This window comes from Rhodococcus sp. 05-2254-5 (assembly GCF_002258575.1).
Taxonomy (GTDB): domain Bacteria; phylum Actinomycetota; class Actinomycetes; order Mycobacteriales; family Mycobacteriaceae; genus Rhodococcoides; species Rhodococcoides fascians.
On record NZ_NOZG01000001.1, the window covers coordinates 1 to 115,343 of the forward strand.

General features: G+C 61.8%; 109 protein-coding genes and 1 pseudogene (1 of these 110 running past the window's edge). 74 read left to right on the forward strand and 36 right to left on the reverse strand.

Going from position 1 to position 115,343, the window contains the following annotated elements:
- Positions 1-231: 231 nt before the first annotated feature.
- Positions 232-1,227, reverse strand: a complete 996-nt coding sequence (locus tag CH278_RS00005) for a DUF4192 family protein (protein ID WP_015586055.1) — start codon at positions 1,225-1,227, stop codon at positions 232-234.
- Between the two features lie 352 nt (positions 1,228-1,579).
- Complete coding sequence (locus CH278_RS00010; protein WP_052047799.1) at positions 1,580-2,503, reverse strand: DNA processing protein DprA; 924 nt, start codon at positions 2,501-2,503, stop codon at positions 1,580-1,582.
- A gap of 287 nt (positions 2,504-2,790) precedes the next feature.
- On the opposite strand from CH278_RS00010, the gene CH278_RS00015 reads away from it, so the two are divergent.
- Positions 2,791-3,318, forward strand: a complete 528-nt coding sequence (locus tag CH278_RS00015; RefSeq protein WP_015586057.1) for a hypothetical protein — start codon at positions 2,791-2,793, stop codon at positions 3,316-3,318.
- A 40-nt stretch (positions 3,319-3,358) separates the two neighbouring features.
- Positions 3,359-4,360, forward strand: a complete 1,002-nt coding sequence (locus CH278_RS00020) for a hypothetical protein (protein ID WP_072692241.1) — start codon at positions 3,359-3,361, stop codon at positions 4,358-4,360.
- Positions 4,361-4,373: 13 nt separating this feature from the next.
- On the opposite strand, the gene CH278_RS00025 is transcribed toward CH278_RS00020, so the two are convergent.
- The 10 genes from CH278_RS00025 to CH278_RS00065 all read right to left on the reverse strand — a co-directional run bounded on the left by CH278_RS00025 (position 4,374) and on the right by CH278_RS00065 (position 16,940).
- Positions 4,374-4,994: a DUF2637 domain-containing protein gene (locus CH278_RS00025; RefSeq protein WP_015586059.1), complete on the reverse strand. Its 621-nt coding sequence runs from the start codon at positions 4,992-4,994 to the stop codon at positions 4,374-4,376.
- Entirely contained in the window at positions 4,994-5,878 is an 885-nt protein-coding gene (locus CH278_RS00030; protein ID WP_015586060.1) for a CPBP family intramembrane glutamic endopeptidase, read from the reverse strand. Before CH278_RS00030 ends, CH278_RS00025 begins: the two co-directional genes overlap by 1 nt.
- Before the next feature lie 100 nt (positions 5,879-5,978).
- Complete coding sequence (locus CH278_RS00035) at positions 5,979-6,617, reverse strand: hypothetical protein (protein WP_015586061.1); 639 nt, start codon at positions 6,615-6,617, stop codon at positions 5,979-5,981.
- 6 nt (positions 6,618-6,623) lie between these two features.
- The gene (locus CH278_RS27800) at positions 6,624-6,749 is read right to left on the reverse strand and encodes a hypothetical protein (protein WP_254924250.1); all 126 of its coding nucleotides are present in this window, start codon (positions 6,747-6,749) and stop codon (positions 6,624-6,626) included.
- A 103-nt stretch (positions 6,750-6,852) separates the two neighbouring features.
- The gene (locus tag CH278_RS00045) at positions 6,853-7,503 is read right to left on the reverse strand and encodes a helix-turn-helix domain-containing protein (RefSeq protein WP_015586063.1); all 651 of its coding nucleotides are present in this window, start codon (positions 7,501-7,503) and stop codon (positions 6,853-6,855) included.
- Between the two features lie 3 nt (positions 7,504-7,506).
- Positions 7,507-12,879 carry a telomere-binding protein gene (locus CH278_RS00050; protein ID WP_032364989.1) on the reverse strand — a complete coding sequence of 1,791 codons (5,373 nt, stop codon included), beginning with the start codon at positions 12,877-12,879 and terminating at the stop codon, positions 7,507-7,509.
- Between the two features lie 223 nt (positions 12,880-13,102).
- A complete protein-coding gene (locus CH278_RS27265; RefSeq protein ID WP_015586065.1) occupies positions 13,103-13,273 on the reverse strand; it encodes a hypothetical protein in 171 nt (56 codons plus the stop codon).
- 460 nt (positions 13,274-13,733) lie between these two features.
- Entirely contained in the window at positions 13,734-14,453 is a 720-nt protein-coding gene (locus CH278_RS00055; RefSeq protein ID WP_015586066.1) for a hypothetical protein, read from the reverse strand.
- Positions 14,450-15,364: a ParA family protein gene (locus CH278_RS00060; RefSeq protein ID WP_015586067.1), complete on the reverse strand. Its 915-nt coding sequence runs from the start codon at positions 15,362-15,364 to the stop codon at positions 14,450-14,452. The genes CH278_RS00055 and CH278_RS00060 overlap by 4 nt, the downstream gene beginning before the upstream one ends.
- Before the next feature lie 877 nt (positions 15,365-16,241).
- Complete coding sequence (locus CH278_RS00065) at positions 16,242-16,940, reverse strand: hypothetical protein (protein WP_015586069.1); 699 nt, start codon at positions 16,938-16,940, stop codon at positions 16,242-16,244.
- A 689-nt stretch (positions 16,941-17,629) separates the two neighbouring features.
- Between CH278_RS00065 and CH278_RS00070 the strand changes: the two genes are divergently transcribed.
- The 15 genes from CH278_RS00070 to CH278_RS00140 all read left to right on the forward strand — a co-directional run bounded on the left by CH278_RS00070 (position 17,630) and on the right by CH278_RS00140 (position 32,955).
- The gene (locus tag CH278_RS00070; RefSeq protein ID WP_139278540.1) at positions 17,630-18,190 is read left to right on the forward strand and encodes a hypothetical protein; all 561 of its coding nucleotides are present in this window, start codon (positions 17,630-17,632) and stop codon (positions 18,188-18,190) included.
- A gap of 168 nt (positions 18,191-18,358) precedes the next feature.
- A complete protein-coding gene (locus CH278_RS00075) occupies positions 18,359-18,907 on the forward strand; it encodes an SAF domain-containing protein (RefSeq protein WP_230591630.1) in 549 nt (182 codons plus the stop codon).
- 3 nt (positions 18,908-18,910) lie between these two features.
- Positions 18,911-19,735, forward strand: a complete 825-nt coding sequence (locus CH278_RS00080; protein ID WP_015586073.1) for a hypothetical protein — start codon at positions 18,911-18,913, stop codon at positions 19,733-19,735.
- A 32-nt stretch (positions 19,736-19,767) separates the two neighbouring features.
- Positions 19,768-21,396, forward strand: a complete 1,629-nt coding sequence (locus CH278_RS00085) for a CpaF family protein (RefSeq protein WP_015586074.1) — start codon at positions 19,768-19,770, stop codon at positions 21,394-21,396.
- Positions 21,396-22,274: a type II secretion system F family protein gene (locus tag CH278_RS00090; protein WP_052047795.1), complete on the forward strand. Its 879-nt coding sequence runs from the start codon at positions 21,396-21,398 to the stop codon at positions 22,272-22,274. The genes CH278_RS00085 and CH278_RS00090 overlap by 1 nt, the downstream gene beginning before the upstream one ends.
- Positions 22,271-23,194 (forward strand): type II secretion system F family protein, encoded by a 924-nt coding sequence (locus CH278_RS00095; RefSeq protein WP_032364991.1) that lies wholly within the window; start codon positions 22,271-22,273, stop codon positions 23,192-23,194. The genes CH278_RS00090 and CH278_RS00095 overlap by 4 nt, the downstream gene beginning before the upstream one ends.
- Before the next feature lie 169 nt (positions 23,195-23,363).
- Positions 23,364-23,594: a hypothetical protein gene (locus CH278_RS00100; RefSeq protein WP_015586077.1), complete on the forward strand. Its 231-nt coding sequence runs from the start codon at positions 23,364-23,366 to the stop codon at positions 23,592-23,594.
- A gap of 38 nt (positions 23,595-23,632) precedes the next feature.
- Complete coding sequence (locus CH278_RS00105; protein ID WP_015586078.1) at positions 23,633-24,058, forward strand: type II secretion system protein; 426 nt, start codon at positions 23,633-23,635, stop codon at positions 24,056-24,058.
- Positions 24,055-24,513, forward strand: coding sequence for a TadE family protein (locus tag CH278_RS00110; protein ID WP_015586079.1), 459 nt, complete (start codon positions 24,055-24,057; stop codon positions 24,511-24,513). The genes CH278_RS00105 and CH278_RS00110 overlap by 4 nt, the downstream gene beginning before the upstream one ends.
- The gene (locus CH278_RS00115; protein ID WP_015586080.1) at positions 24,513-24,980 is read left to right on the forward strand and encodes a pilus assembly protein TadG-related protein; all 468 of its coding nucleotides are present in this window, start codon (positions 24,513-24,515) and stop codon (positions 24,978-24,980) included. The genes CH278_RS00110 and CH278_RS00115 overlap by 1 nt, the downstream gene beginning before the upstream one ends.
- Before the next feature lie 124 nt (positions 24,981-25,104).
- Positions 25,105-28,767: a LysM peptidoglycan-binding domain-containing protein gene (locus tag CH278_RS28125; RefSeq protein WP_015586082.1), complete on the forward strand. Its 3,663-nt coding sequence runs from the start codon at positions 25,105-25,107 to the stop codon at positions 28,765-28,767.
- A 115-nt stretch (positions 28,768-28,882) separates the two neighbouring features.
- Positions 28,883-29,506, forward strand: a complete 624-nt coding sequence (locus CH278_RS00125; RefSeq protein WP_015586083.1) for a hypothetical protein — start codon at positions 28,883-28,885, stop codon at positions 29,504-29,506.
- 1,060 nt (positions 29,507-30,566) lie between these two features.
- Complete coding sequence (locus CH278_RS00130) at positions 30,567-32,081, forward strand: hypothetical protein (protein WP_015586085.1); 1,515 nt, start codon at positions 30,567-30,569, stop codon at positions 32,079-32,081.
- 46 nt (positions 32,082-32,127) lie between these two features.
- Positions 32,128-32,757 (forward strand): hypothetical protein, encoded by a 630-nt coding sequence (locus CH278_RS00135; protein ID WP_139278539.1) that lies wholly within the window; start codon positions 32,128-32,130, stop codon positions 32,755-32,757.
- A gap of 9 nt (positions 32,758-32,766) precedes the next feature.
- Positions 32,767-32,955, forward strand: coding sequence for a hypothetical protein (locus CH278_RS00140; RefSeq protein ID WP_015586087.1), 189 nt, complete (start codon positions 32,767-32,769; stop codon positions 32,953-32,955).
- A 636-nt stretch (positions 32,956-33,591) separates the two neighbouring features.
- Here the strand turns inward: CH278_RS00140 and bcmE are convergent.
- Entirely contained in the window at positions 33,592-34,860 is a 1,269-nt protein-coding gene (bcmE, locus tag CH278_RS00145) for a thiamine pyridinylase (protein ID WP_032364993.1), read from the reverse strand.
- Between the two features lie 241 nt (positions 34,861-35,101).
- Positions 35,102-35,808: pseudogene (locus CH278_RS00150) on the reverse strand (transposase); the annotation flags it as partial.
- A 110-nt stretch (positions 35,809-35,918) separates the two neighbouring features.
- Between CH278_RS00150 and CH278_RS00155 the strand changes: the two are divergent.
- Positions 35,919-37,547, forward strand: a complete 1,629-nt coding sequence (locus CH278_RS00155; RefSeq protein ID WP_052047794.1) for a hypothetical protein — start codon at positions 35,919-35,921, stop codon at positions 37,545-37,547.
- 34 nt (positions 37,548-37,581) lie between these two features.
- On the opposite strand, the gene CH278_RS00160 is transcribed toward CH278_RS00155, so the two are convergent.
- Complete coding sequence (locus tag CH278_RS00160) at positions 37,582-37,881, reverse strand: hypothetical protein (RefSeq protein ID WP_015586093.1); 300 nt, start codon at positions 37,879-37,881, stop codon at positions 37,582-37,584.
- A 64-nt stretch (positions 37,882-37,945) separates the two neighbouring features.
- On the opposite strand from CH278_RS00160, the gene CH278_RS00165 reads away from it, so the two are divergent.
- The 3 genes from CH278_RS00165 to CH278_RS00175 all read left to right on the forward strand — a co-directional run bounded on the left by CH278_RS00165 (position 37,946) and on the right by CH278_RS00175 (position 39,228).
- Positions 37,946-38,488 (forward strand): hypothetical protein, encoded by a 543-nt coding sequence (locus CH278_RS00165; protein ID WP_015586094.1) that lies wholly within the window; start codon positions 37,946-37,948, stop codon positions 38,486-38,488.
- Positions 38,489-38,665: 177 nt separating this feature from the next.
- Positions 38,666-38,953, forward strand: coding sequence for a type II toxin-antitoxin system Phd/YefM family antitoxin (locus tag CH278_RS00170; protein ID WP_230591632.1), 288 nt, complete (start codon positions 38,666-38,668; stop codon positions 38,951-38,953).
- A gap of 26 nt (positions 38,954-38,979) precedes the next feature.
- Positions 38,980-39,228 (forward strand): type II toxin-antitoxin system RelE family toxin, encoded by a 249-nt coding sequence (locus CH278_RS00175; protein WP_371828030.1) that lies wholly within the window; start codon positions 38,980-38,982, stop codon positions 39,226-39,228.
- Positions 39,229-39,249: 21 nt separating this feature from the next.
- Here the strand turns inward: CH278_RS00175 and CH278_RS00180 are convergent, their stop codons facing one another.
- Positions 39,250-39,870, reverse strand: coding sequence for a hypothetical protein (locus tag CH278_RS00180; RefSeq protein WP_032364994.1), 621 nt, complete (start codon positions 39,868-39,870; stop codon positions 39,250-39,252).
- A gap of 313 nt (positions 39,871-40,183) precedes the next feature.
- Here CH278_RS00180 and CH278_RS00185 point away from each other — a divergent pair, with 313 nt between their 5' ends.
- The 4 genes from CH278_RS00185 (at position 40,184) to CH278_RS00200 (ending at position 43,463) form a co-directional block, all read left to right on the forward strand.
- Positions 40,184-40,687: a hypothetical protein gene (locus CH278_RS00185; RefSeq protein WP_015586098.1), complete on the forward strand. Its 504-nt coding sequence runs from the start codon at positions 40,184-40,186 to the stop codon at positions 40,685-40,687.
- The gene (locus CH278_RS00190) at positions 40,684-41,313 is read left to right on the forward strand and encodes an RES family NAD+ phosphorylase (protein WP_015586099.1); all 630 of its coding nucleotides are present in this window, start codon (positions 40,684-40,686) and stop codon (positions 41,311-41,313) included. The genes CH278_RS00185 and CH278_RS00190 overlap by 4 nt, the downstream gene beginning before the upstream one ends.
- A 63-nt stretch (positions 41,314-41,376) precedes the next feature.
- Positions 41,377-42,447, forward strand: a complete 1,071-nt coding sequence (locus tag CH278_RS00195; protein ID WP_015586100.1) for an ATPase AAA — start codon at positions 41,377-41,379, stop codon at positions 42,445-42,447.
- Positions 42,444-43,463, forward strand: a complete 1,020-nt coding sequence (locus CH278_RS00200; RefSeq protein ID WP_032364995.1) for an ATP-binding protein — start codon at positions 42,444-42,446, stop codon at positions 43,461-43,463. Before CH278_RS00195 ends, CH278_RS00200 begins: the two co-directional genes overlap by 4 nt.
- Before the next feature lie 78 nt (positions 43,464-43,541).
- Here CH278_RS00200 and CH278_RS00205 read toward each other — a convergent pair whose 3' ends face one another.
- Positions 43,542-44,063 carry a hypothetical protein gene (locus tag CH278_RS00205; protein WP_015586102.1) on the reverse strand — a complete coding sequence of 174 codons (522 nt, stop codon included), beginning with the start codon at positions 44,061-44,063 and terminating at the stop codon, positions 43,542-43,544.
- Between the two features lie 311 nt (positions 44,064-44,374).
- Here CH278_RS00205 and CH278_RS00210 point away from each other — a divergent pair, with 311 nt between their 5' ends.
- Complete coding sequence (locus CH278_RS00210; protein WP_015586103.1) at positions 44,375-45,004, forward strand: TetR/AcrR family transcriptional regulator; 630 nt, start codon at positions 44,375-44,377, stop codon at positions 45,002-45,004.
- 351 nt (positions 45,005-45,355) lie between these two features.
- On the opposite strand, the gene CH278_RS00215 is transcribed toward CH278_RS00210, so the two are convergent.
- The 4 genes from CH278_RS00215 to CH278_RS00225 form a co-directional block, all read right to left on the reverse strand.
- Positions 45,356-45,721, reverse strand: a complete 366-nt coding sequence (locus CH278_RS00215; RefSeq protein WP_032375843.1) for a histone-like nucleoid-structuring protein Lsr2 — start codon at positions 45,719-45,721, stop codon at positions 45,356-45,358.
- A gap of 231 nt (positions 45,722-45,952) precedes the next feature.
- Positions 45,953-46,690: a hypothetical protein gene (locus CH278_RS00220; RefSeq protein ID WP_141214994.1), complete on the reverse strand. Its 738-nt coding sequence runs from the start codon at positions 46,688-46,690 to the stop codon at positions 45,953-45,955.
- A 4-nt stretch (positions 46,691-46,694) separates the two neighbouring features.
- A complete protein-coding gene (locus tag CH278_RS27270) occupies positions 46,695-46,847 on the reverse strand; it encodes a hypothetical protein (RefSeq protein WP_155290115.1) in 153 nt (50 codons plus the stop codon).
- Between the two features lie 148 nt (positions 46,848-46,995).
- Complete coding sequence (locus CH278_RS00225) at positions 46,996-47,364, reverse strand: hypothetical protein (protein WP_141216643.1); 369 nt, start codon at positions 47,362-47,364, stop codon at positions 46,996-46,998.
- 320 nt (positions 47,365-47,684) lie between these two features.
- On the opposite strand from CH278_RS00225, the gene CH278_RS00230 reads away from it, so the two are divergent.
- Positions 47,685-49,073 (forward strand): Mu transposase domain-containing protein, encoded by a 1,389-nt coding sequence (locus CH278_RS00230; protein ID WP_032375841.1) that lies wholly within the window; start codon positions 47,685-47,687, stop codon positions 49,071-49,073.
- Positions 49,073-49,915 (forward strand): IS21-like element helper ATPase IstB, encoded by an 843-nt coding sequence (gene istB, locus CH278_RS00235; protein WP_037192303.1) that lies wholly within the window; start codon positions 49,073-49,075, stop codon positions 49,913-49,915. Before CH278_RS00230 ends, istB begins: the two co-directional genes overlap by 1 nt.
- Here the strand turns inward: istB and CH278_RS00240 are convergent.
- The 3 genes from CH278_RS00240 to CH278_RS00250 all read right to left on the reverse strand — a co-directional run bounded on the left by CH278_RS00240 (position 49,907) and on the right by CH278_RS00250 (position 53,880).
- Complete coding sequence (locus CH278_RS00240) at positions 49,907-50,356, reverse strand: hypothetical protein (protein ID WP_037192299.1); 450 nt, start codon at positions 50,354-50,356, stop codon at positions 49,907-49,909. The two genes, istB and CH278_RS00240, sit on opposite strands and share 9 nt — an antisense overlap.
- Positions 50,357-50,471: 115 nt before the next feature.
- On the reverse strand, positions 50,472-51,962 hold the full coding sequence (locus tag CH278_RS00245) for a DEAD/DEAH box helicase family protein (protein WP_143538007.1): 1,491 nt from the start codon (positions 51,960-51,962) through the stop codon (positions 50,472-50,474).
- 304 nt (positions 51,963-52,266) lie between these two features.
- Positions 52,267-53,880 (reverse strand): esterase/lipase family protein, encoded by a 1,614-nt coding sequence (locus CH278_RS00250; RefSeq protein ID WP_032375847.1) that lies wholly within the window; start codon positions 53,878-53,880, stop codon positions 52,267-52,269.
- Between the two features lie 319 nt (positions 53,881-54,199).
- Here CH278_RS00250 and CH278_RS27275 point away from each other — a divergent pair, with 319 nt between their 5' ends.
- Both CH278_RS27275 and CH278_RS00255 read left to right on the forward strand, forming a co-directional pair.
- Complete coding sequence (locus CH278_RS27275; RefSeq protein ID WP_155289035.1) at positions 54,200-54,364, forward strand: hypothetical protein; 165 nt, start codon at positions 54,200-54,202, stop codon at positions 54,362-54,364.
- Between the two features lie 101 nt (positions 54,365-54,465).
- Positions 54,466-54,933 (forward strand): hypothetical protein, encoded by a 468-nt coding sequence (locus CH278_RS00255; protein ID WP_139278538.1) that lies wholly within the window; start codon positions 54,466-54,468, stop codon positions 54,931-54,933.
- A gap of 842 nt (positions 54,934-55,775) precedes the next feature.
- Here CH278_RS00255 and CH278_RS00265 read toward each other — a convergent pair.
- The 7 genes from CH278_RS00265 to CH278_RS00295 form a co-directional block, all read right to left on the reverse strand.
- Positions 55,776-56,774 carry an aldo/keto reductase gene (locus CH278_RS00265; protein ID WP_015586110.1) on the reverse strand — a complete coding sequence of 333 codons (999 nt, stop codon included), beginning with the start codon at positions 56,772-56,774 and terminating at the stop codon, positions 55,776-55,778.
- The gene (locus CH278_RS00270) at positions 56,771-58,432 is read right to left on the reverse strand and encodes an FAD-dependent monooxygenase (RefSeq protein WP_015586111.1); all 1,662 of its coding nucleotides are present in this window, start codon (positions 58,430-58,432) and stop codon (positions 56,771-56,773) included. Before CH278_RS00270 ends, CH278_RS00265 begins: the two co-directional genes overlap by 4 nt.
- Positions 58,429-60,072: an MFS transporter gene (locus tag CH278_RS00275; RefSeq protein WP_015586112.1), complete on the reverse strand. Its 1,644-nt coding sequence runs from the start codon at positions 60,070-60,072 to the stop codon at positions 58,429-58,431. The genes CH278_RS00270 and CH278_RS00275 overlap by 4 nt, the downstream gene beginning before the upstream one ends.
- Complete coding sequence (locus CH278_RS00280) at positions 60,069-60,770, reverse strand: HAD family hydrolase (RefSeq protein ID WP_052047793.1); 702 nt, start codon at positions 60,768-60,770, stop codon at positions 60,069-60,071. The genes CH278_RS00275 and CH278_RS00280 overlap by 4 nt, the downstream gene beginning before the upstream one ends.
- 2 nt (positions 60,771-60,772) lie before the next feature.
- Positions 60,773-61,744, reverse strand: coding sequence for a ScbA/BarX family gamma-butyrolactone biosynthesis protein (locus CH278_RS00285; protein WP_015586114.1), 972 nt, complete (start codon positions 61,742-61,744; stop codon positions 60,773-60,775).
- Between the two features lie 271 nt (positions 61,745-62,015).
- Positions 62,016-63,098, reverse strand: a complete 1,083-nt coding sequence (locus tag CH278_RS00290) for an alpha/beta hydrolase (RefSeq protein WP_015586115.1) — start codon at positions 63,096-63,098, stop codon at positions 62,016-62,018.
- A gap of 55 nt (positions 63,099-63,153) precedes the next feature.
- Entirely contained in the window at positions 63,154-65,355 is a 2,202-nt protein-coding gene (locus tag CH278_RS00295) for an MMPL family transporter (RefSeq protein ID WP_052069823.1), read from the reverse strand.
- A 98-nt stretch (positions 65,356-65,453) separates the two neighbouring features.
- Between CH278_RS00295 and CH278_RS00300 the strand changes: the two genes are divergently transcribed.
- Positions 65,454-66,092: a TetR/AcrR family transcriptional regulator gene (locus CH278_RS00300; RefSeq protein WP_015586117.1), complete on the forward strand. Its 639-nt coding sequence runs from the start codon at positions 65,454-65,456 to the stop codon at positions 66,090-66,092.
- Positions 66,093-66,414: 322 nt separating this feature from the next.
- On the opposite strand, the gene CH278_RS00305 is transcribed toward CH278_RS00300, so the two are convergent.
- Positions 66,415-67,377, reverse strand: coding sequence for a LysR family transcriptional regulator ArgP (locus CH278_RS00305; RefSeq protein WP_015586118.1), 963 nt, complete (start codon positions 67,375-67,377; stop codon positions 66,415-66,417).
- A gap of 75 nt (positions 67,378-67,452) precedes the next feature.
- Between CH278_RS00305 and CH278_RS00310 the strand changes: the two genes are divergently transcribed.
- The 20 genes from CH278_RS00310 (at position 67,453) to CH278_RS00405 (ending at position 89,079) form a co-directional block, all read left to right on the forward strand.
- The gene (locus CH278_RS00310) at positions 67,453-68,076 is read left to right on the forward strand and encodes a LysE family translocator (protein WP_032364998.1); all 624 of its coding nucleotides are present in this window, start codon (positions 67,453-67,455) and stop codon (positions 68,074-68,076) included.
- A 204-nt stretch (positions 68,077-68,280) separates the two neighbouring features.
- Positions 68,281-69,798 (forward strand): argininosuccinate lyase, encoded by a 1,518-nt coding sequence (gene argH, locus CH278_RS00315; RefSeq protein WP_052047792.1) that lies wholly within the window; start codon positions 68,281-68,283, stop codon positions 69,796-69,798.
- Positions 69,795-70,982 carry an argininosuccinate synthase gene (locus tag CH278_RS00320; protein ID WP_015586121.1) on the forward strand — a complete coding sequence of 396 codons (1,188 nt, stop codon included), beginning with the start codon at positions 69,795-69,797 and terminating at the stop codon, positions 70,980-70,982. Before argH ends, CH278_RS00320 begins: the two co-directional genes overlap by 4 nt.
- Positions 70,979-71,557, forward strand: coding sequence for a formyltransferase family protein (locus CH278_RS00325; protein WP_032364999.1), 579 nt, complete (start codon positions 70,979-70,981; stop codon positions 71,555-71,557). The genes CH278_RS00320 and CH278_RS00325 overlap by 4 nt, the downstream gene beginning before the upstream one ends.
- Positions 71,554-72,378 carry an enoyl-CoA hydratase/isomerase family protein gene (locus tag CH278_RS00330; protein WP_052047791.1) on the forward strand — a complete coding sequence of 275 codons (825 nt, stop codon included), beginning with the start codon at positions 71,554-71,556 and terminating at the stop codon, positions 72,376-72,378. The genes CH278_RS00325 and CH278_RS00330 overlap by 4 nt, the downstream gene beginning before the upstream one ends.
- Positions 72,375-73,535: an asparagine synthase C-terminal domain-containing protein gene (locus CH278_RS00335; RefSeq protein WP_052053091.1), complete on the forward strand. Its 1,161-nt coding sequence runs from the start codon at positions 72,375-72,377 to the stop codon at positions 73,533-73,535. The genes CH278_RS00330 and CH278_RS00335 overlap by 4 nt, the downstream gene beginning before the upstream one ends.
- Entirely contained in the window at positions 73,532-74,275 is a 744-nt protein-coding gene (locus CH278_RS00340; protein ID WP_015586125.1) for a TauD/TfdA family dioxygenase, read from the forward strand. Before CH278_RS00335 ends, CH278_RS00340 begins: the two co-directional genes overlap by 4 nt.
- Positions 74,268-75,734, forward strand: coding sequence for a class I adenylate-forming enzyme family protein (locus tag CH278_RS00345; protein WP_032365002.1), 1,467 nt, complete (start codon positions 74,268-74,270; stop codon positions 75,732-75,734). The genes CH278_RS00340 and CH278_RS00345 overlap by 8 nt, the downstream gene beginning before the upstream one ends.
- A 32-nt stretch (positions 75,735-75,766) precedes the next feature.
- A complete protein-coding gene (gene argJ, locus CH278_RS00350) occupies positions 75,767-76,927 on the forward strand; it encodes a bifunctional glutamate N-acetyltransferase/amino-acid acetyltransferase ArgJ (RefSeq protein ID WP_032365003.1) in 1,161 nt (386 codons plus the stop codon).
- Between the two features lie 874 nt (positions 76,928-77,801).
- Positions 77,802-78,110: a helix-turn-helix transcriptional regulator gene (locus CH278_RS28165; protein WP_368665489.1), complete on the forward strand. Its 309-nt coding sequence runs from the start codon at positions 77,802-77,804 to the stop codon at positions 78,108-78,110.
- A 610-nt stretch (positions 78,111-78,720) separates the two neighbouring features.
- Positions 78,721-79,572 (forward strand): SAM-dependent methyltransferase, encoded by an 852-nt coding sequence (locus CH278_RS00360; RefSeq protein WP_015586129.1) that lies wholly within the window; start codon positions 78,721-78,723, stop codon positions 79,570-79,572.
- 39 nt (positions 79,573-79,611) lie between these two features.
- Complete coding sequence (locus CH278_RS00365; RefSeq protein ID WP_032365004.1) at positions 79,612-80,463, forward strand: SAM-dependent methyltransferase; 852 nt, start codon at positions 79,612-79,614, stop codon at positions 80,461-80,463.
- 95 nt (positions 80,464-80,558) lie between these two features.
- Positions 80,559-81,758, forward strand: coding sequence for a cytochrome P450 (locus CH278_RS00370; protein ID WP_015586131.1), 1,200 nt, complete (start codon positions 80,559-80,561; stop codon positions 81,756-81,758).
- A 13-nt stretch (positions 81,759-81,771) separates the two neighbouring features.
- A complete protein-coding gene (locus CH278_RS00375; RefSeq protein ID WP_080730063.1) occupies positions 81,772-82,686 on the forward strand; it encodes a 4Fe-4S domain-containing protein in 915 nt (304 codons plus the stop codon).
- Positions 82,687-82,692: 6 nt separating this feature from the next.
- Positions 82,693-83,631, forward strand: a complete 939-nt coding sequence (locus tag CH278_RS00380) for a transketolase family protein (protein WP_015586133.1) — start codon at positions 82,693-82,695, stop codon at positions 83,629-83,631.
- Positions 83,632-83,659: 28 nt separating this feature from the next.
- Positions 83,660-84,427 (forward strand): adenylate dimethylallyltransferase Fas4, encoded by a 768-nt coding sequence (gene fas4, locus CH278_RS00385; protein ID WP_015586134.1) that lies wholly within the window; start codon positions 83,660-83,662, stop codon positions 84,425-84,427.
- A complete protein-coding gene (locus CH278_RS00390) occupies positions 84,424-85,740 on the forward strand; it encodes an FAD-binding protein (protein ID WP_037192296.1) in 1,317 nt (438 codons plus the stop codon). The genes fas4 and CH278_RS00390 overlap by 4 nt, the downstream gene beginning before the upstream one ends.
- Before the next feature lie 14 nt (positions 85,741-85,754).
- A complete protein-coding gene (locus CH278_RS00395; RefSeq protein ID WP_202902193.1) occupies positions 85,755-86,336 on the forward strand; it encodes a TIGR00730 family Rossman fold protein in 582 nt (193 codons plus the stop codon).
- 106 nt (positions 86,337-86,442) lie between these two features.
- Positions 86,443-87,747 (forward strand): NtaA/DmoA family FMN-dependent monooxygenase, encoded by a 1,305-nt coding sequence (locus CH278_RS00400; protein ID WP_015586137.1) that lies wholly within the window; start codon positions 86,443-86,445, stop codon positions 87,745-87,747.
- A 129-nt stretch (positions 87,748-87,876) separates the two neighbouring features.
- Positions 87,877-89,079 (forward strand): phthiocerol/phthiodiolone dimycocerosyl transferase family protein, encoded by a 1,203-nt coding sequence (locus tag CH278_RS00405; protein ID WP_032365006.1) that lies wholly within the window; start codon positions 87,877-87,879, stop codon positions 89,077-89,079.
- 48 nt (positions 89,080-89,127) lie between these two features.
- Here CH278_RS00405 and CH278_RS00410 read toward each other — a convergent pair whose 3' ends face one another.
- Genes CH278_RS00410 through CH278_RS00420 form a run of 3 tightly spaced genes read right to left on the reverse strand, consistent with a single transcriptional unit; the run spans position 89,128 to position 92,050 of the window.
- Entirely contained in the window at positions 89,128-89,688 is a 561-nt protein-coding gene (locus tag CH278_RS00410) for a hypothetical protein (RefSeq protein WP_015586139.1), read from the reverse strand.
- Positions 89,689-89,727: 39 nt separating this feature from the next.
- Positions 89,728-91,158 carry a cutinase family protein gene (locus CH278_RS00415; RefSeq protein WP_015586140.1) on the reverse strand — a complete coding sequence of 477 codons (1,431 nt, stop codon included), beginning with the start codon at positions 91,156-91,158 and terminating at the stop codon, positions 89,728-89,730.
- Between the two features lie 46 nt (positions 91,159-91,204).
- The gene (locus tag CH278_RS00420) at positions 91,205-92,050 is read right to left on the reverse strand and encodes a hypothetical protein (RefSeq protein WP_015586141.1); all 846 of its coding nucleotides are present in this window, start codon (positions 92,048-92,050) and stop codon (positions 91,205-91,207) included.
- A gap of 334 nt (positions 92,051-92,384) precedes the next feature.
- Between CH278_RS00420 and CH278_RS00425 the strand changes: the two genes are divergently transcribed.
- The 20 genes from CH278_RS00425 (at position 92,385) to CH278_RS27825 (ending at position 112,220) form a co-directional block, all read left to right on the forward strand.
- Positions 92,385-92,666: a hypothetical protein gene (locus CH278_RS00425; RefSeq protein ID WP_015586142.1), complete on the forward strand. Its 282-nt coding sequence runs from the start codon at positions 92,385-92,387 to the stop codon at positions 92,664-92,666.
- The gene (locus CH278_RS00430; RefSeq protein WP_015586143.1) at positions 92,663-93,772 is read left to right on the forward strand and encodes a conjugal transfer protein; all 1,110 of its coding nucleotides are present in this window, start codon (positions 92,663-92,665) and stop codon (positions 93,770-93,772) included. Before CH278_RS00425 ends, CH278_RS00430 begins: the two co-directional genes overlap by 4 nt.
- Before the next feature lie 33 nt (positions 93,773-93,805).
- Complete coding sequence (locus CH278_RS00435) at positions 93,806-94,138, forward strand: hypothetical protein (RefSeq protein ID WP_015586144.1); 333 nt, start codon at positions 93,806-93,808, stop codon at positions 94,136-94,138.
- A gap of 61 nt (positions 94,139-94,199) precedes the next feature.
- On the forward strand, positions 94,200-94,931 hold the full coding sequence (locus CH278_RS00440) for a hypothetical protein (protein ID WP_015586145.1): 732 nt from the start codon (positions 94,200-94,202) through the stop codon (positions 94,929-94,931).
- Positions 94,931-97,456 carry an ATP-binding protein gene (locus CH278_RS00445; protein WP_015586146.1) on the forward strand — a complete coding sequence of 842 codons (2,526 nt, stop codon included), beginning with the start codon at positions 94,931-94,933 and terminating at the stop codon, positions 97,454-97,456. Before CH278_RS00440 ends, CH278_RS00445 begins: the two co-directional genes overlap by 1 nt.
- Complete coding sequence (locus tag CH278_RS00450) at positions 97,450-99,624, forward strand: hypothetical protein (protein ID WP_052047789.1); 2,175 nt, start codon at positions 97,450-97,452, stop codon at positions 99,622-99,624. Before CH278_RS00445 ends, CH278_RS00450 begins: the two co-directional genes overlap by 7 nt.
- Positions 99,625-99,743: 119 nt before the next feature.
- Complete coding sequence (locus CH278_RS00455) at positions 99,744-101,210, forward strand: peptidoglycan DD-metalloendopeptidase family protein (RefSeq protein ID WP_072692242.1); 1,467 nt, start codon at positions 99,744-99,746, stop codon at positions 101,208-101,210.
- The gene (locus CH278_RS27820; protein ID WP_015586149.1) at positions 101,210-101,809 is read left to right on the forward strand and encodes a hypothetical protein; all 600 of its coding nucleotides are present in this window, start codon (positions 101,210-101,212) and stop codon (positions 101,807-101,809) included. Before CH278_RS00455 ends, CH278_RS27820 begins: the two co-directional genes overlap by 1 nt.
- A gap of 666 nt (positions 101,810-102,475) precedes the next feature.
- Complete coding sequence (locus CH278_RS00465) at positions 102,476-102,904, forward strand: hypothetical protein (RefSeq protein WP_015586151.1); 429 nt, start codon at positions 102,476-102,478, stop codon at positions 102,902-102,904.
- Positions 102,904-105,153, forward strand: coding sequence for an FtsK/SpoIIIE domain-containing protein (locus tag CH278_RS00470; protein ID WP_052049378.1), 2,250 nt, complete (start codon positions 102,904-102,906; stop codon positions 105,151-105,153). Before CH278_RS00465 ends, CH278_RS00470 begins: the two co-directional genes overlap by 1 nt.
- 40 nt (positions 105,154-105,193) lie before the next feature.
- Positions 105,194-105,526, forward strand: a complete 333-nt coding sequence (locus tag CH278_RS00475; protein ID WP_015586153.1) for a hypothetical protein — start codon at positions 105,194-105,196, stop codon at positions 105,524-105,526.
- A 727-nt stretch (positions 105,527-106,253) separates the two neighbouring features.
- A complete protein-coding gene (locus CH278_RS00485) occupies positions 106,254-106,934 on the forward strand; it encodes a hypothetical protein (RefSeq protein ID WP_052049379.1) in 681 nt (226 codons plus the stop codon).
- Positions 106,924-107,703: a hypothetical protein gene (locus CH278_RS00490; RefSeq protein ID WP_141216645.1), complete on the forward strand. Its 780-nt coding sequence runs from the start codon at positions 106,924-106,926 to the stop codon at positions 107,701-107,703. Before CH278_RS00485 ends, CH278_RS00490 begins: the two co-directional genes overlap by 11 nt.
- A 76-nt stretch (positions 107,704-107,779) precedes the next feature.
- Positions 107,780-108,529: a hypothetical protein gene (locus CH278_RS00495; protein WP_015586157.1), complete on the forward strand. Its 750-nt coding sequence runs from the start codon at positions 107,780-107,782 to the stop codon at positions 108,527-108,529.
- Between the two features lie 78 nt (positions 108,530-108,607).
- The gene (locus CH278_RS00500) at positions 108,608-109,039 is read left to right on the forward strand and encodes a hypothetical protein (protein ID WP_015586158.1); all 432 of its coding nucleotides are present in this window, start codon (positions 108,608-108,610) and stop codon (positions 109,037-109,039) included.
- A gap of 36 nt (positions 109,040-109,075) precedes the next feature.
- On the forward strand, positions 109,076-109,384 hold the full coding sequence (locus CH278_RS00505; RefSeq protein WP_015586159.1) for a hypothetical protein: 309 nt from the start codon (positions 109,076-109,078) through the stop codon (positions 109,382-109,384).
- 168 nt (positions 109,385-109,552) lie between these two features.
- Positions 109,553-110,443, forward strand: coding sequence for a hypothetical protein (locus CH278_RS00510; RefSeq protein ID WP_015586160.1), 891 nt, complete (start codon positions 109,553-109,555; stop codon positions 110,441-110,443).
- Between the two features lie 25 nt (positions 110,444-110,468).
- Complete coding sequence (locus tag CH278_RS27285; protein ID WP_155289036.1) at positions 110,469-110,636, forward strand: hypothetical protein; 168 nt, start codon at positions 110,469-110,471, stop codon at positions 110,634-110,636.
- Between the two features lie 145 nt (positions 110,637-110,781).
- Complete coding sequence (gene def / locus CH278_RS00515) at positions 110,782-111,348, forward strand: peptide deformylase (RefSeq protein WP_015586162.1); 567 nt, start codon at positions 110,782-110,784, stop codon at positions 111,346-111,348.
- 473 nt (positions 111,349-111,821) lie between these two features.
- Complete coding sequence (locus tag CH278_RS27825) at positions 111,822-112,220, forward strand: helix-turn-helix domain-containing protein (RefSeq protein WP_052047785.1); 399 nt, start codon at positions 111,822-111,824, stop codon at positions 112,218-112,220.
- Positions 112,221-112,232: 12 nt separating this feature from the next.
- On the opposite strand, the gene CH278_RS00525 is transcribed toward CH278_RS27825, so the two are convergent.
- Positions 112,233-113,186, reverse strand: a complete 954-nt coding sequence (locus tag CH278_RS00525) for a UbiA family prenyltransferase (protein WP_080730065.1) — start codon at positions 113,184-113,186, stop codon at positions 112,233-112,235.
- A 203-nt stretch (positions 113,187-113,389) separates the two neighbouring features.
- On the opposite strand from CH278_RS00525, the gene CH278_RS00530 reads away from it, so the two are divergent.
- The 3 genes in view from CH278_RS00530 to CH278_RS00540 are tightly spaced (at most 4 nt apart) and all read left to right on the forward strand, a layout consistent with a single transcriptional unit that may run on beyond the window.
- Complete coding sequence (locus tag CH278_RS00530) at positions 113,390-113,701, forward strand: MbtH family protein (protein ID WP_015586165.1); 312 nt, start codon at positions 113,390-113,392, stop codon at positions 113,699-113,701.
- A gap of 4 nt (positions 113,702-113,705) precedes the next feature.
- On the forward strand, positions 113,706-114,980 hold the full coding sequence (locus CH278_RS00535) for a lysine N(6)-hydroxylase/L-ornithine N(5)-oxygenase family protein (protein WP_015586166.1): 1,275 nt from the start codon (positions 113,706-113,708) through the stop codon (positions 114,978-114,980).
- On the forward strand, positions 114,977-115,343 hold the 5' portion of the coding sequence (locus CH278_RS00540; protein ID WP_202902192.1) for an FMN-binding negative transcriptional regulator. 296 nt of this gene lie beyond the right edge of the window; 367 of the gene's 663 nt are visible here — the first part of the coding sequence; its start codon is at positions 114,977-114,979; its stop codon lies beyond the right edge, outside the window. Before CH278_RS00535 ends, CH278_RS00540 begins: the two co-directional genes overlap by 4 nt.

The window sequence follows — 115,343 nt, forward strand, 5'->3', positions numbered from 1 at the left end:
GGGCTGGGGCTGGGCGCTGCGCGCCCGCCGCTGCAGGCGAAACGGCAAGCCGTTCCGAAGAACTCGCGGACTCGGTCGAAGCGCTGCGCGCCTTCGCGGTTGCATCTGTTATTCGATCGCGCTCAATTTGCAATTTGCAATCGAGAATTTTTCGAGGGCGGTCGAACCGAAACCGGCTCGCCGATGCATGGTGTATTCAGCGAAACCGGTTTCGGATCAATCGCATTCAAGTCATTCGTTACGGGATCGCTCGGATTCTGCATCGAGCGCAGCGGGCCGAATCTGCTCCCACAGCGCCGGGTTGATTCCCGCGTTGTATGCGCGTTCGAGCAGCTGCCCCAAGGAATGATCGGGGGCGAGCCCACGGGCAACGTTCATTGCCTCCCGCGCCGGCACCGCCTCCCGTCCGATCCAGTAACTCAGCGAAGCGAGGACGAAGGCGGGGCCTGCCTCGCTGGCGGGCAACACCGCGCCAACCTGCCGCCACAGTTCGCCGAGGACTGCGGCGTTGGCTTCGGTGAAGTGAACGAACAGCACATCGCGCACGCGCACGTCAGAGGCGGCGGCTGCGAGCATCGCAGCGTGGTAATCCGATATCTCGATTCCGCGGTTGCCTGAATCGAGATACCCGGCGAGTACCTCGCGGTGGATGGTCTCTGCGGCCGAGATCGGCCCTACTGCCGGGAACGCCCCGCGTGCAGCCCGCATCATGTCCACCACACTCGCGGCGCGTTCGGCACCGAACTGTTCGGCAACGAAGCCCGCGCGGATTTGGGCGCGAGAGGCCAGACGTACCTGCCCCTCGAGCAACGCTCCGACCACGTAGGGGTGAGCCGTCAGGTCGACCGCCTCGCCGACCTCGTGCGGTCCCGCCAGTACCCCGTTCATCAAGTAGCGGCGCGCACGTCCCTCGTGGAACTGGAACACAGCAACGTCATCGCCCGAGAACTCGTGGAGAACGGCCATCGATGCCGCATCGGCGTGTGTGTCACTGCCGAACACGACCACCACGCGCGGTCCGGATAGATCACGCACGGGGTGACCGCTGGGCACCAGCAACGGGGCACCACCGATCGGCGCTTCCTCCCCCAGCGGGCAGGCCATGACGGCCCCGCCTGTCGAGTTTGGGGTGAACACCACCATTTCGTTCTCGGGAACGTAGCGGACCAGCATCACGGCCACGGCAACAGCATCAGCGGGTGAGGAGATACGAAAAACAGAGGACATCGGACAAACCCCTTTCAGGGCACAGGGGCAGATGGTCAGTCCGCCCGATCAACAGAACACCCACAATCTAGCCGAGACCACCGACAAGAACGGCTCACGCGCAACACATTTGGTCCCCGGCGCACTCGGTGCCGGGGACCGCACCGAGTGCGCCGGGGCTCGGTGGGGAAAGACAACAGGCCCGCCCATGTGTTTCGCTGGGCGAGCCTGTTGTCGAACGTCTAGGGAGAAGCGAAAGGATCAGAGCGACAAAGGCTCTCGCTCTAACTCCTCGGGAGCGGAGTCGGCTTCCGAGGCCCATCTAGGGCTCACGTCCATACCCGACCACACTTTCGGATCGGTGTCGAGCCGATCAGGAGACGTTCGGATCAGCACACACGCCAGCAGCCGACATTGCAAGACGCGCCACACCGTCGATGATCAACGTATGGCATCCGTTCGACGCTGCGGAGGTGACCGGCCCTGGTACCGCGTACACCGCCCGCCCGAGCCTGTGCACTTCCCTGGCCACAGACAGTGCACGTCCGCGTGACCCGGCCTCGGGCACCACTACCGCATCGGAGAGAGCCGCCAGCAGCGCGCCACTCCCGTTGAATCGTTCTCGTCGAGGCTCTGCACCGAACGAGTACTCGCTCACCACCACACCCTGTTCCGCGACGCGCTCGAGCAACCGAGCGTGACCGGACGGATACGCCCGATCCAAGCCGCACGGCATTACCGCTACCGGTCCTGCACCGACCCCCAACGCTGCCCGCAACACCGCTCCCTCGATCCCGAACCCGCTGCCCGACAGGACCGCCACCCCACGCATCGCCAGATCCCCGGCAAATTCCGACGCGACATGCTCGCCGTAAGCGGTCGCAGCCCGGGTGCCGGTGAGCGCCACCGCCGACACATCAGCACCGGGCAGCGCGCCCTGTCCACGAACCCACAGAGCGACCGGAGTCGATCCCTCCAGCCATCCGGCCATCCGCAGCCGCTGCGGCCACTCAGCGTCCGCAGGAGTGACCAATCGTGCTCCCAGCGTTGCCGCCGTCTCGAGGTCTGCCTCGGCACCTGAGTAGTCCCACGAGCGAGCCGTCGCACGCAACAAGTCCTCCGACACCTCCCGATGCCGCACAGCCTCGGCTGCAGCCTCCACGCCCGATAAGGACACCGCCAGATGCACCAACGAGCCCTGCCCCCGCGCCACGTGAGCGAGATACGCCCACGCAACACGCTCACGCCACACCATCTCGCTACCCGACACCGCGTTCTCGCTCGACACACCGCTCACGACGAAACCCTCCCAGGGCTAACACAAGGGCAGATGGTCAGTCCGCCCGATCAACAGAACAACTCGAACCTACCCCGACACACCGACAAAAACAGCACCTGACAAGCGAAAATGTCCCCGGCGCACCCGGTGCCGGGGACAGCGGGTGCGCCGGGCGGTAAGTTCACGAAGCGGCCAAAAGAGCAGACCGAAGTGTCCTGTTCGAGTGATACAAATACCGGAGCAGATCTCACGGGCCGCCGACGAAAAACGCACCAACCGCGACGTTCGAGAGGGAAGCTGCACACATGACCGAGCCCGAGCCATGGCGTCGAAGCAAGACGCCGGCCCCGCTCCCCTCGAATTCCGCCGACGCCCGAGCGATCAGCGAACTGACGGACCCGGAACTGGCTGCGATCATTCGTGACAACCTCCTGCCGCGCTCGAACACCGCCGGCGATACAGCCAATTGGCGTGCATTCTGGAACACCCTCACTTTCGATCCGCAGCTCAACGATCGCGCAAACGCGATCATCGATGTCTACGTCGAGCAAGCAGCAGCAGCGCTCGATACCGGCGAACTCGACGACGCCCAATACAAACGTGCCGGCAAGTTCCACGACCTGTGTATCCACGCCCTCGACAGGCTCGACAAGGTGGTCGACGACCCCCTGGCCTGGGCTGGTGCGCGAGCTGCCGGATTCAATCCACGCTCTCGTGAGGTCATCAACACCCTCGTGCAGGCCATCGCCGATCACCGAGACGACGGCGACGACGCCAAGCTCTGGGCGATTCTCGCCGAAGTTCGTTTGGATCCAGGCCATCGACGCCGGTAAGCGCTCCGCTCAACATGGCCGCCCGCGGAGCCTCTGACCGATGAGCTTCTGGGATTCACTTGCGGCCGGCCTCTCGGAGGAGCCGCCGCGACGGGTGATCGTGTCGACCAGAACGCTCAGGTCGGCGATCGAGGACACCTTGATCTATGGGTTCTCGCGAGCCGCCCTCGAAGTGGTCCTACCCGACGAACTCGACCTGACGTGGGCAGGTACAGGTACCCCGGTTGAGGCCGACACCAAGCGGTCGCTGATCGATGGTTACCTCGTAGGATTCGAGATCCCCCAGCTCGTCGCACTGGCGCGTCGCGTGCTTGCAGAATGCGACGTCGCGGACCACGGGCTCGCGGTGCTGATCGCAGAGTACGAAAAGGGCTCCAGCGGTGTCGATTCTCCCGCAAAGAACCTCATTTTCGCGGCCAATGGTCCCAAACCGGAGATGGTGCTCCGCGACGCGGTCAGCAACGACATCCTGATCACCAAGAATGCTGAGTTCTGCCTGGTCTACGACAGACCGATAACCGAGGCCGGCCTGTCCTTTCAGGAGCTGATTCAGTGGTGGCGTGAGCACCAAGCAATGGCAGACACGGACGATCGCGATGTCGGGCGGTCACTGTACAAACGGCTGCGAGAGAGCCTCGGTAAGAACGAACCCGAGCGGATGGTCTTGGACGTCTACTCACGTCGATACGGAGAGCACGGCTTCGGTATTCCCGCTCTGATCCCGCAGGTCTACCTCCACTACGACCCGTACACCAAGTATCAACGCAAGGGCAGCAGTCCCCTCGAACGCCAACGCATGGACTTCTTGCTGCTCTTCAGTGCAAGAAAACGCGTCGTCATCGAGGTCGACGGTCGTCAGCACTACGCCAACGAAGACGGCCGCGCCAGCACGCAGCTGTACGCCGAGATGGTCACCGAAGACCGACGTCTCCGGCTAGCGGGATACGAGGTCTATCGGTTCGGGGGCAAAGAGTTCGAGAGCCCCGACGCGCCGTCGATGCTCGCAGCATTCTTCGACGAACTGAGCTCGCGAATGAAGTAGACCGACGGGGAACTCATGCCGGGGCGAGGTATCGATCCTCCTCAGAGCCGATCTGGAGTTCGTCCTCGGCGGCTGCGATGACTGCGTCGACGACCTCAATGGGTAGCCCGGTCTTGGTGGCCACTGCAGCGTGCTCGTGGCCTTCGCTGGCCAGTTTCAGGACGTGGACACACAGAACGGCTGTTTCGGCCTCTGTGGAGCTGTTCGGGGCCGAGTGACGCTGGTCGGTGCTGTCGTCTACAGCTGATGCTTCGAGTCGGACCAGCTGGATCATCAGGTGCGTGGTGACCAGCAGCACCAGCGGCGGCGCAGCAGCGGCCAGCGCGGCCACGGTGAAGGTCGAGCTGTAGTCCACCATCGAGACGTGCACGATGTTGCCGGCCGTCGATGCGATCGACCCGAGAATCAGCAAGGCCCACGCGAACCAGCGGTGTGAGGCGTCGACGACGAGCATGAGTGTTGCGAGGATTACCATTCCGTCGAGCACCAGTGGCAGAACCCATCCCAGTGTTGCCGGGTATCCGCTGGCAGTAGCGAGCTGCCACAACGATATTCCGCTCTTTGTGAAGGCGCTGATACCGATCACCGCATTGCCGATCACCGCGCAACGTTTGATGGTTGTCAGATTCCTCATCAATGTCCTTCGCTGGTGGTGATCGAAAAGTGGCCGGCCGCTGCCGTCGGGCGTGCTAGATCGGCGTGCTTGAGGGTGGGTGTGTTCGACAGTCGGTAAATCGACCACAGGGCGGTGAATGCGATACACCCGCCGATCACTATCTGAGCCGCGGTGTAGTCACCATTGTTCGCAATGACGAATGCATTCCAAGCTGTATGGGCCAGAACGAGTCCCGTGAGACTGCGGAGTCGATAGTAGACGTAGACGGCCACAGCGCCCCATACGAACGCCGACAACGCTTGCCCTGTTCCCTGGTACAGATGGATGGAGGCTCGAAACAGAGCTGAGCTCGCGATGACGATGCCGAGCATCCACGGCTGGACGCGCCAGACCAGTCCGACGACCCCGAAGAGCAACAAGACCGGAAGCGCACTGAAGAACGGTTCCTCGGCCAAGCCGGCGACGAGAAGGTGCGCACTGTTCCACCATTGTGCCGGGTTGCCGTAGTCACTGGTGCGCGAAAGGTTTTCGGCATCCTCGGGGGACAGCAACGAGGCCATGCACAGGCCGATGGGGAACAATCCTGCACTCATCAGCGTCCGCGCTCGCCACGTCCCAGGGAAGCTGTTCGGTTCGGTCTCGTTCGGTTCGATGAACCGGCGCACCGCCGCGACGAGAGCGAGACCGGCAACTGCGGCGAAGAAGAGAATTAGGAAGCCAATTTGAGCGCCGGGCATCGTCGGCGGGGTCGACTCGGTGACTACCTCGGATCCGGTACCGAGATGCCTCTGAACCGAGACTAATGCCTCGAAAGGCCAACACACGACTAGGTAGGCGGCAGCAAGCCCGAGCGGAACAGCAGCGATATACAGGCTTGAGTTCCAGTTGTTGTTGCGATTCATCGCGATTCACTCTTTCTTTGACATTCTCTCGTCGCGGCGACACTGGACAGTCATGGGTGCGGATACGAGTACTGAGCGTGGGTACGGCGGTCGAGGCTGATCAGTTGTCGAGTAGGCCCGCACCGCGGGCAATAGCGGGTAGGTCGATCGGTGGTGCCCATGCGGCCCACACGCGGGTTCGGCCGAGCTCGACGACACGGTCGTCCGGATAGAGCCGCCATGGGCCGACGCGGTCGAGCAGTTCACCGACGAGGGCGTCGGCGTGGAAACGGGTGGGAACGGTGACGAAGTCATCGAGCGGGCCCCGCTTATGTAGTGCCGCGACGGGGCGTGGTGCGCCTCTGGCGATCGCTACCTGCCGCAGGTCCGGAGAGCCGTGGGGACGGAGGATCGCCACGACATGGGGGTCCAGCCATCGTCGCTCTCGCCATTCCTTGCGGACACCGCGGCCACGGGGAAGATCGAGCCCGGTCAAGACAGTTCGTGCATTGTCGAGGGTCTGCTGTTCGACACGTCGGATTTCAGGAAGGGGAAATTGAAGTTGCTGCAACCGGCGGACGGGAATGGCCGCTCGAGCGCGAGGTGAGCCCTGCAGCCAACGCTGAACGGTACGGCGAGTCACCCCGAATGCCGCTGCGACATAGTCGATATCGACACCACCGTTGACCAAGGGGCCGTAGCACGCGGTGAATGCGACCTCGAGCTGTCGTTTGGTCCACCGCGGCCGCTTCGGGTTCATGTCGCTCTAATGGAGTGGTCCGAGAAAGACGCCGTATCCCATTTTGGCCTGCACAGCCATGCTGACGAGGATCAGACCCGCCAACGCAGAAACGACGCGGGTCTTCCACTGCTGAGACTTGGTCTCGAACATGTCTTTCTGATCCCTCCTGCAGAGCGCTGCCGTGCGCGATTCCACCGATACCGTAGCGGTTGCACCGGACACTCCGAACACCTGAACTCGCAGACTCTTATGGTCAGACCGGGTCGATGGAGATGTTGTCGATGCTCTCGAAGGTCCATCCGTCGACGTACCGATCGCTGGCGTAGCCGCTGAGCCACTTCGAGAGCGCTTTGTCGCCGCCGCGTTCGTACGCCGACCACATCGACTCGACATCGGATGGCGACATACCACTCTGATCCGGGGGGATCTGGATGGAACGATTGCGAATGTAGAACCCTCCCCCACCGGCGACGCCTTGTCGGCCCTTGATCTGTACGCGCGCACCGTATTTGGCGATCGACTTGCCCTGTTTGCTCTCTCGGACAGCTTTGATGGCGGCGCGCCGGCCCTGTTGCGTCGTCGCTGCCTGCCGCGACTTGGTGGTGAGCTTGCTCAGAGTCTCGGCCTTCGGCTTCGAGATTCGCTGGCGTCCCTCGGCGGCAACCCAGCGTTCCACCGTACGACGTGAGACTCCGAGATCGCGCGCAGCTGCGGCAGTGTTCACCCCGCCCCGAGTGCCCGGGCCGTACGCGGCGAGGAGCATCCCACGCATGTCAGGGGTGGTGCCGGCCTTGCCGGAGACATCGGCACCACGCCTGCCCGTCAAGCCCTGGAACAGTGAGCTGCGTCGGCGTTCGTCTGCTTCCAGGTTCTCTTTGAAGCCAGCATGCTTGCGCCCGGCCATTGGCTATTCCCCCTTGCCTGTCGTGGCATCCCAGTTCATCGTCAGCGCTTCCTTGCCCTTGTAGCGGCCACCGACGAGGAACTCGAGATGATCGCCGAGTCGAGCGGAGCCCTCCCACTTGTATTGGCCGAACCCTCGACCGAGCTGCTTGTCCTCCCCAGGCCAGGACGCGATCGGATCCGGATCGTTGCTGGTGTAGAGAACCGTGTCGTTCGTGATGGCCACCGGCCACCGGTCGGAGACGGTGCCGATCTTGACGATGCGACGAGTGATGTTCGCCCGCGCTTTGGCGATGATGTGATGGCGTCGCTCAGGCGAGAAACCTGCTCGTCCGGTCATATGAACCGAGGACCCCATCTGGCCGATCGTGCGCGTGTAGACGCCCTTGAGCAGATCTCTGGCCAACTGAGCGTCGACGTCGTCGACGTCCAAAGCTGTTCGTGCGTCCCGGATTCGCTCGTACCACGGATCGAGTACTCGGCCATGTTCGTTCCACACGTAGGCCTCGACAGGTTCGAGCTCGTAGCCGAGTTCTCCGGCGACCTGCAGACTCGGTGTGGTCACCCACAGCAGGCCCGGCCGGCCGCCGAGAGGCATCAATGGATGTGGGATGCGCCAGTCCCCTGCCTCGGGAACCTCTACCCGCCAATAGCCCGGCAGCTTCTTGTCGAACGCTCGCCCGTCTGGATGATGAGTGGCCGATCCGATCGGCATCTCCAAACCGGCGATTCCCGCAGCATGCGAGCCTCCTCGGTCGTACGCGTGGACGTAGATCATCGATGTCTCGTCGCTGGTCGGTTTGCGGGACCATGCGTAATCGTCCTCGAGGGAGCTGATGGTGGCCGGGCCGACGGGAGTCTGTGCCCCGAACATCCGCTCGCGGTCCTTGAATCGAGTCGAGATCATCAGGTCGAAACCTGTGGACTGCGGGGTGATCACCCACGGCATCTTCAACGCGCTGGCGAACAGCGACAATCGACGCGCGAGTTTGCTCGGGGACGGTCGGTCTCCGAGAATAGGGATATCGCGTGGATCGGCGTTCATGCCGGCAGCCAGGACGACCCACACACCGCGGTGCTCGCCCTGGGTGCGCCACACACGGGTCCACGCACCGAGCCGGTCACCGGGCTTGCCCAGGGTCCAACCGTCGGCGATTGCATCTGTGACGAACGCTGTGCCGGCAGTGGCCTCGCCGACGTCTTTGCGTCGCTGCGACGGATCGTCGCTCAGCGTGCTCAGATCCACCCCGAACTTCTCGGTCATCGCCGCGGTCACCCAGATCTGTCCCGGTTCGCTCTGCCACGACGAAGTCTGAGTGCCCAGACGCAGCTCCTGCACCAGCGCGGCGACATGACCGACGTGAGAGATGTTCTGTGGCAAATTGATTCGACTTCCGTCGGGCATCCAAATGCCATCGACGTCCAGGACGGCGGCAGGGGCAGCGAACGGGTTGGCCGCGGTCTTCGCGGGAGCTGAACGCCGAGGCTGCGTGGTCTCGAGCGGCGCACTGGGTTGCGCAACCGTAGGAGCACTCGACTCGGCGGCCTCGGAAGCAGCTCGACGAGCAGGTTCGTTCGACGGCCGCGGGCCAGTGGAGGCGGGTGCAGGCGGCTTCGCTGCGGCTGCGGTATCGGCAACCAGTGCAGCGCGGGAGGCAGCTGTGCTTCCGAACCAGCACTGCGCGTGCAGAACGTGGCCATCGAAGCGAAGGCCCGAGCCCACTCCGCACTTCACGCACGGGACGCTCGGCGAAATATGTTCTGCCACAGCGATATGGCCCTCGGCATCGGGGTAGCTTCCCACTGGAATGTCCTCCTGTTCGGAGTTGTCAGACGTAGCTTCCGCGTCGTTGGCACGAGAGCTGCCCGTCGTCGATGAGGTGTCGCTGTTCGATACCGAGAACAACGTCGCGAGGTCGGCCACTGCGGAGGTCGAACCCGGAACGTCGCTCGGTGTCGTACCGTCCGGTGCATCGTCGGGTCCGCCATCAGCGTCGAAGATGCCGATCTGACCGTCGTCGGGGCCGTCGCCGAGGATCGCCCACAGACGGAGAGCGGTCATCCGCTGCCGCCGTTCCTCACAATGGATGGTGCGTTGGACGGTGTAACGGGGTGTCTTGCCTGCGCGTTCCTCGGCGATCAGAACTCCCTCGTCGTAGAGGGCCCGCAGCGCCGTGCCTCGATCGATCTGTGGAGCATCGGACATCGTCGATGCCGCGGCTTTCAGAACCTGTTCGAGGGCAGTCGATTCGATCAACAGCTGCGCTTCACCGTCGCGTGGTCCGGGGTCGGTGAGCACGTACCCCAACCGGATCCCGCGTGCGTCTTCGCGGTACTTCTTGACGTCCTGATAGTCCGAGACCAACGTCCGTCGCCACCCCAACCGGCCGGCGAGCGGGCGGTCGGGTGCTTCACCGGTACGAACGTCGTCGACGTAGGCCAACCCGGTACGCAGTGCGTGCGCAAGGAGCTCGCGCACCCGCGCCCCGGTACGTGAAGGCAGATCGGGATCGGCCGCAGCGACGACCGCGTCGTGCAATCCGCCGTCGACGACGTCGAGAACTTGCTCGACCTCATCGGCATCGAGCGCGCCGACATCGAGCAGAAAAGCGGTGAACGCCTGCCACCCTGCCCACACTGCACCGACCGCTTCGGCCTGGCGCACGGTCTCACCCTGCTCACGTAAGCCCTCGGCGTAGTGCGCGCCCTCGTTGAAGACCTTTTCCCGCAGTTCCTCGAGGCGGGGGCACAACCACTGCAGGAACGAGGCCATCAGCAGGGCGCGTCCATGTCGAGACTGCTCACTGTCGAGTCGAATCAGCTCGTCGAGTTCGATCTCGTCGGACTGCAACGGCACCACCAACATGCGCTGAGCGCCGGACCCTGGTCGAGGCATGACCTCGGAGGTCACCATCGCGGACGATCGGGGGGCGGTGCCGTCGAGGATGCTCAACCCGTCGCGACTGGAACGGCTCCGTTGTTCGCCGTTGTGGACCATGCGCGCGAACTCTTCGAGCGCTTTCTGTGCAGCCCCCCAGTCTCGTGTGGGAGCGACATCATCGGCCCAGTACAGCGCATCTTTCGACGAATTCAGTTTGATGCGAAGCGCATTGAGAGTGTCACCGTTACCTGACATCGACGATGCCGGCCGCCGACGATCCCACAGCTCACCGAAGTGATGCATCGCGATCGACGCGATCGAGGTCTTGTACGAACCGGGCGAACCAATGAGCGAAAGAACCCAGGGGTTGGGTCCCAAGGCCGCGCGAAAGACGTGCCCGAGCAACGGAGCAGCGATTCGCACCGGCAGACGCGTCAGCATCGATCCCGAATCGACCATGAAGGCATCACGCAATCGAGGTGCATCGGCGATCGGGCACGGCAGGTCGTAACGCGAGAGCGGTCCACTGAGCAGAACCGGCGCAACACGGGCACCGGCAGCACTGATAGCGCCACCCGCGTGCACGTAGAACCACTCGTCGTTTCGGTCCTTACGCCAACCGGTGGAACGGAATCGAACCGTCCGGGCAATCGTCACTCCACCCGCCACTTTCAGGGCGTCGCGAAGTTTGGCGATTCCAGAGGGTTTGGAGTCGTACGTCGGCGGCCCGGGAAGAGAATCCGCCCAGGTGCAGTCCCGATAGTCCTGTGCGTCCACCCGCATACGCATGAACTCGCCCGTATCGGGATGGGTGTACCCGATGACGACAGCGGAAAGCTGTTCGGGCGACGGCGGATTGGCTTCCCGCTGCCCGACGATATCTTCGCGTCCGAGCAGGGTCGGTGCGTCGACGTCGAGGCCGTCGTCCTGCGATTCGAGGTATTCCATCTCCACGATCCGAGCATCGATGCTGAGCACCATTTTGGCGGTCTGCTCGCCATCTCGGTTGGTGACGATTTCGACGAGGCTTCCCTCTACGACCCGATACGTCGGTGCAGATATCTGAGCGCCGCGGGTGGCCGCCCCGACCAGGTGCAGTCGGGGTCCGTCAGGGAGCGGATGTGTCGATTCACCGGCGTCGATGTGGCTGGATCCGGTCGCCGGCGGCACCGCGTCGTGCTCGTCCTCGTCGTGCAGCAGCGGTGGAATCGGAGTGCGCGAAATATCGTGTGCGGCACGGGCAGCCGTGCGGGCAGTACGCCACACAGCGGTAGCGGCATCGACCGCTTCTTGCGACCACTTCGTGCCCTCAGCGGCAGCGAAACTACGCACCGCATCGACGGCTTCGCTCAACGGCTCGAACAGGCGCTCCGCCTCGACGGCCCAGCGCCCAGCGAGGCGGATCTCGTCTGCGCACTCATCCTGGTGACCTGATACTCGCCCGCGCTCGGCACGCGCAGCCGCTTCCTGAGCCGCCTTTTCGACCTCGGCGGCCTTGCCGCGCAGCTTGGCCAGCGCAGCATGTGCCGCAACCTCACCGACATGGACGGGAATCAACCCGTTCCACATATCGTCCGGATCCCACAGCTGGGCCTCGACGTGATCTGTGAAGTCTGATTTGTCATCTGTTGTGCCGGGTAGCAGCAGTTGTACCTCGGCATCAACTGCGCCGAGCAGCGACGCCAGTTCGATGCCGCGCTCGTATCCTGCGGCGTCACGATCGAGCACAACGCGCACTGCGGCACCGGCGAACACCTCGGCGAGCTGTGGCGGAAAGTTCAGGCCACCCTGGGCATTCGTGGTCGCGCACAGACCGAGACGCATCGCGGTCTCGACATCCTTTTCGCCCTCGAGCAGCCACACCGGCTGGCCGGCCGACAGCGCCGCTTGCAGCTGCGGCATCGCGAACAGGACCGGAGTGAACACCGCAGGCTTACGTTTGACGTACGTGCGATTCGGACCGACGAACAACTGCCGGAATCGTTTGTGTTTGACGCCGCACGAGGTGCACTCCTCGCGGATGACCTCCTGCACCAATACGCTGTCGGCATCGGTGTAGGGATAGCGCGCAACTTCCGACCAAGAGTGCTCGACCTCGGGCTCCGGCATCGGACCGGCAATCCGAGCAGGCAGACGCCCCAGACGCCCACGTCGTTTGCCCGCTGCCCGTTGCTGCGGGGATCTACCGACACGCGGTGCGCTCGGATCCCGACTCGGCAAGGGTTCGTCGAACAGATCGGACACACCGATATCGAGACGCTCGGCGATTTCTGCGGCCGTCGCTGAGCAGCCATGGCACCGCAGCAGCACCATTCCAGAACCGTGGTGGCCCGGAGTCCAGGTGACAGACAGCGAAGCGTGACGGTCGTCGTGAACGGGGCATCTCGCCTGAAACTGGGTACTCGATGTGGCTTTGAAGCCGCCGAGCTGCTCGAGGCGTGGACGGATGTTGTCCATCGACCACATGTGGCCGCGGTTGGGAGTCGGTGACGTCACGACTCACCGCCGACACGTAGATGTACGACGCGCGCTGGGTTCGGAGCGCAAATCACGGCGAGGCAGGGGTACTGAGCTATGATGTCAATACACCTCCTGTCGTGTTCGTGGTTGTTCCCGGTGGGTGGTTGGAGCGGAGCGATTCGCTCACTTGTGAATCCGGAAGACCCCCCTTCTCGCCGCCAAGCACGAGGGGGGTTTTTCACTGTCTAGGGGTAGGTCATCACGCGCCCAGCTTGTACTGTGCGGGATCGATTCGATCTTGGATGTAATGCGGCATGGGTAGATCATGGTGCAGCGCCATGACATAGACGTAGTAGTCGCTGAGGTCGAGGCCAAGGGCGTCGGCCTCGTTTTTGTAATGCGCATACTGCGTGTCGGGCGTGCGCACCATTGCGGGTATGCGAGGGCCCTTCGACTCTCTCCCAGGTTTGCTTCCAGCCATGCGATCACATTAAACGGATTCGGTAACAGAAACAGGGAGGCCGCGACATCCGGTGTGTCGCCTGCCTGTCGTGCCACGTTCACATGTTCCTCCGCACCTCGTCCGTACCCGCCCTCGCACCACACATGACAGGTAGATCCGTCTCGATCTACCTCTGTGACAGAAGTGGCGAAATCTCTCGACATTGTCTCTGCGGCACCGGACACGACGAACACCCCAGCTCGTCGAACCGACCCGCTGCGCAAGCCCCTTCATCGATATACGCGTGACCTTGGCTCTTTTATGTGGGGAGCATGGGGAGCATGGAGATAAGGGCAGCTCAAAGGCAAAAAAACGCTCCCCACCGGAGTGGGGAGCATGGTGGGGAGCACGGTGGGGAGCCAGGAGCAAGACGCTCTGGCCCGGCGGATCAAGAGATCAGATAGTCCTCAACGACCGCAGCAATCAGCGCGCTTCGTGAGGGGATGAGCGGACTTGCTTCTACCTGCTCGTCTATCCATCGGGTCTGGGCTACCCACAGATGTGGACGCACCTCCACTCCCCCGCTCGCGACCTTCGGGCGGGCCAGACGCGGCATGCCACCGCGTGGCGATTCGACGGCGCGAGGGGCGAAGAGGCGAACCAAGGTTTCCGGGGTGTGCGCGGCGAAGGCATCCTCGACGATCTCGCCGTAGGACTTCTTCTCCCGCTGAGATCGCGTCTTCCAGGCCTCTTTGACCGTCGCGGGAACGTAGACCGCGATCGGGCGCACATCTTCATCACCGACAATCGCAGCCAACGGCTCCGCTGTAGCGGTGTCGGCCCCGGTTTCGGGTGTGGTGGCTACGTCCTCGGTTGCGGCAGTGCTGCCCCCGGAGGGCGAGGCAGATGTAGCAACCTCGGTCGGAGGCTCTGGTGCAGGTGCTGCAGGAGCATCCGGTGCAGATGTCACGTCCGGAGCCTGTACGTGCGGCTCGTCGACGGCTCTTTCGGCAGCCACGTCGGTCGAGCGTGGTTCCACTGCGGCAGGCCTGGCGAGGGAACCCGTTCCATTGCGAGGGAAAATGTTGGCGAGGCCAGATCCACGGGGAGCGGGCTTGTCGAATTGGTCCGCCAGGCTGGGTCGCTTCTTGCGATCAGTGGTGCTCATGCGGGTGCTACCTCTTCTGCGTGATCGGCTTCGGCAGCAAGCTCGGCCAAGCGTTGCAAGACCTCAGCTGCTAGGGCCTCGTAGTCATCCGCCAACCCGGTTGCATCCCGAGAGAGCAGAAGGCTGGGTGGTTTCACCTTGTCCCTCAGCGCTTTCAACCGAGCCTTCTTTGCGCTAGCAGTAGCGCCTTCGAGTTCGTGAGCTAGGAGCCCATGCCGCCGCGCGTCGGCAGCGGCGCTCTCCATGTAGCGGATTGTCGTGCCGAAGATGGGGGCAATGGTGTCAGGAATGGCTTGCGTAATACTTTCCCTCACCTGGTCCTGGAGCCGTTGTGACCTACTGCCGACCGCAAACAGAAGCATGCCAGCCAATCTCAGTTGCGGATTGTGCTCCCGGGCACGCGCGAAGCGCTCGGCGACGCGGTCGAGGCCGTCGAGGCTGCCATCGTCGGCGCGAGTAGGGATGAGAACGGACGACGTGCAGTACAGCACCGCATCACCGATGATCACGTCGCCTGGCGGGGTATCGAAGAGAACAATGTCGTAGTCGGGAACGATCGGGGCAAGGACTTTGTGGAGGATCTGCCCCAGCGATTCGCCCCCGCGGCTGAGCCTGGAGAGCATCATGCCAGCAACGTCGACGAGCGCAGGACCAGCGGGAATGACGTCTAGACCGGGTCGGACGTCTTTGATGATCGGGGGTTGTCCGCCTGACATCAACGACATCAGAAGTTCTTCACCGGACTGCTTTTCGTAACCGAAATCGCGGGCCAGGTTGCCCTGAGGGTCGAACTCCCCGACGAGAACACGGTAGCCGGCAGCGGCGAACAGGCCTGCGAGGTTGGCAACAACCGTCGTCTTGCCCACTCCCCCTTTACCTTGGGTGACTGCGAGGGAATTTGATATTGCCATCGATAGAACCTTCCTTCCAGAGTCCTGGATCCGCGTGCATCTATTCGAGCGCTGCCGTGGAGAAGCGTGACCGGGAGGCGTTCACGGTGCCGAATCGGTACGTGCGAGCGGCTCGACTTGTCCCGCACGCTCTTGTGCGGGCGGATGCGCAGGTTGTCGTGCGTGGTTGTGTGCGCGAGAGTACGCCCAGTCACGCACGTCAGTCAACACGGTCTAAGTCGCGTAACACCATGCGTATCAATGCTCGCACTCTTACGCGGCAAAACACGCGCAATAAAACATGTAGTGCTGCGCCCTAGTAACAGCGTACCAATACGCACGTTAAGTCGCATATCAACACCCTTGTTAACACGTGAAGAAACACGGGCATTGATGTGCTGACCAAAACGGTATTTAACCCGCGTGTTGACGTGCGGAGTTCTACCCGGTATTGCATGCGTAGTATTACGCGTATTAAACAACGGTGTAACAAGCGTATTTGTACGCCCTCAAACACGCGGTTTAGTACGCGATGAAACCAACGCTTTACTGTGCGAGGAGTACTACGAAGTGCTACGCCCATTGTGTTGGGATGATTGCCCGGTAGACGGTAACGGAGGTAGGGGAGCAGAGCACTGGGATGATGAACGGGATCGAGAGTGGGTAGTTATGTCGGATCGACAAAGCGTCGATATGTGCGAATCAGCGTGCGATTCGAGCTGCGATCATGGCCGCGACTCCCAATCCGCAGGCTCTGCTGGCTTCGCGAAGGCTCAAGCGAAGTGTTGAGGGGAGAGGTATCGGTAGGGGAGTGCGAGGATTGCTACGTAGTTCGACGCGAGCCTGGCACGAATTTCACATAAGACGCCAGGTCAACGGGGGACTGTTCGCGTTCCAATCAGCGTAGATCCGAATAGCTCTGACGCAGTCGGCGGCGGGGATCGCCAGGCTCTCCGCGGGTCGTTCGCTGTTCGGCTATCCGTTGTTCCAGACCGATCTTCGACGCCATTTGGGTGGCCCACAGCAGGGTGGCGTCAGGGACTGATTCTGAGAGTTCAACGGTGAGATCTACAAGGGTGTCTTCGAGCAGTGTCTCGGCGGCTCGGTAGAGGCTCCACAGGTGGCTCAATTCCCAACTAAGAATGAGGGGATTTCCGAACATCATGCGCTCACAGGAACGTTGAATGCGCCGGACTTGAGGGTTGCTCAGAGCTGTCGGATCGTGCGGGTCGGCCCAGGTCGCAAGGTAGCTGCTCTGCTCGCATGTCCACGGCAACAGCAGGAGCGCATCAGTCGCGAAAGTCCAGCTCTGCGTGTCGAGAACGTGTTGTGACTGTTTGAGGGCGCGGCCCAGGGCTCGCTGGCAGGTCGTGGTGTAGTCGGCGAGCGCTAGCCGACATCGCTCCAGTTGTGCCAGGTCGTGCACTGTGTGGAACTGGTCCTGTCCACGAGTGAATTCGGTGGCAACGAGCGCGGCCTCGGTGTCCCACCAGCGAAACTGGGACTGACGATGGAACTCGCGGTGCCATCGTAGGTCGTCGAGCGTTCGGGCTGCGACGCCGCTGCCTGGCGCGGTGGCGGTGTCGGAGAAGCTCATCGTTCAATGGTTGCAGGTAAATGGTGGTGTGTCACCACCCCTCTGGCATCAGTTCTATGACTGTGCCCACGGCCGAAGAGGTAGATGTGGTGGTTTTCCTGGTGAGCTCTGCATGGCGATCGGTTCAAGATCGTCGGTGAACGACGCTGCGTTGAAGAAACATTGGCGGCAGATTGTGGACACACATGAAAGCCATCGAATCAAATAGCACTGAGTCACGAGAACCACATCAGTCCGACATGAGTGTCAAACGATAACAAAATCGTGTTGTGATCACGTGGCAGTGATCACAATCCAACTTGTCTTGGAGTCAAGAGGCAGCGCCGAGTGCAGTTCGGTTGAGAGTCAGTCAACGGCCCGTAGAAGTTGCAGAGGACATTGCTTGCGGCACGGACCGTCAGGGGTCGGTGCCGCGCCGCGTTTGCTTCGGAACTGAACGAGTGCGCGATCGACTACCTTGTTACTGAAATGTTATGTACCGCGTGTTGATCACCACTGTTGTTGAGGTGGAGATAGCCTTTGTCCTGGTGGGGAGGGGATGGGGTCCTCTTGCGGGACGAACACGGGGTTCGTTTTGCAGGGTTCGGTTCGGATCGACGCTGTTCGCGGTGTCCGGGAGACCCGGTATATCTCGTACGTCGCACTCAAGCCTGCGACTCAGGTACACGGGGACATCGGAAGGATCGTGAGTGAGGACCGACAGCGCTGAGAGTGCGAACGTGCCGACATCTCCGCCTGCGCGACAGTCGCTCGGGGCAGCCTTCATGCCACCGCCGCCGGCCGGATCGATAAGTGCTATGTCAGCGGAGGTGGTGCAGTTGAGTTCAAACGAGGAGGAGACATCCTCTGGTGCAGCTGAATTGGGGCACGACGACACGATTGTGCCGTCGACGGTTCATCTTGCTGTCGGGGTTGCACACGGTCTGGCGAAGGAGAGCAAACGGACAGGGAGAACCCACGGCGAGGTGGTCATCACTGCTATCGAGGATGTCCACAGCGATCTCGAAAGCCTTCTGTTTCCGGGAGGCAAGGTCGGCGGAGGTCTGTTCCGCGCCAGGGGAGTAGGTGGGAAGCCGTCTGAGGGTAAGGCGGAGAAGAAGGGAGTCACGGTCGGGTTGTACGCCGATGACTGGGTGATCATCGATCAACTGAAAGACCAGTTCAAGGCCCGTTCCCGCAGCCACCTCATCGGAACTGCCCTCAAAGCACATCTCGGCCTCGACGCCACGACACAAACGGAAAGTGACTGAGCTATGCCCATGTTCGGCAATCTCAAAGAAAAGACATCGACCGCCACAGTGGGGGAGCCGCGCAGCGCAAGAGAGGCATCTCCTAAGCCGGGCCATGACTTCACCGAAGTCGTATCCACCACCAAAGTGCGCCGTCGACGGTCGTACTGGATCGCGGGAGTCGCCTTGATGACCGTCGCAATCGTAGGAGCGGTCTTTTTGGTGAACGCCATGCGCGCCACCACGACAATTCTGGTGCTCGCCCGCGACGTGCCACAGGGGGAGACGATCACCACCGACGACCTCAAAACCGCAGAGGTCAACAGCGATGCGACCATCGCGACCGTTCCTGCCACAGACAAAGCATCGGTCGTGGGCCAGAGCGCAGCAGTTCCGCTCCTGAGCGGATCGGCACTGAACCCATCGTCGTTCACCAACGCCGTAATCCCCAGCGGGGACAACACTTTGGTCGGCATCACCGTCGCAATCGGCAAACTTCCCGCAGAGCCACTGCTCGCAGGCGACAACGTCCGGATCGTCGACACTCCCCGAGATCAAGACGATTCCCCGGTGCAGGGTCCGGTCACCGCGAACGCACAGGTCGTTGCCGTGAAGGACATCCCCGAGACCGGACAGACGACAGTGGACGTTCTGGTCAAGAAAGACGAGGCCAGCTGGATCGCCGCCCGAGCCGCCACCAACCGCGTCGCCATCGTCCTCGACTCCCGGGAGCGCTGAGCCATGCTCGTCACCCTGACCTCGATCTCCGGCTCGCCAGGCGTCTCGACGACCGGCCTGGGCATCGCTCTCACCGCAGACTCCCGCAAGCTGCTGTACATCGAGGCCGATCCGATCGGATCGTCCCCGACGCTGGCCGGGTACTTTCACGCGCGCCGCCGGCACGACCGATCGATCATCCAACTGGTCGAGCCGAACAGGCACGGCCGAATAGGCCCAGCCTTCCAGCACCAAATAGTTAGAATCGGGCCGTTCGATCCAGAGGAGCCGACCAAGGCGCAAGGATGGTTCGTCCCCGGCCTGGTCAATGCAGCTCAAACGGAATCGATGAAGTCGACGTGGGGCCCGTTGGGGGCACATCTGGCGTTGTTGTCGAAACAGGGCGGCGGTGACCTGCTCGTCGACGCCGGTCGCCTCAATCTACGGTCCGGACATCAAGACCTGATCCGTCACAGTGACGTTATCGCCATAATGCTCAGACCGACCAGGACCGCAGTGGCAGCGGTTCGTGCTGGCTTGGGCCCACTACAGCAGCATCTGGAGAATACGAAGTCGCCGGCCAGCATCGGCCTCATTGTCAGGGGTACCGAGCCCTACAGCGCAGCCGAGACCGCCGCGGCGACCGGCCTCGACGTCATCGCAGTCCTTCCCGAATCACCGGTACACGCGCAAGTTTTTTCCGAAGGTGCCTCGCTCAGTAATTGGCGGCGACGTCGATCAAGCTATCTACGCGCAATCGACGGAACCTGGCAAAAGATCGAGCGCTTCCACGAAACGCACCAGCCCGTATGGATCGCCAACTCGCCATACAGCTCACAGCCCGCGTAACGAGCCGACAAGGCCAAAGGGAGAACACCCGCATGACCAACAACGCCCCCGACTTCGACTACGACGAGCGACCAGCCCTACCCGACCTACCGATGTTTGCCGCCGATCCGATCATCCTCGACGATGGCGACAACGAGATAACTCGTTACAGGAGCGGGCAATACGGCTCCTCATCTGCAGGTCTGCTCGCCGCAGCCGGCAAGGACGGTCGCCACTCCCACCCGGAACCCGAGCGACTCGAGACGGTCCCGTTCACATCGCCATCACCATTTCCAGCTGAGCGGTCGGACGTCGCGAGGACCAACCACCAATTGGTCAAGCAACTGACCAAAGAAGCATCCGAAATCCTCTCTCTCCGTAAGACCCAACGAGCAGATCAGGCCCTCAACCCTGAGCTGGGCGTCACTGCCATGACCCCGGACGAGGAGCGTGAGTCGGGCAGGCAGATCGTCATAGATCTCGTCAGCAAAGAAGTGCAGTCCGCGATCGACACCGGTCACGAACAGCTGAGCGTCCAAGAGGAACAGACGCTGGTCAAAGCGGTCTTCGACACGCTGTTCGGACTCGGCCCACTTCAGCCGCTCGTCGACGACCCGAACGTCGAGAACATCCTCATCAACGGCGACAGCGTCATTGTGATGTACCCCGACGGGAGTCTGCAGGCACGACCGCCGATCGCGGACAGCGACGAAGAGCTCTACGACTGGCTCACCAACCTCGCGCAGCGCGCACCCGGTGGTGGACGACCGTTCTCGCAGGTCAACCCCAACCTCCGCCTCAATCTGCCCGGCGACATCCGCTTGTCCGCGATGGGCTACTCGGTCCGCCATCCCAGTATCGCCATCCGCATGCACCGCCACAAGGATGTGACCATCGACAAGATGGTCGAAATGGGTGTTATGCCCCAACTGTTGTCCGAGATCCTCAGCGCCGCAGTCATCGGTGGTGCCTCCATCGTGATCTCCGGGCCCATGGGATCAGGTAAAACAACCAACCTTCGTGCGCTCGCCAACTGCCTTCCCCTGCAAACACGGATCGGCACAGCAGAGACAGAGTACGAACTGTTCCTCGACAAACTCGACGGTCGCAGACCGTATGTTGTTGCAGCCGAGGCAATCACCGGCGGCGGCGAACGAAACGAGCTGACCGGAGCGCTACGCGGCGCGACGACGCTGTCCGACATCCTTTACCAGTTCGTGCGAATGCAGCTCGACCGTGTCATCGTCGGAGAGGTAGCCGGCGGCGAGATCATCGACATGTTCAAAGCAATGCAGATGGCCAAAGGCTCCCTGAGTACCACGCACGCCGAGCATGCCGCCGGCGCGATCGACCGCCTCGTCACCTGCGCCCTCGAAGCAGGAGTGCCGGTCGAGTACGCCTACCGCCAAGTGGCACACCACATCAATCTGATCATTCAGCTGCAGACGGACTACGAATTTACCGACACCGGCGAGAGGCGTCAGGTCCGATTCGTCAGCGAGGTCATCCATATCGAGGCCGGCGAAAACGCCATGCCCGCAGTAACCAAAATTTACGAAGGAAAGCCGGGCGGGACCGGCGAATACGGAACTTTGCCCCCAGCTTTGCTCCGCAAGCTCTACGCAGGCGGTTTCAGTCCGAACCAAATCCCCATCAACACGATCACAGGTGGTGGGCTCTGATGTACACGTTCACGGCCGTCGGTATCGTCCTTGTCTTTGCCGCCGGGATGTGGTTTTTTGCCAACGGAATTCGCGATCGCCGCGACCCGACTGCGCCGACACGCCACCGCACCTCACGTGCGCGGATTGCCCGGCGGACAAAATTACTCCTCGCCATCGGAACTGCCGTCGGCCTTGCTGCATGGCTCCTCAGTGGATGGTTCGTACTCTTCCCCATCATTCCGATCGCAGCAGTAGGCGTCCCCTACCTACTCGGATCGTCAGCCGCCGCCGACGACATCGAACGCCTCAATGCCCTCGAAGAATGGGTGCGCAACCTGACTGGAGTGCTCGCAGCAGGATCCGGCCTCGAACAGGCCATCATCGCAACGCACAGGGGAATGCCTCAAGCATTGCGTCCGGAAATTACGAGCCTCATCACGCGCCTGCGTGGCAATGTGTCGATCGACGAAGCGTTGCTTCGGTTCGCAGACGATCTCGACGATTCCACCGGCGACTACGTGGTCGGTGCACTGCGGCAGGCAGCTCGCCTGCGCGGCTCCGGACTCACCGCAGCCTTGAAGCGACTTTCAGAATCGGTGGCAGAGAACGTGCGCAACCGCAGAACGGCCGAAGCGGAACGGCAAGGGCCCCGCACGACCGCTCGCGGGGTCACCGTCATCACCGTCGTTGTCATCGTTGGGTTGTTCCTGTTCACCAACTACATGGACCCGTACAAACAGCCCCTCCTCCAGCCCGTTCTGTTCCTCGAATTCATCGGTTTCGGCCTGGTGCTCGGGTGGATGAAGCGATACACCTTGCCAGTGAAATACCCCAGGTTCATCGGCACCAAGGACCGCGACGCAGCAAACACCGCACGTGAGAGGAGCGCAGTATGAACAACTTCGAGCTCTGGGCGATCGCCCTTGCCGCTCTCGCCGCTCTCGGCTTGATCCTCCTCGTTCTCCGCATACTGCCGGCCGACCCAGCACTCGGCGATGCCATGGAACGACTGTCCGGTGCAGCCCCGGACCCGTACACCGTCGACACCCGCGGCGGTGACGACCTCACCGGTTCGGATGCCCTGTCCTACAAGGTCGGTGCCCGCTTCTACCCGCGGCTGCGATCGCAGGCGTGGTTCAGGATCCCGACCGCGGACCTGGCGATCCTCCGAGAAACTCCACAAAAGTTCATCGGAGACAAAATCCTTTCCGCTGCAATAGGTCTGATCATCGCGCCGATTTCGATCGCACTCCTGGCGCTGTTCGGCATGGCAGTGCCCCTGACTTTTCCCGTAGCCGGTTCCCTCGTCCTGGCGCTGGTGGGATTCTTCGCGCCCGACGCCGACGTCAAGACTCGCGCCGCTAGTGCCCGACTCGAATTCACCCGAGCATTGGCGGCGTTCATCGACTTCGTTTCGTTGAACCGAAGTGGCGGCGTCGCTGCATTCCAAAGTCTCGAACGCGCTGCCGCAGTGGGCGATAGCTGGGTGTTTCTACGTCTGGATGCCGAGCTTCAGAAAGCGTCCCTCGCCGGACAGGCACCATGGGCTGCTCTGTCCAATCTTGCAGCCGAACTGGCGCTGCCGGAGTTGGGAGATCTCGCGGACATCATGACCTATACCGGCGACCAGGGAGCGAGCGTGGCCGACACTCTTGCCGCGCGGGCCGGAGCGCTCCGCAGTGCCCTGCTCTCGAAAGAACAAGGCGAAGCAGGAGCCAAAACGAAGAAGATGGACGCACCTCTCGGCACCTTGGCCGTGCTGTTCATGATCATGCTGATCGTGCCGGCCGGAGTGAACATCATGGGCGGCGTCTAGACCGAACAACCCGAATGCGTTGTCATTCAACGATCAACTACCAAGTTTGAGCTGTGCAAACACCGATCCGTGCACTTCACCTGCTCGAAGTGTCCGGTCTTGGCGATAGTCTGACCGGCATCCAGAACCGTCATAACCAGGGCTTTTACATATCGAAGGGAAACGTCACATGGCAGCATCGCGCACAATCGCAAACCGGATCGCAGCAACCACCGCAACACTGTTCGCATTGGCACTGTTCTCCTATACCCGGATGACCGAGCGCGCCGGCGGACGCAAAAGCGACAAGGGCTACAGCATGGAGACCGTCGTCATCACCGCCGGCCTCGTCATCCTCGCCATCGCTATCGTCGCCGGAATCACCGTGGTTGCACAGCGCTACCTCAACCGAATCCAGTAACCCCACCACTCGCCCAACGAGACAGGGGAGGACCAGCGTTGCTCACCGACACACATGTACCACTACGCGAATGGCTCACCCGCATACGTCGAGACGACCGCGGCGCAGCCCTCGAAACAGTCGTGGTATTCGGCGTCGTCCTACTGCTCTTCCTCATCGCAATCCAGGCAGCTCTCTACGCTCACGCACGGACCGTAGCGATTTCGACCGGTGAAGAAGCTCTACGACAAGCGCGATCGCAATTCGGCAGCGCTGCGGCCGGAACAGCGGCGGGCTACGCCTTCGCATCCACCGCCGGCCCGACGACCCTTCGAGCACCCGTCATTGTCGTCAACCGAGGCTTGCGAGAAGCAACTGTCCAGATCACCGGACAACCCATCCGCCTCATCCCCTTCTTCTCCCTCGACATCAATGTCAGCGAGACGCTTCCCGTTGAACGAGTCACTGCCCCAGGAACCAGATGAACACCGCGAACAAACTGCGCCAGCTGGCAGCCGCAGCCAGAGCCGACGACCGAGGATCGGCCCTGCAGACTGTCATCGTCGCCCCCGCCACACTGTTCCTGATCGCACTGATCGTCACCTTCGGCGTTCTCGCGCAAGCGCACCAGAAAGTAGTCCACGCCGCGAACGAGGCCGCGCGTACCGCCTCCATCGCGCGAACGGCGTTCTCCGCAGCCCCCGATGCGCAAGCAGCCGCGCGAAACGACCTGGCAGCACGAGGGCTCACCTGTTCCGCTCTCAACGTCAACACCGACCTCGGCGGATTCAGAACTCGCCCCGGCGTCACGGCTTCCGTCTCGGCCACCGTCACGTGCGTCATCTCCCTCGACGCACTCGGATTCCCGCAAGTCATGGGCTCACGGACCATCACAGCAACCGCGACTTCACCCGTCGACACCTACCGGGAGCGCGCCTGATGACCGAAGCACTACGCCGGGCGGTGGCCGCCTGCACACGGCGAGACGCGCACAACGACGCCGGAACCATCGCCATGTGGAGCGTCATCACAGCCATGGCGTTGCTGATCATGATGGGTCTCGTCGTCGACGGCGGCGGCAAAGTTTACGCCAAGCAGCGCGCCGAGCAAGTCGCTGAAGAAGCAGCCCGCGGGGCAGGACAAGCCATCATCGAACCACTCGCAGTCCGCGGTACCAACGTCGTCGTCAACCCGCTGACAGCCCAAGCCAAAGCCACCAAATACCTTGCCGCAGCAGGAATCCCCGGCGTCGTCGTGCAGACCGGACCGACGACACTGCTGATCACCACCACAACGACCTACCAACCCCGTGTCCTCGGTTTGATCGGCGTCGGGCCACAGCAGATCATCGGAACAGCCACCGTCAACCTGAACCGCACCAACCTCGGAATCCCCGGCACACCATGACCAATCGACCGCAGAGCAGACGAGTCGCAGAACTCCACGAGAAGACGGAGGACGTGATTCGACAGCTCGCGGCGCAACGCTGCACGACCCCGGCCACCCTGCAGCCATCGGAAAGGACACCCGCATGACCACCATCCGACGGCGCTTGACTGGTTTGCTCTACCTGATCGTCCTACTCGTCCTCGTCGTCGGAATTCCGCTCGCACTGTGGACATTCCGCGGCAACCCAATACCGACGACGCTGCCCGATCTCGACCAGATCAAAACAGCTCTGACCACCCAAGACGACGGATCACTCTTCCTCGGATTCGTGACCTGGATCGGCTGGCTCGCCTGGGCCACCTTCACCTTCAGCACCGTCATCGAACTCGTCGCAGCACTACGCGGCATCAAAGCACCTCAACTCCGAGGCCTCGGCTTCCAGCAGCGAAGCGCCTCCGTTCTCATAGGCGGAGCGCTCATGCTGGTAACAGCGGGCACCGCCACAGCCCAACCCCTCACCGCCACAGCACTACCGCTCTTCGACGCCCCTGCCCACTCGGCACCGATCCAAGTAACGCAACAAAGCCAACCGCATCCAGCAGAAGCCCCCGCCCGCCCCATCAACGGGGAAACCATCACGGTGCAGCAGGGCGACAGCCTATGGAAACTCGCAGAACGCCACCTTGGCGATGGCTTTCGATACACCGAGATCAAGCAACTCAACGCCGACGTCCTGACCGTCGACGGATGGCTGCAACCAGGATGGAAACTTCAGCTCCCCGCCGCCGCACCCACAACCGTCGACGGGGCCTACACAGTTCGAGAAGGCGACAGTCTCTGGAGCATCGCCGAGCAACATCTGGGTGACGGACACCGCTACAAAGAAATCATCAACGCCGACGGAACTGCACCGTCGACAATCATCCACGTCGGCCAGCAGCTCACCGTCAACGATCAAACCGCCGAGACCGTCACGCCCGAACCGGGTCCGGTTGCTTCCCCCGACCCGGCCCCGGTTGCTGCCGCTCCTGTACCTGCTGCTGTGCCCGAACCGACCGTCGCTCCTGAACCGGCCCCGGTCGCTGCCGCTCCCGAACCGGCTCCGGCTGCCGCTCCTGAACCGGCCCCCGCAGCAGCGCCTGAACTGTCCTCCGCTGCACCTCTCCTGGGTGGCACCGACGTTCCGGAACAAGCGGAGATGGTTCCGGGCGGTGACGAACAGGCTCAGGCAGAAGCGCAGGCCGCTGCCGCCGCCGCTGCGAAGATTTTCGGCATCGAACTCAACAGCGCTTCGTCACAGCTACCTGCTCCGACAGCGGCGGCTCCTGAGCCAGCGCCTGCTCCAGCAGCCCCTGAGCAGGCAGAGGCCCCCGCCCCGTCGGCGGTTCCTGAGCCAGCGCCTGCTCCGGTGGCCGCCCCTGAGCCAGCAGAGGCTCCCGCCCCGGTGGCAGCTTCCGAACCTGCTGCTGAGTCCGCGGGCGCAGATGTTGTGGCACCCGGGCCGGCACCCGCTCAAATGCCTGCTCCAGCGCAGACGTCGTCACCCAGTCCTGCTGCAGCTCCCGCCCCGACTCAGCCAGCCACCCAGATCCCACTGAATACATCGACGACAGACCCGGTATATATCGCCGCCACTGCGCAGCCAAGCGATGTCTCCGAGGATCAGAACAGCACATTGTGGCTCGGTATCTCAGCCCTAGCGGCCATCGGACTGGCTGGGGCCTTCGGGCTGCGCCGGCACCGTCAACAGCACGATCGCCGCAGAGGCGAGACCCTCCCTCAAACCTGGGGCGCTGCAGCAGTTGTGGAAGAACAGATTCATTCTGCAGCGGACAACAACGTCCTCACGCGGCTCGACGAAGCACTGAGGACTATCGCCGAACACGCTCGGACACAGGGCAACGCACTGCCGGCATTACTCGGCGCATTCATCGGTCCCGATGCGGTGGAGCTAGTAATCCTTGATGACTCCGTACTGCCGGACCAGTGGCTCAGATCAGAGACCGGCACCTGGACCCTCCCCGCCGACGTCCGGATCGCCCCAGCACCCACCACAATCAGCCCGTACCCCACGCTCGTGACACTCGGTTCCACAGACGACCGAACCCAAGTTCTTCTCAACCTGGAAGAACTCGGCTACCTCGGCGTCTCAGCTTCACCAGAGCACGCCCGCGGCACTCTCCAGGCCCTGGCCCTCGAACTCGTCGAATCCCCGCTCGCCGACAATCTGCACCTGACGCTGATCGGTTTCGGACAGGAGCTCCCCGAACTGTTCGGCAACGGTCGAATCGAGCACACCGACCAACCAGGCGAAGTGCTGGCCAGACTCGCCCGACAAGCCGAACGTGACCAAGACACCCTCGTCGAACAACACATCGACAGCATTGCAGCGGCCCGTTCGATCTACGACACAAGCGAAATGACCGCCCCCGAAGTAGTTCTCATCGCGAGTCAGTTGACGGCCGACCAACAGCAATCACTCGATCAGATCCTGGCCGCCACACCGCGCGTGGCGTTCGCTGCCGCCAGCACCGCCAGCACCGCCAGCGAGAACACCCAGGCCGCGTGGACACTCGACATCGTCGACCGCAACACCGCAAGCCTTGTCAAACGAGACACCGACGGCGGCTTCGCATTCCAGCCAGCATTTCTCGAGCCGGACCAATATGAAGGCATTACCGCCTACCTCGCGACCGCCACACAGCCAGCTATCCCCACAGAGTCGTCCATGCACGACCCCTGGGCTGCAGCCGAAATCGACGCACACCTCACCGACGCCGAAAGCGCTGAGACCTTCCTCGACTCCGTCACCACGATCGACCCCACCGACCAGCTGCTGCTGAACGGAACTACCGCATCGGAGACCGCCCCCGACGTCACAAACGTTCCGACCTACAGCCCGGACGCCGCGCAGTGGACATCCCCAGAAGCGATCAGGTACGACGACCAGGCCCCACCCATCGCTCCTGTCGCTGGTGACGTACCGGCCCCGGGACATCTCTGGCTCCATCTTCTCGGGAAACCAGCAGTCACCACCCCGACCGGGGAGCCACCCAAGGACGGCCGTGAAGTACTCCTAACCGAGATCGCCGCTCTTCTCTCCATCCACCCGGGAATCAAACACGACTCCATCGACAAAAAGATCTGGCCTGCAGACAATTTCGACAAACTCCCTCTGGAGGATCAGCCGAAAAAGAAGGCGACACGACGCCAGAACTACCTCTCGAGACTGCGAAATTGGTTGGGAGAGACAGAGAACGGTGAGCAGGCATTTCCGAAGCACGGCGACCGCACCGGCCGCACCGGCTACCGACTGCACCCCGATGTCCGATCGGACTGGGACTACTGGCAACAACTGATCGACACCACTCCGGCCGCCGCCACCGATGCGGAATTGCGGACGGCTGCAGAACTGGTAAACGATCAACCATTCGCCGGGACACGGTCAGACCGTTACGGGTGGGCACGAAACCTACAGCAGCACATGATCTCGACCCTCGCGGATGCCCTCGAAGAGCTCGCCACCAGACAAATAAAGACCGGAGATCTTTCCGCCGCGCTCACCACCGCAAACCGCGGCGTCACCGTCGAACCGTTCCGAGAAGGTCTCTGGAGACTGGCGATCATCGCTACCCACGGGAGCGACGAGATCAGCAAGACCCAGGAGCTGATCGACCAACTGCTCGCGAACCTCGCCGACATCGATGTCGACCCAGAACCCGAAACCGACGAACTCTTGCGCGCCCTCGCGCAATTCCACAATGGCGGCAACGCCCTCTACCGGATCGGAGCAATAGCCAGTTGATAGCAGTCGCGTCAATCGAGGTGTCTGAAGTGTCCGGTAAGCACGTTACGGTCCAAACAGCCGCACCATTATCGTTATCGCAGTACAACGCACAGAACAACGTAGGGGGTCCACGATGATCAGCACACGACGTCGCACAGGCGCGGCAATCCTCGCAGTAGCAGCCGCTGCAAGCATCAGCGTCGCATGCGGGAGCGGTGACATTGAGGCGACCCCCGTAACGACCACCACGCAGCCGGTCCTCACGGGACCAGAGGGCGTCGAAAAGTCCCCGGAACAACAGGCGACCGAGCAGGCAACAGCAAAGGTGAATGAGTTCTTCGCCGTTCTCGCGAAGGTCGAGAGCGATCCTGCTGTAGACATCAACATGCTGGACTCTGTTGCGAGTGGAAAGATCCTCGATCAGTTGAAGGCAAACGTGAACCTGCGCCGATCTCAAGGAATTGTCTCCACGGGTGCTGCGACTGTCGCAGATGCATTCGTGACGGAACTGCAGGCACCAAAGGATGCTGACGGGAACCCAATTAAGGAAGAAGCGTCGGCAACATTGCGAGTCTGCATCGACAGCTCGAACTATGACCAGATCCGTCCGGACGGCACGAGTGTGCTCCCTCCTGACCGAGTCCGGCGGGAGCTGGGCAAGCCGACTCTGGAGAACGTGGCGTGGCCAGATTCATCAGGCTGGCGCATTGTTTCCGATGCAGTGACTTCTTCGGGTACCCCATGCGACGCACCATGATCGACGGTTTGGCAAGTAGGCAACTGGAATCCATAAGGGCGGTGGGTCATGCGTAAGCCGCTTGGGGTTATCGCATCAGTGCTTCTAGTTGGAGTGTTCAACGCGAACCCAGTATTTGCGCAGCCGGGGATCGGCACCGGAACTGGCGGTGCCTTCGGCGGAGGCTTGGGTGGTTCGACAGTTGTGGTCGAAGGTACGTACACGAGTGTGCCGTCAGGGGGTGGAACGACTGGATCCGCGCCAGCTGCTGTGGGCGGGGGAGGTGGTGGGAGCGCCGCGCCGTCCGGACCGCCGCTCGAGTTCGTTCCGTCGACTGACGCCGCCAATATGACGCTTGTTCGAAATGCTGATAGTGGTGCCCCGATGGCAGTGAACGTCGTTAATGATGACGGCACAACATGGTCCTGCGAAGCGGCCGGTCCGTGTGTTCAAATTCCGGACGTTGGGGTGCCGGCTACGCCTCCGGTGGTCGACGTTATGACCGTTGTCGGCCAAGCGGTTACGGCAATGCAGTTGGATCCGCCCGGAATAGGCATCACCCCGAACCCCGCAAACACAGGTGCTGTCGGCCTGGTTGGTCTACCCGGCTGGTTCTGGGTCGCTGACCCACGGGAATCGACAGTCGGCCCCGTGACCAGAACTGCAGCAGGACCGGGTGTCATAGTTTCTGCTACAGGGGTCAATACGTCCGTGGTCGTCAATTGGGGGGACGGATCCGTGCCGTCGGTGTGCCCAGGTGCGTTACTGCCCTTCACGCCGTATACCGATGTTGCACAAGGGCTTCCAAGTCCGACGTGCGGCAATATCGTTTATCACAAGACGTCCACTACCGAGCCCGGTGGGACATTCAAGGTCTCCGCGACATCGAATTGGCTCGTCACGTGGACAGCGACGACACCCAACGGGACGGTCGGTGGAGTCATACCCACGCCGCTGACTTCGCGTACTGAAGTTCGGATTGGTGAACTGCAGGTCCTGGTCACAAATTAGAGCCGTGCGCCCCCGCTCCTCGGGTGCGAAATTGAGTCACTCCAGGCTTACCGGTTTGTAGGCTGGTGGAATGCCTGAACGGTTGACTGTCAACGTCACGATGCCACCGGAATTGGCTGGGGGGCAAGTGCAGGCCTACCTGGAAGAGTTGGGGTTCGAGGTCGCCCACACGTCCGCGCCCGATGTGTGGGCGTTAACCGAGCCGGCTGCCAGCATGGACTGTGTCGATTTTATGACCGTTCGCACCCTGTCGGGTTCGGAAGCGGACGTCGATGACGAGCTCGTCGACCTCCCGCAAGACCCTTACGTCTCCAGGCTGGACCATGGGCGAGTCGTTGAGGAGCGCCTTCGCGCGATCAGACAGATGAGCGCGGGTGCGGTGGGATCGTTCCTGTACGGACTCCAGCTACCTGTCATCACCGCCAGCGATCGAGCCTTGTCCGCGGCAGTACAGGACGCGAGTAGGGAGTTGGCCGGAACTTCGGACGACGATGACGAGCATCCGTTCGACCGGCATGCTGTCCACGTTGTTCGCTATGGCAACGCCACGCACCGTCGGATCAGGTTTCCTGGTTTCGTGTTACGTCTGAATCAGGACCCCGAACTTCTCGACGACATACGACGCGGGCCGATCGACGTCGATGAGACCATTTTCGCGTCGGGATCGTCGATCCTGAGCAGTGTCTTGATTCCCGCGAGCCATCTCGGTCCGTTGTTGGCCGCACGGTCTCCATGGGTATGGGCGTTTCAAGCGAACAGGGTGTCGGGTGCGGTGATTTTCACTCTCGGCACAGATATTGTCGGGAGGTCTCCTGTTCCGTACGAAGCGCATCAGGTACTTCCCCGATCACCAGTGGGTCGCCTTCCCCAGCGGCAGGAGCCGCCGGCACCGGAGGCGTGGGGTGCGGCCGTCGCTTGGTGGGTTGCTCAGATGAACTCTGTTCTCGGGCATCTCCTGAACCCATGCCTGTTCGCAGATGCTGACGGTGACTACCTCCCCTATGCGCAGCAGAACCGGTTGATGGAATTTGCGGATCTTCTGCAACGAGTTACCTCGACGCTGCTATCGCTGCACGACGACTACGCAGCCGGAGTTCTGATGTGGTCAGCAATGGACCTGATCGAGGCGACCTGGCTTTCATGGGATCTCACGGCACTGTGCAAGCCCTCGGTTGCGGCGAAAGCGCTGCAGCAAGTTCGAGAACGTATGCCTGCTGATGTTCAGTCCGTCCTGCTTCCGTACGCGGCTTTTGGTGTGGAAGCGTTGACCGAAGTGGGGGACGGGTTCTTCATCAAGAATTACCGTAGGTCGGAGAAGGTAATTCTGAAGCTGCCCGGTGGAGCGGACAAATCCCTGTCACTCGATGACGCAGTGAGTCAGTTCATGCGTTTGCGCAGGAACACTACACACGGGTTCGACAAACCTGATCCCGTCCGTGACCGACTTTTCGCGCAACACAACGGCCGGCTGCCGGCGACACTGATGTACCTGCCGCTGCTGTACTTGATGTACATCATGTCCGATCCTGATGACCTGAGACGTCGTCTGCTCCGTCGATCCGCTCGAAGACGCAGGACGCAGTGAGAGGTGTTCACACACGTTGCCGGTGGTGTGCTGAGACAATATTGCGGTGAGTGTCATGGTGCGCCGGCTGATGGGTGCGGTGTGGCCGACGAGGTTCGGCGCAGCCGAAATTGATGTCGAAAAGGGGGCGCTAGCAGTGGAATCGAACGACCGGGGTGGGCGCGAAAATGCTTCACCGGACTCCGCTGCTGGCGAAGAGATGGCGTCCGAGCTCAACCCGGTGAGTGTCGAGCTGAATCCGGCGGCAATCGAGATGGTGCACGCGAGCATCGAACGGACGCTGGATTCTCAGGAACGCCGAGTGACGAGCATCGATCAGCGCGGGGGTGTGCTGCTGGGATTCGCGGGCATTCTGGTGGGGATCGTGTTGCGCAATCCCGCGGGGATCGGTGTGTGGGAGGTTGCGGGTGCTGCCCTGGCCGGTGCGGCGGCAATCATGGCGGCATTCGTGATTGCACCCAATACCGCGTCGGGGCTCAATCCGGAAGTGGTGTTGGAGGAGTATTCGACAGTCGATGAGACGACGGGCCGGTTCGAGATCGCGTCGACACTGGTGTCGATTTATCAGGTGACAGAGATGCGGCTTCGGAGCAAGCTGATGCGGTTGCGGATCACGACGGGTCTGTTGGCTGGATCTGTGCTGGTGTTGCTCGTGACGGCTATCATTCGGATGTAGGAGGACATCATGGCTACGGTGAACGAGCAGCAGAAACCTGATCGACCGGTGGGCTCGGCGAGCCCGGCGACGGCGTCGCGGCGTCGCAAGGTGGCCTTGCGTCCCAATCCTCGGCTGGTGGGCAACTACGAGGGCAGTTCCCGCACGATCGACGAAGTGCGACGCCAGATAGAGAAGCAGCAGGGGGCGTCGGCGTGACGGCCTCGAAAGATCAGAATCCGCCGGCGGGGTCGTCGGCTCCACGTGCCAGCGCGCGCCCTGTGGTGGTGGTCCCGACATCGGCTGCGGGTGATCGCACCATTGTTCGGGCAGCACCCAACGAGAGAGCTATCCGCAGCATCACTGCGGGGGCTGCACCTCAAAATGTGCGGTCCGCTGTCCGCCGCGAGCACTAATTTCGCGCGCACGCCTTTGCGCTGTGTCGTAGATGATCCAAAATTGGGCTAGCAGACGGTGCCAAACGTGTTCGTCCAGGTCGCCGATCTGCAGCGTCGACTGTGTCTGCTCCCGATCACGCTTGGCCGTTACCTGGGCAGCTGTGGTGATCGATGCAGCAGCGGGGGAGGGCTTACGATGCGGCCACCGACCCGCGTCGAGTGCTCGATGTAGTAGTCGAGCATCGGGTGAAACTCGGCAGGGTAATCCCTTAGCCAAAAGCTTGCACGGTGTTCGACGAATTTCGACGCAAACCCCGCGACACTCAGACAGCGGTGGTGTGGGCAACCGGACCGCATGTATGGATCTCATAGCGATACTCCATTGCCGCGTGTCCGAACGGCGAGGACCAAACGTGGCACAACCAGCCATTGCTTACGACTTTGCGACGGACTCCTGTCACGGGCGGCGAAGTAGCCCTGCAGGTGTGGAAGCGTACGCGGGGTCGTTGAACACGGCGCTGTCTTCGCCGACATGCTCCGCAACGCCAGCGGGGGGTGGCCCGAGGATTTCAGTTTTGATGCAGCCTTTGGTCGAGTCGAGCCAGGTACGGGAATCGGCCCCAAGTCGAAATGGATGGGCCATGTCGTTGGAAATGATGTTGCGCATGATGTTGTACACCGCCGAATTGGGTTGCCGGGCCAGGAGCTGATTCATCAGCGATTGCCGGGTGGGCACCAGGTATTGCGGTTTCTTTCCTGTTGGGGACATGCACTCGAGCATCACGTTGGTCGATGCAATCAACTTCACGAGCTGGATAGCCGTTGCTCGCTTTTCCTGGGCGATGGCCACATTGACGGAAAGTGCGTCGGTATAAAGCGGTATCCCCACTTTTTCGATAGGTTCGGAGCTCAGCGGCATGACTGAATAGGTCGAGGCGTCGACGTTGTCGATGAAGTGGAAGATTTCGGTCAAGCCTACGAAGGCTCGACCGATCCGCTGGTTCCATTTCGTGATTCGGTCGTAGCCCGAGTCGGGATATGTCGCCTGGGCGTACCCGGCGATGTTTCGCAGCACCTGCATGTCGGCGAGGCCTTGCTGATCGAGTCCTGGACAGGGGGGAAGGGCGGGAGTGAGCGGAAACTGGCCCGACTCCTCCATGACGGCCTGCTCGTACATGCACGCGACGGTCGTTCCCCCAGTAAAATCCAACAGCATGCCTTGACCCTGCGCGGGCCAGACTGCTTTCGGATCCCCGTCGCCGAGGATTTTGTGTAATTCTTCGACAGTCATCCCCGGCGCACCCAGTGCTGCGTCAGTGAGACGGCGAATCAAAATTTGCATGCACCCTAAATACGGTATTCCTTGATACTCCGAGGATTCCGTTTTCAGCGATGCGAGAGACCACGGGTAAAAGTCTGCGGTGCCGTCGATATCGAACTCGACACAGAACTGACGCATGTGATCAGCGAAGATGCAGTCGTAGGCAAAAACGTCCACAGTGGACGGCGGATCGCCTTTGTAACAGTCGTAGGTGTAGACGAAATTGAGAGCGACATCCGGTTGGACGCTGTGCCACGCGGCTCTGATGGTGGACTCGAACCATTTCGGTTCGGGCGTGTACGGGTACAAGGCGACGTTCAACGTGGATGCGTCGCTGGCTGGAGGTGGCTGGTTGGTGGGGCCGGAATCCTTGTTCAAACTGCGTCCGAACTCGGTACTGGTCACTGCACACTTCCCGTCATCACACTGTCTGCAGGGGAACGGCGATTGCCTCATACAGTCGCATGATTTTCCGAAAGTGGCAAGGATCACATTTACTTACCCTCGATCCACGGACTGAGGTGACCCACTGTGGTCGATGACCGAATTGTGGGGTCGGGACTGGTTGGGCGTGTTTCGTCCGCTGGTCTACCCAGCATTTCCACGATTGTCGTTGCTCGGGCCGAGTCGGCGGGTCGGGTGAGGATCAGGCGGGTGTGGGTGGGCTGATGCCAATGATGTTGCGCCATAATTGAAGCCACGCATCGAGCCACGGCCAGTGTCGCGGCAGGTGCAGTGTGGGTGTGCGTTGTGGCCGCACGAAACGCGCGGCAATGTTGACGATTTGCGCCGTAGCGTTATTCCGCGAGCTTTCGCGTGACGCCCGCCGGAGACGGTTCCGGCGGCGCGCAGCAGGTTGTGGGCGATCGCTGCGCACTGCACCCAGGCAGAGCTCGCGCCAAACGATCCTGACGGCATGTGCGCGAGCGGTCCGTCGATCAGATCCGAGAACACAGTCTCGATGACCGCGTGTGCACGGTGGACGACATCTGCGGTCGTCGTCGGCAGGGTGCTGTTGGTAAAAAACGGGTGATACCGCCACACCGGAAACAATGCATCGCGGTAGCGGGCGTCTTTGACCCGCCGCACGATCAACCGTGCAGAAACAGGATACGCGGTGGAAGAGAAAGCGGTGAACGATGTTTCGGCGACCTCGGCGTCGGAGATCCAGCCGTCGGTGTCGGGGTCGCGGACCGCTCCCGGGTAGCGCACGGGCGTCCACGCGGTGTCAGGGATGGAGGCGATCGCTCGTTGGACGATTCGGTTCTTGATCAGTACGAACGAGAACTTGATGCAGGCGCGTACGACGCGGCTGTTGCCGTAGGCGGAGTCGCCGCGGACCATGATTTTCCCGCTGGCGAGACTGGATGTCGCAGCTCAGCCCTAGTCATCCGGGCGAGCACGGGTGGCCCATTCTAAGTCGACTCTCAGCCCGGTCGCCTGCCCTCCGTACGATCAAGGGGGTGCTGACCGATCCACTGCCGAATTCCGGCTCACTTGAGCGCTATGAGGCTTTGCCCACGATTCTCCAGCTGAGGAGCTACCTCTCGGAGATCCAGGCGGAGCCGACCGAGTGGATCTCGGTTCTACGGAATCGAGGGAGCGGAATCAAGTACAGCTCGCTTCAACCTCTTCTGGTGGCGACATCGGACCAGCGCAAATTCCTCGCCACTACCGATTGGTCCATCAACGACCTCGGCGAGCCCAGTTACAGCTCTGATCGCCTCCCGGCCTTCCGCGACGGCTTGACCTCCAACCCTGATGGCTACGACCTTCATCTGTTCGTCAACGTGTCCTGGGTGCCATCGGCAACCACAGAACCCGTTATCGAATTCACGCCGTCGTTCGTATGGTGGTTGGGCCTGATCACGCGATCGAACGAGACAATGTATCGAACTAATCACGCGGGCCGCGATGAGGAGGTCGTCGAGATCGTCAGACCGAATCCTGGTGAATACGAGGTTCGAGTCAATGCACGGCACCTCCGAAAGTATCTCGCGGCCCGGAGCATGAGCCTGGTGATCCAGCACGCCCATTCTCGGGCTGACGACAGCGTGCATGAAGCTCGGATCGACCTTGAGATTCGCACCAAAGACGCAGCGTTCGCCTACACGGCGTGGGACGCGTATCGGGGGCCTGGTTTCGTAGCGCAGTTGGTTGGGAAACAGGCAGTTTTGCCGTTCGCGTCCGCTGGCGAGCACCCCGACGATCTGCAAAGGCCTGAGCGGTTTCAATCGTTCATCGTTGACATCGACCCCTCGACCGGCGACGAGGTTCGTTTGAGTTGCGAGCGCGATGAAGCGAACTACCTCACCCCAGTCTTCTTCGACACGGATGTTCTGACCCGATACCGCGACAACCCAGACCGCTACACGGTGCTGCGGACCGATGTCTCGTGCCACGGTCGGTGGGCCATCGATGTCGACATCAACGGTGCCAACCTCGTCCAGGTGTGGCTGGGACACCTCATCCGGCTACCCGAGACCGAGCGAGAGCACTGGCTCACACACAACGTCCCGCCGAACGGTGGAATAACCATCACACGTAGCGTGCGGGACCTAGCGGGCCAGTGGGTAGAGGACGAACGCCCTGACCCTGCTCGGCTGAGACGAGCTAAGGCAGAACTCATCGAGGCGTTCACTGGCTACTTCGGTGAGTCGTTGTACAAGCAACTCGGCCCGGCTGACCTCCGTGCGTTCGATGCCTTGGCATTGTGTACCAATCCAACCGAAGGCCAACGCGACAACGGTGTCATGGTTCTGTCGAAAGGGATCGTGGATGCACTCGATGTCAAGACTCTTCGAGAGTCCTCGGGCGCGGACACGAATAGTCCTTCGCTTGCCTGCCTACAGCTACTCGTCGAGAACTTGGGTGCCGACCCGAATGGTCTCGTCGGACCCCTACGCCAGCTTCAGGGAATCCGATCGGCAGGCTCGGCCCACATGAAGGGCACGAAATTTACGACTGCGCTGTCGGCCGCAGGACTGAATTCTCTTCAGCCGGACAAACAATTCGAGACAATCGTAGATCGGGTTACGATGGCTCTGCAGGGCTTGTCCGAGCTGTTCCGAAGGACGCCCCCGCAAGTGTGATGGTGCCGGTCATTTTGTTCCAGTCTCGCTCTGATCATGGGTTCGCATTGATCTCACCCCACGCGTCTAACGCGTGTTGGTAGGTCGCCACAGCACCCGATTCAGTCGGAGCATCGCAGAGCGCGATCGCAGCCCTGGCAAGCGACGCGAGCGCAAGATCTCCCAGATCCAAGATCGCGTCGTCGCCATGACTGAGCAGAGTAAGCATCGTGGTAGCCATCATCTTCGGATGTTCCAGGACTTCAGCGGGCTGAGGCTGGCCCAACTCGATCAAGGCCAGCGCTTCGAGAAACATCGGTACAGCGAACGCCACCCTCGGATTGATTGCGCTCATAGCGTGAAGGTTAGCAATCGGCCGAATACCGGATGTTCTGGAGAATCTCTGAGACGGTGGAGGTATGACATCGAAACGTACCTCCGCCGGCGACAAACGCGCCCGCAAGGTCCAGCAACGTCGAAAGCGACTTGCACAGCAAGGGGTCTCACGTGAGCAGCACGCTGCGCTGGTGCTCGAGCGCAGCGGTGATCCCTCGTTCGTGCAACGGCGCACCAACGCCGACGGTGGGCGCACTCTGTCGTGGAGCAAGGACATGGTGGGTGGTGCGGAGCTCAACGACTCTCTCGAAGAGCAGCGACAGGCGTTTCGGGACAAGTTCGGCCGAGATCTCGGGCCGAACGATCCATTGTTCTTCGACCCAGCTGCTGACACGCCGCAGGAGATCAGTGAGGAGAACTTGTTGGCGGACGTGGACTCCCTGATCGACAAGGCCCGCGAAGCAGGGGAGAACCCCGCCTACTTCCAAGCATGGCGCGACACCGGGTTCTTGCTCACCGAACACAACATGCATCTGTTCTCCGCGTCGGATATCGACGAATGGAACGCGGCGCTCGAACGGCATTGGGACGAAGCGGCATTCGGGCCGTTCGACGATGCATCTTAGGACCTACGGCATGTTCGGGCGGCTGCAGCGAGTCCGAGAGCGGTGGTGAAATTCCCACGCCGCTGACCGCGCGCACTGAAGTCGGATGGGCGAACTTCGGGTTTTGGTCACCAGTTAGTGCTGTGTCGCGTCGAACGGCAATTGCACCCTCGCACTATTTGCGCTCTAATTATGTACATGACTACTTTGCCGGTCGCGGATGCGCGTGCGCGTCTGTCCAAGATTGTGGACGATGCAGAACAAACCCACGCCCGGTATGAGATCACCCGTAATGGGCACCGGGCTGCTGTGTTGCTCGCTGCCGACGATTTCGATGCGCTGCAGGAGACCATTGCAGTGCTATCGGATCAGGAACTGCTGACATCTCATCTTCGGGGCGTGGCGGAGCTGCCTGAGGGTGACAGTCTCGATGCGAAGGAGTTGGCCGAGGTCATGCGGGTCGCTGGCCGGTCTACCCGCGCGTGAGTGAGCCTGAAGCGCCGTATCGGCTTGTGATTGCTCGATCAGCGTCTCGCGCTATCAGTCACACTCTTCCCGAGAAGGTCGCCGCTGCGGTGTACGAGTTCATCACCGGAGCATTGCTGGAGAATCCGCAGCGGGTCGGGAAGCCCCTGGCCCCGCCGCTTTCGCCCGCCTACAGCGCCCGCAGAGGCACCTACCGGGTTCTCTATCTGATCGACGCCGGGCAGCGCATCGTGCAGGTCACCGCGATCTCACACCGGTCAGATGCCTACCGCTGAGAAGATTGCGTAGCTACCGGATTATGTTGCGGAGATCAAGCCTCGTAGGCGTAAGGCTTCCACCAATGGTGGGTGGGTCGCGGTCTCCATCCAACCAGATTTTCGGTCCGCCTTGCTGCCGAGTGAGTCGGATACTGCGCTTCGCAGAATTCGGAGGGCATCTTCGATCGCCTCGCGATCGGCGTGATCGCGATCGAACCAACTCATGTCCGCGCCGATGACTCGTTCGTACTGCACCAGGGCACCATCCTTGTTCACTCCCGCTGTCTCCATCAGATCTAGTGAACCGATCGAGAAGACCAGAGCCCGAGTGATCGTTGTCGGCATTCCGCGCCGGTTTGCTTGGTAGACGGTCGGATCGACAATCCGGCCCATTGCCGGAATCCACAACACTAGGTGTCCTGTCCACCATGTGTCCGACTCCCATTTCGGTGTGCGGCTTCCCAGCTCCACCCACTGCTCGTCCGACCACGCCACCTGCCCGTACACGACCAACGGCTCAGCCTCGATCCCGTAGTCACGCAATGCCGGAATCAGGCAACGCACCGCAGCAATGCAGGTGCCGGAAAAACCGCCCTCGGTGTAGGCCTGCCAAATCTGGCAATGCCGGTCGATGATCTGCACTTCTGCCGGTGCAGTCACGCCAGGATTCGCAGGGGGACGGATCCCCGCTACCGGTGGTGTGACGTACCCGGCCCGCTGCGCCCATTCTGGCAATGCAGCGGCTCCCGGACCGCTACGCGATCGCCCTGACCCCTTGCCTGCACCCTTGCGTTTCTTGCTCACCGGTGACATTTAGACGCTCCCAACCCACCTCGACTCTCTGCCCCGTCGCAGGAGTTTCGCGTCCCGACCGTACCGGCCAGGTACGACACTTCCCGCACGCTAACGATCACATCCCTGTATTCAGGTTGACATGGTTGACATGACGCGAACAGCCGGGGATGATCAGGGTATGTCCACTGTCGAGAAGGATTTCGAGGTCATGGCGCACCGGCTGGTCGAGGCCAGTGGCGCGCCGGACGAGCGTGATCTGGCGTATGCAATAGCGGGCCTCGGCGGCATCGTCAACGGCCTCAAGGCGCGTCGCGCGTGGAGTGAGCACGTAGGGGAAATCTTGACCCCCAGTCAGGCCCTCGACGTTGCGGGTTGGACGCGTGCTGCCTTGAGCAAGGCTGTGAAAGAGAACCGCGTTCTTCGGTTGACCGGCAGCAACGGCAAATACGGCTACGCCGCCGCAGGCTTCACCGATGCCCAACCGGCGAAGCCGATTCTCGGCATCCAAGAGGTGCTGCGTGTGTGGGCGGGGCAGGACCCGCGTGGATGGTTGGCGGTCGCGTGGCTGACTACCGAACAGCCAGAGCTCGACGGCCGTACACCTCGGCAAGCACTTCTCGACGGGGACGTTCCTACGGCTGCTCGCGCTGCCCGGGCTGCGGTCAGTCGGCTTGCGGCGTGAGCGCTGAACGCGCCGTCGTTCATCTGTTCGAGCCCAAGCCCGTCGGTGAATTGGCGGAGCGATTTCCGTCGTGCGTCTACCCGGCTGGGGCCGAGCTGTTTCGATCGCATCAGGCCAGTCTGGGACCGTGGTGGTACTCATCGAATGGCGGCGGCAGGTTCGACCTCGAAGCCCCTGATGGGACTTGCTACCTGGCCGAAGACGAAGTGGTCACTCTCCTGGAGATTTTCGGTGGCCAACAGGTCGTGCCGAGATACGAGGTCGATGCGCGTGCAGCGTCGACGATCACGTTGGATGCTGATATCAGGCTCGCTGATCTGACTGCGAACACCGGTGTCGCGCTCGGAGTCACGGCAGAAATCTTTACTACCGCCGACTATCCGCTGACGCAGCGGTGGGCGGCCGCGTTACGGGAGGCCGGGTTCGAGGGTCTGCGGTACTGGGCCCGCCACGACCTCGAACATGCCCGGCGGTGCATTGCACTGTTCGGGCAAGCGGGGGTGGCAGGCGAGGAGCATCGTCATACCGTCCAGGCCACGGTCACCCTGTCTGAGCGAGCGGACCTGCTGGAGCGGTGGCGTGAAGAAACTGGTGTCGCGATCTTGGACGTACCAGATCTGTTGTAGCGATCGTGGTCAACCGCCCGCAAGGTATTGCTAACGAAACTTACAGTAAGTACTGTAAGTCTCATGAAGATCAGCGCACGTCCTCTGCTCGACAATTCCGTCGACGCCGAACTGTTCGTCGGCCGGCGAGACGAACTCGCCGCGATATGGGACGGATTGAACGCTGAGCTCAACGTTCTGGTGACGGGGGACCGCGGCACAGGCCGAACGTCGCTGCTTAGACAGCTGCAGCTCGACAGCCGAGAGCCGTTCACCGGTGCCCGCCGCGAAGGCGACTTCCCGATGAGCTTCGTTCGGGTCGAGGGGATCTCGGACGGCCGTGACGTGCTCGCCCGCGTCGTAGAACAGGTCACCGGCGAACCGGCAGTCGACAGTGACGGGCCCGACGTCTTGCTGCGGCGATTGAGTGACTTTCGCCTGCAGTTCATCGACGCCACGCTTCGGAGGTGGGCAGCAGAAAGCGACGACGGCACTGCTCCGCTTGGGACGCGGCTGTATCCGGTGATCATCGTCGACGACGTCACCGCATCGGCCGGGCACGCACTGTTCGGGCGGTACCGCGATGAGGTGTGGGCGACGGGATACCTGTGGGCGGTGTCGGTGCGTGAAAGTGACCGTCAAGGTCTCCTGACTCCGCCTGCAGATGCATTCTTCGAGAAGATCGTCGACGTACCCCCGCTCTCGAGAACGGAAAGCATCAAGTTGATCACTCGCCGCGCGGGAATCGACATGGAACCGCAAGCCAGCACCCTCGCTGATGCGGTAGGGCGAAACCCCCGAGATCTGGTAAGTGCTCTGCGGGGATTCCTGCAGGACCCCGGGTCGTACGAGGACAACTACCTGGCCCTCGCCGATAGAGACAATGCGCTCTGGGCTTTGGGTCGCCCAGCGTCGATGCTGGCGGCCGAAATGAAGGTGCGGGGCCCGGTCAGCGCATCGGATGAAGACTTGCTGGCCGCGTTGGGGTGGACGCGTCCTCGTGCTGTACAAGTCTTCAAGCAACTTTACGAGAAGGGGCTGGTCCGGAGCAGCGAAGTCTCGTCAGGTCCCGGGCGGCCGCGGCGGGTGTACGAGTTGACTCCGCCGGCGGAATGGCTGCGGACCGAACACGCTGATCCGGAGGACCAGAAATGAGTGACGCCCTACTGCGTCAATTGCGGGACTCGAAGGCCTTCGACCCGTCGCCGGATCCGGATCGTATGTGGCAGGTCCATGTGCCGTTCGACGTCCTCACTGGCCCCGTGAGTGGTGACTACGAGCAGCGCTTCATGGACGCTGTTCGGCGGCGTGAGCGTGTGGCTCTGATCGGTGCCAGTGGCTCGGGTAAGTCCTCGATCACCGAGTACGTGATGGACGCTCTTCACTCCGAAAACGTTGCAGCACTGAGGATCAGGATGGGATTTCAGACCGACTCCCTCGTCTCCGATCCGGCTGAATTCCCGCGTCTGTTGGTCAACACCATCGCCAAACAGCTCGACGAGAACCGGGCAGTCCAGAAGATTGCTCGGGAAATGCGTGGAGGTTCCCCACATCGACCGGTCAAATTCTCGGTTGGTCTCCCATGGTTGGCCGGCAATCTCGCGATCGAGCTCGGCAGCGTGGTGAACGAACCATCGCAAGGTGAGGATGTCGTGGATCAGGCCATCAGGGTCCTGGAACTGATTTCGCGCAGTGGCTTGATTCCGACGCTCGTGCTCGATGACACGGACCAGTGGATACGTCGTCCAGGTATCGGCGTCGATCCGGAGCCGCGGATCGCAATGTTCTTCGGCTTGACTCTGAGGATGATCGCCGAGCGACTTCCGGCAGCATGTGTCGTCGCCGTCCATAACGACTACATCGACAGCCCCCACTACAAACAGGCTCGCGAATACCTGAACACGCGAATCACCCTGCCCGCCTTAGCTAATTCAGCCGCGCTGGGGTCGATCATCGGTAGGCGGGCCCGCCAGGCCGCGGGAAATCCGAATCTCGGCGCGGTCGACGTCATCGACGCTGACGCCCTCCAGCATCTCTTCGACCACTACGGGGCCGGTCGCAGTGTCCGCCGGGAGCTGGTCGTATTGCAGGATGCGTTGGTACGAGCGTGTTCTGCAGTAAGTGAGACCATCGCCGCAGCTCACGTCGTCGCTGCGATCGCTGCAGGCTAGGACACGACTACCGGCGTAGGTAGTTCGCAAAATGCATCGCCTGAACTGCAATTCGGGTTTACCAACCCCTTTGCAGCTTCAGTAGTAGGTGTGAAACTGCTTGGCCCTGTCCACCGCATCGAGGACCTCAGCGTCGAGGCCTTGAGCTTCTCGTTCGATCGCGTTTACCCGTCGCTTCATGCCTGCTCTGGCGAGCCACGGCGACCACATCAGTCGACTGAGCTGCGCTGCTGACAAGCGCACACATCGCCCCAGCGCAGTGTTGATTCCCCCGGCTTCTTCCTGACCGTCTTTCTGCTTTACGTCGTCGTCGCTCGTCAGGCGCGCCACAGTGGCCAGTTGGATGTACAAACGCAGTGGCCGTCGCGGAACCCGTGCAATGATCGCGGCCGTCTCAAGCTCGCGGACACTGTCCTTGAAGTGCTGAAACGACGGATCAGTGGACGACGACCCTGCCCATCGGGTGCGTTCGGTGCTCGCCAAGTGCCGGAGAACCTCGCTACGCAGTTGACGGCGTTGCTGACTGCCGATCAGGTACTGGCCCGCAAAGGATCCGATACCGAGAGCTCCGATAATCGAGGCCACACCACTGATATCCATTTCGTAACAGTATTCGGATCCAGAACTTGGGGTCGGTTGACGCAACGTGAGTGGTGAAAAAGGAGAGATTTTTCCGTACCTATTGCGCCTCACGCGGCAGCAGATGTTCCGACTCCCGAATATTTGCCGGTGCTCGAAGTGTCCACCTCCGCAGGCATAATCGTGGACTGTTGGAGCCGATCGACTTTGGAATGGCGAAATTCCTCGCCTAGGGACGGTAGTGCTTCGGTCGCCGACAGATGGTCGGATCCGCGCGTGCGAATCGGAGTAGAAGGCAGTCCTATGTGGCGATGGACCGGAGAGAGTGTGACATGACGGTTGCCGATCAGAAGGTTTCGGAGCGGGAGAATGCCGAGCATCGCGCGCGTCCTCCGCAGAAACGTGCGCAACGGACCCGTGACGCGTTGATTACCGGTGCGGCTCGAACCATCGCATGTGGGGGAAGCGGCGTCACGGTCAACGACCTGATACAGGCTGCAGGGGTGACCAAAGGGGGCATGTACTTCCACTTCCCATCGAAGGACGCTGTTGTTCATGCAGTGGTCGACCAGGCTGCTCGACAATGCGAGTTCCTCCGGGCGCATCGCCCGTCTACAGGAGACACTGTGGCCGATGTTCAGGACTTGCTCGGCGGCTACTTCACTCATGCGAAACGGTATTGGTCTCTGAGGGCAGCAGCGGTGTTGTGGACCGACCTCCACTACGAGGACGTCGCACGGGCCGCGACCTACCACCCTCTCAGGGCCGCGGTCCTGGCCCTTCTGACCAGCAACGGCAGGCTGCCGACGATATCGGTGGACACTGCCGATGCTGTCATGGCCATCGTGTGCGGCGTGACGACCACCGCCGGGCCGGGGGGCTTCGGTGACGGCGGCGATCTCGACACCGTCCTGCGGTTGACGGGGCCCGTGATCGCGGCTGCCGGTGCAGTGGCGGTATGAACAGCGGTGGCGGGGACTCCGGGAAGCCTTGATCTCCGCCGGTTACCCGCGGCCGGTAGTGGGCGACGAGCCGGGCCAGCTCACGTTGTCGTGGGGCACCGGTGTCGGCGTACGAGAGATGTGTGTGAGCCCTTCAGGGGTGGTCGCCCGGACACCGGACGCGGTCTTTGCCTTGGGCCTGTTACGTCAGTCGGCAGCAGACTGGGTATCGCCGCTGCACCCGCTGATCGCAGAGCCGATCGTGCGCACATCCGAATCGCCCTTTCGGGTAGTCGAGCCGGTGACCAACATCGTTCGGAGCGCGTCGGTGATCCGGCGTTCGATGACGTGCCAGGTGAGTTTCCTGGGCTGTCAGTGTGCGGCGTTGTACGCCTCTTCGATGTCGGTGGGGATGCGGCCTCGATCGCCGATCTCGTGACCGTTGTCCGCCGCCCACTGCCGAATTGCGCGAGTCTGCGCCGGGTCACGCTTGGCCGGTGTCCCGGCTGTCGAAGGCGTCGACGCGGTTGCGGGGGAGGGTTTACGTTTGCGTCCGCCAACCCGCGCGGCGTGCTTGATGTAGTAGTCGAGCTTTCTGTGAAACTCGCTGGCGTTCTTTGCTTTCAAGTCGATCACGTACTCGACGCCCTGGACCGCGAACTCGATCGTTTCACCGGAGTCGTCGATGACCGATCCGTCGATGTCGTCGACCAATTGAATCGTTTCTAGCTTGGCCACAGTGAAGAAACCCTCTCGCAAAAATGTATGGAAGACAGCTAAGTGAGCGTATAACGGGTCTGCGTGGTCGTGACAACTGTGGGTGCGGCGCGCGTGGTTCGGATGCAGGATCGAGAGAGTGCGATTATGGGCAGCGCTCCATTCGTGGTCGGCGATGAAGCCCAAGTTACTAGTCGTGTGCACTTCAATGTCGGGGCAGCCGATGCAATGGCAAGATTTCTTGCATGCATTCTAGGGCCGAGGGGCATGCTGGAATCGGGCTGACAGCTCATCCCGAAACTCGTCGCTTCTGTCTTTGATCCAATCCATCAGCTGCCTCATGCCATTCGTTTGCCCGACTGGCGCTGGCCGTCGTTCGTGTGGTTTGAACTTGAATTGCGGTACGGGTTCCTCGCCATCCCAAATGTCGAATTTTGCAGTCAGTCGATCGAGGAAAGTTGTGGCACGCGCGGTAGTCGAGTTCACGACGAAACTTCGGTGTCGGCGGACAGCGCCGGGTGACGAGCGTGTGTCTGACAGTTCCTCCTTGCGACGATCGAGCACTCGCACTTGGCTGCGGATGACAGCTATCGCGCCACGGGTTTCGACAGACCAACTGCCTCTTCCTACCTGGGCGGCCCAAGTGTCTACGGCGCGGCGCGCATCGTTGGGTAGTTCACGCGATCGGGCGATGTACGGGGCGACGTCGTCGACGCTTCGCCCACTATGGAACTCGTGGTCGAGGTCTCGGAGGTTGTAGGCAATGCGCCTCTCCTCCAGCGCGAATGCCGATGCGAACCCGATCTTGCGGTCGCGGTCGCGCTCTTTCCTGTCGCGGTGGGCCTGTTGTTTGTCGAGACAGCGATCATGGGCGAGCTGGTCTGTGAAGAATTTGTATGCAATGGCAAGACCCGCGACGGTTATTACTGTCGGTACTCCGGGTGTCTGCAGCCACTTTGCGCTCCACAATCCGACCAGAATCTCTGCCACCCATTCATGCGGGATAGTGCACCGCATTGCCATCTTTCAAATTCTCGCTACCGAGGACGATGCTGCCCGACGGGTCCGTCGGCGGCATCATCTGGCAGTCGACGGTGGCGACGACGTCGACTGCTTTAGTTCTGTTGGTTGTTCCTCGTGCCTCCACGAGCTCAGTTGCCTCTGGGGCTGTGGTGAAGATCGTGCACCGAGAAATCAGTTAGGTATGGTGCGCCCCACTGGTCTCTTCTGCGCTGAACCCTTGAGGCTCTGCACCCCCTCCTCGGCGAGGACAACGCAGATAGGTTGGGTGGCGTTCAGTTCGGGAAGAGGTCGTCTAGCTCGGCCCCGGTGAGCAGCTTCCCGCGTGTCGGGCTCAGGAGGGTGCCGAGCCAGCGTCCGCTGGGCAGTCGAGTTTCTACCTTGGTGCGGGCATCTCCACGAGAGGCTGCGCTGTCGTCTCCACACAGTGCGTCGTATTGCTGTAGTCGATCTGCAAGTAGGTCGTACAGGTGCAGCGCGGCCGCGTGGTTGATCAAGGCGATGCTGTCTCGTGCGGCTTCTTGCGCGTCCTTCTGAACCTCCGTAGCGGGGGTCAACAGGCAGCCGTAGACATGGGTTTTGGGTGCGCGGGTCTTCTCGACCCGGATCTGACCGAGCAGCTGATTGACGTCCGTGCGGCTCAACGGAGGTGGGGTACCGGACGGGACAGTCTTGACTTCCCACACACGGCGTTCGGAGCGTTTGGTGGTCGACCATGTCCATCGACAGTCAGTGGCGCTTTGTTCCTTGTCCGGCGGTCGTTCACCGCTGGTAGCTGCCAACCGCGCCAGCGCGAGCAGACCGGCACATTGCTCGTCGTGAGTTCCTGACGGCGCTCATCGAAATTCCCCACTGACGCTCACTGAAATTCCCCACCCGTGTGGCACCGCCAACGAGGGCGGGCCTCCCCGGATGCTGATGGTCTCTGACCACACACCAGCTACCCGAAGGAGACCCGCTCCTCATGCTTACACGGGAGGAAGACGTGGAAATACACGCCCTGCATCAACGAGGCTGGAAGATCGCCGACATCGCGAGACACACCGGCCGCGACCGCAAGACCATCCGGTCCTACCTCAACGGGACCACCACACCCGGAGTGCGTAAACGCAGCATCCCGGACCCCTTCGAGGTGTTCCTCGCCTACGTCACCGCACGCCTGTCCGAAGACCCACACCTGTGGGTCCGCACCCTCTGCGACGAGCTCGAAGACCTCGGATATTCGATGTCGTATCAAACGCTGCACCGCAAGATCCGAGAACTGAAACTTCGCCCGATCTGCAAAGCCTGCCTCACCGCAACCGAAAGACCCAACGCAGTGATCGATCACCCGCCGGGTGAAGAGACACAATGGGATTGGGTCGATCTACCCAACCCGCCCGCTTCCTGGGGATGGGGCTCGATGGCACATCTGTTCGTCGGAACGCTGGCCTGCTCGGCCAAATGGCGCGGGATCCTGGCCCCGAACATGACCCAACCCCATGTCGTCGACGGGCTCGACCGCATCTGCCGAGGCCTCGGCGGCGTCAGCCGCGTGTGGCGGTTCGATCGGATGGCGACAGTCTGCCACCCCGACTCCGGCTGCATCACGGCCAGCTTCGCCGGCGTCGCGAAACACTACGGTGTCTCCGTCGCGATCTGCCCACCCCGCCGCGGCAACCGCAAAGGCGCGGTGGAGAAGTCCAATCACACTGCAGCGCAACGGTGGTGGCGCACTGTCGCCGACGATCTGACCGTCGAGCAAGCCCAAGCAAGCCTCGACCGGTTCTGCAGCCTGCGCGGCGACACCCGGCTGCGGGCCACCAAAGATGGACGGGCGTCGGTGGGGACGATCGCCACCACCGAGGGGTTGCATACGTTGCCGGCGGCTGCGTATCCGGCGATCCTGAGCACCGACCGGGTCGTCTCGCGCCAAGCGTTGGTGTCCTATCGCGGTAACCGGTATTCGGTCCCACCCGAACTCGCCTGTGCCACTGTGACAGTGACGCATGTTCTGGGCGTCGATGTCATCGACATCGTCACCACATCCGGCATCACCATTGCCCGGCACCGGTTGGCTGCCGATGGGACTGGGGCGATGGTCCGCGATCACGGACATGTCTACGCTCTCGAACAAGCAGCGATGGCTGGTGCGAACACCGGCCGCCCGCACCGCCGGAAAGAACGGATCCCACCCGGTCCCGACGCTCTCGCCGCTGCCGAGAAACTCCGAGCGTCGGCCGAATCGGCACTGCCCTCCGGAGATGGTCAGCGCGAAAGCGGGAGTCATGCAACCGAATCCACTGACACCGGCGCGGTCATCTACGACCTGTCGGTCTACGAACGGGCCGCACACGGAAGGAACACCCTCTGATGGTCGACAAGAAAACAGGCGACCGGGTGCCGGCACCGAACACCGCCGAAGCGGCGAGTCTCTATCAACGCCTGCGTGGGCATCTGGCGGTCCTGAAGCTGCACGACGCCGCCGAAGCGTTGCCCTCGGTCCTCGACCAAGCAGCTGCGGAGGAGCTGTCGATGACCGCGGCGTTGGATCGGTTGCTGTCGATCGAAGTCGAGGCCACCGAGGCACGGCGTTTGACCGGCAGGTTGCGGTTCGCGTGTCTGCCGACGCCGGCATCGCTCGAGGACTTCGACTACGACGTCGCAGCCGGTATCGACCGCAAGCTCATCGACGAACTCGCGACCTGCCGCTACTTGGAGACGGCGACGAATGTGCTGCTCATCGGCCCGCCCGGGGTCGGCAAGACGCACCTGTCGGTCGGGCTCGCGAGGGCTGCTGCGCATGCGGGGTATCGGACGTATTTCACCACCGCTGCCGATCTCGCTGCCCGCTGCCATCGGGCAGCGCTGGAGGGTCGGTGGGCTACGACGATGCGATTCTATGCCGGCCCGACGCTGCTGGTGATCGACGAGCTCGGCTACCTACCGCTGCCCGGCGAGGCTGCGTCGGCGCTGTTTCAGGTTGTCTCGCAACGGTATATGAAGACATCGATCGTGATGACCACAAACCGTGGTGTCGGATCGTGGGGTGAAGTGCTCGGTGACAACACGGTCGCCGCAGCCATGCTCGACCGGCTCCTGCATCGCTCGGTCGTGCTCAACCTCGACGGCGATTCCTACCGGTTACGGGACCACAACGCCAGATCGGAGAAGCTCCGTAAAGCCACCACCGGAACCCGCCAACCACTACAGTGAAGACCGCTCACGAGTGGGGAATTTCGGTGAGCGCGGTTGGGGAATTTCGCTGAGCCTCGTCATTCCGGCCAGCAAGGCGCGTCCGGCCGATATTTCCTTTGCCAGTCGGGTACCGGCCTCTCGACGCCACTCATCCCACGCGAGGAACAGCTGGTCGGTGTCATCTGCGGGATTGGTGAAGCCGTCGAGGTCCGAGATTGTGCGACGAAGCCTCTGGAACCATGCGGTCCGGGGTCCGTCGTGGGTGGCATCCTCCAATGCATTACGGGCCGCTGCGAAGTCTTTGGGGGTGCCGCCGGTGAAGTGTGCGTGGGCTTCGACGTACCGCCAGAACGCGGCGTGTTCGGTTTCGTCCGCGGCCGCGAGTTTGTCCGATGCTTCGCGTGCGTGTTGTGCCGCTGCTGTGTGGTCGCTGATCCACATGTCAGCGACGGCGGTCACTTCGAGGTCGGCGCTCGATACGGTGCTGCTGCCGCCTGTCTTCTTTCCTGGTCGTCGCCGGCGAGGCCGCGTAGACGCTGGTGACGCGGTCGACGTCGCTGCGGTCCAGAACTTGTCACAGGCTTCCCGTGTGCCGGCCCAGCCGGTGTCGTAGATTTCCAGTGCTCCCTTGATGGTGTCTTGGGTGCCGTCGGGGATGGATTGTCGAACGACGGTTGTCGGCCAGCACACGAGCGAACAGTGGGTCCAAGCCCAGGTACATCGATCGGTCCGAGGGCTCGCGGTTGGCGCGGCCGAGTGCTTGCGTGACGCGCTGGCCGACGCGGTGTCGCATGAAGCTGGCATCACCGAGATAAGCGACGACGAAGCGCTCGAATTCGCTGCTTGCTTGGGGTACCGATGTGATGATGACGAGCTTGCACAGGTCGCCGGCGAGGTCGAGACCGTCGTAGCGGCCGGCGGCGATGAGGTGGCCAGAGGGTGCGTGAGTCCAACTGTCGAATGCGGAGTCGTCACTGGGCTTCAGCCTAAATACAGTGAGCTTTTCCGCCAACAATTTGGTCTGTAGGGCGTCGGCTTCTGCGTGGCTCGAGCACAGCCACGCCGTTCTGCCGCCCGCTTCGGCCGACTGTTCGAGCGCCCAGGCAAGTGTGTTCGGACCGAGCGCTTCGTCTGGGCTGGGGTTGAGTACGAACAGACGCTCACCAGTGGATGCCGCATTCAACGGGTCGGCGGTTGACAGGGCCATAATCTGTCGGCCGCCTACTCGTCGTTGCAGGTCGTCCATGGTTCCGAGCGTTGCCGACAGGTAGATACGCTGCTTGGCACGTGAGTACCACTTGTTGAGGGTTGTCGGCGGATGATAGGGCCGGATCTCGATCCCGGAAGGCCCGATCAGTACCCCGCAATGCCCGAGGTGGTCTCGGATGGTGGGCCACACATATTTGGCTTCTTGGGCCTCGACGTACGGCGATGCTTCAATGGCGTTACGTATACGTTCCTCAAGAGTCTTCCAGTCCTTGAAGGACAGTAGTTCTGGCGGAGTACCAGACCGGGCTGTTCCGTCCTGCATGGCGTGCAGTCCGGGGTATGACGATGTGTATGTGATCACGAACCCGCAGATCGTCCGATAGAGCGACCTGGCCGCACCGCTTTCGTCGGGGATGCGAAAGGTCTGCATAGAACTCAACGGTTGTTCGGCGAGGTGAGCATCGTCGAAGATAACGAGGTCGGCGGGCTCGGGGACTGGGCTGGAGTTGAAGTAGACCCAGTAGTTCATTACGCCGACGACCTGACCCTGGTTGTAGTCGTCGAGCGTGGTCCCGCCGTAGGACTTGCCCGCGAAAAGGACCACCTCCAACCCGAGCTCCTCCGCTTCCGCTCGAACCCGCTCGGCGAGTTGACGTGTTCCGGCCAGATAGGCGACAGTGCGGCCTTGATCAAGCGCGTAGTCAGCGATCAGCAGAGCAACTAGTGTCTTGCCCTCGCCGGTGCCCATTTCGATTGCCAGGTCCGGAGTGGCCAAATGTTCTGCGGCATATGCGCTGAGAACTTGGCTCTGGCTGGGACGTAGCCCGATGAAACGTGCAGATCCCAACGCAGTCATGCGGTTTGCGAAGTCCGGCACGGTGCCATCGATCGTCAACGTCACATACCCTTCGTCGAGCCCAGCGGCTTTCGACTGTACCTGCGAACTCCCATGTTGTTTCAGGGTTTCCGACTCGCTGAGTTTGAGCGATAGCTGCCGACGCTACGGGTGCTATCGGCAGGTCGATGCTGGTTCCGCTAAGTATGCTGCGGGGCCATTTCGACGACGATGCAGTCGTGCTTGATCGGGGTCAGCCTGCAGTCATCGTGACTGAGGTCTAGGAGCGGACAGCCACGACCAGTACGAACAGCCGGTCGTCCGATCATTGTTCGGCATTGATTGCGATGCGAAATTCTCCTGCGAATCCGGTTCCGTCGACGGCAAACGTCCAGTCACCGGCGTCGTTCCGTGCCAGCTGTTGCACGCCGTTGGCCGTGTTGTCGGCGAGAAGTCCCAGCTCGGCCTCGTATTGCGGGTCGTTGCTGCCGAGAAACCGTTCACCGGTGTGCACGAACACGGCCGGTCCACCAGCGCGAGGGAACACCTGTACGTAATACTGCTTTCGGAAGATCACGTTGTCGGAGAACCCGACGCCGTAGCTGTCTCTCTCGCCGACGTATACATCGAGGCGGAAGACCAGACCCGGCACGTCCGTGTCAGGTTTGTCATCCTGATCGACCCAGCCTTCCCAGACCAACCGATCCGGCCCAGCCCACCCCGTGGTGCGATCGCCGGCATCGTCCAGGGGATTCCTGAGTTCACCTTCCAGGTCGGGTGGCCCGCCGAGCAGGTCCGGACGGTCGAACGGGCCGTAGCAGTTCTCCGCCTCCGGGCTTTGGTGAAACAGCTCGAAGTCCACGTACCGCGGTTTGATCGTCACCCCGAAGTAGAACTCACTTTTTCCGAAACAGTCCTGTCCCCGCTCGACTTTTGCCTCGTCGAGCCAGAGCTGGATGCGATGCGACCCGTGCAGGAACCGCATCGCTATCTCGTAGGATTCCCTGCACGTCACCAGTGAGTCCACCCCGCCGTGGCACTTGTGTACGAAGGTGCGGGGCGCGCCGGGAAGCTGCGCGGCGGACTGTTTGACGAGCCCATCGCTGCGGTTCGTACTTAGCGAACCTCCGTCGAACAGGGTGGACAGCCGATTTGCCAACGAAGCTCCGCTCGCGCCGTAGGTGCGGTAGTTGGTGCCGACGACAGTCAGGATCCGCTGGATCGGAAACGCGTCCAAGACCTTCAAGAACCTCGTGCTCGACGGCGAGAACGAGGCCAGTTCGTCGCTTGCGTCGCGCGCGCCCGGCAGCAGGTCGAGCAACCAGCGGGGCACGCGTTGAAAGGCAATCCCGCGGTGCGGTGTGCCGAGGGTGACGACGCGATGCACCAGTCTTTGAGCTGAATGGTGTGCGTTCTCTTCCATCGCCAACAGGGCCTCCCGCATAACCAGCCCACCCATGCTGTGGGCGATGACGTCGACGCCGTCGAATGTCTGGTTGTGCTGTTCTGACGACCGTTCGATCAGGGAAATGAGGCGGACCAGCCCTTCCGCGTATCGGGCCAGGGTCCGCGGCGAGAGGTCGTAAAATCGGTACACCCATATCGTCCCGGAAGTGGCCTCGTTGAGAACGCGCGCGGCCGTGCGCGGATCGATGACAACGCTGCCGCCTACATCAGAGGGGTCGTATTCGCCCGTGTCGGCGGGTCCTTCGACATTCTGCGCGTAGTAGCCCACAACGTTGGTCGCGTCTGTGTAGCGGTACCTCTTCGCTTTCAGTGCGCGGAGCAGGAAGCCCTCGTAGATGTAGTTGTCACCACGCTTGGTGGGGTAGACCGTGCCGTCGTTGTATCCCTGATACGCACTACGCTGATCATCAGCGACATCGACGCCGCCGAACCCCCTGATCAGGATTAACGGTCGGCATTTTATTTCGCCCATCTGAACCTCCACGAGTGTTCGTCGCAGCAGGCACATGCCCCCGCTGTAACTCGTCGTCCTTGACTCAAATCGACGGGTGGAGATACCTGAGGTGCAACCGCGAACCCGCTGAGCTGGTCGTTGCGGCCAGGCCGCTTCTGATGGTCCTCGTGTTGGGGGGCGATGTCACTGGTAGTTAGGGCTGACAACCGTTTGAACGGCAGACCCGTTGGCCTGCGGATGAGAATTCGAGCTGTTCGTGGTGTCCGGTCCTGACGCTAGTGTGCATCGACAGAGACAGCCAACAGGGGCCTTGGCCTATCGGTGGGGGTGAATGATCATGCGAGACAAGAGCGGTGGAGATGTGAACGTCGACGGAAGCGGGGACGCCGTAGGACACGTCGTGGACAGGTTCGCCGCGGTGATGACCGAATTCGACGTCGATACTGCCGGCGTGGGTGTGCCGTGTATCGATTCGGTGTGGCAGGGGGAGTTGCGGGGATGAGGGGCCGGCAGCTCGTCGTTGTTGACGTCCACACCACGGGGCCGTCGTTCGAGGCTCACGAGGCCTTCGAGCTCGCCGCGATCGACGGTGCATCCGGGAGGGTGTGGGATCTCGCGCTGCCTTTGACATCGGCACAGCTCGAACGGGCGGATTCAACATTCCTGCAGCTCAGCGGATACCACCGTCGACGGCTGGTGGAAAAGGCGCAGCATGACGCGTTGACCATTGGAACGGAGCTCGCGGCGCTCAGTGATGTGTTGGCTGGAAACACGCTCGGCGGCGCAGATCCGGAGATCCATGCGGCATTTTTGAGCAAGGTCTTTCACCGGCATGGTGTCCGGTCGCGTTGGCACCACCTGCCCGCAGATATCGCGGCGTTGACCGCCGGTGCCCATGGGATCCCCGCAACCAACATTCCGCGGCTGGAGGTGTGCTGCGAATTGTGGAATGTGCAGCTCGCGGAATTTCCTTCGGCGCTGGATCGGGCGCACGCTGTCGCCGATTGCTTCGCGGCGTTCGACCGCAGAAGCGGACGGGAATCGGTGTCGGCAACGCTCAGAGGCGAGTAGGTGTTGAAGCAGCCGCTTATTGCGCTGGGCCACACCTGAGCCCCGCAGTTCTGTCTCGGTAGTCACGCTATCGCAGGCGGCGAATCCAGACGAATGGTATTCTACGAGTTAATACTCGTATTTGATGGCAGCGGCCGTCACCGTTGGACGTGGGGATCTGATGGATCTGTTCATCGATGTCATAGCCTCAATCGCTTCCTGGTGTGCTCCGATGGTTCTGCTCGTGGCTGCCGCAATCCTCTTGGTGGAATCCGGCTTGCTCGTCGGGTTTCTCCTCCCGGGTACTGGCACGGTTCTGGCGGTCGGTGCTCTCGTGGGGCTGGGCGAACTTGATCCCGTCGTGACGGCGATCGTCCTGATCGCTTCGTCGACAGCAGGGGCTCAGCTGGCCTTTCGGTCCATCAGGCGTGGATCGTGTCGCGCTGATATCGCCGGCGCAGGCCGCTTTGCGCGCCTGATCAACAGGGTGCTTGCTCGGGCACGTCAGTTGTTTTCGGGGGATGCGCGCGTCGGGACAGTGACCACGCATTTCGTCGGAGGCGCGAGGACCTTGGGGCCACGTCTCGCTGCGGGTTCCTCGTTGTCGTTCTCGAGGTTCGCGGTGTTGAATATCGTCGCCGCAACCGTGTGGGTCACTCTTCTGTTGACCACGGGAAGCGTGTTGGGAGCCAACCCCGCGTGGATCCCCTGGGCCACTGGCGCTTTCGTCGTGGCCGTAGTTGGAGTCATCGCAATTCGGGCATTTCGGCGCAGTGACGCTCCGGTTCCCGGCGGCACAATTCCCGCCCGTCGATCTGATCGACGGGGCGGGAATGCGGCTGTGCCGTGCAGTTGTGCCCGTGTCATTCGCGGCCGGCTGATACCCAACTCATGTCGGGTGCTCGGGTTCCGGTGACGGCGTCGGCGAGGGTGTCGAGGACGGCGAGCTGGTCCGCGGTGAGTTCGATGTGCACCGAGCCCGCGTTTTCGGTGACCCGATCCGCATTCCGAGTGCCGGGTATCGGAACGACGGGCAGCGCGAACTGTGTACCTTTCACCCGTAGCCACGCCAATGCGATCTGGGCGGGCGTGGATCCGTGCTGTGACGCGATGTCTGTCAATGGGGCGAGGGCGTCGGTGTTCGTTTCGAATGCGTCGAGTTGAAAGCGGGGTAGATACCGCCGAAAGTCGTTGTCGCCGAGCTGTTCCTGTTTCACTTTTCCGGTGAGCATTCCGCGTCCCAGTGGGGAGTAGGGAACGAATCCGATGCCGAGTCGAGCTGCGGTCGGGACGATGGCGTTCTCGACGTCGCGGCTGAACAAGCTCCATTCGGACTGGACCGCGGCGAGCGGATGGGTCCGGTGCGCTCGTTCTAGTTCGGGGGCGGTTACTTCCGATACTCCGATGTGCCGGACTTTTCCGTCGGCGATGAGCTCGGCCATCGCTCCGATGGTGTCGTCGATCGGGATGTGTGGGTCGACCCGGTGAAGGTAGTAGAGGTCGACGACGTCCACGTCGAGGCGACGCAGGCTGTTGTCGATGCACTGGCGGACGTAAGCCCTGTCTCCGCGGCTTCTGCGGCCGGGTTCGGTTACGGAGGTATCGATACCGAATTTGGTGGCGACGGTGACCTCGTCGCGACGGTCGGCGAGGAGTCTGCCGATCAGTTCCTCGTTGGTCCCGAGGCCGTACACATCTGCGGTGTCGATGAAGTCGATGCCGAGGTTGACGGCGTGATGCAGGGTCTTCAGTGCTTGGTCGGGGTCGGATTCGCCGTACATCGAGGTCAATGCCATGCCGCCGAATCCGAGTGCGGATACTTCGAGGCCTGTTCCGAGGTTCACGTGTGGGAAGTCGGTCATGATGCTGTCTCCTTGGAGGCGCTCGTTTCGGGTCGACCGCGTTCGACTGCCTGTGTGTCCGCGGGTCCGGCCACTGCGGTGAGGTAGGTCCGTATGGCTGCAGGGTTCTGCAGCGAGCCGGTCATGCCCACTATGCGGTCGGGACGCACGACAGCGACACCGCCCTGTCCGAGCTCGCTCGAAACGATCTCGTGGGTGTCGATCACGGTGGGAGTTGCGCTCAGAAGTGTGGTGGGGGAGTGGACCACGACCACGACGTGCAGCCGCGACCCCCACGAGTCGAGGATGGCATGTAAGGCCCGGAGTTCGTCGATACTGGTGATGGTGGCCAGCGCCAGGACTCGTCGGTCATCGAGGAGGTCGGGCAGCAACTTGTCGACCTCTCCGTCGAACTGGACGGGATGCGGGGGCAGGAACTTGCCCGGCGAGATGGTTCGACCGCGCCCGCCCCCGCGGGCCACTGACGGGCCGTAGGCCGTATCGATCTGCGCCAGTTGAGGAACGACACGCCGGGTGAGGAGCCCTGTCGCCGAGAGGATTCCGAGGATTCGGTCGCGGATCCACCGCGAAACGGCAGCACGAGTTGTCCACAGTTTCGTCTGAAGATCGGTCATCGCGGCGACCGATTCTGCGACGGGTCGTCGTTCGAGTTCATATGTTTCGAGTAGTGCTGCATCGGCTCCGTCGACCGCTACTGCTGCAAGTTTCCACGCGAGATTCGCCGCGTCCTGTATTCCGGTGTTCATACCTTGACCTCCCGCAGGACTGTGAATATGTGCAGCGTCGCCGGCAAGGATGAATCGGCCCGACACGTAGCGCGAGGACAGTCTCCGGTGTACTCGAAAGTCGCTCTGCCAAAGCACATTACTGACCCGGAAGCGGCCGAGGCCGCGTTGGCCGAGCATGATGTTGGCGCGATCGGTGATCTGAGTCGGCGGTATGAGCGCAGGGGAAGCGGACTGACGGTGTCCGAGAAATACCCGGTGTCCACCACCTGGGAGCGGGACGACGACCGTCACCCCGTCCGGGTGGAGATGGTACTGAGCCTCCCCGACCGACCCATCGGTTTCTAGGGTGCCGTCCACCAGCAGAAAAGCGTCGTCGTAGCTGTCGCCGTCGAAGTCGATGGCCGCTGTTTTCCGCACGGTGCTGTGTGCACCGTCGGTGCCCACGATCCACTCTGCTGTTGTGGTGAAGCGGATTCCGCTCGGACCGACCAATGACGCCCTCGCCCCGTCGCTGGGCCCGGCAGGGTCCGGATCGAGGGCACCGAGGAACTTGTGCCGCCAGCGGACCGTACCTCCCAGCGCCTGGTAGAGCTCGAGGAGAGCTGCCTCGACGAGGGGCTGCGGAAGGGACAGTGGTTTGTGCAGGCCGGGCTGGTCGAGGCCGGTGAAGTCGACGTGGCCGATCTGTGACCCTTTCGACCAGTACGACGCTCGGTCGAGAGTGACGCCGGCATCGAATACCGCGGGATCGACACCGAGGATGCGCAGGCTCTCCTGGGCGGCACTCCAGAGTACGAGGGCTTTCGGTTCGGTCGAGGGCCCCGACTTGCCGTCGATAATCATGTGGTCGACGTTCCTGCGGGCGAGCTCGCAAGCAAGCGTCAGACCTGTGGGGCCCGCGCCGACGATGAGGACGGTGTGCTCGGTCATGTCCGGACTCCTGACGGGCGAGGCGGGGCGAGGCTGGATTGTTCGGCCGAGATCACGTCCTCGTATCCGGTGGACGGCGCGTCGCGGGGTAGGGGAGAGGCCGCTGCGTGCGGGTCTGCTGCCGCGGGGTCGACGAGGAAGTCCTTGCGTCTGATGAGGGTGAATGCCGCGATCGCACCGATGAGGGTGACGATTCCCGCGATCGTCGTGACCTGATGCAGCGCCGAGATGAACGCGATTTCTGCTGCCACCCCAACGTCCTGCCCGGTCTCTTGCAGCGCCGCGACGGCCCCGGAGGCCACGGCGTCGACGGTGGCGTCGAGCTGGGCCGGAGTCAGGGCGGATCCGTACGCGGTGTCGAGTTCGGATTCGATGGTGCGATGAGCCAAAGCTCCGAGTACCGCCACGCCCAATGCCGCACCGACCTGCTGGAATGTCTCGTTGATCCCAGCTCCCATCCCTGAGTCTTCGGCCCGAACGAGAGCCACTGCCGCGCTCGCACGGGGTGGATTGTGTAGTCCCATACCGAGTCCCGCGATCACAAACCCCGGTAACAACGCCGTCCAGCTGTCACCGACGTCCGCGAATCGAAACAACAGAAACCCGATTCCTGTGCACAACAGCGAGATTCCGATCAGAATCGATGTCGAGATCCGGGCGCTCAGTATTCCGCCCACGGCACCGGATATCAGCAGGACGCCGGTAAGCGGCAGGAACCTCAATCCGGTCTCGATAGCCGAGTAGCCCAGCACGCCTTGCATCCACAGCACCGAGAACAAGATGGTGGCCGTGACGGCGAAGTTGATCGCAAACGTTGCCGCGGACAGGCCGTTGAAGGAACGGTTTCCGAACAGGACCATGTCGAGCATGGGATTGCGGACGCGGCGCTCGACCACAGCGAAGCCGAGGAGGGCGAGCACACCGACCGCCAACGCTACCGCGGTACGTGGGTCGGTCCATCCCACGACGGGTGCCCGGATGATTGCAAAGATCAACGCGAACAGACCTGCGGAGAACAGTGCCAGACCGAGGGGGTCGAGACCGCGGCGCGCGGTCGATGTCTGGTGGTCCCGGACTTTCAGAGCGACGACGGCCAGAATGATCAGTCCCACAGGGATATTGAGGTAGAACACCCATCGCCAGTCCACTTCGGTGAGGATGCCTCCGATCAACGGTCCCGCAGCGATGGCGATGCCCGAGGTGGCCCCGAAGATGCCGAAGGCGGTTCCTCGTTGGCGGCCGTGGAACGTCGCTGCGATCATCGCTGGGCCGACGGCGTACATGATGGCCGCGCCGAGGCCTTGAACTCCACGTGCTGCGTTGAGCAGAGTTGCTGACCCAGCGAGACCGCAAGCCACGGACGCGAGGGTGAAGGCCAGCGCGCCGACGGCGAAGATCCGGGTGCGGCCCAGTCTGTCCGCGATCGAGCCGGCGGTGAGCAGAAACGCGGCCAGTGCCAGGGCGTAGGCGTCGATCACCCATTGCAACTGCTCGAAGCTGGCCGAGAGGTCTCGTTGTATCGCGGGCAGTGCGACGTTGACGACGGTGAGGTCCAAGAACAGCATGAATGTTCCGAGGCAGACCGCTGTCAGCGTCCACCAGCGTTCGGGGGCCGACTGCAGCGGTTCGGGGGTGCTCATGCGGACTCCTCGAGGAGCGCGTCCGCGGTGGGTTGCGCGGCCGGCTGCTGGCGTCCGAACCAGGCGTCGATTGCCTCGATGGCTCCCGCGGTGTCGGTGAAGTGATGTATCTGCATTCCGTGCGCTCGGGCGGCTTGGCAATTGCGTAGGTCGTCGTCGACGAACAGGCATCGAGCGGCAGGGACGCCGAGTCGTTCGGTCGTCCGGCGGTAGATTTCGGGTTCGGGTTTGCGGACACCTTCGTTCGCGGAGACGACCTCGACGCTGAACAGGCCTGTGGGGACGATTCCTCGCCACTCGGGTTCCCATTCTCGGACGTTGTTGGTCAACAGTCCCAGAGTTCGTCCTTCGGATTTCAGCGTGTGCAAGTAGTCGAGAAGTTCCGAGTTGGGGACCCGGCCGGAGAACCATGCCGGCCGGAACTGTGACAGGTCGATAGCGCGTCCGGTCATGGTTTCCAGTGCCGATCCGACTCGGTCGAGGAAGGCCGCTTCGGTGATTTCGCCGCGTTCGAGCGGGGCCATGATCGTTTCGTCCGGGTCATCGTGCGCGGTGAACAGGGCACCCATCAGGTCCTCCGGTTGCACGGACATGTACTCGGTGAACGCCGCGATGGTGTCGGCGATGGGGTTGGTCAGGACGCCGCCGTAGTCGACGACGAGAACGAGGGGACCGGTGTCGATACTGTTGTCGGACATCGTCATCCCACCTCGACCTGCGAGCGGACGATGACGACGTCACCCTGGACGAGTTCGAAAGATGCGACGATCCCAGTCCCGGACTCGGTGGGTGCGGTGTCGATCAAGCGGCAGTAGACAGGAAGCTCGTGTTCGGCGAAGTCGAGGAACTGGATGTCGTAGCGCACCGGGGAACCGACCGACGATTCCGGCAGTGAGTGGGTGTCGAGGACGGCGCACACCGATGCCTGCCTGCACGCTTCGGTCAAGAGCATCCCCGAGACGTGGTCGACCTTGTGATCGGAGAGCGACGGGTGGTTGTTGTCGACGACGACCTCGTACGTCGTGTCGGGGTGTTCGGTGCCGGTGGAGGCGATGACGACGTTCTTCGAGTCCCGCCGGGCAACGCGTGCAGGCGGAAGCGGCACGGCGGCAGAGGTATACGGCTGATCGGGGGTGTTCTTCGCTGCCCGCCCGGCCGCGCGCATCTCGGCGAACATCTGCTTGGGCATGAAGCTCAGGGATCCGACGAATTCGCCGACAGGCACGCCGTCGAGAACGGTCTGGTACCTACCGACCGCCCCGGTCAGGTACCCCTCGACGTGGAACCGCTTCTCGAATTCGACTCGGATGACCAACCGGCCCGGTGTTTCCCCGACCTGGAGGGCAGCGAGGTCGGTCACCGACACCGAGGCCTTGCGGAAGACGAACGCCCAGTCCTTGGGTACTCCGTAGAACTGGTGACTGATCAGGATCGAGGCCTGCCTGCATGCCTCCACGAGGATCATGGGGTCGTACCGGTCGTCGAGTCGGTCGCTGTAGAGGGCATGCCCTCGCGGTAGCTGCGCGGCGACGACGAATCGGTTCTCGCCCGTCGCAGCAGCGTCGGTGAGGAAGACCTCGCTGACAGCTGCGCGGTGGACGAGGCTTCGCGGCACAGTGCGATCGAATGTCAGTTCACTGGCGATATCGAACGGTGGTGTGGTGACAGTCATTTCTTCCCCCAGGAAGGTGGTCGCAGATTTTCTGCTTTGTGCGAAACGCACCGATCGGTACGTGGTTTCAAGTACAGCGCCACGTTTTCGATAAGTCAATTCTTTTCACGTTAATTCCAAATGTTCGGAAAGTGATTCCCGTAACAATATAATTTCAGTTCGAGCGCAGATATACCGCCAGTAATTCGAGCACTATTGTGAGCCTGTGCACACGGTTAAGTGCACAGGCTCGCAATAGTGCGTTCAGCTATTTGATGCCGATCTGATGCGGTCAGTGGGGTTGTCGGGCGTCGAGCCACTGGTCGAGCGAGTCGAAGACGATGGCGGCGTTCCGTGCGTGGCCCATGTAATGGCCTGCGTGAGGAATCGTGATCGCCTTTCTGTCCGATGTTCCGGTGAACGATGCAATATGTTCGTCACCGAATTGCACGCGTGCGTCGTCCTGTCCGTAGAGGCCGAGAACTGGAATGTCTATGCTCGACATTTTGGCCAGGTCGAGAAGAATTCCGGGGCCTTGTGAAAGCATGTCGCCGCACGGGTGTTGGTTCTGATAGGGCGCTGCTGTATCGATTACTTGTTGTTCGGTATCGGCATAGTTTCCTGTCACGAATTCAGTGGTTCCTTGGTCGTAAAAGGTGTAGCCCTTGGCGGCGGGATTGTTTTCCGATGCCGAGCCTCCGGTGAGGCAGCGTGGTGTGGCGGCGAAGAATCTGACGTAGGCCTCGGGTGTCAGTCCGCGATCGGCCCAGTCCATGACGACGAGAGCGTCGACGTCGTCGAAGGTGTAGGCCTCGATCTGGACGATCTGCCCGCCGTTCGACTGGCCGGCGAGGGTGATGTGCCCGAAGGTGGGGGCCGTTCCGGATGCATCCCATTGATAGGTGCCGGTACGCAGCGCTTGGACGATCTGATGGGCCATCGTTGCTTGGGACCCCACGCACATGGCCCCGCCTGCCGGAGCGTCGCTCGTGTCGTATCCGAGTCTGTCGATCGTCAGTGAGGTCTGTCCGCGAGCGGCCATTTCGTAGGTGTGGTGGTATCCCTCGACTGGAAGACGCCAGTACCATTCGCCGGCTGCGATGCCGTGTTCGTAGAGGGTGATGGCGTTGCCGAAACCCTCTGCGGGAGCGGTGAGATGGCCACGGATGGTGTAGGTTCCGCCGTCGGCGGTGCACGGGACGGCTGTGTCGTTGGTGTTGCGGACTGTGAAGGACACCGGTACGTCGATCACGTCCGATCGGGTCGGCTGCGCGGAGGCGATGGCCGTTCCACCGAGAAAGATGGCGGTCGACGCGACGGTTATCGCAATCGCGGCGAGGAGCCGTGAGAGGGGGTGATGGCGGCTGTCGAGCATGGGGTACTCCGATCGGGGCGGGGATGTGGTGGCTGGGAGCGTGCGAGTGCAGTGCTCATACAGGGGTTTTGGGTCTTCCAGGGTCGACTTCGGTACCAGGTGTATCGACGCGTGGAGCATCGGTGATGCCGATGAGCTGGTGCAGGCGTGCCAGTGGGCGCGGTGCCCACCAGTTCCAGCGGCCGGTCAGGGCCATGATGGAGGGGACGAGGATCGCTCGGATGACGGTGGCGTCGATCAGGACCGCCAGTGCCATGCCGATTCCGAGTTGCTGAAGGAAGGTCACCCCGGAAGTGGCGTAGGTGGCGAAGGATGCGGCCAGGATGAGAGCTGCTGCGGTGACGACGGGTGCGGAGCGTGAGATGCCATCGATGATGGATTGGCGATTGTCTCCGGTACGGTCGAATTCTTCTTTGATGCGCGAGAGCAGGAAGACTTCGTAGTCCATCGACAGGCCGTAGGCGATGCAGAACATCAGGATGGGGATGCTCGGCTCGATGGCACCGGTAGGGGTGAAACCCAGCAGCCCAGCAAGATTGCCGTTCTGAAAACCCCACACCAGGACACCGAACATGACCGTCAGTGACAGCAGATTCAGAATGGTGGCTTTGATGGGGGCGATGATCGATCCGGTCATCACGAACAGAATGGCGAAGGTGATCAGTGCAATGAGCACGGCCACGAGCGGGAGCCGGGCGGTGACGCCGTCGGTGTAGTCGTCGAGCATCGCGGGTGAGCCGCCGACGAGTACCTGGCCGGGAGGCTCCACCGACCGTACCGCGGAGACGAATCCGGCTCTGTCGTCCAGTGATTCGCGAGTCGGTACCACCGAGAGGTAGCTGCCTGCGGTGTCGGGAGTGAAACGGACGGCGCCGTTCGGTGGAGCAGTGAGCGCCCTGTCGGGTTCGACGGTGCCCAGTGCGCTGTCCACTCGTAGCACCTGGGGCAGTGCTGCGAGATCGGAGGCGTACCGAGCGAGGCCGTCCGGTGCGATGGTCGGTGCGACGAGCAGAATTGCGTCTGCATCCTCGCTGGCGTAGTCGTCGCGGATGGTGTCGTACAGGGCGCGGACCGGAACCGACTGCGGCAGGATGCGATCGTCCGGTGCGCCGAACCGAACGCCTAGTACCGGCGCTCCGAGCAGTATCAAGATCACCACACCGGCGATCGCGAACACTGCAGGTCGGCCGGTCGTGGCCACGGTGATCCGCCGCCACACGGTACTTCCGTCGGTGTCCGGTTCCTTGCGCCGTAAGGCGCGGTGCCCGAGCAGCACCAATGCGGCCGGGAGTACGACCGTAGCGGCGAGCACGGCGGTGGCGACGACGGCTATCCCGGCGTAGGCGAACGAGGCCAGGAACGGGAACGGGAAGACCAGCAGAACGGCCAGTGACGCGGCGACGGTGGCGCCGGAGAACATGATGGTGCGTCCGGCTGCCTGCGCTGCTCGCTGCACGGCCAACGTCAGGTCAGCGGTGCGGCGGGCTTCCTCTCGGAAGCGGTAGATCAGGAACAGTCCGTAATCGACGCCGAGTGCAATGCCCATCACCAGCGCGATGTTCGCCGCGAAGGTCGATACTTCGGTGAAGGCTGCCACCACGCGCATGATGGCCAGGGTGCCGACGACGGAGAACAGTCCGGTTGCGAAGACCACTGCGGCGAGACGGAGCCGCCGTAGGACGGCCCACAACAGTGCGATCACCAGCGGGGCGATGATCAGCTCTGCTCGGAGAAAGTCGGTCCTGGATTGTTCTGCGACGGAGCGGAACACCTCGTCGCTGCCGCCGAGAGCGATGTCGATGTTCGAGGTAGCCGACCGGCTGAGTGCCTCGTCGAGAGCGGGAAGGACCTGTTGCCGGATTTCGGTGGCGTCGCCCGGTGCCCACGCCTGGATCAGCGCCGAGCTGCCGTCCCCGGCGGCGAGGGTCGGAACCTCTTCGGTCCAGTAGGACCATGTGTCGTCGATGCCGGGGAAGGTGTCGACGAACTCGGTCAGACGTAACCCGTCCGCGGCGACGGCCGAGCTGTCGACGTCGCCGGTCTTCGCGGTGACGAGGATGGTGATGTTGGGTGTGCCGGTCTGAAAGGTGTCGTTGAGCAGCGCCTCGGCTGCCGCAGACGGGGCGTTGGTCGCCTCGAACCTGTTCAGGGACAGTGCATTCATCGCACCGGCAGCGACTGCTGCGAGCACGAGGAAGAGGACGCCGGCCACTACGAGGGTGAGGCCGGGTCGAGTTGTGGCGAATCGGGTGGGCATCGCGGGTCCCCCTGCTACCGTGGATACGAGCGATTGCTCGTGATTTGCGAGAATACGAGCGAAAGCTCGTCTTGTCTACCGGAAAGCCTGGAGTTCACATGCCGAATACCTCGACGCCAACTACCTCTCCTGCACCCAAGCGTCAGGATCGCGGACTCAAGCGCATCGCTGCGATCCTCGACGGTGCGGAGGAGTTGTTCGGAGAAGTCGGGTTCGACGCAGCGACCACGAACGCTATCGCCAGCAAATCGGGCATGTCACCGGGTTCGCTGTACCAGTTCTTCAGAAACAAGGAAGACATCGCCGCAGCATTGGCGGAACGCTACGTCGTGGAGTTGACCGACGCCCAATCGGCCGCGGTCGATCCGCGACCGGACGGCTTCGTGGAATCTCTACCGCAGTTCATCGACCGGGCCGTCGACAATATGGTCGCCTTCAATGCGGCCAATCCGGCTTTCCTGCAACTGTTCTCGCGAGCAGATACCCAGCCTGCCCTGTATACCGCAGTCGTACCATTGCAGAGCGAACTCTCCCAGAGGGTCGCCCAGACCTTGGCCGCACTCGCACCGACCCTGTCCAGCGAACGCATCGACCTCCACGCGCTGGTGGCCTTGCAGATCACCCGCGGAATGATGCCCGTCATCGCCGCAGAAAAAACTAACAAGAAGGACCAGCTCGTGACCGAGCTCAAGGCGGCACTGATTCGTTACCTGTCCGAGGCACTCGCCTCACCCTGACGGAACAGAGACCCGCGCCGCCGCAGGCCGTGCGTACTCCCAGTCTGAAAAAAGCTGCAGCAGTAGCTGTTTTGACGTTTTTCAGTTGTGCTGCCAGCAATCACTGCTTTTCGTACACTATGGGATCCGCGCCGATCGATACTTCGATGCGTGGTGGAGCATTCGGTCGAGGCTCAACGCCCCGCGTCGTATGCTCGGTCAGCGATCGGCGACCTTAGGCGCGCACCCGGCGGCGGACCATGCGACCGGCGTGCATCGCCGCAACTTTGGTCCAATCAGGGTGTGCAATTAGCCGTCACAGCTGGACCGATGACCGCCGGACTCACGCAGGTTCCGGTGTTGCCGCGCCGGTCACCGCATGACCTGGGGGACGGTTCGCTGTTTTTCGTTCTTTGGGTGTGTCGATCAATGCGTTATGTGCAGCATCGCGTACCCAGCCTGTGATTCTGTCGAGGGTTTCGGATGGCAGGTGCCATCGTTGCCAATACAGGGGAATGGTGACGTTGTGGTCGGGGTCGAGGTGAACGAGTGTCCCGTCGGCGAGGTCGCGTGCGATTTGTCCTTCCGGTAGCACGCCCCACCCGAGTCCGAGTCGAGCTGCAGTCAGGAATTCGCGGTTCGATGGGAGGTAGTGGATCGGGGGCTCACGGTGCGCCTTGATCTTGCGTAGATAGGCGTGTTGCAGGTCGTCCTTTTTGTCGAATCGCAGCATCGGGAGGCGGCTGGGATCGCAACCGTCGGAGTCGGCGTCGCGAATGAGTGAGGGTGCGCACGCGGGCCAATAGACCATGGCTCCGAGCGGTTCGACCGTACAGCCAGGTGCTGCGGTGCGTGAGGTCGTCACGGCGGCCATGACCGCGCCTTGACGCAGTAGAGCGTCTGTATGGTCCTGATCTTCGATGTGGAGGTCCAGCAGTATCCGTCGGTCGACGGCTATCGCTTTCATCACCGGTTGGAACCACGTCGAGACCGAATCGGCATTGATAGCAAGTGAAAAGCGCAGCGGTGCAGCAGTATTCGTTGTCGTTGAGCCGCCGCGTAGCTCAGCGTCGGCGTCGACGGTGAGGACTTCGATCTGCCGCGCGAGTCGGAGCAGGGCTTGCCCGTTTCTGGTGGGTAGTACCGGCCTGGTTCGCTGTAGCAGCGCGGCCCCCGACGCTCGTTCGAGCGCGGTAATGCGTTGGCTGACTGCAGAAGACGAGATGTGCAACGCCGTTGCAGCTCCCTCGAACGACCCTGAATCGCAGATCGCGGCAAGTGTGGCGAGCTGATCGTGGTTGTACATCCACAAATACTAAACCTAGATCAGCGATACTTAGGAAACGTGCATCGATGCTGGAGCGGTCGTACCGTTCTTGCCGTGAACAACCCCGTTCTGGCCTATCTCCCCGTCGCTATCGTCTTCGGAATAATCCCAGGTCCTGACGTCATGTTGGCGGTCAAGCACTCGCTTACCGGCGGTGTGCGTCACGGCATCGCCGTAGCTTTGGGTGCGGCGACGGGGTCGATGGCCTGGGGCATCGCTGCGGCCGTGGGGTTGGCGTCCTTGCTCACCAGCGTCCCCGGGGCATTCGACGCGGTACGTATCGCAGGTGCCGCCTACCTGGTGTTTCTAGGAATTCAGAGTATCTGGCAGCGCAAGGGCAGCTTCACCGACGTCGATGCCGCGACTTACAACGCGCACCAGCCGAAGTGGTCGCGAGCGTTCATGACCGGTTTCGTCGCGGACCTGTTGAATCCGAAAATGGGTGCGTTCTACCTGGCGGTGCTGCCGCAGTTCATTCCGCGCGACGGGAACGTTTTCGTTTGGTCCATGCTGCTCATGTCGATCGAGTTCGTGGTGGCGCTGATATGTCTGTCCTCGTACGCACTTCTTGCCTCGTCCGCTCGCCGGTTCTTGGAGAAGGGCCGCTTGGGGGCGTGGCTCGAGCGTGGACTGGGTGTTGTTCTGGTGGGATTCGGCGTCCGGCTGGCCTTCGAGTAAACACCCCCGCCGTCCGAGCCCTTCTCCCTTCGCTCTTTCAACTACTCGACCCGAGCCCGACCTGACTTGATTGTGTAACGACGCCTTGGCCCGGGTCCGCGCCCCGGGCCGTCCAATCCCGCCAGGTCTTGGCTTTGCCGTGCCCTAACCCGAACTTTCCTGTACCGAAACCGAACCATCACGCACACAGAGGGGTACCGATCAATGAGCGAAAAGCTCTGGGGTGGAAGATTCTCCACCGATATCACCGACGATGTACTTCGCTACACAGAGACAGCATCGGTAGACAGCAGAATGCTCGAACACGACCTGTGGCAGAACATCGCTCATGTTCTGATGCTCGGTCGCGCGGGAATCAACACCGAACCCGACACCAAAGCGCTTCTCGCTGGGCTGCTCGACATGGAGAGCAGCCGAGCCGACGGTGGATTGCAGCTCGACGTCCGACAAGAAGATGTGCACCTCAACACCGAATTCATGCTCATCGAACGGATCGGACCCGTCGGCGGCCGCATGCACACCGCACGGTCCCGAAACGATCAGGTGCAGACCGACGCACGCATGGTCACCCGCGAGTGGCTGCTCGATGCCAGCGAAGAACTGCTCATGTTCGTGCAGGATCTGCTCGGGTGCCCCGAGTCGGAACGAGAAGCAGTTCTACCCGGCTACACGCATTCGCAGGCAGCGCAACCGATTTCGGTAGCATTTTGGAAGGCTGCGCACGCACAGGCCTTGCTGCGTGATGCCTCCCGACTGATGGATGCCTGGAAGCGCATCAACATCAATCCGCTCGGCGCGTGTGCGCTCGCCGGAACTACATTCGCCCTGGACCGCGATTACACCTCCCGGCTTCTCGGGTTCGATGCACCGATGGTCAATGCGCTCGATGCGACGTCGACGAGGGACTGGACAGTCGAAGTAGCGGGCGCAGCTGCCAGCGGTGCTGTGAATCTATCTCGCATGCAGGAAGAGATCGTCACCTGGAGCTCGAACGAATACGCTCTCGCCGAAGTGCACGATTCGTTCGCGACCGGTAGCTCGATCATGCCGCAGAAGAAGAATCCGGTGGTTGCAGAACTGGCGCGAGGGAAGTCCGGTCGCGCGGTGGGTGCGCTGGTGCAACTGCTGGTGATGGAGAAGTCGGTCGGTCTCGGGTACAGCTGCGACCTGCAGGAGGACAAACCGGTTTACTGGGGCGCCCTCGATACGTACCTCGACACCATTCGCCTGTGCCGACGCCAGAACCTGCACACCGCGTTCGACGGTGCTCGCGGCAGAGCCCTGTGCTGGGACAACTTCTCGACCGCGACAGAGATCGCCAACATCTTGGTCTCTCGGTTCGACGTTCCTTTCCGCACAGCCCACCGCATCACCGGTGACCTCGTCAACGCCGCCCTCGCAGCCGGTCACACCCTGCGCAACGTCGCGTTCACCACCACTTTCCTCCGCGAGGAACACGACATCGACATCAGTGAGGTCGACATGAAGCAGATATGCGATCCGCTCCACACACTGCGCAGCTACATCTCTGCCGGATCCACCGGACCGACGCGGGTCTCCGAACAGCAGGAGCAAGGCCTGGCCGACGTGACCGACAGACTCGCCGAAATCCGGCAAGCCAGAACCCGCCTCTGGGAGGCGAAGGCGGAATGCCTACGAGCAGCGCGATCCGTCGTCGGCGGCGTGAGCGTGCCCGAACTCGCGATGGAGGTCGGGGTATGAGCATCGTCCTGGCATATTCCGGCGGATTGGACACATCCGTTGCCGTGCACTGGCTCAAAGAGCGCTATCAGACCGAGGTCATCGCGTACTGCGCGAACCTCGGCCAAATCGAGGACCTCGAGGCCGTCTCGAAGCGCGCAACCGCGGCCGGCGCGTCGGAAGTTATCGTCGAAGACGTCCGAGACCTGTTCCTCCACGACTATGCAATCCCGGCTCTCGCCGCCGGCGCTGCATACGAGGGAAAATATCTTCTGGCTGCACCGTTGTCTCGACCGTTGATCGCCGAGCGGCTGGTCAGCATCGCTCGCGAACGCGGTGCATCCGCAGTCGCTCACGGTGCCACGGGCAAGGGAAACGATCAGGTCCGGTTCTACACCTCCGTGCGGGCGTTGGCTCCCGAGCTCGACATCCTCGCACCTGTCATCGATTGGGAAATGACCTCCCGCGGTAGCGAAATTGCCTACGCCGATCGTCACGGTATCGATGTGGGTGTCAGCAAGACGACGCCGTACAGCATCGACACCAATATCTGGGGCACCAGCATCGAGTGCGGGGATCTCGACCTCATCGACCACGCTCCACCGCCCGATGCATGGCAGATCACGACCGCGCCGGTGCAGGCACCGGATCGTCCAACAACGATCACGATCGAGTTCGAAGCAGGCATCCCCGTCGCTCTCGACGGCCGCAAGCTCGACCTGATCGACCTGGTCAGCGAACTCGGGGACACAGCGGCCGCGAACGGTATCGGGCGTACCGAAATTCTCGAGAGCCGCATCGTCGGATTCAAGAGCCGCGGAATCTACGAAGCACCCGCTGCAACAGTTCTTCTCGCTGCACGAACCGATCTCGAAGCACTCGTACTGGACCGAGAGACGCTCCACCACAAGCGGTCCATCGCCGACCAGTACGCAGAGTTGGTCTACTACGGCTACTGGTTCACCGATCTGCGTGCAGCACTCGATGCTTACTGCGCCCGTCTGGCTCACCGCGTGACGGGCACAGTGACCGTCGAGCTGTACAAGGGCTCCGCTCGATGCATCGGCCGGACGTCCCCGAAATACGGCCGATACAGCTCGGCTCTGGCCGATTACGAAGAGGCAGACACCTTTCTACACGAAGCAGGTGCCGGATTCGCGTACTGCTGGGCTCTCCCACTCACCGAAGGAGTTGTCACTCGATGAAAGACACCCGCTCTGTTCTGCTCATCTCCGACGGATCACGGTGGGGCGAACTCGCCCACGACTTTCTCCGCCGCAGATTCGCCGACGTCGACTGGTTTGCCTGGGACTACGGCGATCCAGTAACTCGATCGTTCGATCAGTGGCACGGGTGCGACCTGCTTCTGTCCTTCAAATCGGACTTCATCCTGTCCGAGGCCACACTCGATCGAGTGCGGGAACTGGCCGTGAACTTCCACCCGGCGACCCCGAACTACCGAGGGATCGGCGGATATCGCTACGCGATCGACGACAACCAGACGCAATTCGGGGCCACCTGCCACATCATCACCCCGAAGGTAGATGGCGGTCCGATCATCGCAGTCGACCGATTCGACATCGTCCCAGGCGAATCCGAGACGAGCTTGAGCGAACGCACCGCCGCCGCCGCACTGGCTCAATTCCATCGAATCGTCACCACAATATGCAACGGCACCGCTATCAGCGCCGATCACAGCGAACAATGGGGACAACGTCTCTACACACGCCGCGCCCTCGACGCAGACCGCCGAAAGCGTGGGGAGCTGGTCGAAGCGTGAGAACACTGCACTCACCCTCCGCCACCCACGAGCCCCACGATCGGCCCAGGTCGCCCGAAGCCCATGGCGGTACTGCAGTTCGCAACGGCCCCTTGGCGATCATCGAATTCGACGGTGAAGGACACAACACGTTCTCCACAGACAAGATGCGCGGCATCACCGAGTTGGTCTGGCAGCTAGGGGACACCCCGGATGTCGAGGGGCTGGTTCTGTACGGGGGAGACGGTCGATCCTTCGGTGTCGGCGGTGACTTCAACGAAGTCAAGGACTTCACGGGAGGCTCCGAGGTCAACCGATGGATCGACGCCTGCGTGGACATGTATCGAGCAGTTCTGTCGATCTCGAAACCGACCGTGGCAGTCATCGACAAATACTGCATCGGCATCGGTCTTCAGTTGGCACTGTGCGCCGACTGGCGCATCGGAACGTCGACGTCGGACCTCCGTATGCCCGAGCTCAAGTTGGGTATCTCCTGCATACTCGGAGCTCCGCTCCTGCAACGCCGAGTAGGGCCTGCCGTGGCGAATCGAATGATCATCGGGTGCGATCGATGGCTCGGTACCACCGCACTCTCCGACGGCCTCCTCGATGAACTCGTTGCAGCCCATAGTGACCCGCTCGCTGCAGGATGCACCCGAGCACAGGCACTGGCCGAGTACCAATCGGTGCCGTTTGCCCGCACCAAGGCGTTCGTCAACCACGATCTGCTGCTCGACATGGAACGAGCCCGTATTGCAGCAATAGCCGGCCACCGAGCGGGGTTCGCTGCAGGCGATGCGGCCCAACAGAAGATGCGCACAATTGTCGGAGACAACCCATGACCCCAACCGATCATGGGTGGGTCGTCTTTTCGCACAGCGGCCGCATCCGCCGTGTTGGCGGACATACCGGCCCCGTTCTGAACCGCAACGACGGAACAGTCATGATCACGACGCCGCTGCACGGCGAATGCCGAGTCTTTCTCTCCCGCACCGATGATGCACGGACATGGGCGGTGGGAGCGCAATTCGCGGCGACCGCCGCGAGTGTCGGTCACCGCGCAGGAACCACCACGGCACTTCGCCCCGGGACGACTCTGGTCTGCTCCGCCGACGGAGAGTTGTCGGTGCACCGCGCTGTCCCCCGATCGTCGCCGTCGGGCGGTGTCCCAGGGTGTTCGCTCGAACAGGCCATGGGGTGGCTCGACCATGGATTACGCACTGCAGCAACGGAAATCGCATCGTCGGGTCGTCCCATTCGCTTACTGCTCTCCGGTGGTGTCGACTCCGGACTCCTCGCCTCCTACTTGTGGAGGGCCGGTGCCGACGTCCGTGCACTGACCCTCCGCACACCCTGGGGTGACGAAATCGACGGTGCCTCTCGAACAGCGCGCCACGTCGGTCTGCCGCTCGACGTCATCGACGTCACCGCACAGGAATCGACAGCGGCGATCTACCCGTGCATGCAGCACACTCAATCCGATGATGCAGAAGTCATCACCGTGCATCTGCTGGTGACAGTGGCCTTCGAGTTGGCGCGAGCATGTGGTGCCGACCTCGTGACCGGACTCGGCAGCGATCTGCTCAACGCCGGAAGCGATTTCGGTATGGGCGCAGTCGCCGGCGATCTGAACGAACGTATCGACGACGCCAGCGCATCAGGAATGATGGTGACCGGCCAATTCACCCCAGGGCCGCGCATGTACCACCCGTACTGGAGTCCTGCTCTACTGCACCTTCAACAGAGTGTCCCCGCTCAGCTGAAGACCGTCGACGGCATCGAAAAGTACTACCTCCGCGAGCTCGCGGCCTACCAACTGCCCCGTGAGACTGCGTTCGGGAGAAAAGTCGCAATCCACCAAGGGGCGGGTTTGTCAGCAGGGTTGGACGGCGCGCTCGGAGAACAACTGGCTGCCGTCTGTGCCCAAATCCGGGCACAGACCCTCGATGAGGTCCCTCTGGGAAACCACGATGTTGCGGTCGGCGGTGAGCAGCGGTGACGGCCACCGATCCCGGAGATCTCGCGGCAGTGGCCACCCGGGATGGATTCGCTCTGGTCGGCGACGTCGACTTCGGCAGAAGCGACTTCGAGGTCTTCGTGCAGGGGCTCGGGACTCTCGCCACACATCGGTTCGGCACCGGAAGCGCAGGTCTGCTCGATCTCGACGCAAGCCCGCTACCGGACCGCGTCGTCACCGGGCGCAGTGCCCTGCCTCTGCACACCGACGGCACACTTGTCGGGACCTGTCCCAAATACATTGCGCTGTATTGCAATGCAGTCGATCAGCCCACAGGATCCGGACGCACAGAACTCTGTCTGCAATCGGATCTACTCGATGCAACACTCCCACCGGACCTGAGCACGGTGACCGACGTGGATTGGGAGTACTACGTCACCGACCAATCCCACTTTCCCGACGTCGCGCACCGCTGGCTGTCGATTCCACCTGCAGTGCGATCAGCAACGGGGACAACGCGGTTGAACGTGGCACTCCCGTTCACCGAGGAACGGACCACCCCCGCAGGATGGTCGGTCCGTCTGGCGGGCTCGACCGAAGAAGACAGCCGGGCCGTCTTCGCACGGCTCGACTCCTACCTGCGGGGCAGTACCAGCTTCTACTCGCACGACTGGGCCCCGGGTGATCTTCTCGTCCTCGACAACGAACAGGTTCTGCACGGGCGGACAACGATCGAACCGGGCAGCGTCAGACACTTGTTCCGAGGACAGATCAATGTCTGACGCGCGAGGGTTCCTCGCCGCACTGAACAGCATGCCCCAACAGGATCAGGACGCACTTCACCAGGGACGACGCCATACGACGTTCGGGGAGCTGTCGGCCGCGGCGATGGCATGGCGTGATGCACTGGCACCGGTGATCGACGAAGGCGACGTGGTCGTCGTCGATCATCACCCCGGGGCCGCAGACTTCGTTGCAGCACTACTGGGAACGATGGCCGCCGGCGGCGTGCACCTGGCGAGCCGGACGCGGCATCCAGCATGGGACCGACTGAGCGCACTGGGCCGCCGCTGGCACGCCATTACCGACCACGACATCGACCCCGACCTGCCCGAACTGGCCTCCGTGTTCGATGCAGCAACCCGAAAGCTCCGATACTGCAACCCAACGCGTCAATGCGACGTGACCGAGCACGACACCGTGCGAGGAAGAATCCTCGAAACATCCGGATCGAGTGGTGAGCCGAAATGGGTGTACTGGACCGAGGAATCGCTGTTCGCCGACCGCACCGACTGGTGCCAGCAGCTCGGTCTGACAGCCGACGATGTGATCATCAACATCCACCCCCTCGATTTCGCGCACGGGATGGACGTTCACGTTCTCGCGGGCTTGCTCTCGGGAGCACCCACGGTGCACCTCGACGCCGGTCTCCCGGCCTCTGCCCACGCGAGAGCGATTTGCGACTGGAACGGTACCTATATGAGCGCCCTTCCCTCGCACTACGACGCGATCGCAGCGTCACCGGCGGCATCGGAGCGAATGGGTGAACACCTGACCACCGCACTGACGGGCGGGGCTCTCCTGACGCCGACCACTGCGCGACTGATCCACCAGCGGTGCGGGGTCCACCTACGCAGGCTCTACGGGGCCACCGAGTGCGGCATCATGTGCGCAGATCTGCGGCCACAGTTGCAGAGCGCGGCCGAACTGCGGCCCCTACCCGGGGTGGAGATGCGAGTGCGCCCCATCCACGGAATCGACGCAGATACCTATCGAGTGGGCGAGCCCGAATTCCGCCGAGCGCACCGAGCCGAAGGCTACTGGGGACACCCGGACCGTACACAGAGCGCATTCACGGACGGCTGGTATCGAAGCGGGGACGCGGTGATGGTCCACGACAACGGTGCCATCAACGTCCTGGGCCGCATCGATGACGTATGGACAAACAACCACGGTCAACTCTGTTCGGCAGGCGTCCTGGTCGACGAGATCACCGCACTCGACGAGGTCGACGAGGTCGTCGTCTTCGCCCCAACGGCCACAGGAGCAGACACACCGACGACAGTACTGTGCCGCCTGGCACCCACCGGGGCAGACCTCGGACGAATCCACCTTCGCGTCACCGAAGTGATGAACAGCTGCGGTCTCATCGGAAAGATCACTCTGATGTCCGACTGGCCGAAAACGTCTGTCGGCAAGCCCGACCGGCGCGCATTGCTGGCATGGTGCAGAGCGTCCTGAGTTCGACATCACACGGATCAGAAAGGGCAGACATGAGCGCCGCGTCCCCACAAGGGTTTCACTGCTGGACAACCCATTTAGGACTGGCAGACGAAGGTAAAGACGACTTCTCCATGGTCATCTCCGACAGGCCGTGCACCTCGTCGGTCGTTTTCACGAAGTCACTGTTCGCGGGCCCCTGCGTCACCTTGAGCAAGACCTCGATCGAGCAGACCAGTCCGCGCGGGGTCCTCGTGTTGGCGAAGAACGCCAACGTCGCGACCGGCGCGGAAGGGCTCCGCAACGCCAGCGAGATACGCGCATCCGTCGCACGAACCGTAGGAATCGAACCCGATGCCCTGATAATGGCCTCCACCGGAGTCATCGGAGTGCAATATCCGATGGACACCATCCGCGCCGGACTCGACGGGCTCGGCCAGGGAACACCACTCGACGCGCACGCGGTGGCCCGAGCGATCATGACCACCGACACCCGCGCCAAGGTCTCCGAACGAGCCGTCGGCACCAGCACCATCGTTGGAATCGCGAAGGGCGTCGGGATGATAGAACCGGACATGGCGACCATGCTGTCGTTTGTCTTCACCGACGCCGACGTCCCCCAGGACACGCTCAACCGAATCTTTCGTGACGTTGTCGACCGCACCTACAACTCGGTCTCGATCGACACCGACACCTCCACCAGCGACACAGCGGCGGTCTTCGCCAATGGTGCCGCCGGCCCGGTACCCGATACCGAGTTCGAGCAGGCTCTCGAGGAAGTGTGCACGGATCTGGTGAAAATGATTGCCAGCGACGGCGAAGGTGCGACCAAGCTGATCGTCACTACGGTCTCGGGTGCATCGAGCGAGCGCCAAGCGCGCGTGGTCGGGAAGTCGATCATCAACTCTCCCTTGGTCAAGACGATGATCCACGGTGAAGACCCCAACTGGGGTCGAGTTCTCATGGCTATCGGAAAATGTAGCAACGAGGTGGACATAGAACCCGACAGAATCCGAGTCGCATTCGCGGACATCGATGTGTATCCGAGCTCGTCACTCGACCAGCACGACACCGTCGAGGTGGTTCGTGAACACCTTGCAACTGCCACCGTCGAGATCAACGTAGACCTCGGAATCGGCACCGACACCTGGAGAGTGTTCGGTTGCGACCTCACCGATGAATACATTCGAATAAACGCGGACTACACCACATAGAGATCACTCCAATCACTTCACCAACAGGCCGCAGTAACGTGGAGTGGGCATCCGGCCTCGACGCCTCGACCTGTCGAAGCCGTTACAGCACGTCGCCTGTGGCCGTTGATGTTGCCGGTTCTGCCGGACTCTGGACATGAGCAAATTAAAGACCGAACACGATTCGCGCCGGGGGGCGAAAATGGCTGCAACCGATAGAGAACCTTCAAAAAGGTTCCGAGACAATGCCCATAACGACCGCAATGCCACAACTCTGATCAAAACTTCCGACCACGCATCTAGCGAAGAGCGTAGTCACGAGCTGTACACCGTGTACGGAACCGCGTGTCACGCGCCTGAACGACAGTGTATGACACGACTCACTGCGCGAATAGTCGATGGGGACAGCTTAGCGTCGATTCGGTGCGGACCAGGAGAAATTACTCGTCGACAGGTTGATCTCGAAGCCGATCCACGATTCTCCGTGAGGATTCAATACGTCTTATCGGGCGAAGTAATTCTGTCGCAGAACGGCGTCCAAATATCGCTGAAGAGTGGAGGCATTGGCCTATACTATAGCGATTACAGTTATACAATGACTGTAACCCGTGCCAGCTGTTTAGCGGTAGTCACGTTACGGCAGAGGGTGGGCTCAAGAGAAGACTTCGACGCCGCCTCGGGTCGAGGTCTTCGCGTTGTGCCAAACGCTGAAGGTACGGGGAAAATACTCTCAGATACTTTACATTCTACTTCGAGAGAAATTGGAATGCTGAACACGTTCACGGCTCATAATGTCATCTCAGCCGTTCGATTACTGGCGTGGGAAGGAATGCACCCGCCCCATGGCCACGCACCGCCTGACCAGCAATCCGGCCTCGTAGCGACGGCGCGCTTGATGATCGAGAAGAATCTTTCTGATCCCACGCTCAATCCCGACCTACTCGCGCGCAAACTACATGTATCGGTTCGTCAGCTGCATCGCGCTTTCGAGCGAGAGGAGCGAACTCTGTCCGCTTATATAGCATATGAGCGCATTGAAAGGTGCGCTGCCGATTTGATCGACCCAAGCTTACAACAGATACCGATAGGCGACATCAGTGCGCGGTGGGGGCTTAGTGACCAGTCGAGACTTTCTCGGCTATTTCGCGAGTTGAAGGGTTGCTCGCCTTCGGAATTCAGAAGGTTTTACGCGGAACCCAGCTAATTCGAGAACACATCCACCGATCAATTCCGAGTGGTCAAGACCGGAACGAAGGTTCTCGTACCGGCGCGCCGCGTCGACGTGATCGAACTCGCTGGGCAACAAGTACACGACCGGGTGACGGATTCATCAAGACAAAATTCTTGACCTTGCTCGAGGTAGTGACGGTCCGGCTATCCGTCCACGGTAGCTACCACGCAACTCCGTCACGTCCGCGCGCACTCGCGCCGATCGGGGCATCGCCTTCACGGCATAAGACGATTGATCTGCGGGTTCTCGCGGTAGACGTGGCTGTAGTCGTTGTCGACTTTGGAGGGCCCGACTCCGAGGACTTGATCGTTGGCCGGTTGCGGCTTCCATGGTCTCCTCACGGCCGGCGCAGATGGGTGCCTACCTGCACTGGACCCCGTAGGGGACTTCGACCCCACTTGTCGCACGGTGCCAAAGTTTTGTCGCTTCGCGACGAAGAGCTGTGGAGGTATTTCCGCAATTAATTTCGATAAGTAGCGTCGAAGACATCATCAAGTCGCCGACCTTGCAGGTCGCAATGGTTCATTCGACATGTCGACTTGAGATACAGAAATGATGGGGAGAACCGAAGAAGGAGACTGTGATGATCTCGGCAGATCAATATGCGCGCGATAGCTATGAACGTGAGTTGAAAGCTCACTGGGACGCTAAAACAACCGATGACATCAATCTCCTACTGGGCGCTGATGATGATCTTTACCACCATCACTACGCGATTGGCGATTTCGACCGCTCTATTCTGGATTCCGTAGGTGAGGAGCGAGAGAACGCGATTTTGCGAGAGTTGCATCGAATGGAGAATGATCAAGTCGGACTGATCCTCGACGCCCTCGGTCCTTTGCCGCCCAACTCTCGCGGCATGGATGCCGGGTCAGGTCGCGGGGGAACATCTTTTCGTCTCGCTGGAGCGACGGAGAGCCGAATCGACGGCGTCAATTTTTGCGAACATCACGTCGCGTTCGCCGAGCAGATCGCACGCAAACGCGGTTGGGATAGCCGCGTTCAATTCCACCTCGGGAACATGCTGCAGGCACCATTTCCTGATCACACTTTCGATTTCGTGGTCTCAAACGAGACGACGATGTACGCCGACGCGTACGAAGCAATGGCCGAGTTCTCCCGCCTACTGCGACGGGGCGGTCGCTACGTAATGACCACCTGGTGCCGCAACGACGCAGTCGACCCACGCTCGGACGCGACAAGGCAGATCGATGAACATTACGTATGCCGAATGCACCGCCGAAGCACTTACTTCAAGGCCTTCGCGGCAAACGGCCTGATTCCGTACCGCGTGGCTCAGTACACACACGAAGCTATGCCGTACTGGGAGCTACGCAACAACAGCAAACTCCGCACCGGCGTTGAGGATGCGTTCCTCAGCGGCTACAGCGACGGTTCACTGAACTACCTAGTGATTGCGGCCGAACGCATCTGAGACATCCACCCGGAAACCACAAACTTGAAGGAGCCTGAAATGCCGAACCTCGACGTGGCAGTCCTCGGCCAGCATGACGTACAGCAGCGCCGCTACTGGGATGCCAAAAAATCCGACGATATCAACCTGCTGCTGGGCACTGAAGACGGCTTGTACCACCACCACTACGGAATCGGTGACTACGATCACTCTGTACTCGCTGCACCTGCGGAGCTGCGGGAGTCACTGATCCTGCGCGAACTTCACCGGATGGAGTCGCTGGAAATCAACCTTATCGTCGATGCATTAGGGGAGGTCTCACCGAGCTCTCGTGTCATGGACGCGGGATCGGGGCGAGGCGGAACGACCTTCACAATCGCTGATCGATTCGGCTGCCGGGTAGACGGGGTGAACTACTGCGCTCACCATGTCGAGTTCGCAGAGAAGTTGGCCCGTGAACGCGGGAGCTCGGACCGTGTGCAATTCCACTTCGCAAACATGGTTCAGGCCCCCTTCGAGGACAACACCTTCGATTACATCGTCTCCAACGAAACCACGATGTGTGTCGACCTAGGGGAGGCGTTCACCGAGTTCGCCCGGTTGCTGCGCCCCGGCGGCCGCTATGTCGCAGTCACCTGGTGCCGCAACGACGTAGTTGCTGAGCGTTCCGAGGCATCACGGTTGATCGACGAAGAATATCAGTGCGCTATGCACACCCGCAGTACTTATTTCCAAACTCTGGCAGCAAATGGTCTGGTGCCGTATCACGTTCAGCGATACACCGACGAAGCCATCCCGTACTGGGACCTGCGCAACCAGGCAGCGTTGCGCACAGGTGTCGAGGAACCATTCCTCCAGGGCTTCCGCGAACGCAGCATCGACTACTTGGTTATCGCGTGCGAGCGTCTGTAGCGGTGGCCTGAGATATCCGAGTTATCCACGCGCCAGCGATCCTCGGCATCGGCGCGCCACTTCGTCCTTCTACAAACAATCGAAGGGATTCCGGTATGGCCGGAACGGCTGATTTACCTTTAGAAATGCGACGCAACGGCCTGAACCCGACCGAAGAGCTCGCCCAGGTCCGTGACCGCGACGGTGTTATCCCAGTAGGAGAACTCTACGGGGCCCCGGCTTTTCTCGTCTGCCGTTACGAAGACGTCCGGCGAATCTTCGCAGACTCAAACCGGTTCAGCAACGCCCACACGCCAATGTTCGCAATACCCAGCGGCGGCGATGTGATTGAAGATGAACTAGCCGCCATGCGCGCCGGTAACCTCATCGGACTCGATCCCCCCGACCACACCCGCTTGCGTCATATCCTTGCTGCGGAGTTCTCAGTGCACCGGCTCAGTCGCCTGCAGCCGCGCATCGCAGAGATAGTGGACAGTGCATTGGATGGTCTCGAGCAAGCCGGGCAACCCGCCGACCTTATGGACCGTTACGCGCTACCAGTCTCTTTGCTCGTACTGTGTGAGCTGTTGGGAGTGCCCTATGCCGATCGCGACGAATTGCGAGATCGAACAGCACGCCTCCTGGATCTGTCGGCATCTGCAGAACAACGAGCGGTTGCCCAGCGAGAAGACCGTCGATACATGGCCACCCTGGTTACCCGTGCGCAGGAACAACCCGGTGACGACTTGTTGGGAATTCTGGCGCGCAAGATTGGCGACAACCTCAGCACCGACGAACTTATCAGTATCATCAGTCTGATCATGCTCGGTGGACACGAGACCACAGCAAGCATGATCGGCCTCAGTGTACTGGCCCTTTTGCATCACCCGGAACAAGCCGCCATGATGATCGAGGACCCGAACTGCGTCAATTCCGGAATTGAGGAATTATTGCGGTGGTTGTCGGTCGCCCATTCGCAGCCACCGCGCATGGCAGTAACCGAGGTGCAAATCGCCGGGGTGACCATTCCGGCAGGATCTTTCGTCATCCCGTCCCTATTGGCCGCTAATCGCGACAGCAATCTGACGGACAGACCCGACGACCTCGATATCACCAGGGGAGTAGCCGGTCACCTCGCCTTCGGGCATGGCGTCCATTTCTGTCTTGGGCATTCACTCGCTCGGATGACCCTGCGCACGGCCGTGCCGGCGGTACTGAGGCGCTTTCCCGACCTAGCCCTCTCACCCTCGCACGACGTTCGGCTCCGCTCCGCCAGCATTGTTCTCGGCCTCGAAGAACTACAGCTGACGTGGTGAGAAGCGAGCGGTCATGAAAGTCGTCGTGAACGAGCGGAGGTGTTTCGGCTCCGGTCAGTGCGTGCTCGTCGCGCCCGAGGTCTTCGAGCAGAGTAACGACGGCACAGTCACATTGCTCGTGGACAAACCTTCCCCAGACAACCATTCGCTGGTACGCGCGGCTGCACGTTCCTGCCCAGCTACTGCTATCCGCTTCGAAGAGAATGCGATGCGACAAGAGCCAACCGAATTCAGCTATGACGATCTGCCTGCTCTGATCTCCCGTATGCGGGGAGACGAAAGGCACTCGTTCTCATCCTCATCGACGATGGACGTGCTGTGGGTACTCTACGACGAAATCCTCAACGTATCCCCCGAGAGCCCCGACGACGACGACAGGGACCGCTTCTTGCTGTCCAAAGGTCACGGCCCGATGGCCTACTACGCGGTACTTGCGGCCAAAGGGTTCCTCCGACCAGAGCTCCTCGATACCTGGGCGACAAAGAACTCACCACTCGGCTTCGCGCCGGATCGAACCAAAATCTCGGGTGTAGAAATGTCGGGTGGCTCGCTCGGCCATGGCTTGCCGCTCGCAGTGGGCGTCGCGATGGGACTCCGTATACAAAATCGTCACGCACCGAGAGTCTTCGTGCTCATCGGCGATGGAGAGTTCGATGAGGGCAGCAACCACGAGGCGATGGCTTTTGCAGGACGCGCGCGCTTGAACCAACTGACGGTCATCGTCCTGGACAACGGCACGGCAAGTATGGGTTGGCCGCATGGAATCGATAAACGGTTCGACGGTGAGGGTTGGGACACAATCAACATCAACGGTGCTGACCATGAGGAGATCGCTGCGGCACTGAATCGAGATCACAACGACAGACCGCTCGCGGTGGTCGCCACCGTTACTCGGCAATCGGCCCGTTCGTCCATTCAGCAGAGATGAATCGCCATGAATTCCGCAGACACGCAAGAACCAAAGTCCTTCAACCACACTGACATGTGGACCGCATTCGGAACGACCATGTCTGGTGCATTGGAAACAGACCCCCGCGCCGTAGTTGTGCTGGCCGACATCGGAGCCCACCTCTTCAAAGCGGCCGCGATCGCAGATCCCAACCGCGTGATCAACGTAGGGATCAGGGAACAGCTGATGATGGGGGTAGCCGGCGGGCTCGCCATGTGTGGCATGCGACCCGTGGTACACACAGTCGCCGCCTTTCTCGTCGAGCGGCCTCTTGAACAAATAAAGCTGAACTTCGCCCAGCAAGATGTCGGCGCAGTCCTGGTCAGTTGGGGAGCCTCCTACGACTTGTCGGAGTTCGCCTTCTCCCATTTCACCCCGGGCGATATCACCGTCATCGATTCGATGCCCAACTGGACAGTTCACGTGCCAGGCCATCCACAGGAGGCCGCCGATCTTCTCCTCGAATCGCTACCAGGCGATGGACGGGTCTACCTACGGCTGTCGAGTCAGGTCAACCGTTACCCCCATGCGGTCCGAGGGACATCGTTCACACCTATCAAGTACGGCACCCGCGGAGTCGTCCTCGCAGTCGGGCCCTGTTTAGATGCGGTGCTGTCGGCAACCTCCATGCTCGACGTAACCATCCTCTACGCGGCGACGATTCGCCCCTTCGACGCCACGGGCCTGTGTGCCGCGGTGCAAGCCGTGAACCGTCCGAACGTCGTGTTGGTCGAGCCCTATCTGGCAGGCACCTCGGCGCACCAAGTCTCGTCCAGTCTCGTCAGCCATCCCCATCGGCTGCTCTCCCTGGGCGTTCGACGTGAGATGGAAGATCGCCACTACGGAACCCCCGACGACCACGACCACATTCACGGACTTGACGCCCGTTCCCTGAGTAATTCGATCAATTCCTTCCTCGGCTGAGCACGACCCGCGAGAGAAAGGAATCGGGATGAAGGAATCAACCATGGCACAGACGCAAGCAAGGTTTGATCGGGTGCGATGGGAACCCGGCGTATACGCAATCGTCGGTGCCACCGGAATTGGAAAGAGCGCCGAAGCGAGCAAGTTGGCATTGAGTCACTCGGCTCCGATTGTTGTTGCCGACCGTATCCAGTGTTACTCCGATCTCCTGGTCACCAGTGGTCGAGCGTTCGACGCGAAAGTGGAAGGGCTCAACCGCGTTTGGCTCGACAACCGGACCATACATCAGGGCAACTTCGATCCGGACGAGGCCTTTGACCGGCTGATAAAAGTACTGACCTCGTACGTTGATCGCGGCGAAGCGGTGGTAATGGAGGGCGGTTCGATATCGCTCATTCTTCGATTCGCGCAAACGATATCCAACCTACCGTTCCCAGCTGTCGTGAATGTTATGCCTATTCCTGATAGGCAACACTACTTTGCCCAGCAGTGCGCAAGGGCACGACAAATGTTACGGGGAGATTCAACGGGCAGGAATTTACTCACCGAACTGGCGGAAGCGTGGGTTCTAGGCGATCAGCACAACTTCATAGCCTCGGTTGCGGGTCTGGACTGTGTACTCGACTGGTGCGCCACGCATTCCGTAACACCAGAGGAGTTGGCCAACCGAGACCTCACCACGGAGGTGCTCGACGAACTGGCGGCATCAATGGGTGGCCGGTATGTCGAGCACGGCGTCCTTCAGCAGGAAATATTTTTAAGAACCTTCGGTGCCCCAGGTGTGACCGCCAGATGAGCGGGATCTGGCACACCGACGACGTGCACCTGACATCCGCCGGGGCTGATTTCGGAAACTGCATCCATGCGAAACCGTCCGTCGTTGTCGTGCCACGGACCGTGGCCGACGTGCAGGAAGCCCTGCGCTACACCGCGGCGCGGAACCTATCGCTCGCGGTGCGCGGATCCGGACACTCGACTTACGGGCAATGCCAGGCAGATGGCGGAGTCGTGCTGGACATGAAAAGGTTCAACACCGTCCACGACGTTCGATCGGGGCAGGCCACGATCGATGCGGGTGTGCGATGGAGCGACGTGGTCGCTGCCACGCTCAGCCGCCAGCAAGCCCCTCCGGTACTCACCGACTATCTCGGGACCACCGTCGGCGGAACGCTTTCGGTCGGAGGCTTCGGGGGATCGAGTCACGGCTTTGGCTTGCAAACCGACAACGTGGACTCTCTTGCTGTAGTTACCGGATCGGGAGATTTTCGGGAATGCTCCGCCGTATCGAACAGTGAACTTTTCGACGCCGTGCGCGGCGGCCTCGGTCAATTCGGCGTAATCGTCAACGCGACAATCCGTCTGACCGCTGCTCACGAGTCGGTTCGACAGTACAAATTGCAGTATTCCAACCTCGGCGTATTCCTTGGCGACCAACTCCGCGCCATGTCCAACAGACTATTCGACCATGTACAAGGACGAATTCGTGTCGATGCCGACGGCCACTTACGTTATCGACTGGACCTAGCCAAGTACTTCACCCCACCACGAAGGCCAGACGACGATGCGCTGTTGTCATCGCTCCAATACGATTCGTGCGCCGAATACAACTCGGACGTAGATTATGGTGACTTTATCAACCGTATGGCGGATCAGGAGCTTGATCTTCGGCACACAGGTGAGTGGTTCTATCCACATCCATGGGCCAGCCTGCTGATCCCGGCAGACAAGATCGAGCAGTTCATCGAAACTACCAGCTCCTCATTGACGGATGACCTAGGAAACTCCGGGCTGATCATGGTTTACCCGATTCCAACAACACCGATCACCGCACCGTTCATTCCGATTCCTCACTGCGACACATTCTTCATGTTGGCCGTACTTCGAACAGCATCCCCAGGGGCCGAAGCCCGAATGATTGCCAGCAACCGCCTGCTCTATGAACAGGCTCGGGATGTAGGCGGGGTGGCCTACGCAGTCAATGCTGTCCCCATGTCACCGGGAGATTGGTGTACGCACTTCGGTTCGCGATGGCAGGCCATCGCACGGGCTAAGCGTCGCTTCGACCCATACAGGATCCTCGCCCCTGGATACAGAATGTCATTCGACTGATGAACCTTCGACCAATGCCCGCGACTACGGTCTCGGCACAGGCCCGCCCGACCCCCAAGAGCGTCACGGTCTTCTGCGGAGCTATGCCAGGGCGCGGGACCAAATATGGACAGCTCGCAGAGGGGATGGGGCGTGCGATTGCTAGATCGAAGCTGCGCCTCGTTTATGGTGGCGCCCGAGTCGGCCTCATGGGCACCCTCGCGAACGCGGCCTTGGACTCCGGCGGAACCGTCGTTGGCGTGATCCCTGAGAGCTTCACTGCGATACCCGAGGCTGCGCATCATGGACTGACAGAACTACACGTCGTCCATGACATGCACCAACGCAAAGCTCTCATGGCCGAACTCGGTGACGCATTCATTGCCCTCCCCGGCGGTGTCGGAACCGCAGAAGAGTTCTTCGAGGTCCTTACGTGGTCACACCTGGGGCTTCACAATAAACCCTGTGTACTGCTGAACGACAACGAGTATTACCGCCCCTTGCTCTCCTACATCGAGCACGCTGCCGTCGAAGGATTTATCACCCCCGCAACCCGGTCTCGCGTAATCGTCTGCAAAGACATCGAGGGGGCTATCGCGGCCATTCGCTCACCCTAATTAGTGGGACTTCTGCCTGGCCGGTAGATCTGCTCCGTCCTCGGTGCATTCTATATCGCTCACGTTCCACCCAGTTCGTCCGTATACGAAATTTGGAGGCACGTCGATGTCTGTACGAAAATTTCACCTAGGCTGGTTTGTCGGTTTCTTTGCTAACGATTTCACCGGCGACTTCTCGCCGCCTGAAGAGCCATGGGATGGCCGATTCTATGTCGAGATGGCGAAGTCGCTAGAGCGCGCAGGATTCGACTACATGATGTTCGAGGACACGGTGTCGGTACCCGATGCATACGGGCGATCCTTCGATGCGTACCTGAAACACGCCCTGTGGGTGCCGAAACACGACCCAGTGCCGTTGGCGTCGGTGATCGCGGCCGCGACCGACCGCATAGGCGTAATCGCTACGATGTCGACGGCCTTCTATCCCCCATACATGCTGGCACGCACTGTCTCTACGGTCGACCACATCGCTGGTGGGCGCTTTGGATGGAACATCGTCACCACCGGTCAAGATCAGGCCGCGCGCAACTTCGGCATGGATCGTCTGCTGCCGCACGACAAGCGCTACGAGGTAGCACATGAGTACGTCGACCTTGTCCGAGATCTATGGAATTCCTGGGATCGAGACAACATCGTCCGTGACCGCGAGTCAGGGACTTATGTTGCGCCCGGCACTGTTCGGGCAGTGAACCACACTGGGGAGCATTTCCGTTCGGCGGGTCCGCTCAACACGGTGCACCCACCCAATGGGCAACCAGTTTTCGTCCAAGCTGGCGGATCCCCCAAGGGCCGCGACTTCGCCGCGAAGTACGCCGACTCGATTGTTGCCAACGTCAACACCGTGGAGACGATGCGGGAGTTTCGTGACGATGTCCGTAACCGGGCGCAGGCACACGGTCGAGACCCTGACGACATCAAGGTTCTCTTCATCGCGATGCCAGTACTCGGTGCCACTATGGATGAGGCTCAGGCCGCGAATAAACGGAGAATGACCAGCGACCGGGCCATCGAAAACATTCTTTTGCAACTGTCTTTCGTCACCGACATCGACTTCTCTCAGTTTCCGCTCGACGAAGTACCTCCGCAAGACTTGACAACCAATGGCGAGCAGTCATCACTGGAGAGCTTCCTGCAGCACGGTAGCGGTAAAACTCTGCGCGAGCTGACCATTGATTACCTCGCTCCGTCTATCGAACTGGTGGGGACGCCTGATCACGTAGCGGAGCGCATGGGGGAGATCGTCGACGAGGTAGGCGGTGACGGATTCTTGATTTATACCGGGTCGAACTCGCTCACCCGCCGATTCATCGCTGAGATTACCGACGGCCTCGTGCCAGCTTTACAACGAATTGGGCGAACGCGGGTGGGATATTCGTCGGTGTATCTACGTGACAACCTTCGTGAGTTCTAGTTTTGGTGCTCGTTCGCGCCATCTCCCGAGGCCATCCCATGATCAGAAACGCTCCTGGTGGTGCCGGGCTCGTGATCATCGAGCTGCACGTCCCCTATCGAACAGCAATTTAAGTGACAGGAATTTGTGGTGACTGTGGATTACTCTATTCGGGGGCTCGCTCCCAGTGAGGCGCTCTACGTCGACTTGGGAGTTTTCATCGGGTATTCGGTGCGGGCTCGCGGCGATTTGAACATATCGGGGCTCTCGGCGGCATTTGCGACATTGCGACGCTCGTATCCTGTGTTGGCTGCGCACGTGGAGACGATCGATGGAGACCATATGATCGTCAAACCATCCGGTCCGCTGCCCGGCCTCAGCGTGCACACAGGGGATCCCGGTCAGCCGCTGAGCGGGGTGAACCTCAGTGCGGGCCGCGCCCTTTCCGGGCTACACGTCGTCGGCGATTCCGCCTGCGCGAGTGTGACTTTACTAACCCACCACTGCATAGCCGACGGTCGCCATTCTGTAGATTTGCTCAGCGATCTGTGGTCTTTCTACACCGACATTGTGGAAGGAAAGACCCCTGACGCGGTTGTTCATGGCTATCCCGAGTCGCTGGAAAAGCTGTTCTCCGAGAGAGGAATCGACACACCCGATGTCGGCAATGACGAACCATTAGAGTCGGCATTAAACAGGCCGCCGACGGCTGGCTATACCGAGCCACATCGTGCGATGACCCAACTGCGTTGTCGTTTGAGCAGGCGAGTCACGACCGGGCTCATCGACTTCGGACGTCACCATGGAGTTACGGTAAACGGCCTAGTATCTGCCGCTATCATGCGGACCGAGTCAGATCTGAGAAGTGTTCGGCTCGCCGACATCGCCTACCATTTTATTGTGGACCTCAGGCCTCACGTCACACCTGCAGTGGATTCCACCGCGGGAACAAATATTGTCGGCTTCCCCGTCTATCGGGCTACGGCCGAGTCCGTAGAAATCGTGGATCTGGCTCGCAGTTTAAATGAGGAATTGCACATCGATCTCGCCGCCGGCCACCTCCAAAGTGAAGCCCTGACAGCCGCGAAGATGGCAGTGCTGTTGCCTGAACCCAACGAGGTTCGTTGCACCAATGGAGGCACGGTTCCACCATTGCGATCGCCCGCAGGACTCAAACTCGAGGACTGCCGGCCCGCGCCAGCTGGGTTTTCCTTTCCTGTTTACATCGTCCATGGGTATGGCGGTCGACTGAACATCGAGTTTGCTTTGCCGCACGGAGCTTCCCGCTACGACATCGGCCGAGGCCGGGAACGGATCAGAACGCTCGAATCCCACCTTCGTTCCGTGGCGTGATTGACCAGGCACCGGTTCCGTGAGGCCGCGCCACGCAAGGTCAGCGGATCAACCGTTATTCAGACAGTCCCGGTCTCGCAGACGAGGCTCAGCGAAATTCCGCAACGCTTCGGAGATGCGTGGGGCGTTGAGATCGGTGATCGTGGCGAGGTAGACGTTGGCGCGGTGTCCGCGGTGAGCGAGGACGGACAGGAGTTGGAGACTGCGGTTGCAGGTGAGGCGGAGGGTGTCTACGACGCCTTCGAGGGAGTCGATGACGAGGTATGCGGGGGTGAAGTCGTGGGTTGTGGCTTGACCGTTGTCGATCAGAGTTTTGCGTTGGGTTGTGAATCGCCAAACGGAATCCATGATGTCGACAGGGTCCGGGTCGGTGTCCGCGGTGGTCGAGAACGTGGGGGTTCTGGACGGGCCAGTGATCATCCATACGTGCGGAGAGTGGCCGCTGAGGGTGTCGGCGAGGGTGTGTGCGAGGTGCGTCGACGCCGCGGGATCGGCGTTCAGGAGGAGATGACCGTCGCGCTGGGGGTGCCACGTTTTGGTACCCCCAGCGTCGTGCACGTCGATGCGGACAGCGATGTCGGTGTCGGGGTCGTCCAGCTCTGTCAGCATCGTGACGGTTCCTTGTGTTCGAGTAGGGAGGTGGGTCGGCTACGAAGCAATCTGTGCCGTGGGGTTGGTGATGCGGGTGCGGAAGAGGTTGGTGAGCTCGTCCGCTCCGGTTCGACCGTTGTCGGCCATCGGTTCGTTCGCGTAGGAGTTGTGCGAATCGGTGGCGAGCGAGGTGGCGTAGTTGAGCACCTCGTCGAGCACGCGGCCTGGGGTGAGATTATCGGCCAGCCGGTTCAAAAGGGGGAACTCGTCGAGGGGGAGTGCGCGGAGGGTCTTGCGGACCGCGTTGTTGACCTGGCCCACGAGTTTGCCGAGATCGGCCGGTAGAGCCACATAGTTCTGGGCCGCGGCGTTGGTGGAGATCCGCGCTGCGGTGGTGCCGATCGCGATGTACTCGTTGATAGGCAGCTTGGACACCACGGTCCCGATCATCGAACTGAATTGGCTCGCGAAGCTGATGACTTGGGGTGTGAGGGTCGCCAGCAGTGCCGGAACGGCGAACATGTCACCGCGGTGGATTGCATCGGTGAGCTGCGAGACGGTGGTGGCCATCGGGGCGATGTCTGCCCCGGGGATGGTCATTTCTGCGACCTTTGCGCTCAGTGTTGAGACGTTGCCGGCGAGGTCGAGTGCGAGCTGCGGCACGGTGAGCATGTTGCCTGTGGTCACTGCGGTGTTCAGTTTGCCGAGCGTGTCGGTCAGGGGTTGGCCGTCGAGACCGAGAAGCGTGGTGACGACTCCGGCGACCGAAGACGCGGGATCGGTGGCGTCGATCTTCGATCCGAGTTGCCCGATGAACTGTGTGGCGATGGCGTCGTCGGGGGTGTTGCAGTACGTGTCGTCGGGATCGCACACGCTGGCGGTGACGTTGTTGAGAGCTCCGAATCCCTTGGGTCGCGCACCGACGAAGCCGTTGCCGGTGGTCTTGGTTCCGAGTTGAACGCCGGCGGTCGGGCTCTGGCCGGGGTCGGCCATCAGGCCCACGGCAAAGATGCGATCGGCGCTCACCGGGCCCTCGCCGTTTCCGATCTTGCTGGCTAGATCTCCCGCGGCGTCGGCCCCTTGGGAGAAGCCGGTCAGCCCGAACTTGGTGCTCGGGCATTCGGCTGCCTTCTCGGAGATGTGTTGCGATGCGCGATCGATCGCTTCCTTCTTACTGGTTCCGTAGGTCTGGGCCTTGTCGTTCACGATCGTCGCGACGTAGGGAACTGTGTATGTCTGCAGTTCCTGGGATGAGAACTCGGAGTCGAGTGGGTCCACGACGTTGCGGAGCATTCCGACCGGCACATTCGGATCGGCCTGCTCGTTGGTTTCCGTGGTGCCGGGTATGGCCACCAAGATGTTGTCCGGGCATGCCGGAGCACCGGCTTGCGGATCGGCAATGGCGGAGGGAATGACGACGATGCTGGCAGCGACGGCGAGCCCGACTGCGCTGACAACGATCCTCTTGCGTGTACGAGATGCGGTCATGATGTGCGTCCTTTGTAGGTGAGAGCGGGGTTGGTGCAGGTGGACTTCAGCTCGCCAAGGCGGACTCATGGTGTGATCGGGTGTAGAAGAACGTCCGCTTTCCCGGCGAGGGAGTGTTGCCGGTGCGTGCTGCTACTCCGTCGCGGACTCGCGCGACAGCGCGGCTCAAGCGCTGTCGAAGGGCTGCCGGTGAGCAGTTCTCCTCGACGGCGAGCGATGCGAGATCGGCACCTTCGGTGACGAGATATGCACGGATCAGAAGTGAGTGCTCGTCGGCAGTGATGGTCTTGGACTGCACTGCCCATGCAAGAACCGAATGCAATTCCCGTGCCGATACCTCCCCCGGATTGCTGGTCGTGCGGTCATCGGATCCGTCGGCAACCCGGTGGAGCTGGTCGGGTTCGGCCGGCGTTTCCACCGCAGATTCGCAGGTCTTGGTGATCAGACCCAGCGTCCGAAGCGAGAGTGCCCCGGCAATCCCAGTGCCGCCGGGACGGTGCGAAGCGATCACCTCGTAGAACGCGGCGATGGTACGCGAGGCACGTTCTTCGCGGCTGTGATCGGTTCCGTCCAGCCGCGCGTAGCGATGGATTCGGACCAGCTTGGGGAGCATCAACCGGACCAAAACTGTGCCGGCGAGGGCGCTGCCTGCACTGTGCTCGGTGAGCAGAAGGGACAGGGTGGCGTCACTGTCCTGAGCGGCAAGCTCAGCGATGTCGGCCACGGAGCGAGCGGACGACCATGCGGGGTGTCGATCGGCCCACGTGCGGACTTCGCGGCCTGCGAGAGCGTCGACACAGAGATTGGTCCACTCGGCGTTGATCGTCGTAAACAGCGATGTGCTGTATCCGAGTGGGGTGGAGGAATGCGAGGAAGGCTGCGGCGAGGTCACTGGGGCGCTCCTGATAGAGGCAACTGAAGTTCGATCGCCTCTGACACAAACAGCGCCTTATATCCGCTGAGCTGCGGATTCTTACTCGAAAAGGCGGAGCTGTTATACCCGCCGGGTCCGGCGGAACCAGAAAACGGCAGCGCCCCGCGTTCGACATAGACCGCTGTGACCTGCGGTTACACGGCGACGGTGATAACAGCCCGACGAATCGCAGCGGGGCGGTGAAAAAAAGTTCGAGAAATTTCCGGTCGCCTCTGTCACAGACCCGCCCGCGAAGGGATCTACCTGTTCTCAGAAGCCCGTACACGGCGGGCTACCGACAGGAGGACCCCGGATGGACGACCACGATCCGTCGGCCGCATTGCTCTCGGACACCGCTCGCGTGCACTCGGTGTCCGAAGAGATCCGCGGCCTCGCGGCGCAACTCGGCGACAATCCGCTCAGCGCAGAGATCGCCAGCCGCGTCCGCGAGGTCGTGCTCGGTGAGCCGGCCGAGCAGGCGCGGGCAGCGCTCGAACGGATGATGGCGACCCGGGGTCGAGGCGCTCTGCGATTGGTCGACGAGGGCTTCGTACCCGCCACGGTCGAGCCGTCTCGGCACGAGGAGATCTCATGAAGATCCATCTCCGTAAGAAGGGCTCGAACAAGCCGACAGAAGCTGCGCCGGCCACCGAGCTTCATCAGTGGGCCGGCAAGCAAGCGGTCGCGACCAAGGCGATGAAGTGGGGTCTGTTCGCGGCGATCGGCTCCGGAGTGGTGGCACTGGTTCTCGTCTTGGCCGGCGTCGGGTCCACGACGCCGATCCAGAGCAAGGCAAACCCTCAGACGGTCATCGACACAGCCCGCGAAGCAGCAGCGACCGACCTCGCGCAGGACTTCGTGTTGACGTGGTTGCAATCCAAGCGAGGAGACGAGAAAGCCCTCGCGCGCTTCGTCCGCACCGACGGCATGTCGCTTCCGGCTCAGGCGAGCTATACCGCGTCCGAACCTCGAATCGCGAGCGTGAAAGCAATCGACCCGCCGGCGCGAAATCAGGGTCCCACAGGATCGACATCGCAAGGAGGACCGCTACAGGCGGCCGGCCAGAACTACGCGATCGTTGTGTCGGTCTCGGTGGTTCCGATCGGGGCAGACCCGGCGACGAAGCCGGAACGTCGATACTTCTCGGTCCCTGTCGTGTTCGTGGGAGACGACGCGCGGGCTGCAGCAGTCCCTGCTGCTGTGGCGGCCCCGGCAACCGGCGGTGACCTCACACTCGGCTACCGATTCCGAGTCGGCCTCGATCACTCGCTCACCCAGTCGATCAGCCAGTTCCTCTCGGCAATGGTTGCCGGTGCCGGAGAAATTTCTCGCTACACCTCACCCGGCACACCGATCCGTGCCGTCACCCCCGCGCCGTACACCAGTGTCCAGATCACCGACCTCGTCTCGGACACCGACTTCTCGGCGGGTGCGTCCGGATCCCCGGCAGATGGTGCGACGGTACGGGTGCTCGCCACCGCGACCGTCACAGCCACGGACCGAGCGCAGACCTCGACCGTGCAATACCCGCTGACAGCGATCGCCCGGGGTGGCCGGTGGGAAGTATCCGCGCTCGACCCGATGCCGTTGCTCGCGAACTCGACCGGACTCAGCGCAGCAACCCCAACCATTGCGGTGCCGACCTCGACTGGTGCCAGCACTACCTCCTCCGTTCCCGCAGCGCCCGTTCAACCGAACTGACGCTCTGCTCCCCCTATCCGAAAGGTACGAACAATGACCATTACCTCGATCCTGGCCGATCCGTCGTCGACCGTCGTCGCCGAAGGAATCATCGAATGGGCCAACAACAAAGGTGCGGAGGTGCAGGGCCTCATCCGCACTCTCGTGGGCGTCGGCGTCGCCGGGTTCATCGCCGCGATTGCTTTCAAAAGTCACTTCGCCATTGCCAAAACACTGGTGGCGATCGTGGTCGGCGGGGCACTGATCTGGGTGATGTGGAACATCACCGCCGTCAAAGACAGTGTCGGCGACGAGCTTCCCGGCTCCGCCTCGCCACAAAGCAGCGAGGTCGTCGTGGTGCCCGATCCGATCGCGGCGTTCATCTGACACTGCTCGGCCAACTCACGAACACCTCGATTCAACGACCCCCGCAGGAGTGTGACCGACCATGACCGAACAGCAGGCCTCCTCGCGGAGCGTGGTCAAGATGTTCACCAAAGCGCGCAATTTTCCGCAGCTGATCGGCAAAGCGCCAGACGGCCGAAAGATCCCCGGTGGCCCCTACACCCTGACCCAGTTCGTCGGCGCGGGTATTGCAGGCGGACTGCTGTGGCTGACCCAGTCGCTGTGGGCGCAGGGCAGTGTCATCACCAACGGTGTCATCTTCCTCGGTGTCACCGGCGGCACCCTGTGGGCGTTGGGGAGGCTGCCGCAGGGAGCACGGAATCCGATCTCAGTAGTCCGGGGTGTCGGGCGCGCGGCTACCGGGGCGATGTCACCGTCGAGGATCAATGGCGAGCCGATCCGGATCAAACGCCCTCACGCGGTACTGGGGTCGGTGATCATCCTCGACACCCCGCCAAGCCACGACGCTGCTATCAGTGAACCAGCAGTCATCAGAGCATCCAGCGATCGAGTAGAGAACGCCGCGGCACCGGTGGAGCTCGACGACAACGCAGCGCCGGCCGCACCAGCATTCAGACCTCTGACCCAACCGCGGCCGGAGCGAAAGATCGCACCAGCGCCAGCCCGGCCGCGATCGGACGGCGAACGCCAGCGCTCGCAGAGTCCAGCCCTGGCCGAAGCGTTCGGCGTCGCCAACCTGGCACCGGCGAGCAGCGTTCAGCAGCTGCTTGCCATGGCTGCAGCGGCCCCCACCCCGACCCGAGAGAAGGCGTAATGCAACAACCGAACCGGCTCGTCACCTCGAACTTGCGCTGGACCCGCTCCGGAGTCGTCTGGGCGGACTACGTCCTGACCGGAATCCCGTACGGGTACCGGCCGATCGAAGACCGACAGACCGCGCGGGCGATGCACAAGATGTTGCTGCGCGCTCTTCCTGGCGAATCTCTCCTGCTCAGTGTCGCGGTCAGTCTGGACCCAATGACCATCGTCGAGCGCATGGAACGGGGTGTCGATCTCGATCTCCATCCCGCGTGGGCAGACGAATGCGACGCCACGATCGACCGCCTGGAGGAGATCCGACCCGGCCAGCGAATCTACTGGCTGTCCATCCCCCTGGCCAACCACGGCTTCGGTGACACCGTCAAGGCCGCAACGTCCGCCGCATGGTCCTCGGTGGCCGATCTGCTGGGGATGCCGCCCTCGTCGATTCCCGTCGAGGAGAGAGAACGCCGCGCAGCTCAGGCCGCGCAGATCGCCGCGGCCATCCCTGCCTTCTACGATGCGACCCCCGCAACCCCCTCCCAGATGGTGTGGCTGCACCAACATGCTCTGCAGCGCGGCCTCGGCCTCGATACCGACATGCCCACCGCTCTAGATCATCCGGCAGGCACTGCTCGAGGATCCTTCACTGCCGCGCGGCTCGACGAAGGGGCTCAAAGCGATCGCCCCGAATCGGGCTGGCGGGCCAAGGCGCCGACCTTGTCGCGTGTGCTCAAAGTCGACCAGCCGTGGGAGGTAACGCCACCGCCGGCCAGCTATCAGTGCTTCCTGGTGCTCGCCGCCACTCCTTCGGGCGGCACGCTGTTTCCAGGCTCGGAGTACCTGACCCTCGCGGACAACCTGGGCGGCGTCGATGTCGACTGGGCAATTCGGTTCAAGAACTCCGCTGCATCGGAGGTTCTGAAGAAGAACCGCCGCGCCTTGGTGCAGATGAACGATCAATACACCCAGCGAGAAGACGAATTGAGCACCGGCAGCGTCCTCGACGACGCTGCCGTCGCCCTCGCGGAATACAACGCGCTTCTGGAGGCGGACGCAATGGAGATGGAAGTGCAATCCACCACCGTCTTCTGTGTCGCCGCCGCGGACGAAGAGACGGCCATCGCATATCAGCGCGAGCTGGCGAAGGAGTTCGAGGGTTCGACCTACAGGTTGCAGTCACCGATCGGATTCCAGGAGGAGCTGTTCTGGGCAATGACACCCGGCGTGCCGACGCCGGCGATCTGCAACGAGTTCGCGCAGATCACCACATCCGAACATTTCGCCGCGTACGTACCGGTCACCCGCAACGATCTCGGCGACGGAGACGGCCCGCTGATCGCACTCAACATTTCCTCGGCCCGCACTGGCGTCGTGCACCACGACATCGCCAAGAAAGCGTCACGTGACGTTTCGGGTTCGGTGGGAGTGTGTGGCAACTTGGGATCAGGCAAGTCCGGCTACTTGAAAACAACCGGTAACCAGGTCGTCGACCGCGGCGGCCAAGTCATCGTGGTCGACCGGACCCCTCTGGGCGAATACGCACTGTGGGCCGAAGCGATCACCGACGCGGTGGTCGTCGATACCGCAGCACCGGACGTCACGATGGACCCTCTTCGGCTGTTCTCGCCCGCACGAGGAGGGGAAGTTGCGGTGTCTATTCTGTTGCCGCTGTTGCAACTTCAGCCCGACGACCGTTTGGGGGTACTGCTGTCTCAAGTGCTCGAGCCGGAATACCGCGCTCGCTTCGGCAATTTCACTACCCCAGGCCTGGTTTCGCACCTCGAGAAGGACTGCACCCTCGACGGAGCTGCCGAGCTTGCCGGAAAGTTGAAGGTCTACGCGACCAAATCCTATGCAGCAGCGCTGTTTCGGCCGGACCTAGAGCCGTTCAATCCACGCGCAGGAGCCATCGTCTTCCGCACTCACACACTGGAATTGCCCTCGGAGCGAGAAGTGGAGAACGAGCATCTGTTCAAGCAGATGTCGCTCCAGAAGCGGGTAGGGCGAATGATGTACACCCTCATCGCGCAGATCGCCCGCGGCATTTGCTTCGCGGACCCCAACACCCTCGCGGTCTTCCTGCTCGACGAATGCCATCACCTGACGCGCTCGAGCGAAGGTGTCGAGATCATCATCGACTTCATTCGAGACGGCCGCAAACACGACGCCGCGGTGATGCTCGGATCGCACGACCCCGAAGCAGACTTCGGCTCCGAGACGCTGCGAGGGCTCATCCCCACCCGGCTCGTGTTCCGGCAGACGGATCGACGACTAGCGCAAAAATCGTTGAAGTGGCTCGGCGTCGGGGAAGACGATCTCGGACTGCTCAAAGAGCTGATGGAGAACACATCGCCCGTCGAAGGCAAAGACGGATACGTCGCACCGCATCGCCGCGGAGAGGGCTACATGCGCGATCCCGCCGGCAACGTCGGCCGCATCAAGGTCTTACTTCCGGCATCGGAAGCGAGATACCAAGCGGCGAGTACGACTCCGAAAGAATCGACTACCGAGCGCGCTGCGGAGTTGGCGACATGGTGATGTCGAAACGAGTTGTGCGCCGGCCAGGTTCGATTGGCGGCGGCGTCAAGATGGTTCTCGAGCTCGTGCTGTGGTCGTGGATCCCGCGGTCGTGGTGCAGTGTTCTCGCTCGCTTCCTCGGCCCTGTCTTCAAGTGGGTAGTGGCATCTCGAATCCGCCGCGCGATCGTCACAGGTGTCGCTGTCTGGCACATGATCGGTCTGCTGGCGATCGCCCTGGCGTCACCGGCTCATGCCGACCCGGGTGAAACCCTGCCCACCAACAGCACATTCAGCTGGATGGAAGTCCGTGACTCTCACGGAATTCTGGTCTGGGACTACTTCATGTCCATCGACGAAGGCTCGGTCGGGCACCCGATGTACACCGTGTTCTCCACCTTCATCATGCTCGAGTACGAGGTGTACCGCGGGGTGACCGGCTTCGCGATTTGGTTCGTCACCTACGCCTTGCGGTTCGAGTGGCTCGAATTGTTGACTGCGCCGTTCCGTTCGATCGGCGATGCCATGCAAACGGTCACCGATCAGTTCCAGCTCACGGGCCTTCTTCTCACCGCTGCTGCAGGCATCGGAGCGTGGTGGGTCATTCGCGGACGGTGGACGACGGGAGTGTACGAACTCCTGATGGCAGCAGCGATCGCCGCTGCGGCAGTGGGGATCCTGTCCAATCCAGTCGAACGGGTCGCAGGACAAAACGGCCTGATCATGCAGGCGCGCGACGCCGGCGTGCAGCTTGCGGCAGGCCTGGCCAACAAGGGAGACACGACGTCGAGTTCCGACGAACTCATCGACCAGATCTCGGAACAGATGGCCGACACGTTCATCAGGCAACCCACCCAACTGCTGAACTTCGGCCGAGTCATCGACGGCTCGCCCGACGGAGAACGTTGCACTCAAGCCTGGGACGCCGGCCACGAAAAAGCAGACGGCAACACACGAGACACCCTCAAAGACAACATCAAAGGCTGCGGCGGCGAAGGCGCAAAACAGATGAAGGACTTCGCCGATCACCCCGGACCGGGACAGGTCGGGTCCGGGGTCGCGATGCTACTGGCCGGTGTCATCCTGCTCGGATTCGCCACAATTCTGGCGTTCACCCTCATCCTCGCGGTACTCACCGCCCTCGCATCGGCCGTCAAGGGAATTGTGGTGACCGTCGTTGGAATTCTGCCCGGATCCGGCCGCGGAGCATTGTGGAAAGCCCTCGCCGCGGTGCTGATGTCGATGGTCATCGTTATCTTCGCGGTGGTGTTCCTCGTCGGATACATGATCGTGATCGGACAGTTGTTCAGAGGAGACGGCGACTCTCCGCTGATGATGAAATTCATCCTGACCGACATCGTTCTGATCGCGGGCATCATTCTCTACCGCCGCGCAGTGAAAGGACTACGCAAAGCTTCCGACGCCCTCGCACGCAAGCTCGGAAGCAGACCAGGAGCCGCGCCCACCGCGATATCGACCAAGACACCGACCAGCCCCCTCGCCCAAGCTGCCTACGCCGGACAAGTGGCCCGCCAGGCCTATCAAGGTGGAAAGGGACTGGCCAAGACAGCCAGCCATGCAACGGCCCGAACCGCCAAGGCGAGTAAAGCTCTCGTCGACGGGACGGCAGCCGCCAGCAGCGCAGCCACACTTGGAACTGCTGCCGTGGTCTACTCGGCCGGGAAGATTGCAACCGCGGGCGTCAAGAAGGTCGTCGGTCGACGGAGCGACGCCAAAGCTACCCAGGCGGCCACCGACACCACCAATGCTTCCGAAACCCACCCCAGCCTTCGCAAACCGATCAACATCGACCTTCCCCCGACGCAGTCGGTCGTCGGCTCCGGTCACTCCCACACTCCGGTCTCCAGCCCCGTCGGAGACCGATCGGCGGTCCGCTCTCACGGCGACAAGACAACGAACGCACCCGGTATCAAGCGGCCGGTGGCCACCGCTCCCGCACTGTCGACTCCAGGAAACCGAGAAGTTCGGGCCAGCCGCGCCACGGTGACCGGCCCTGGAGGCGGACGATTCCGTGAGTACTCCACCGATGAGGGCTCGCCGCTTCTGCTTCCCGACCGGTCCACGCGGCCGTCGAGTGCTCCGCGTCGTGCCCGACCGACCGTCCAACCAGGTGCCACCACGAATCCGACGGAAATCCTCCATCGAGCTGCGTCAGGCGCACGGCGATGACCTTGGTGGCCCCGCCTGAGACAGCGGTGTCGCCGAACTCGAAAGCGCCACGTCGATGGTGGAAACTCGCCCTGGCGGTCGGTATCGCCGCTCTCGGTGTACTCGTCGTCATTCCATTGATGGTCGTCGTACTCGTCACATCGTCAGGTTCCAGCGGTTGTGCCCCCACGGTCTCGTCCGGTACCGGTGGTGATGATGCATCGCCGTTGACCCCGTCCGGTCCCATCGGCAAGCCGACCCGCGATGGCACGACCACGATGACGTCCCCCTTCGGGCAGCGGTGGGGCACGATGCACCAAGGCGTCGACTTCGCGGGCCCGATCGGCACCCCGATCTACGCAGCCCTCGACGGCACTGTGGTCAAAGCCGGACCCGCTCAAGGCTTCGGAATGTGGATCGTCCTCGACTCGATCGTCGACGGAAAACCGGTCTCCACCGTGTACGGGCACATGTATCCCAACGGCGTCCTCGTCAAGGAGGGACAACAGGTCAAGGTCGGCGACCACATCGCCGACATCGGCAACGCCGGCGGCTCCACCGGACCACATCTGCACTTCGAGTACTGGGAAGGCGGCCGTTTACAGGGCGGAACCGCTATCGACCCGATGAGCAAACTCGGTCAGGCGGGAAGCCCCCAATCGTCCGGCGCTGATTCACCGACCGGCGCCGGTACCGCTGTCGATTGTGGCTTCGGCACGGCCGGCGGAGATCTCCGAACCGGATCCGTGCCGCCGGAGTTCGAGCCGTGGATCCGCAAAGCAGGAGCCGTGTGCCCAGGCGTGGGTGCTCCCCTGATCGCATCCCAACTCTCCGCCGAGAACGGTTTCCGCTACGGCCCGTCCGCTCCGGTATCGAGCACCGGAGCGTTGGGGCCCGCACAATTCATGCCGGGAACCTGGGCAACGTGGGGCAAGGATTACGACGGAGACGGGCGAGCCGACCCGAACTCCATCGGAGATGCAGTGATCTCACAAGCCCACTTCATGTGCGCCATCAACGGAGATATCACCGCAGCCATCGCCGCGAGAAAAGTGAAGGGCGACCCAACTGCACTGACGATTGCCGCCTACAACGCGGGCCCCGCCGCGGTGCTCGCAGCCGGTGGAATGCCATCCGGCGGTGACTACACCACACAAACACAGCCCTATGTGGCGAAGATTCTGGCCGGCCAAGCGCAGTACACATCCGAAGGTTCCACAGGCCGGTTCGTGCCGACCGGAGCTGACGGAGACAATGTCGTCGAGGCTGCACGCCAGTACCTCGGAACCCCCTACGTCTGGGGCGGCGGAGATATCAACGGCCCCTCCCGAGGAGGATTCGACTGCTCAGGACTGACCAGTTTCGCCTACTTCGCGGGCAAGCACATCACCCTGCCCCGCACATCCGAGGCCCAATGGGGAGTGGGTTCGGAGATCCCGATCGATCAAGCGATGCCCGGTGATCTCGTCTTCGGATCGTTCGAGGCGAACGGCCCTGGGCACGTCGGTATCTACATCGGCGGCGGTCAGATGATCCACGCCCCCACCACCGGAGACGTCGTCAAACAAGCTCCACTCATGGCTGGAATGAAAGCCCGGAGGATCTGATGTCCCTTGCCGGCCGACGTCTTATAGCCGTCCTCCTCGTCGTTGTAGCCGTGGTGACCATCGCCTGGTCCTGCAGCTCACCCGCCACCGATGAGCCGGAATCGGCACCGGAGACAACGAGCGCGCCAACCGCGCCGTCGCTACCCGAAATCAACACACAGCCAACCGAGACAACCGCTGTACCCGCTCCGATCAGCAGCGCCGCCACAGACGCGGAGACCGCAATCCGTCAAGCACTGACGACCGCCTTCACCTGGTACCCCAGCACCGACACGAGCTCGACCGACGCGTTTCTACGCGCCCGCCGATGGTTCACCGACAACCTCGCTGCAAAACTCTCCACCCCTGCAACGACCGAGCGAGGCCCCGGTGCCCAGTGGGAACAGTGGAAGAAAGAAGACGCCGAAATCACCGCAACCGTCTCGATCGGCTGCTCCGGATGCCCGGCAGATACCGCCGAGCGCATCTATCGAGTCGCGGAGATAACGCAATCGGCCGTCACCTCGGATGCCACGGTCCCCGTCGACTCCACCACGACCGTGTGGGTATCGGCAGTGCCGACCGCAGCCGGGTGGAGTGTGGACACTCTCGATTTCTGACCCTCGCCGCACATGACCCGGAGAGGGTCGCCGGCCACTGAACCGATCGCCCTGTACAGGCAACATGGAACGCACTATTTCCCGTGATCGGTGCCGCCGTTCATAGCCCTGTCGCGCTACGTGACAACCGGCTTCCGTCGGCCCTTAGCTCGCGGATCCGCGAGGAGGAGCCCCACCCCAGGCCGGTCGGGGTGGCTTGCGTATACCGAATCTCGTGGCAGTCACGCCGACGCTGGGGTTGGCGGATGGACGTTGCCCGAGGGTGCGTAAGAGAGGAATCGAACCGCATCCGATGAGCAGTTGATGAGGCGCCGATGCTGCCGCGAATTGGTGGTTATATGCCCCGGATGTGGGAAGGTCGCTGCAAGCCTTACTCGCTTCGCATCGCCGTTTGCAGCGTACCCCCCATGTCAAGGGGTGTCGAGCGCACATAGCTGTTCCCGCGACGGTCAGTCGCAACACGGAACGCGACTTGCCCGTCCCCAATCGCACCCTCACCGATAGAGCACTGGTGACCGATCGGTGCGCCACTGATGGGGCCATGAACGCATGCGCTGCAGCGCGAGATGAAAGGTTGTCGGAAAAAGATTCACCGCGGCTGTCACAGAAGTCGACGCACCTGGATCTACCTGTTCTCGAGAAGGCACGACGAGACAGGGAGTCCCCATGAGCGCACCGACACGACTACACGTAGCGAGGGCACGTTCGAGGAGCAGTCGATCTACGGCCGGCCCCCTGAGTCCTGTCATCGATCGAGGAGCGCTGCCGAACTTCGCTCGGATCGAGACCCTCAGGCTCGACGATCCCACCAACCGGATCGTGACCCTCGCAACCACCGACGAGGTCTGGTCGCTCGTCGTCGAGTGGAATTCGAGCAACCTGCTCGTCGACACCGAAGACGAACGATTGATCAGACTTGTCGATGCGGCTCTCCGCGCTGCGCACTGCCAGCCTCACGCCGCGTGCCGTTTCACCCTCGACTACAACCCGACCCATCTCAACAACGAAGTCGGCCGACGCAGCGTGGCCTTGACCGCAACGATGCGCCCAACTTCCGGTGACGGGATCCTGATCACGATCACCCGGGATGCATGATGTGCGCGCTACCCAACCCGACTCAGGCACCCCTCGACGGATACCGGTCGCTACGTGATGCACCCTCGCTCGACCCCCAGAACAATCCGTGGATCCGCAACTGTGTGCTCTACGTTGCCGGTGGAGTCGTGTCGGCAGCACTGGGCCCGATCCTGAACCTCGACACAGCGATCGCATGGGGTGGAGCAGCACTCGGCGTCGGCGCGGGCGCGGCCGTCAGCTACAACGGCTATCGCGCCACGATCCGAGCCGAAGAGACCGATCGTGCGATCGAGCAGCTCTGCCGGCTGACCGCGTCACCGCCGACCCGTGATGTCCTGACGGCGACTCGGTGGAGCGGCCAGTGGCCCGGCCGTCCGGGCAGAATCACCGTCCGCTACCAGTCGGCCGCGCTCCTTCTCGACGAACAGTGGGAGCCCCGCGTCGTCGAATTGCTCTCCCAGCAGAGCTGGGGCCGGTACCGGATCCAGAAGCACAACACACGCAAACGCCGTCTCGTTCTCGTCCCGGACACACGGTCCGTCTCCGAGACGCATGTCTCGCCCGAACTCGTCAAAGCCACGCGCACGATTCTCGCGCTGCTAGGGCCGACCGGAAAGATCACCAGACACGAGACGGACCCGAGCACCGGGGATCTTGTAGCTGTCGAAGCCACCCATGAGGTCGGACATCGACTCGAGTCCGAGGGCTATCGGGCCCGAGTACAACGAGTAGTGAGCGTCAATCTGCCCGGTCGGTGGCGTGCTCGCTGGAACCTCGAAACGGACTGGGTGCGTTTCGAGGTGCGCCCGACCTTTCCGAAGAAGCTCTACAACCCGGCCGGCCTCGGCGACGCGGAATCCACGACCGATCTCGGCGACCTCGCGCACTCCGACTACGACTCGGTCGCGATTTCGTACGGCGAGGACGAGGACGGCAACCCCATGGTGTGGCGGCCGGCGATCGACCCACACTTCATGCTCGTCGGTGCATCCGGAACCGGAAAGACCGTCACCGCACACACCCTGCTGACACAGCTCACCGCGCACGGTTGGCCGGTATGGGTCGTCGACGGAAAAGGGGTCGAGTTCTTGGGCTTCCAGGACTGGCCGAATGTACAGATCGTCGCCAGCCACATGGAGCACCAGGTCGCGGTCATCTATCGGTTCTGGAATCTCATGGAAACCCGGTACTCGCTGATCGTCAACGGAGAAGCTACCGAGGCCGACTTTGAGCCCGTCGTTCTGTTCATCGACGAGTACGCCGACTTCCGAGGCAACCTGCTCAACTGGTACTCGAGCATCAAAGGTAAGGGTGATCCCACCAAGCCGAAGACCCTCCAGGAAGTGGCGTCGATCGGACGAAAAGGCCGCACAGCGAAGTGCCACATGGTGCTGGGAACGCAGCGACCCGATGCCGAGTACTTCGGCGGCGACATGCGAGACAACTTTCGCCAGCGCGTATCGATGGGCCGTCTGAGTCCGCAGGGCGCGTTGATGATGTGGGAATCGGCAACCACTGGAGTCGGTATCCCGCGCGGATGTCGTGGGCGGGCGACCAGTGTCAACGACCACAACCAAGCGGTCGAAATTCAGACCTACTTCACTCCCGACCCCCGCAAGACTGAGCCCGGGGCCGACGACGCAGCGGTGCTGGACCGCCTGCGTCCTCTCGAAGTGCGGCACGAGCGGTTGGTGATCCTCGACCCGGATCCCGGCGGCACCGTGGACGGCGACGAAGAGATCCGTTTCCATCACGTCTCCGGCGCGCCCTGGGCGCGCGCGTCGGACCATCCCAATCTCGATCCCGTCGCCAGGCGAAAGACGCGCGCGGACAGTGATTCAGCTCGTCGCGCATCGTCGCCGATGGCAATGCTCAATCTCGACACCCCCACCGTTCGCCAGCCCAAGCCCGACGCGCAGACGCCGAAAGAAAAAGCCGTGTCCGGCGTCCCGGGCTCTCCGATGCACAAGGACCGCCCGCACCTGCAGGTGGTCCCCGACGCCGGTACCGACGTCGACGACTGGGAGGGCTACGGCGAATCCGAAGACACTGCTCCGGTCGACCTCGTTGCCGGCGACCTAGTTCTCCTCGACGAGGACGCCGGGATCTGGGTCGTCGTCGACAACGAACCCGACATCTACGGAGACGAGTCGGGTGACGACATGGTCGGGCTGACCTGGCGTGGCGACGGCGACGACGAGGGGGTGCTCGACATTCCTCTCGACGCGACTGTTCAAGTTCGTCGCCCCCTTGCCCTCGCCACCTGAATCACTCTGCGACACACACGATCAGAAGAGGAACAACCACATGTCCCAACACGGCAACAACAGCAAAGCCCTCTCCGACGACGATCAGATGGCGCTGATCTGGATCGCCCCACTCGCAGCCACCATGGCTCTCGGATCCGCAGGCCTGTGGTGGTCGACGGCAATCGCCTGGCTGGTCGAGCACTCCATTCTGATCGCCAGCGAGGCATCCCCGATGGTGCAGATCCCAGCATCGGACGGTGCCGGGCTCGACGGTCGACGACTGATCATCGCTCTCGCCGTCGTCGTCGCCCTCGGTGCCGTCGCGATCAGCGCCGGCCGCTCGGCCTACTCAGCCCGACAGGCTCGACTGCACCGAGGAGACCGGGGATGAGAACGAAAGCCACCAGTGGTCGCCGCGCAGAACTACGCGCGATCGCGAGCAGAGAATCGTTCACGATGCCGCTCGGTCAGTGTGTCCGAGACAGCAACTGGGCCGCCCGCGAAACGGCGGTCGCAGAGCTGCTGCAGTCACGGATCCCACGTCTCGAACGGCGCCGGAAAGCAACCGTCGCTGCAGCGCATCTCCTCGAATCGTGCGAGACCTGCCCGCTCGCGGCCTTCGTCGCATGCCGCACAAGAGCCGAGGCAGATAGCTATACCGGCGTCGCGGCAGGCGGACTGTACGACCGAGGAACTCTCATCACCGAAGAAAAACGACCCGACGGTCTGGACGCGATGCACTCCCGCGAGGTAGTGTCCCCAACATCTGATGTGCGGTCTGACCAACCGCATCAACTGAAAAGGGATGCACCATGACTGACGTCGACGTGGTTTCGCGTACGCAAAACAATCTTTCCCCCGCACTGTGTGATGCAGTGCCCGATAGCAATACAATGAATCCTGACCGGAATACCGGTTCATGGAGTCGCTCGACGACGCCGAGGGGTGGTTCCTTCGGCCCGACGAGCGACGGCAGTGACGCTGCGCGTGCGCGACGTCGCTCCACTCCCGCGGCGGGATCTAACAGAACATCCCGCCGCGGGAGTGCCTCGTCGGTACCCTCCGGACCCGCCCGCCGCCACCTGCTGTCGTTGCGGCTCGGCGGTATGCCCGACCAAATGATCCTCGATCTCACGAAGCTCAGCCTCAGTGATGTGGAGACAGTCGCCAACCACAAATGCTTCGAGACCACCGCAAGCATCTCGAAAGCTATTCTCGACGTCACCTTCCACCCCACCCGGGGACGGGCGATGACCTTAGGTGTCGGAGCTCAGCGACGGATCCGGGCCCTCGTCGCGATGGGCTACTCGGTGCAAGCGCTGTCCGAACTGACCGGGCTGTCGGTGCCCAAGCTTTCGACGTTGCCATCGGATCAAGTTGTCCCCAGTGAACTCTGGTCCGTCATCAACGACGTCTACGACCAGATCTCCATGACACCCGGCCCCGACGAGCAGGTCCGGAATGCAGCCCGTGAGCAGGGATGGGCGACGCCTCTTGCTTGGGACGATGACGAAATCGACGACCCCCGAGCACGTCCACATTCGCCCCGAGGCATCCGCGGCGTGGACGAGGCGGCCGTCTACCGTCGCCTGTGCGGCGAATGGAGACTGCCGCTCACTCTTGCAGAGCAAGCCGAGATCGTAGGAATTTCGCTCCGTCGGCGGTGGTCAACCGAGCACCTGGCCGACGTACTCGGAATCGATCTCGACTCAGCGGTGAAAAAGAAGGTCCGCTACCGTGCCCGGATGGCCGTGCACGCCGCTCGCTCCGATGGTGAACGAGAAGCCGATGTTGCGTAGCGACTACGTCAGAAGTGTCGTGGTCGCTCTGGCGGCAGGCGTCCTATGGGCCTTGATCGCGGCGTCGTCGGCATCCTGGGCCAGCACTCAGGCATCAACTGCTGCGACTGTCGGCCGCGTCTCGATTGTCGCGATAGCAGTGATCGTCGGGGTAGCTCTGTCGGCCGCGCTGCGGACCACCGTCATCGCGGTGTGTGCACGGGTCGAGATCTCCGTCGACGAGGCGGCGCTGGGGACGAAAATTCCCGTCATCGTCTCCGGTGTCGTGTGGGGCGTCATCTCCGCTTTCGTCAGTACTCCGACGAGTGCGCCGCCGGCGGCAATGCTGTTCTTGGCTCTGGTAGTGCCCTGGATTGCGTGGATCGACCAACGCGTGCAACGGATTCCGACTGCTCTTGCGTATCTGGCCGCCAGCGGAACTGCAGCAATGATCTTGCTCACCGGTGTCGTTCACGGCACCTGGGGCGCGGTCGGTCGCGCCCTTCTGGCCGGCCTGGCCGCCGGCATATTGTTCTTCGCGCTTGCAGTGCTTCTGCGCGGCGGAATCGGTATCGGCGATGCGCGACTGGTGGTCTCACTCGCGATGGTCCTAGGCTACGTCGGCTGGACATCCCTCGGTGCGGCGCTGGTGTTCTCGATCCTGACGGCTTTCGTCGGAGTGATAGTCGTGCGGGTCCTTCGAGCGATCAGATCCGAGCCTGCACGGTCGCATATCGCGCTGGGCCCGTACCTCGCACTCGGCACCGCGCTCACTCTCGTCGCATCCTGATCCGCCTGCGCGCAGTTGCGTCCTGCTTTTTCTTCCCTCCCCGAACTCGACAGCTCCCGAAGAGGTGATTGCCATCATGGCGAAGACACATCAGACCGCATGGACAGCCATTGCCGCAGCCGTGATGGTCGCTGTGGCGGCCGCGGCTGCCGTGGTGATCACGACGGATCACCACGAGGCCGACACTGCGCCACCACCACCCCAGGTCTTCCACGACGTCATCACCGTTGCGAGCCTTCTCGACGCCCTGCCCGTCGTCGACGATATCGACAGCACGGCCAGGTGGCCCGACGGTCAGCGCTTGGCGGAACTTCTCGTGCGGCCGCCAGGCAGCGATCACGGATGCGACACCAGGAACATCGCATTGGCAGCGGAGCTCGAGGCCGTCACATTCGCTGCCGGAACGGACAATTGCGTTGTGGCACAGGGCGTGTTGAATGATCCATACACCGGTGTCACCGTCGAATTCGATGCAGCATCTGAGAAAGATGCTGCAGCAAGCGATTACGTCTACCCGCTGGACGCGGCGTGGGCGTTGGGTGCTGCTGCATGGGCACCCGAACAGCAGCAACGCTTTGTCAGCGACGTACAGACCAACATCATCGTCGCCAGCGCGCAGGCAGTTGAACATCGAGCCCAACGTGGGCTTTCTCAGTGGCATCCGAGCAACGACGACCTCGCATGTGCATTTGCGGCGAAATATCTTCGTGTGGCGCAGACATACGCCTTGCCCATCACCCGCGGTGATGCTGTCGCGGCCACGCAACTCTGCGGTCTCGGCAACACCGCGGTGACAACTGCGGGCGAGACCGAACCGGCGAACTGACCACACGATCGGCCACACAAATCTCCTCCCCAAGAGGAAATGAAAGTCCCTCGCACACAACATGAAAGAAGGAATCTCATGCCCAAGACCGCCGACCAGGCCGATGCAACCACCCGCGAGATCCTCGGCCCGCAGTTCACCGCAATGCGCAACCTTGTCGAAGCAGCCGAGAACAGCCGGCAGAAGGCCGAAGCAGTCGCCAAAGCGCAGGCCGAACATGTCGACTCGACCGCCGAATTCATCGTGGCCTACGACGCCGCCAAAGCTGCAGGCTTCACCACCGCCCAACTGAAGAAGGGCGGCTACGTCCGGCCATCACTGAAGGGAGTCGCAAAACCGGCCACCAGCAAGAAAGAACCCACGCAGACCCCGCCGGCAGAAACCGCCGCCACCGGCGGCGAACCCCACGGGCACGACAGTGGGCAGCAGAACCATGCCGCACCGGCGTCGGAGGAACACCGGAGTGATCACCACAACGAGCACGGCGAGCACGACGCCATGGCGAGCTGACATGACATCCCGTCGACAACCAGAGGGGGCTGTGCGATGAGCACCGACCGAACCGACGCGATCACCCATATCGAGCTGGCCTGCGACGTCTGCGCGCTGGAACCCCGGGACGGGGGAGCGGGACCGCGGGGCGCATGGTGGGCGGTGGCCATGAAAGATTGCTGCGCCGGCGGACAGCTCATGGCCCACCTCGCGTGCGACGAGCACTTCTTCGATCTGATTTCACAGAAGCTGCCCGGCGTATGCACGAGTTGTGGCCACCTGAGCCGGACCCTGTCCGACGTCGTCGATGTCGCATGGACGATAGGAACCGGAACCGACCTGCCCGGCCGGCCGGGACGATGACCCAAGCTGTCGCACTGCTCGGTGGAGGCGTCCGCCGAGCGTGCACTTGCTGCAGCGCTGTCGAATACTTCGGCGGCGCTGCAGGTCGAGTCGGTACCGCCGCCCCCCGCGGGGCCGCAGTACCGACTCTGTATCCGGGACCGCAAGACCCCCTCCGGGTGAGGTCCGATGTCCTCCGCGCGCCGTAGTCGTAACCGCGTCACCCCAGACGGGGGCGCGTTCGACCCCGATCGAGGATCCAGCGGAGAGCTGGAGAAGAAGCAAGGGGTGGTGCTCCCGCACGCATCCTTCGCCGACCGAGCCGCGAATCGCGAGCATGCCCGCGGCCTCGATACCGACATCGAAGGACTGCCCGGTCTGACACGCGCGCGCCGCGACCTCGAACGCGCCTTCCCCCGCAACACCGCCGCGCCGATCACGAACGAACGAAAAAGACGTTCGCTGCCGGCCGCGATCGAACTCCGTCGAAGCCTCAGCGCCCGCCAGCGCAATGCGCGATCAGCCACCAAAAGGACTGTCGAGCAGAGCGTTCCCCGAGCCCAGCACCGTGCGATGAGCACACTGATCGGAGATCCAGAAAATTGGAAACGCACCAACGACGCATTGTCCGATGTCAACGGTGATGCAGTTCGGCTCGACGACGACCAGCGCCGCCACATCCAGAGAGTCGACCGCGCAATCCAGCGATACGAGCGTGAGTCCGGACGTGGACACCTGGTCTACACCGTTGTGAGCTTGCCCCACGCCGTCATCCATCCATCCGAGCTACCCGAGACCCTCTCACCCGGCTCGGTCATAGCTTTCGACCGCTTCACCGGCGCCCGCCACTCGATCCACGAACTCGACGCACACAGCCATCCGACGGACGCCGTATTCGAGATCCAAACAACACGAGGGCTGTACCTCGGAGCATCGGACAAGGGCGACGACACGAGCCACCTCCTCCCACGGGGCACCCGCTACCGAGTCGTCAACTCGCACTTCGTCCCCTACGAGCGACCAGGTCAGAGGGTCAGGGAAAGGCTCGTCGTGCAACTCGAAGACATCGACACGGACTGACCATCAGCGAAAGGAACAAACAGACATGCCCACCGAAAAGGCCTCACCGCCACCACACCGACGAGAACGCCGCGCACCATGGCAATTTCATCCAGACATCATGCCGCGCGCCGACTTTCGCGCCGTCCAAGCCGAAGACCCCCAGACCGGACCCATCGACGGAGCCATCGACACCGGCGAAGAATCGGAATAGAGACGGTCACTTGTCATGGGCCCTGCGCGATCGGATGCTCTCGTCGAGCCACTCCGCACCATGATGACGGCCACAAAACGTGATACGCGCCCAAAACAAACCTCATCGGTTGCTTCTAACGTAGCCAGGGTGGAGCATACGAGTCATGCCTGTCTCTGAACTTCTGCGCCTCGGCAATGCTCGACCAATCGTCCGATGGGGCGACCCTGTCCTGCACACATCGGCTCGACCGGTGACCGACTTCGGTCCTGATCTGCAAAGTCTGCTTGCCGATATGTTCGCGACCAATACTGCTGCGGACGGTGCCGGCCTCGCCGCTCAGCAGGTAGGCATCGACCTTGCGGTGTTCATCTACGATTGCAGTGACGAGACCGGGACACGGCGAACTGGTGTCGTCTGCAATCCGGTAGTCGAACTCGCCGAAGGAAACGATCGACACCTCATCGATTTCGGTGAAGGATGCTTGTCCCTCCCCGGCGCATACACCGACCTCGCACGGCCAGAGTTCTCTATCTGTCGAGGACAGGACCAGTACGGTAACCAGATCGAACTCAACGCAGGCGGCACGCTCGGGCGTTGTTTCCAACACGAAACCGATCACATCAACGGTATCGTTTTCGGCGACCGCCTCTCGAAGCGCAAACGTAAACAGCTCTATCGTGACCACGAGACGGTCTCTGAGCAGTACAGCAACGATTGGCCAACACGATAGATTCTGCTCCGGAAGCAGTGACCGCTCTGCTCCGCCTACCCACCCGGTGACGTCAAGACCTTCACGAAGCCTGACATTCATCTACACGAAACAGTAGGTCGAACCCTCAACGCATCCATGGCTCGCTATTGCACGGCAACGGACCATATGGTCTTGTATCCTGGGCTAGGGAACAGGAGTTCGGGGAACATATGCCTTACGCAATGGCTGCGGCGTCGCTACGGGCCGCGATTCCAGAGGTAGTGACGGCGTACAGAACCACTTTGCTACGCGAGAATAGTCCCCTCGGGATCAATCCGGGGGTGTGGTCACAGTGCCGCCGCCAAGCACTGGCAATCCTCAACGAGTGCGTAGATGCATTAGGCCTTCCCACGTCTTCGACTACTCGGTCGGCGATTCCAGACGAGTACACCCGGTTGCTCGGCTCGCATCGAGCCCTACAGGCAATACCGGCTTCGGAGTCCGTGCGAGCTGTGGAGATTCTGTGGTCATCCCTTGAGCCTGCAATAGAGCTGGCCGCCAAAGAGGCACCCTTGACACACCGACCTGGGGTCTGGAGACGCATCAACGCCGCTTTTCGCCTTGCTGCCGGTGGCCGCCTTCACACGGGCATGCTCAGCTACGAGGAGACCCGAGGCCATTTGAGGGACAGGCAACTTCGAGTGCTTGAGGCCGCGTCAGACGCATCTTTGACCAACCGGGAGCTTGAAGTGTTGGAGGCTGTGGCGTTCGCGATGACCAACCGGCAGATCGCTCGCACTCTGAATATTTCAGAGCTCACAGTCAAGCGGCATCTGTCCAACGCCTATCTGAAACTTGGGGCGTCGTCCCGTATGGACGCGTTGCACAGGCTATTCGGCAGCCGCATCTAGCGGCCCGCAATTTCATACCGCGCGCACCAGGAGGGTGCCGAGCATCGCGAGGTTTGCTGCGTACTGGGTGGCCATGAAAGCGCGGTACCCGCAGCGCCGTGCCTTCAGGTCATAGTCGTTCGCCCGCGCGCATAGCGCCATCACCCAGAGAGCTCCAGCAGTCAACGGCAATGTTCCGAACAGTGCGAGCGGTGCCCATAGCAGTGAGGCGATCGGTGCGCATACTCCAACGACAGTCGTTCCGAATATGGCCAGCCGCCGTGCAGAGCTGAGTCCACGTTGCGCTGCCAGAGTGCGCCTCCCACCAATGGCGTCCCCGTGGGCATCGGATAGGTCCTTCACGACCGCTCCCACCAACGCCATCCATGTTGCCATCGATGCGCAGAAGACTTGTTCCGTACGCCCAAATCCTCCGCCGCCGGCGGCCGCTCCGGCAGCATAACTTGCCCAGCCGAGGCCGAATATCACTACAGAAGAAGACAAACTCCAACGCTTGGCAGCCAGTGGCGGTGCCGAGTACACCCACCCAAGCGTCAGGAAGGCGAAGGTCCAGCACCACATCTCGCGCCCCGCAACTGCAGCCATCAGCAGGGCTGTGATCGCCGTAGCCACGCTGACCCACCGGGCTGTACGGACTGCCAGTTCCCCCCGCGCAATCGGTCGCTGCGACGCGTTTGCCACATCCTCAAGGACGTCAGTCACACCATTGAACAAGTACGTCGATATCACGACGGCCCACCAGGTCAACGCGCCGGCCGCTAATTGTCCGACACCGACAGGCCCTGCAGTCGCTGATACGCCGGCAATTCCAACCGCGAATCGAAGCAGATAGACACCTTGGACCTGCGGTCTGGCCTCCACGAAGCACAACCATGCATTTCTTGCGGGACTCGACGCGCCCCCAGGACGACCTACCTGTGTGCCGTGCTTGACCGACTCACACCGATACGACCACCCATCTGACACAGCCGGAGCCTAGCTGTCGCAGTGCACGAAGGTTTCTGCCCGGACTTGTCTTCGCTAAAACTACATCCAAAGTTGTAGTTTTCTGAGGTATTACCTACTCCCTTCGTGCCACAAAGGGGACCAACGTATTCGCTGCTAGGCAGACTCGACTGGTACCGAAATGCACAGCAGGCGTACTGCAACTCTCCGAGTAAGCGAGGACCATGAGCAATCCGTTCGACGATGAAGACGGCAGCTATTTCGTTCTCACCAACGAGGAGGGGCAGCACTCTCTCTGGCCGGTCTTTATCGACGTCCCGGCCGGTTGGTCAAGAGTGTTCGGCGAGGCCAAGCGGACTGCTTGTCTGGAGTACGTCGACACCCACTGGACCGATTTGCGCCCCAAGTCACTCGCCATTGCTCAGGCCGAAAACCGCAGCCAGACAACTAATGTCGGACCAACTATGCGGCCGGGAACGACCAATTCGGTTGAGGGCATCCCAGCCGATGCCTACCACAACGAAATTAGGTCGTAGCTCGATGGGAGCACAGTCAGGCTCGTCCGTCGCGGACGTTGTTGGGGTCGGTTTTGGACCCTCCAACCTCGCTCTCGCGATAGCTCTTCAAGAGTCCATCCAGCCCGGACCGGTGCCGGCAAAGTTCAGCATGAAGTTCTACGAGCTCCAGCCTCGTTTCGGCTGGCACCGTGGGATGCTCATGGAGGATGCGACCATGCAGGTCTCTTTTCTCAAAGACCTTGCCACCATGCGCAATCCGATGAGTCGGTATACGTTTGTGTCCTACCTCCGAGAGAAAGAGAGAATTGCTGAGTTCATCAACAGCAAAACTCTCTACCCACTGCGGGTGGAGTTTCATGACTACCTGGAGTGGGCAGCTAGCCAATTTCAGTCAAACGTCTCGTACGGGTCCGAGATCAAAGACATCCGACCAGTAGTCGAGAATGGCGTGGTGGAGTACGTCGATGTAGTCGGCCCAGATGACGTTGTTCAGCGGGCGCGGAACATCGTGATCGGAATGGGTTTGACGCCTCGACTTCCCGATGGTGTCAACAGATCTGAGCGGATCTGGCACAGCTCCCAACTGCTGGGCAGAGCAGCCGCAGTTACATACGTCCCTCAAAATTTTGTCGTCGTGGGCTCTGGCCAAAGTGCCGCCGAAGTTGCTGACTACCTTCATCGGACTTTCCCTCGCGCCAATGTGCACACCGTCCTGTCCCGCTACGGCTACAGCGTCGCCGATGACAGCCCGTATGCGAATGGAATTTTCGATCCGGAGGGAGTTGACCGGTTCTTCTCCGCTCCGACCGACGAGAAGCAGAGGCTCCTCGAATACCACGCCAACACCAATTACTCAGTGGTCGATCTCGATATTTCACAGTCGCTGTATCTCAAGAGCTACCAGGAGAAGGTCCTGGGCAAACAGCGGTTACGGATGATCAACACCTCGCGCGTCACATCCGTCGACGAGGACACAGACGGCGTACGGGTCGAGGTCACATCCTCGGCCACCGGTCTGACCCATACCATCGAAGCAGACGTGATCGTCTACGCCACCGGCTACCGGCCAAGTGACCCGGCACCGCTACTCCAGGGCCTGATGCGCGAATGTAAGCACGACGAGCAGGGACGGCTCAGCGTGGGACGCGACTACCGAGTGACGACGTCGGATGCGGTGCGCGCCGGTATCTATGTGCACGGTGCCAGTACCGAACACAGCCATGGACTTTCTGCTGGTCTCCTGTCCAACACTGCAGTCAGATCCGGTGAAATCGCCCAATCCATTCTCAGGAGATGACCATGTACGTCCCCCGGATCTACAAGGCAAGTGATCGGACATGGCTGCGCCGCGTGGTTGCGCAGTACCCTTTTGCGGCTCTGATCTCAAACGGCCCCAAGGCCCCGTACGCCACCCATTTGCCAGTCATCTGTGCTCCCTGCGCCCCTTCAGAGAGCGAGGACTTAGAAGGATCGACACTGTTTGGGCACATGAACCGGGCCAATCCCCACTGGGACTCGCTCGTCGACGGTGCGGATGCCCAACTTATTTTCACCGGGCCTCATGGGTATGTCACCCCAAGTGTCTACCAACGCGATTCTGTAGCACCGACCTGGAACTACGTCTCGGTACATCTCCGAGGAAAGCTGCAACCTGTTGCCG

Bases quoted from the DNA above. Each gene is read 5' to 3' on its own strand.
- CH278_RS00005 (WP_015586055.1), bottom strand. From the start codon at position 1,227: ATGTCCTCTGTTTTTCGTATCTCCTCACCCGCTGATGCTGTTGCCGTG.
- CH278_RS00015 (WP_015586057.1), top strand. From the start codon at position 2,791: ATGACCGAGCCCGAGCCATGGCGTCGAAGCAAGACGCCGGCCCCGCTC.
- CH278_RS00020 (WP_072692241.1), top strand. From the start codon at position 3,359: ATGAGCTTCTGGGATTCACTTGCGGCCGGCCTCTCGGAGGAGCCGCCG.
- CH278_RS00025 (WP_015586059.1), bottom strand. From the start codon at position 4,994: ATGAGGAATCTGACAACCATCAAACGTTGCGCGGTGATCGGCAATGCG.
- CH278_RS00030 (WP_015586060.1), bottom strand. From the start codon at position 5,878: ATGAATCGCAACAACAACTGGAACTCAAGCCTGTATATCGCTGCTGTT.
- CH278_RS00035 (WP_015586061.1), bottom strand. From the start codon at position 6,617: ATGAACCCGAAGCGGCCGCGGTGGACCAAACGACAGCTCGAGGTCGCA.
- CH278_RS27800 (WP_254924250.1), bottom strand. From the start codon at position 6,749: ATGTTCGAGACCAAGTCTCAGCAGTGGAAGACCCGCGTCGTTTCTGCG.
- CH278_RS00045 (WP_015586063.1), bottom strand. From the start codon at position 7,503: ATGGCCGGGCGCAAGCATGCTGGCTTCAAAGAGAACCTGGAAGCAGAC.
- CH278_RS27265 (WP_015586065.1), bottom strand. From the start codon at position 13,273: ATGGTGCGCACGCCCGACACGCAGTATGCGCATTACAAAAACGAGGCC.
- CH278_RS00055 (WP_015586066.1), bottom strand. From the start codon at position 14,453: ATGAGCACCACTGATCGCAAGAAGCGACCCAGCCTGGCGGACCAATTC.
- CH278_RS00060 (WP_015586067.1), bottom strand. From the start codon at position 15,364: ATGGCAATATCAAATTCCCTCGCAGTCACCCAAGGTAAAGGGGGAGTG.
- CH278_RS00065 (WP_015586069.1), bottom strand. From the start codon at position 16,940: ATGAGCTTCTCCGACACCGCCACCGCGCCAGGCAGCGGCGTCGCAGCC.
- CH278_RS00075 (WP_230591630.1), top strand. From the start codon at position 18,359: ATGACCGTCGCAATCGTAGGAGCGGTCTTTTTGGTGAACGCCATGCGC.
- CH278_RS00080 (WP_015586073.1), top strand. From the start codon at position 18,911: ATGCTCGTCACCCTGACCTCGATCTCCGGCTCGCCAGGCGTCTCGACG.
- CH278_RS00085 (WP_015586074.1), top strand. From the start codon at position 19,768: ATGACCAACAACGCCCCCGACTTCGACTACGACGAGCGACCAGCCCTA.
- CH278_RS00090 (WP_052047795.1), top strand. From the start codon at position 21,396: ATGTACACGTTCACGGCCGTCGGTATCGTCCTTGTCTTTGCCGCCGGG.
- CH278_RS00095 (WP_032364991.1), top strand. From the start codon at position 22,271: ATGAACAACTTCGAGCTCTGGGCGATCGCCCTTGCCGCTCTCGCCGCT.
- CH278_RS00100 (WP_015586077.1), top strand. From the start codon at position 23,364: ATGGCAGCATCGCGCACAATCGCAAACCGGATCGCAGCAACCACCGCA.
- CH278_RS00110 (WP_015586079.1), top strand. From the start codon at position 24,055: ATGAACACCGCGAACAAACTGCGCCAGCTGGCAGCCGCAGCCAGAGCC.
- CH278_RS00115 (WP_015586080.1), top strand. From the start codon at position 24,513: ATGACCGAAGCACTACGCCGGGCGGTGGCCGCCTGCACACGGCGAGAC.
- CH278_RS28125 (WP_015586082.1), top strand. From the start codon at position 25,105: ATGACCACCATCCGACGGCGCTTGACTGGTTTGCTCTACCTGATCGTC.
- CH278_RS00125 (WP_015586083.1), top strand. From the start codon at position 28,883: ATGATCAGCACACGACGTCGCACAGGCGCGGCAATCCTCGCAGTAGCA.
- CH278_RS00130 (WP_015586085.1), top strand. From the start codon at position 30,567: ATGCCTGAACGGTTGACTGTCAACGTCACGATGCCACCGGAATTGGCT.
- CH278_RS00140 (WP_015586087.1), top strand. From the start codon at position 32,767: ATGGCTACGGTGAACGAGCAGCAGAAACCTGATCGACCGGTGGGCTCG.
- CH278_RS00160 (WP_015586093.1), bottom strand. From the start codon at position 37,881: ATGAGCGCAATCAATCCGAGGGTGGCGTTCGCTGTACCGATGTTTCTC.
- CH278_RS00165 (WP_015586094.1), top strand. From the start codon at position 37,946: ATGACATCGAAACGTACCTCCGCCGGCGACAAACGCGCCCGCAAGGTC.
- CH278_RS00170 (WP_230591632.1), top strand. From the start codon at position 38,666: ATGACTACTTTGCCGGTCGCGGATGCGCGTGCGCGTCTGTCCAAGATT.
- CH278_RS00185 (WP_015586098.1), top strand. From the start codon at position 40,184: ATGTCCACTGTCGAGAAGGATTTCGAGGTCATGGCGCACCGGCTGGTC.
- CH278_RS00195 (WP_015586100.1), top strand. From the start codon at position 41,377: ATGAAGATCAGCGCACGTCCTCTGCTCGACAATTCCGTCGACGCCGAA.
- CH278_RS00200 (WP_032364995.1), top strand. From the start codon at position 42,444: ATGAGTGACGCCCTACTGCGTCAATTGCGGGACTCGAAGGCCTTCGAC.
- CH278_RS00205 (WP_015586102.1), bottom strand. From the start codon at position 44,063: ATGGATATCAGTGGTGTGGCCTCGATTATCGGAGCTCTCGGTATCGGA.
- CH278_RS00210 (WP_015586103.1), top strand. From the start codon at position 44,375: ATGACGGTTGCCGATCAGAAGGTTTCGGAGCGGGAGAATGCCGAGCAT.
- CH278_RS00230 (WP_032375841.1), top strand. From the start codon at position 47,685: ATGCTTACACGGGAGGAAGACGTGGAAATACACGCCCTGCATCAACGA.
- istB (WP_037192303.1), top strand. From the start codon at position 49,073: ATGGTCGACAAGAAAACAGGCGACCGGGTGCCGGCACCGAACACCGCC.
- CH278_RS00245 (WP_143538007.1), bottom strand. From the start codon at position 51,962: ATGACTGCGTTGGGATCTGCACGTTTCATCGGGCTACGTCCCAGCCAG.
- CH278_RS00250 (WP_032375847.1), bottom strand. From the start codon at position 53,880: ATGGGCGAAATAAAATGCCGACCGTTAATCCTGATCAGGGGGTTCGGC.
- CH278_RS27275 (WP_155289035.1), top strand. From the start codon at position 54,200: ATGCGAGACAAGAGCGGTGGAGATGTGAACGTCGACGGAAGCGGGGAC.
- CH278_RS00265 (WP_015586110.1), bottom strand. From the start codon at position 56,774: ATGACCGACTTCCCACACGTGAACCTCGGAACAGGCCTCGAAGTATCC.
- CH278_RS00270 (WP_015586111.1), bottom strand. From the start codon at position 58,432: ATGACCGAGCACACCGTCCTCATCGTCGGCGCGGGCCCCACAGGTCTG.
- CH278_RS00275 (WP_015586112.1), bottom strand. From the start codon at position 60,072: ATGAGCACCCCCGAACCGCTGCAGTCGGCCCCCGAACGCTGGTGGACG.
- CH278_RS00280 (WP_052047793.1), bottom strand. From the start codon at position 60,770: ATGTCCGACAACAGTATCGACACCGGTCCCCTCGTTCTCGTCGTCGAC.
- CH278_RS00285 (WP_015586114.1), bottom strand. From the start codon at position 61,744: ATGACTGTCACCACACCACCGTTCGATATCGCCAGTGAACTGACATTC.
- CH278_RS00290 (WP_015586115.1), bottom strand. From the start codon at position 63,098: ATGCTCGACAGCCGCCATCACCCCCTCTCACGGCTCCTCGCCGCGATT.
- CH278_RS00295 (WP_052069823.1), bottom strand. From the start codon at position 65,355: ATGCCCACCCGATTCGCCACAACTCGACCCGGCCTCACCCTCGTAGTG.
- CH278_RS00300 (WP_015586117.1), top strand. From the start codon at position 65,454: ATGCCGAATACCTCGACGCCAACTACCTCTCCTGCACCCAAGCGTCAG.
- CH278_RS00305 (WP_015586118.1), bottom strand. From the start codon at position 67,377: ATGTACAACCACGATCAGCTCGCCACACTTGCCGCGATCTGCGATTCA.
- argH (WP_052047792.1), top strand. From the start codon at position 68,281: ATGAGCGAAAAGCTCTGGGGTGGAAGATTCTCCACCGATATCACCGAC.
- CH278_RS00320 (WP_015586121.1), top strand. From the start codon at position 69,795: ATGAGCATCGTCCTGGCATATTCCGGCGGATTGGACACATCCGTTGCC.
- CH278_RS00325 (WP_032364999.1), top strand. From the start codon at position 70,979: ATGAAAGACACCCGCTCTGTTCTGCTCATCTCCGACGGATCACGGTGG.
- CH278_RS00335 (WP_052053091.1), top strand. From the start codon at position 72,375: ATGACCCCAACCGATCATGGGTGGGTCGTCTTTTCGCACAGCGGCCGC.
- CH278_RS00345 (WP_032365002.1), top strand. From the start codon at position 74,268: ATGTCTGACGCGCGAGGGTTCCTCGCCGCACTGAACAGCATGCCCCAA.
- argJ (WP_032365003.1), top strand. From the start codon at position 75,767: ATGAGCGCCGCGTCCCCACAAGGGTTTCACTGCTGGACAACCCATTTA.
- CH278_RS28165 (WP_368665489.1), top strand. From the start codon at position 77,802: ATGATCGAGAAGAATCTTTCTGATCCCACGCTCAATCCCGACCTACTC.
- CH278_RS00360 (WP_015586129.1), top strand. From the start codon at position 78,721: ATGATCTCGGCAGATCAATATGCGCGCGATAGCTATGAACGTGAGTTG.
- CH278_RS00365 (WP_032365004.1), top strand. From the start codon at position 79,612: ATGCCGAACCTCGACGTGGCAGTCCTCGGCCAGCATGACGTACAGCAG.
- CH278_RS00370 (WP_015586131.1), top strand. From the start codon at position 80,559: ATGGCCGGAACGGCTGATTTACCTTTAGAAATGCGACGCAACGGCCTG.
- CH278_RS00375 (WP_080730063.1), top strand. From the start codon at position 81,772: ATGAAAGTCGTCGTGAACGAGCGGAGGTGTTTCGGCTCCGGTCAGTGC.
- CH278_RS00380 (WP_015586133.1), top strand. From the start codon at position 82,693: ATGAATTCCGCAGACACGCAAGAACCAAAGTCCTTCAACCACACTGAC.
- fas4 (WP_015586134.1), top strand. From the start codon at position 83,660: ATGAAGGAATCAACCATGGCACAGACGCAAGCAAGGTTTGATCGGGTG.
- CH278_RS00390 (WP_037192296.1), top strand. From the start codon at position 84,424: ATGAGCGGGATCTGGCACACCGACGACGTGCACCTGACATCCGCCGGG.
- CH278_RS00395 (WP_202902193.1), top strand. From the start codon at position 85,755: ATGCCCGCGACTACGGTCTCGGCACAGGCCCGCCCGACCCCCAAGAGC.
- CH278_RS00400 (WP_015586137.1), top strand. From the start codon at position 86,443: ATGTCTGTACGAAAATTTCACCTAGGCTGGTTTGTCGGTTTCTTTGCT.
- CH278_RS00410 (WP_015586139.1), bottom strand. From the start codon at position 89,688: ATGCTGACAGAGCTGGACGACCCCGACACCGACATCGCTGTCCGCATC.
- CH278_RS00415 (WP_015586140.1), bottom strand. From the start codon at position 91,158: ATGACCGCATCTCGTACACGCAAGAGGATCGTTGTCAGCGCAGTCGGG.
- CH278_RS00425 (WP_015586142.1), top strand. From the start codon at position 92,385: ATGGACGACCACGATCCGTCGGCCGCATTGCTCTCGGACACCGCTCGC.
- CH278_RS00430 (WP_015586143.1), top strand. From the start codon at position 92,663: ATGAAGATCCATCTCCGTAAGAAGGGCTCGAACAAGCCGACAGAAGCT.
- CH278_RS00435 (WP_015586144.1), top strand. From the start codon at position 93,806: ATGACCATTACCTCGATCCTGGCCGATCCGTCGTCGACCGTCGTCGCC.
- CH278_RS00440 (WP_015586145.1), top strand. From the start codon at position 94,200: ATGACCGAACAGCAGGCCTCCTCGCGGAGCGTGGTCAAGATGTTCACC.
- CH278_RS00445 (WP_015586146.1), top strand. From the start codon at position 94,931: ATGCAACAACCGAACCGGCTCGTCACCTCGAACTTGCGCTGGACCCGC.
- CH278_RS00450 (WP_052047789.1), top strand. From the start codon at position 97,450: ATGGTGATGTCGAAACGAGTTGTGCGCCGGCCAGGTTCGATTGGCGGC.
- CH278_RS00455 (WP_072692242.1), top strand. From the start codon at position 99,744: ATGGTCGTCGTACTCGTCACATCGTCAGGTTCCAGCGGTTGTGCCCCC.
- CH278_RS27820 (WP_015586149.1), top strand. From the start codon at position 101,210: ATGTCCCTTGCCGGCCGACGTCTTATAGCCGTCCTCCTCGTCGTTGTA.
- CH278_RS00465 (WP_015586151.1), top strand. From the start codon at position 102,476: ATGAGCGCACCGACACGACTACACGTAGCGAGGGCACGTTCGAGGAGC.
- CH278_RS00470 (WP_052049378.1), top strand. From the start codon at position 102,904: ATGTGCGCGCTACCCAACCCGACTCAGGCACCCCTCGACGGATACCGG.
- CH278_RS00475 (WP_015586153.1), top strand. From the start codon at position 105,194: ATGTCCCAACACGGCAACAACAGCAAAGCCCTCTCCGACGACGATCAG.
- CH278_RS00485 (WP_052049379.1), top strand. From the start codon at position 106,254: ATGATCCTCGATCTCACGAAGCTCAGCCTCAGTGATGTGGAGACAGTC.
- CH278_RS00490 (WP_141216645.1), top strand. From the start codon at position 106,924: ATGTTGCGTAGCGACTACGTCAGAAGTGTCGTGGTCGCTCTGGCGGCA.
- CH278_RS00495 (WP_015586157.1), top strand. From the start codon at position 107,780: ATGGCGAAGACACATCAGACCGCATGGACAGCCATTGCCGCAGCCGTG.
- CH278_RS00500 (WP_015586158.1), top strand. From the start codon at position 108,608: ATGCCCAAGACCGCCGACCAGGCCGATGCAACCACCCGCGAGATCCTC.
- CH278_RS00505 (WP_015586159.1), top strand. From the start codon at position 109,076: ATGAGCACCGACCGAACCGACGCGATCACCCATATCGAGCTGGCCTGC.
- CH278_RS00510 (WP_015586160.1), top strand. From the start codon at position 109,553: ATGTCCTCCGCGCGCCGTAGTCGTAACCGCGTCACCCCAGACGGGGGC.
- CH278_RS27285 (WP_155289036.1), top strand. From the start codon at position 110,469: ATGCCCACCGAAAAGGCCTCACCGCCACCACACCGACGAGAACGCCGC.
- def (WP_015586162.1), top strand. From the start codon at position 110,782: ATGCCTGTCTCTGAACTTCTGCGCCTCGGCAATGCTCGACCAATCGTC.
- CH278_RS00530 (WP_015586165.1), top strand. From the start codon at position 113,390: ATGAGCAATCCGTTCGACGATGAAGACGGCAGCTATTTCGTTCTCACC.
- CH278_RS00535 (WP_015586166.1), top strand. From the start codon at position 113,706: ATGGGAGCACAGTCAGGCTCGTCCGTCGCGGACGTTGTTGGGGTCGGT.